General features: G+C 36.2%; 112 protein-coding genes, 2 tRNA genes and 1 riboswitch (2 of these 115 only partly in view). Of the genes, 69 read left to right on the forward strand and 45 right to left on the reverse strand.

Features of this window, described 5'->3' with window-relative positions; translation table 11 throughout:
- The 11 genes from IC610_RS06395 to IC610_RS06445 form a co-directional block, all read right to left on the reverse strand.
- Positions 1 to 3, reverse strand: the beginning of a protein-coding gene (locus IC610_RS06395) for a hypothetical protein (protein WP_191735724.1). 423 nt of this gene lie to the left of the window's left edge; the window shows 3 of its 426 coding nt (coding positions 1–3); its start codon is at positions 1 to 3; its stop codon lies beyond the left edge, outside the window.
- 301 nt (positions 4 to 304) lie between these two features.
- The gene (locus IC610_RS06400; RefSeq protein WP_191735725.1) at positions 305 to 1,387 is read right to left on the reverse strand and encodes a diphosphomevalonate/mevalonate 3,5-bisphosphate decarboxylase family protein; all 1,083 of its coding nucleotides are present in this window, start codon (positions 1,385 to 1,387) and stop codon (positions 305 to 307) included.
- Between the two features lie 175 nt (positions 1,388 to 1,562).
- Entirely contained in the window at positions 1,563 to 3,332 is a 1,770-nt protein-coding gene (locus tag IC610_RS06405; RefSeq protein WP_191735726.1) for an AMP-dependent synthetase/ligase, read from the reverse strand.
- Positions 3,329 to 4,345, reverse strand: a complete 1,017-nt coding sequence (locus IC610_RS06410; RefSeq protein ID WP_191735727.1) for an NAD-dependent epimerase/dehydratase family protein — start codon at positions 4,343 to 4,345, stop codon at positions 3,329 to 3,331. Before IC610_RS06410 ends, IC610_RS06405 begins: the two co-directional genes overlap by 4 nt.
- Before the next feature lie 4 nt (positions 4,346 to 4,349).
- Positions 4,350 to 6,506 carry a peptidase domain-containing ABC transporter gene (locus IC610_RS20175; protein ID WP_317173367.1) on the reverse strand — a complete coding sequence of 719 codons (2,157 nt, stop codon included), beginning with the start codon at positions 6,504 to 6,506 and terminating at the stop codon, positions 4,350 to 4,352.
- Positions 6,507 to 6,512: 6 nt separating this feature from the next.
- Complete coding sequence (locus IC610_RS06420; protein ID WP_191735728.1) at positions 6,513 to 7,520, reverse strand: MvdC/MvdD family ATP grasp protein; 1,008 nt, start codon at positions 7,518 to 7,520, stop codon at positions 6,513 to 6,515.
- Entirely contained in the window at positions 7,510 to 8,469 is a 960-nt protein-coding gene (locus IC610_RS06425) for an MvdC/MvdD family ATP grasp protein (RefSeq protein WP_191735729.1), read from the reverse strand. Before IC610_RS06425 ends, IC610_RS06420 begins: the two co-directional genes overlap by 11 nt.
- 84 nt (positions 8,470 to 8,553) lie before the next feature.
- Complete coding sequence (locus IC610_RS06430; protein ID WP_191735730.1) at positions 8,554 to 8,748, reverse strand: microviridin/marinostatin family tricyclic proteinase inhibitor; 195 nt, start codon at positions 8,746 to 8,748, stop codon at positions 8,554 to 8,556.
- A gap of 116 nt (positions 8,749 to 8,864) precedes the next feature.
- A complete protein-coding gene (locus tag IC610_RS06435; protein ID WP_191735731.1) occupies positions 8,865 to 9,650 on the reverse strand; it encodes an alpha/beta fold hydrolase in 786 nt (261 codons plus the stop codon).
- A 90-nt stretch (positions 9,651 to 9,740) separates the two neighbouring features.
- The gene (locus IC610_RS06440; protein WP_191735732.1) at positions 9,741 to 10,460 is read right to left on the reverse strand and encodes a pyridoxine 5'-phosphate synthase; all 720 of its coding nucleotides are present in this window, start codon (positions 10,458 to 10,460) and stop codon (positions 9,741 to 9,743) included.
- A 109-nt stretch (positions 10,461 to 10,569) separates the two neighbouring features.
- Positions 10,570 to 11,835 (reverse strand): mechanosensitive ion channel family protein, encoded by a 1,266-nt coding sequence (locus IC610_RS06445; RefSeq protein WP_191735733.1) that lies wholly within the window; start codon positions 11,833 to 11,835, stop codon positions 10,570 to 10,572.
- A 169-nt stretch (positions 11,836 to 12,004) separates the two neighbouring features.
- Here IC610_RS06445 and IC610_RS06450 point away from each other — a divergent pair, with 169 nt between their 5' ends.
- From IC610_RS06450 to IC610_RS06460, 3 genes are all read left to right on the forward strand, one after another.
- Positions 12,005 to 13,180: a carboxypeptidase-like regulatory domain-containing protein gene (locus IC610_RS06450; protein WP_191735734.1), complete on the forward strand. Its 1,176-nt coding sequence runs from the start codon at positions 12,005 to 12,007 to the stop codon at positions 13,178 to 13,180.
- Between the two features lie 68 nt (positions 13,181 to 13,248).
- Complete coding sequence (locus tag IC610_RS06455) at positions 13,249 to 13,740, forward strand: DUF456 domain-containing protein (protein WP_191735735.1); 492 nt, start codon at positions 13,249 to 13,251, stop codon at positions 13,738 to 13,740.
- 4 nt (positions 13,741 to 13,744) lie between these two features.
- The gene (locus IC610_RS06460; protein ID WP_191735736.1) at positions 13,745 to 14,239 is read left to right on the forward strand and encodes a hypothetical protein; all 495 of its coding nucleotides are present in this window, start codon (positions 13,745 to 13,747) and stop codon (positions 14,237 to 14,239) included.
- Here the strand turns inward: IC610_RS06460 and IC610_RS06465 are convergent.
- Both IC610_RS06465 and IC610_RS06470 read right to left on the reverse strand, forming a co-directional pair.
- A complete protein-coding gene (locus IC610_RS06465; protein ID WP_191735737.1) occupies positions 14,226 to 14,867 on the reverse strand; it encodes a uracil-DNA glycosylase in 642 nt (213 codons plus the stop codon). The genes IC610_RS06460 and IC610_RS06465 overlap by 14 nt on opposite strands.
- 66 nt (positions 14,868 to 14,933) lie before the next feature.
- Positions 14,934 to 15,434, reverse strand: a complete 501-nt coding sequence (locus IC610_RS06470) for a GNAT family N-acetyltransferase (protein ID WP_191735738.1) — start codon at positions 15,432 to 15,434, stop codon at positions 14,934 to 14,936.
- A 128-nt stretch (positions 15,435 to 15,562) separates the two neighbouring features.
- On the opposite strand from IC610_RS06470, the gene IC610_RS06475 reads away from it, so the two are divergent.
- The 5 genes from IC610_RS06475 (at position 15,563) to IC610_RS06495 (ending at position 20,948) form a co-directional block, all read left to right on the forward strand.
- Complete coding sequence (locus tag IC610_RS06475) at positions 15,563 to 17,710, forward strand: endonuclease MutS2 (RefSeq protein ID WP_191735739.1); 2,148 nt, start codon at positions 15,563 to 15,565, stop codon at positions 17,708 to 17,710.
- A gap of 5 nt (positions 17,711 to 17,715) precedes the next feature.
- Positions 17,716 to 18,204 (forward strand): YcxB family protein, encoded by a 489-nt coding sequence (locus IC610_RS06480; protein ID WP_191735740.1) that lies wholly within the window; start codon positions 17,716 to 17,718, stop codon positions 18,202 to 18,204.
- A gap of 325 nt (positions 18,205 to 18,529) precedes the next feature.
- The gene (locus tag IC610_RS06485) at positions 18,530 to 19,189 is read left to right on the forward strand and encodes an ATP-binding cassette domain-containing protein (protein ID WP_191735741.1); all 660 of its coding nucleotides are present in this window, start codon (positions 18,530 to 18,532) and stop codon (positions 19,187 to 19,189) included.
- Between the two features lie 30 nt (positions 19,190 to 19,219).
- Positions 19,220 to 20,014, forward strand: coding sequence for a hypothetical protein (locus IC610_RS06490; RefSeq protein WP_191735742.1), 795 nt, complete (start codon positions 19,220 to 19,222; stop codon positions 20,012 to 20,014).
- 259 nt (positions 20,015 to 20,273) lie between these two features.
- Positions 20,274 to 20,452, forward strand: a riboswitch (cobalamin riboswitch).
- A 112-nt stretch (positions 20,453 to 20,564) separates the two neighbouring features.
- Positions 20,565 to 20,948, forward strand: a complete 384-nt coding sequence (locus tag IC610_RS06495; RefSeq protein ID WP_056032228.1) for an acyl-CoA thioesterase — start codon at positions 20,565 to 20,567, stop codon at positions 20,946 to 20,948.
- A 104-nt stretch (positions 20,949 to 21,052) separates the two neighbouring features.
- Here IC610_RS06495 and IC610_RS06500 read toward each other — a convergent pair whose 3' ends face one another.
- Positions 21,053 to 21,304 carry a hypothetical protein gene (locus IC610_RS06500; RefSeq protein WP_191735743.1) on the reverse strand — a complete coding sequence of 84 codons (252 nt, stop codon included), beginning with the start codon at positions 21,302 to 21,304 and terminating at the stop codon, positions 21,053 to 21,055.
- A 437-nt stretch (positions 21,305 to 21,741) separates the two neighbouring features.
- A complete protein-coding gene (locus tag IC610_RS06505; protein ID WP_191735744.1) occupies positions 21,742 to 22,332 on the reverse strand; it encodes an HD domain-containing protein in 591 nt (196 codons plus the stop codon).
- Positions 22,333 to 22,660: 328 nt separating this feature from the next.
- Between IC610_RS06505 and IC610_RS06510 the strand changes: the two genes are divergently transcribed.
- The 9 genes from IC610_RS06510 (at position 22,661) to IC610_RS06550 (ending at position 30,879) form a co-directional block, all read left to right on the forward strand.
- On the forward strand, positions 22,661 to 22,990 hold the full coding sequence (locus IC610_RS06510) for a PadR family transcriptional regulator (protein WP_056081257.1): 330 nt from the start codon (positions 22,661 to 22,663) through the stop codon (positions 22,988 to 22,990).
- Between the two features lie 11 nt (positions 22,991 to 23,001).
- Entirely contained in the window at positions 23,002 to 24,726 is a 1,725-nt protein-coding gene (locus tag IC610_RS06515) for a PspC domain-containing protein (protein ID WP_191735745.1), read from the forward strand.
- A 310-nt stretch (positions 24,727 to 25,036) separates the two neighbouring features.
- Positions 25,037 to 25,630 carry a 1-acyl-sn-glycerol-3-phosphate acyltransferase gene (locus tag IC610_RS06520; protein ID WP_191735746.1) on the forward strand — a complete coding sequence of 198 codons (594 nt, stop codon included), beginning with the start codon at positions 25,037 to 25,039 and terminating at the stop codon, positions 25,628 to 25,630.
- Between the two features lie 176 nt (positions 25,631 to 25,806).
- Positions 25,807 to 26,241, forward strand: a complete 435-nt coding sequence (locus IC610_RS06525; RefSeq protein ID WP_194698888.1) for a PaaI family thioesterase — start codon at positions 25,807 to 25,809, stop codon at positions 26,239 to 26,241.
- 121 nt (positions 26,242 to 26,362) lie between these two features.
- Positions 26,363 to 26,821 (forward strand): protease complex subunit PrcB family protein, encoded by a 459-nt coding sequence (locus IC610_RS06530; protein WP_191735747.1) that lies wholly within the window; start codon positions 26,363 to 26,365, stop codon positions 26,819 to 26,821.
- 50 nt (positions 26,822 to 26,871) lie between these two features.
- On the forward strand, positions 26,872 to 27,888 hold the full coding sequence (locus tag IC610_RS06535; RefSeq protein ID WP_191735748.1) for a hypothetical protein: 1,017 nt from the start codon (positions 26,872 to 26,874) through the stop codon (positions 27,886 to 27,888).
- A 1-nt stretch (position 27,889) separates the two neighbouring features.
- On the forward strand, positions 27,890 to 28,987 hold the full coding sequence (locus tag IC610_RS06540) for an RNA polymerase sigma factor (protein WP_191735749.1): 1,098 nt from the start codon (positions 27,890 to 27,892) through the stop codon (positions 28,985 to 28,987).
- 11 nt (positions 28,988 to 28,998) lie between these two features.
- Positions 28,999 to 29,880 (forward strand): outer membrane beta-barrel protein, encoded by an 882-nt coding sequence (locus IC610_RS06545; RefSeq protein ID WP_191735750.1) that lies wholly within the window; start codon positions 28,999 to 29,001, stop codon positions 29,878 to 29,880.
- A gap of 24 nt (positions 29,881 to 29,904) precedes the next feature.
- Positions 29,905 to 30,879 (forward strand): chorismate-binding protein, encoded by a 975-nt coding sequence (locus IC610_RS06550; protein WP_191735751.1) that lies wholly within the window; start codon positions 29,905 to 29,907, stop codon positions 30,877 to 30,879.
- Between the two features lie 53 nt (positions 30,880 to 30,932).
- On the opposite strand, the gene IC610_RS06555 is transcribed toward IC610_RS06550, so the two are convergent.
- The 9 genes from IC610_RS06555 to IC610_RS06595 form a co-directional block, all read right to left on the reverse strand.
- The gene (locus IC610_RS06555) at positions 30,933 to 31,127 is read right to left on the reverse strand and encodes a hypothetical protein (protein ID WP_056081277.1); all 195 of its coding nucleotides are present in this window, start codon (positions 31,125 to 31,127) and stop codon (positions 30,933 to 30,935) included.
- A gap of 3 nt (positions 31,128 to 31,130) precedes the next feature.
- On the reverse strand, positions 31,131 to 31,736 hold the full coding sequence (locus tag IC610_RS06560; RefSeq protein WP_056081279.1) for a MarC family protein: 606 nt from the start codon (positions 31,734 to 31,736) through the stop codon (positions 31,131 to 31,133).
- A gap of 43 nt (positions 31,737 to 31,779) precedes the next feature.
- Positions 31,780 to 33,447: a BatD family protein gene (locus tag IC610_RS06565; protein ID WP_228462857.1), complete on the reverse strand. Its 1,668-nt coding sequence runs from the start codon at positions 33,445 to 33,447 to the stop codon at positions 31,780 to 31,782.
- A 71-nt stretch (positions 33,448 to 33,518) separates the two neighbouring features.
- Positions 33,519 to 34,256, reverse strand: a complete 738-nt coding sequence (locus tag IC610_RS06570) for a tetratricopeptide repeat protein (protein ID WP_191735753.1) — start codon at positions 34,254 to 34,256, stop codon at positions 33,519 to 33,521.
- Positions 34,257 to 34,355: 99 nt separating this feature from the next.
- Positions 34,356 to 35,363: a VWA domain-containing protein gene (locus IC610_RS06575; protein WP_191735754.1), complete on the reverse strand. Its 1,008-nt coding sequence runs from the start codon at positions 35,361 to 35,363 to the stop codon at positions 34,356 to 34,358.
- Positions 35,363 to 36,352: a VWA domain-containing protein gene (locus IC610_RS06580; RefSeq protein ID WP_191735755.1), complete on the reverse strand. Its 990-nt coding sequence runs from the start codon at positions 36,350 to 36,352 to the stop codon at positions 35,363 to 35,365. Before IC610_RS06580 ends, IC610_RS06575 begins: the two co-directional genes overlap by 1 nt.
- Positions 36,345 to 37,244 carry a hypothetical protein gene (locus IC610_RS06585; RefSeq protein WP_191735756.1) on the reverse strand — a complete coding sequence of 300 codons (900 nt, stop codon included), beginning with the start codon at positions 37,242 to 37,244 and terminating at the stop codon, positions 36,345 to 36,347. Before IC610_RS06585 ends, IC610_RS06580 begins: the two co-directional genes overlap by 8 nt.
- Positions 37,245 to 37,273: 29 nt before the next feature.
- Positions 37,274 to 38,137: a DUF58 domain-containing protein gene (locus tag IC610_RS06590; RefSeq protein ID WP_191735757.1), complete on the reverse strand. Its 864-nt coding sequence runs from the start codon at positions 38,135 to 38,137 to the stop codon at positions 37,274 to 37,276.
- 104 nt (positions 38,138 to 38,241) lie between these two features.
- Positions 38,242 to 39,246, reverse strand: coding sequence for an AAA family ATPase (locus IC610_RS06595; RefSeq protein ID WP_056081299.1), 1,005 nt, complete (start codon positions 39,244 to 39,246; stop codon positions 38,242 to 38,244).
- A gap of 184 nt (positions 39,247 to 39,430) precedes the next feature.
- Between IC610_RS06595 and IC610_RS06600 the strand changes: the two genes are divergently transcribed.
- From IC610_RS06600 to IC610_RS06630, 7 genes are all read left to right on the forward strand, one after another.
- The gene (locus IC610_RS06600; protein WP_056081303.1) at positions 39,431 to 39,901 is read left to right on the forward strand and encodes a DinB family protein; all 471 of its coding nucleotides are present in this window, start codon (positions 39,431 to 39,433) and stop codon (positions 39,899 to 39,901) included.
- A gap of 128 nt (positions 39,902 to 40,029) precedes the next feature.
- On the forward strand, positions 40,030 to 40,776 hold the full coding sequence (rlmB, locus tag IC610_RS06605) for a 23S rRNA (guanosine(2251)-2'-O)-methyltransferase RlmB (protein WP_191735758.1): 747 nt from the start codon (positions 40,030 to 40,032) through the stop codon (positions 40,774 to 40,776).
- 100 nt (positions 40,777 to 40,876) lie between these two features.
- Positions 40,877 to 41,923 carry a DUF6263 family protein gene (locus tag IC610_RS06610; RefSeq protein ID WP_191735759.1) on the forward strand — a complete coding sequence of 349 codons (1,047 nt, stop codon included), beginning with the start codon at positions 40,877 to 40,879 and terminating at the stop codon, positions 41,921 to 41,923.
- A gap of 21 nt (positions 41,924 to 41,944) precedes the next feature.
- Complete coding sequence (locus IC610_RS06615; protein WP_191735760.1) at positions 41,945 to 43,174, forward strand: hypothetical protein; 1,230 nt, start codon at positions 41,945 to 41,947, stop codon at positions 43,172 to 43,174.
- A 10-nt stretch (positions 43,175 to 43,184) separates the two neighbouring features.
- A complete protein-coding gene (locus IC610_RS06620; RefSeq protein WP_191735761.1) occupies positions 43,185 to 43,403 on the forward strand; it encodes a hypothetical protein in 219 nt (72 codons plus the stop codon).
- Positions 43,404 to 43,439: 36 nt separating this feature from the next.
- Positions 43,440 to 45,974 (forward strand): YfhO family protein, encoded by a 2,535-nt coding sequence (locus IC610_RS06625; protein WP_191735762.1) that lies wholly within the window; start codon positions 43,440 to 43,442, stop codon positions 45,972 to 45,974.
- Between the two features lie 119 nt (positions 45,975 to 46,093).
- On the forward strand, positions 46,094 to 47,410 hold the full coding sequence (locus IC610_RS06630) for a glycosyltransferase family protein (protein WP_191735763.1): 1,317 nt from the start codon (positions 46,094 to 46,096) through the stop codon (positions 47,408 to 47,410).
- A gap of 219 nt (positions 47,411 to 47,629) precedes the next feature.
- On the opposite strand, the gene IC610_RS06635 is transcribed toward IC610_RS06630, so the two are convergent.
- Positions 47,630 to 48,265: a hypothetical protein gene (locus IC610_RS06635; protein ID WP_191735764.1), complete on the reverse strand. Its 636-nt coding sequence runs from the start codon at positions 48,263 to 48,265 to the stop codon at positions 47,630 to 47,632.
- A gap of 194 nt (positions 48,266 to 48,459) precedes the next feature.
- Between IC610_RS06635 and IC610_RS06640 the strand changes: the two genes are divergently transcribed.
- Positions 48,460 to 49,431 carry a YpdA family putative bacillithiol disulfide reductase gene (locus tag IC610_RS06640; RefSeq protein WP_191735765.1) on the forward strand — a complete coding sequence of 324 codons (972 nt, stop codon included), beginning with the start codon at positions 48,460 to 48,462 and terminating at the stop codon, positions 49,429 to 49,431.
- Positions 49,428 to 50,171, forward strand: a complete 744-nt coding sequence (locus IC610_RS06645; protein ID WP_191735766.1) for a hypothetical protein — start codon at positions 49,428 to 49,430, stop codon at positions 50,169 to 50,171. Before IC610_RS06640 ends, IC610_RS06645 begins: the two co-directional genes overlap by 4 nt.
- Here the strand turns inward: IC610_RS06645 and IC610_RS06650 are convergent.
- The 5 genes from IC610_RS06650 to fbp all read right to left on the reverse strand — a co-directional run bounded on the left by IC610_RS06650 (position 50,168) and on the right by fbp (position 58,329).
- Positions 50,168 to 52,198 (reverse strand): TonB-dependent receptor, encoded by a 2,031-nt coding sequence (locus tag IC610_RS06650; protein WP_191735767.1) that lies wholly within the window; start codon positions 52,196 to 52,198, stop codon positions 50,168 to 50,170. The two genes, IC610_RS06645 and IC610_RS06650, sit on opposite strands and share 4 nt — an antisense overlap.
- Positions 52,199 to 52,697: 499 nt before the next feature.
- Positions 52,698 to 53,924, reverse strand: coding sequence for an MFS transporter (locus IC610_RS06655; RefSeq protein ID WP_191735768.1), 1,227 nt, complete (start codon positions 53,922 to 53,924; stop codon positions 52,698 to 52,700).
- Positions 53,925 to 54,161: 237 nt separating this feature from the next.
- On the reverse strand, positions 54,162 to 55,835 hold the full coding sequence (locus IC610_RS06660; RefSeq protein ID WP_191735769.1) for a glutamine--tRNA ligase/YqeY domain fusion protein: 1,674 nt from the start codon (positions 55,833 to 55,835) through the stop codon (positions 54,162 to 54,164).
- 469 nt (positions 55,836 to 56,304) lie between these two features.
- Positions 56,305 to 57,312 (reverse strand): o-succinylbenzoate synthase, encoded by a 1,008-nt coding sequence (locus IC610_RS06665; protein WP_191735770.1) that lies wholly within the window; start codon positions 57,310 to 57,312, stop codon positions 56,305 to 56,307.
- Positions 57,313 to 58,329 carry a class 1 fructose-bisphosphatase gene (gene fbp / locus IC610_RS06670; RefSeq protein WP_076452041.1) on the reverse strand — a complete coding sequence of 339 codons (1,017 nt, stop codon included), beginning with the start codon at positions 58,327 to 58,329 and terminating at the stop codon, positions 57,313 to 57,315.
- Between the two features lie 321 nt (positions 58,330 to 58,650).
- Here fbp and IC610_RS06675 point away from each other — a divergent pair, with 321 nt between their 5' ends.
- The 7 genes from IC610_RS06675 to IC610_RS06705 all read left to right on the forward strand — a co-directional run bounded on the left by IC610_RS06675 (position 58,651) and on the right by IC610_RS06705 (position 64,197).
- Positions 58,651 to 59,889, forward strand: coding sequence for an aspartate kinase (locus IC610_RS06675; protein WP_191735771.1), 1,239 nt, complete (start codon positions 58,651 to 58,653; stop codon positions 59,887 to 59,889).
- 22 nt (positions 59,890 to 59,911) lie between these two features.
- Entirely contained in the window at positions 59,912 to 61,753 is a 1,842-nt protein-coding gene (locus IC610_RS06680; protein ID WP_191735772.1) for a lysophospholipid acyltransferase family protein, read from the forward strand.
- A 98-nt stretch (positions 61,754 to 61,851) separates the two neighbouring features.
- Positions 61,852 to 61,924: transfer RNA gene (locus tag IC610_RS06685), tRNA-Phe, on the forward strand.
- 58 nt (positions 61,925 to 61,982) lie between these two features.
- Positions 61,983 to 62,055: transfer RNA gene (locus IC610_RS06690), tRNA-Phe, on the forward strand.
- 92 nt (positions 62,056 to 62,147) lie between these two features.
- Positions 62,148 to 63,329 carry a thioredoxin family protein gene (locus IC610_RS06695; RefSeq protein WP_191735773.1) on the forward strand — a complete coding sequence of 394 codons (1,182 nt, stop codon included), beginning with the start codon at positions 62,148 to 62,150 and terminating at the stop codon, positions 63,327 to 63,329.
- A gap of 5 nt (positions 63,330 to 63,334) precedes the next feature.
- Positions 63,335 to 63,988, forward strand: coding sequence for a DUF3575 domain-containing protein (locus IC610_RS06700; protein ID WP_228462858.1), 654 nt, complete (start codon positions 63,335 to 63,337; stop codon positions 63,986 to 63,988).
- A 2-nt stretch (positions 63,989 to 63,990) separates the two neighbouring features.
- Entirely contained in the window at positions 63,991 to 64,197 is a 207-nt protein-coding gene (locus IC610_RS06705) for a hypothetical protein (RefSeq protein ID WP_191735774.1), read from the forward strand.
- A 114-nt stretch (positions 64,198 to 64,311) separates the two neighbouring features.
- Here IC610_RS06705 and IC610_RS06710 read toward each other — a convergent pair whose 3' ends face one another.
- Positions 64,312 to 65,508 (reverse strand): exo-beta-N-acetylmuramidase NamZ family protein, encoded by a 1,197-nt coding sequence (locus IC610_RS06710; protein ID WP_191735775.1) that lies wholly within the window; start codon positions 65,506 to 65,508, stop codon positions 64,312 to 64,314.
- 4 nt (positions 65,509 to 65,512) lie between these two features.
- Here IC610_RS06710 and IC610_RS06715 point away from each other — a divergent pair, with 4 nt between their 5' ends.
- Together IC610_RS06715 and IC610_RS06720 are read left to right on the forward strand one after the other, a co-directional pair.
- The gene (locus IC610_RS06715) at positions 65,513 to 66,742 is read left to right on the forward strand and encodes an ABC transporter permease (protein WP_191735776.1); all 1,230 of its coding nucleotides are present in this window, start codon (positions 65,513 to 65,515) and stop codon (positions 66,740 to 66,742) included.
- Positions 66,743 to 67,034: 292 nt separating this feature from the next.
- A complete protein-coding gene (locus IC610_RS06720; RefSeq protein ID WP_056081352.1) occupies positions 67,035 to 68,018 on the forward strand; it encodes a PLP-dependent cysteine synthase family protein in 984 nt (327 codons plus the stop codon).
- A 133-nt stretch (positions 68,019 to 68,151) separates the two neighbouring features.
- Here the strand turns inward: IC610_RS06720 and IC610_RS06725 are convergent, their stop codons facing one another.
- The gene (locus IC610_RS06725) at positions 68,152 to 68,676 is read right to left on the reverse strand and encodes a YcxB family protein (RefSeq protein ID WP_191735777.1); all 525 of its coding nucleotides are present in this window, start codon (positions 68,674 to 68,676) and stop codon (positions 68,152 to 68,154) included.
- Positions 68,677 to 68,765: 89 nt separating this feature from the next.
- Entirely contained in the window at positions 68,766 to 69,719 is a 954-nt protein-coding gene (locus IC610_RS06730; protein WP_191735778.1) for a hypothetical protein, read from the reverse strand.
- Between the two features lie 382 nt (positions 69,720 to 70,101).
- Between IC610_RS06730 and IC610_RS06735 the strand changes: the two genes are divergently transcribed.
- From IC610_RS06735 to IC610_RS06765, 7 genes are all read left to right on the forward strand, one after another.
- The gene (locus IC610_RS06735) at positions 70,102 to 70,293 is read left to right on the forward strand and encodes a hypothetical protein (RefSeq protein WP_191735779.1); all 192 of its coding nucleotides are present in this window, start codon (positions 70,102 to 70,104) and stop codon (positions 70,291 to 70,293) included.
- A gap of 67 nt (positions 70,294 to 70,360) precedes the next feature.
- Positions 70,361 to 72,025 (forward strand): tetratricopeptide repeat-containing sensor histidine kinase, encoded by a 1,665-nt coding sequence (locus IC610_RS06740; RefSeq protein ID WP_191735780.1) that lies wholly within the window; start codon positions 70,361 to 70,363, stop codon positions 72,023 to 72,025.
- A gap of 10 nt (positions 72,026 to 72,035) precedes the next feature.
- Positions 72,036 to 72,701, forward strand: a complete 666-nt coding sequence (locus tag IC610_RS06745; protein ID WP_191735781.1) for a response regulator — start codon at positions 72,036 to 72,038, stop codon at positions 72,699 to 72,701.
- A 64-nt stretch (positions 72,702 to 72,765) separates the two neighbouring features.
- A complete protein-coding gene (locus tag IC610_RS06750; RefSeq protein ID WP_191735782.1) occupies positions 72,766 to 73,464 on the forward strand; it encodes a DUF1826 domain-containing protein in 699 nt (232 codons plus the stop codon).
- A 91-nt stretch (positions 73,465 to 73,555) separates the two neighbouring features.
- Positions 73,556 to 73,792, forward strand: a complete 237-nt coding sequence (locus IC610_RS06755; protein WP_191735783.1) for a hypothetical protein — start codon at positions 73,556 to 73,558, stop codon at positions 73,790 to 73,792.
- A complete protein-coding gene (locus IC610_RS06760; RefSeq protein ID WP_191735784.1) occupies positions 73,782 to 74,207 on the forward strand; it encodes a hypothetical protein in 426 nt (141 codons plus the stop codon). The genes IC610_RS06755 and IC610_RS06760 overlap by 11 nt, the downstream gene beginning before the upstream one ends.
- A 33-nt stretch (positions 74,208 to 74,240) precedes the next feature.
- Positions 74,241 to 75,077: a hypothetical protein gene (locus IC610_RS06765; protein ID WP_228462859.1), complete on the forward strand. Its 837-nt coding sequence runs from the start codon at positions 74,241 to 74,243 to the stop codon at positions 75,075 to 75,077.
- A 130-nt stretch (positions 75,078 to 75,207) separates the two neighbouring features.
- Here the strand turns inward: IC610_RS06765 and IC610_RS06770 are convergent, their stop codons facing one another.
- Both IC610_RS06770 and mnmE read right to left on the reverse strand, forming a co-directional pair.
- A complete protein-coding gene (locus IC610_RS06770; protein ID WP_191735785.1) occupies positions 75,208 to 76,227 on the reverse strand; it encodes a bestrophin family protein in 1,020 nt (339 codons plus the stop codon).
- A 178-nt stretch (positions 76,228 to 76,405) separates the two neighbouring features.
- Positions 76,406 to 77,851: a tRNA uridine-5-carboxymethylaminomethyl(34) synthesis GTPase MnmE gene (mnmE, locus tag IC610_RS06775; protein ID WP_191735786.1), complete on the reverse strand. Its 1,446-nt coding sequence runs from the start codon at positions 77,849 to 77,851 to the stop codon at positions 76,406 to 76,408.
- Between the two features lie 425 nt (positions 77,852 to 78,276).
- Between mnmE and IC610_RS06780 the strand changes: the two genes are divergently transcribed.
- The 5 genes from IC610_RS06780 (at position 78,277) to IC610_RS06800 (ending at position 82,550) form a co-directional block, all read left to right on the forward strand.
- Positions 78,277 to 78,486: a hypothetical protein gene (locus IC610_RS06780; protein WP_191735787.1), complete on the forward strand. Its 210-nt coding sequence runs from the start codon at positions 78,277 to 78,279 to the stop codon at positions 78,484 to 78,486.
- Positions 78,487 to 78,641: 155 nt separating this feature from the next.
- Positions 78,642 to 79,808 carry a hypothetical protein gene (locus tag IC610_RS06785; protein ID WP_191735788.1) on the forward strand — a complete coding sequence of 389 codons (1,167 nt, stop codon included), beginning with the start codon at positions 78,642 to 78,644 and terminating at the stop codon, positions 79,806 to 79,808.
- A gap of 73 nt (positions 79,809 to 79,881) precedes the next feature.
- Positions 79,882 to 80,508 (forward strand): hypothetical protein, encoded by a 627-nt coding sequence (locus IC610_RS06790; protein WP_191735789.1) that lies wholly within the window; start codon positions 79,882 to 79,884, stop codon positions 80,506 to 80,508.
- A gap of 9 nt (positions 80,509 to 80,517) precedes the next feature.
- Entirely contained in the window at positions 80,518 to 81,507 is a 990-nt protein-coding gene (locus IC610_RS06795; protein WP_191735790.1) for a hypothetical protein, read from the forward strand.
- A gap of 38 nt (positions 81,508 to 81,545) precedes the next feature.
- A complete protein-coding gene (locus IC610_RS06800) occupies positions 81,546 to 82,550 on the forward strand; it encodes a hypothetical protein (protein WP_191735791.1) in 1,005 nt (334 codons plus the stop codon).
- Between the two features lie 236 nt (positions 82,551 to 82,786).
- Here IC610_RS06800 and IC610_RS06805 read toward each other — a convergent pair whose 3' ends face one another.
- Positions 82,787 to 84,556 carry an aminopeptidase P family protein gene (locus IC610_RS06805; protein WP_191735792.1) on the reverse strand — a complete coding sequence of 590 codons (1,770 nt, stop codon included), beginning with the start codon at positions 84,554 to 84,556 and terminating at the stop codon, positions 82,787 to 82,789.
- Positions 84,557 to 84,887: 331 nt separating this feature from the next.
- On the opposite strand from IC610_RS06805, the gene IC610_RS06810 reads away from it, so the two are divergent.
- The 15 genes from IC610_RS06810 to IC610_RS06880 all read left to right on the forward strand — a co-directional run bounded on the left by IC610_RS06810 (position 84,888) and on the right by IC610_RS06880 (position 98,574).
- Entirely contained in the window at positions 84,888 to 85,325 is a 438-nt protein-coding gene (locus IC610_RS06810) for a DUF6526 family protein (RefSeq protein ID WP_191735793.1), read from the forward strand.
- A 104-nt stretch (positions 85,326 to 85,429) separates the two neighbouring features.
- On the forward strand, positions 85,430 to 85,597 hold the full coding sequence (locus tag IC610_RS06815) for a hypothetical protein (protein ID WP_056081497.1): 168 nt from the start codon (positions 85,430 to 85,432) through the stop codon (positions 85,595 to 85,597).
- Between the two features lie 9 nt (positions 85,598 to 85,606).
- Complete coding sequence (locus tag IC610_RS06820; protein ID WP_191735794.1) at positions 85,607 to 86,710, forward strand: DNA topoisomerase IB; 1,104 nt, start codon at positions 85,607 to 85,609, stop codon at positions 86,708 to 86,710.
- A gap of 344 nt (positions 86,711 to 87,054) precedes the next feature.
- Positions 87,055 to 88,680, forward strand: coding sequence for an L-glutamate gamma-semialdehyde dehydrogenase (pruA, locus tag IC610_RS06825; protein ID WP_191735795.1), 1,626 nt, complete (start codon positions 87,055 to 87,057; stop codon positions 88,678 to 88,680).
- A 222-nt stretch (positions 88,681 to 88,902) separates the two neighbouring features.
- Complete coding sequence (locus tag IC610_RS06830) at positions 88,903 to 89,109, forward strand: entericidin (RefSeq protein WP_191735796.1); 207 nt, start codon at positions 88,903 to 88,905, stop codon at positions 89,107 to 89,109.
- A gap of 242 nt (positions 89,110 to 89,351) precedes the next feature.
- Positions 89,352 to 89,606, forward strand: coding sequence for a hypothetical protein (locus IC610_RS06835; protein ID WP_056081506.1), 255 nt, complete (start codon positions 89,352 to 89,354; stop codon positions 89,604 to 89,606).
- Positions 89,607 to 89,666: 60 nt separating this feature from the next.
- Positions 89,667 to 90,461, forward strand: a complete 795-nt coding sequence (locus IC610_RS06840; RefSeq protein ID WP_191735797.1) for a patatin-like phospholipase family protein — start codon at positions 89,667 to 89,669, stop codon at positions 90,459 to 90,461.
- Between the two features lie 66 nt (positions 90,462 to 90,527).
- Positions 90,528 to 91,064 carry a type VI secretion system contractile sheath small subunit gene (locus tag IC610_RS06845; RefSeq protein WP_082482428.1) on the forward strand — a complete coding sequence of 179 codons (537 nt, stop codon included), beginning with the start codon at positions 90,528 to 90,530 and terminating at the stop codon, positions 91,062 to 91,064.
- A 21-nt stretch (positions 91,065 to 91,085) separates the two neighbouring features.
- The gene (locus tag IC610_RS06850) at positions 91,086 to 92,450 is read left to right on the forward strand and encodes a DUF5458 family protein (protein WP_191735798.1); all 1,365 of its coding nucleotides are present in this window, start codon (positions 91,086 to 91,088) and stop codon (positions 92,448 to 92,450) included.
- A 118-nt stretch (positions 92,451 to 92,568) separates the two neighbouring features.
- On the forward strand, positions 92,569 to 93,603 hold the full coding sequence (mutY, locus tag IC610_RS06855) for an A/G-specific adenine glycosylase (protein WP_191735799.1): 1,035 nt from the start codon (positions 92,569 to 92,571) through the stop codon (positions 93,601 to 93,603).
- Positions 93,604 to 93,647: 44 nt separating this feature from the next.
- Entirely contained in the window at positions 93,648 to 94,205 is a 558-nt protein-coding gene (gene gldD / locus IC610_RS06860) for a gliding motility lipoprotein GldD (RefSeq protein ID WP_191735800.1), read from the forward strand.
- 113 nt (positions 94,206 to 94,318) lie between these two features.
- Positions 94,319 to 95,242 (forward strand): PfkB family carbohydrate kinase, encoded by a 924-nt coding sequence (locus tag IC610_RS06865; RefSeq protein ID WP_191735801.1) that lies wholly within the window; start codon positions 94,319 to 94,321, stop codon positions 95,240 to 95,242.
- Positions 95,243 to 95,328: 86 nt separating this feature from the next.
- Positions 95,329 to 96,693 (forward strand): peptidylprolyl isomerase, encoded by a 1,365-nt coding sequence (locus IC610_RS06870; protein ID WP_191735802.1) that lies wholly within the window; start codon positions 95,329 to 95,331, stop codon positions 96,691 to 96,693.
- 107 nt (positions 96,694 to 96,800) lie between these two features.
- On the forward strand, positions 96,801 to 97,745 hold the full coding sequence (locus tag IC610_RS06875; protein ID WP_191735803.1) for an NAD(P)H-dependent flavin oxidoreductase: 945 nt from the start codon (positions 96,801 to 96,803) through the stop codon (positions 97,743 to 97,745).
- A gap of 79 nt (positions 97,746 to 97,824) precedes the next feature.
- Positions 97,825 to 98,574 carry an NUDIX hydrolase gene (locus IC610_RS06880; protein ID WP_191735804.1) on the forward strand — a complete coding sequence of 250 codons (750 nt, stop codon included), beginning with the start codon at positions 97,825 to 97,827 and terminating at the stop codon, positions 98,572 to 98,574.
- Between the two features lie 54 nt (positions 98,575 to 98,628).
- On the opposite strand, the gene IC610_RS06885 is transcribed toward IC610_RS06880, so the two are convergent.
- The gene (locus IC610_RS06885) at positions 98,629 to 99,834 is read right to left on the reverse strand and encodes an NAD(P)/FAD-dependent oxidoreductase (RefSeq protein WP_191735805.1); all 1,206 of its coding nucleotides are present in this window, start codon (positions 99,832 to 99,834) and stop codon (positions 98,629 to 98,631) included.
- A 109-nt stretch (positions 99,835 to 99,943) separates the two neighbouring features.
- Between IC610_RS06885 and IC610_RS06890 the strand changes: the two genes are divergently transcribed.
- Positions 99,944 to 100,324 carry a SpoIIAA family protein gene (locus IC610_RS06890; RefSeq protein ID WP_191735806.1) on the forward strand — a complete coding sequence of 127 codons (381 nt, stop codon included), beginning with the start codon at positions 99,944 to 99,946 and terminating at the stop codon, positions 100,322 to 100,324.
- Positions 100,325 to 100,412: 88 nt separating this feature from the next.
- Here the strand turns inward: IC610_RS06890 and IC610_RS06895 are convergent, their stop codons facing one another.
- From IC610_RS06895 to IC610_RS06910, 4 genes are all read right to left on the reverse strand, one after another.
- On the reverse strand, positions 100,413 to 101,591 hold the full coding sequence (locus IC610_RS06895) for an MFS transporter (protein ID WP_191735807.1): 1,179 nt from the start codon (positions 101,589 to 101,591) through the stop codon (positions 100,413 to 100,415).
- Positions 101,592 to 101,909: 318 nt separating this feature from the next.
- Entirely contained in the window at positions 101,910 to 102,776 is an 867-nt protein-coding gene (gene lipA, locus IC610_RS06900; protein WP_056081537.1) for a lipoyl synthase, read from the reverse strand.
- Positions 102,777 to 102,899: 123 nt separating this feature from the next.
- A complete protein-coding gene (locus IC610_RS06905) occupies positions 102,900 to 103,070 on the reverse strand; it encodes a lmo0937 family membrane protein (protein ID WP_056032445.1) in 171 nt (56 codons plus the stop codon).
- A gap of 83 nt (positions 103,071 to 103,153) precedes the next feature.
- Positions 103,154 to 104,404: a dicarboxylate/amino acid:cation symporter gene (locus tag IC610_RS06910; RefSeq protein WP_191735808.1), complete on the reverse strand. Its 1,251-nt coding sequence runs from the start codon at positions 104,402 to 104,404 to the stop codon at positions 103,154 to 103,156.
- A 198-nt stretch (positions 104,405 to 104,602) separates the two neighbouring features.
- On the opposite strand from IC610_RS06910, the gene IC610_RS06915 reads away from it, so the two are divergent.
- The 3 genes from IC610_RS06915 (at position 104,603) to IC610_RS06925 (ending at position 108,385) form a co-directional block, all read left to right on the forward strand.
- Entirely contained in the window at positions 104,603 to 105,091 is a 489-nt protein-coding gene (locus IC610_RS06915; protein ID WP_191735809.1) for a BON domain-containing protein, read from the forward strand.
- Between the two features lie 6 nt (positions 105,092 to 105,097).
- On the forward strand, positions 105,098 to 105,517 hold the full coding sequence (locus IC610_RS06920) for an SH3 domain-containing protein (protein ID WP_191735810.1): 420 nt from the start codon (positions 105,098 to 105,100) through the stop codon (positions 105,515 to 105,517).
- Between the two features lie 96 nt (positions 105,518 to 105,613).
- Positions 105,614 to 108,385, forward strand: a complete 2,772-nt coding sequence (locus IC610_RS06925) for a TonB-dependent receptor (protein WP_191735811.1) — start codon at positions 105,614 to 105,616, stop codon at positions 108,383 to 108,385.
- 293 nt (positions 108,386 to 108,678) lie between these two features.
- On the opposite strand, the gene IC610_RS06930 is transcribed toward IC610_RS06925, so the two are convergent.
- Both IC610_RS06930 and IC610_RS06935 read right to left on the reverse strand, forming a co-directional pair.
- Positions 108,679 to 109,470, reverse strand: coding sequence for a GLPGLI family protein (locus IC610_RS06930; protein WP_191735812.1), 792 nt, complete (start codon positions 109,468 to 109,470; stop codon positions 108,679 to 108,681).
- A 478-nt stretch (positions 109,471 to 109,948) separates the two neighbouring features.
- Positions 109,949 to 110,653: a DUF6261 family protein gene (locus IC610_RS06935; protein ID WP_191735813.1), complete on the reverse strand. Its 705-nt coding sequence runs from the start codon at positions 110,651 to 110,653 to the stop codon at positions 109,949 to 109,951.
- A 355-nt stretch (positions 110,654 to 111,008) separates the two neighbouring features.
- On the opposite strand from IC610_RS06935, the gene IC610_RS06940 reads away from it, so the two are divergent.
- Positions 111,009 to 111,614: a hypothetical protein gene (locus tag IC610_RS06940; RefSeq protein ID WP_191735814.1), complete on the forward strand. Its 606-nt coding sequence runs from the start codon at positions 111,009 to 111,011 to the stop codon at positions 111,612 to 111,614.
- A gap of 82 nt (positions 111,615 to 111,696) precedes the next feature.
- Positions 111,697 to 112,155, forward strand: a complete 459-nt coding sequence (locus tag IC610_RS06945; RefSeq protein ID WP_191735815.1) for a DUF4429 domain-containing protein — start codon at positions 111,697 to 111,699, stop codon at positions 112,153 to 112,155.
- 245 nt (positions 112,156 to 112,400) lie between these two features.
- Here the strand turns inward: IC610_RS06945 and IC610_RS06950 are convergent, their stop codons facing one another.
- Positions 112,401 to 113,042: a putative polyvalent protein kinase domain-containing protein gene (locus IC610_RS06950; protein WP_191735816.1), complete on the reverse strand. Its 642-nt coding sequence runs from the start codon at positions 113,040 to 113,042 to the stop codon at positions 112,401 to 112,403.
- 101 nt (positions 113,043 to 113,143) lie between these two features.
- Here IC610_RS06950 and IC610_RS06955 point away from each other — a divergent pair, with 101 nt between their 5' ends.
- The gene (locus IC610_RS06955; protein WP_191735817.1) at positions 113,144 to 115,000 is read left to right on the forward strand and encodes a CocE/NonD family hydrolase; all 1,857 of its coding nucleotides are present in this window, start codon (positions 113,144 to 113,146) and stop codon (positions 114,998 to 115,000) included.
- Positions 115,001 to 115,172: 172 nt separating this feature from the next.
- Here IC610_RS06955 and IC610_RS06960 read toward each other — a convergent pair whose 3' ends face one another.
- On the reverse strand, positions 115,173 to 115,343 hold the 3' portion of the coding sequence (locus IC610_RS06960; protein WP_191735818.1) for a hydroxymethylglutaryl-CoA synthase family protein. It continues 1,155 nt past the right edge of the window; the window shows 171 of its 1,326 coding nt (coding positions 1,156–1,326); the start codon falls outside the window, past its right edge; it ends in the stop codon at positions 115,173 to 115,175.

Raw genomic sequence — 115,343 nt, forward strand, 5'->3', positions numbered from 1 at the left:
CATTTTGTATAAACTTGTAGTTACATAGTTTCAACATCAATGCCAAAAAAATTTAGTCAAATCACAATAAATAGTTAAATATCAACTTCATAGGGCATGTAAAGCTGTTAAACCATAATTTAAATTGAATCATTTAGTTTGATACACCTTAAATGTTTTGATGAGAAAATTTATTAACCAGCCGTATAAGTTAGCTCAAGTTAGTCGAAAACTTATTTGTACTACAAAAAATGAAAGCGGACTAAAGTCCGCTCCAATATTATTCAGGATATTTCAATTCTTTAGTAAGAAATTTGTTTTAAGCCTACCACTTCATCACATCCTTCACCACTCCATTTTTCTGGGTGTGTTGCAGCAATTCAGATTCAATAAAAGATTTGATCTGTTCTTCTGAACCGTCGTTCGGGAAAAGCAAATGAACATTGGCACCTGCATCCAGCGTAAAGAATAAAGGCAGATTGGTTTCTCTTCTGAAATCCCAGATTTTATTGATGACTTCCAAAGTTCCTGTTTTCATTAAGATAAAGGCAGGATCGCTCATCATCATCATTGCGTGAAGGGTTAAAGCTTCGTGCTCGACCAATTTGATAAACTCATATATGTTTCCAGATTTTAGAATTTCTTTCATCGGAACAAAATTCTCTCTCGCTTCCTGAAATCTTCTTTCAGCATACGGATTCGTATTCATTAAACCATGACCGACAGTAGAAGAAACGCTTTTTACGCCCTCATGAATCAATAAAACCCAATCGTTAAAGTCTTTAAAAACAGGATGAATTTCGTCATCAGAATATTTCACTGCGAACAGATCCGAGCTTCCTTCCACCTCATTAGATTCGCCCCAGACAACCAATCCGTTGTACAGACTTCTGCATGCACTTCCGCTCCCCAATCTTGCTAAAAAAGAGGCTTTTTTTAGGATGGATGATGACTGATCATTGATCATTGATGATTCTGAATTTTCAATTGAAAACTGCTCATCTAAACTCATCAGACATTTTGCGATTGCTCCAAAACCTGAAGCTGAACTGGCAATCCCCGAGCTGTGAGGAAACGTATTTTCTGTTCTGATAATGTATTTTCCTTCTAAAATCCAAGGCAAATACTGCTCAATACTTTTGAAGTATTTTTCAATTTTTTCGGCAAATTTCACTTCTTCATTTCCTGCTAAAAATGTCTGAACAGAAAAGGGTTCGTTGGCCAGAAACTCCATCTCCGTGTTGGTTTTACAGTGATTTAAAGTAAAACTAATGCTCGGATTCGCAGGAATCTGATTGGCGTATTTCCCCCAATATTTAATTAAAGCAATATTTGACGGACAGCTTTCTGAAACTGTTTTATTCTGTATTGTAAATTCGCCTGTTCCTAAAAAATCGTTTGTTGTCATAGTTTAAAATAAATTTTTAACCGTTTTAAAATCATTTGAAATTATGGTTTTGAAATAGATTACGCCCTTTCAGGGCTGATATTTAATTGAGATTTTCAGATTCATTGGGCTTCACCAAATGCTGGTCGTCAACAAGCCTTCAAGACTCATCCTCAACCTTAACCTCAACCTTAATTTAATACATCTCCTCAATCAGATCAGCGTACTTCTTCATCACCACATTTCTTTTTACTTTCAAAGTTGGCGTTATTTCTCCACTGCTGATTTCAAATTCTGAAGGCATCAGCGTAAACTTTTTCACTTTTTCAAAATCTGAAACCTGATGCTGTAACTCGTTTATTTTTTCTTTGTAGAAATCAATAATTTCTTTCTTTTTTACAATATCCTCCCAGCTGGTAAATGGAATGTTTTTCTTACTTAAATAATCCTTTAAAAACTCAAAATTTGGAACAATCAAAGCTGAAACAAACTGTCGTCCTTCGGCAATTAAAGTTATCTGACTGATATAATTATTGTTGGTGAGAAGATTTTCAATCATTTGCGGAGCGATATATTTTCCGTTGGAAGTTTTCATTAAATCCTTAATCCGGTCGGTAATAAAAAGATTTCCGTTTTCATCAAATTTTCCTGCGTCGCCGGTTTTAAACCAACCATCTTGTGTGAAAACTTTTTCGGTTTCTTCAGGTCGGTTGTAATAACCTTTCATAATTCCGTTTCCTTTGGCCTGAATTTCATCATGATTGCCTATGCGAAGTTCTACGCCTGGTAAAGGCTTTCCGCAACTACCGTGTTCAAAATTAGTCAGTGGAAAAGCTGTTAAAGTTGCGGTAGTTTCTGTTAATCCATATCCAACCGTAACGTGAATGTCGACCGATTCAAAAAACTGAGTGACTTCCGGCGACAGAGACGCTCCACCACACGGAATAAACCAAAGTCTTCCGCCCAGTTTCTCTTTAATCTTACTGAAAACCAGTAAATCTGCAACGGTTTCCTTAGCTTTTAAACCGAAAGGAATTGATTTTTCTGTTCTTTTAAATTCTGCGGTTTCTTTTCCAGTTTCCAACGCCCAGTTGAAGATTTTCTTTTTTAAAGATGAACCCTCTTCTGCTTTTTCTAAAACTCCTGCATATACTTTCTGCAAAAACCTCGGAACAACGCACATCATCGTTGGTTTTACCTCAACCAAAGCTTTGGCAATATCTTTAGAATCTTCTAAAAAATAAACTCTGGCGCCGCCGTACAGACACAGTAAACTCCAGCTTCTTTCGAAAACATGAGTTAAAGGTAAAAACGCCAGTGAAACTTCATCTTCGAAATTTTTAAACTTAAAAAATTCAAAATGGGCATCACATATTTTGATGAAATTGGTGTGAGGAAGCATTACTCCTTTGGGATTTCCCGTTGTTCCTGATGTGTAAATTATGGTTGCGGTATCGTCTTCCTTTTTTTCTGAAAACTGAAATTCAGCTGATGACTTCGCAATAAAATCTTCCAGATAAAAACTGCTGAATTCTTTCTTGATCCAGACCGCTTTCTTGGAAATGATGATTGATTTTAAATCTGTACTTTCTTTTTTTAAAATCTCAAGACATGAATCATATTGAGCCTGACTGCCAACCAAAACCGATTTTGCACCTGAATCTTTTAAAATAAATTCCGCCTGCTCGGTATTATTGGTTGAATAAATCGGAACGGTAATCGCTCCAATCGACAATATAGCCAAATCAAAAATCATCCATTCTGCAGAATTATCGGCATAAATAGCGACTTTATCATTTTCAGAAATTCCTGATTCTTTTAAAGCGTTGGCCGTTTTAAAAATAATTTCGCTGAATTTATTCCAGCTTAATTCTTTCCACTTGCCATCTTTTTTCTTAAAGCCAATTGCTGATTTTAAAGGATGCTTTTCTACATTTTTTCTGATGATTGCCTCTGCAAGATTCATTTATTTGTCAGCTTTTTGTCGTTGATATAATTATTTAAATGAAAATCAATACTTTCCGATACCGGAATAAACTGAAAATCAATCTCTTCTTTAATTTTTTGATTTGAAATCCTGGTAAACGTTGTAATCGACTCAATATTGGTTTTATTGACAATCTTCAGTGCAGGAATCAGCCAGCCAAAGAGAATGTTAAAAACTCTTCCGATATTCAGTATTGACTTGGGTAAAATTTTAAGTTCCTTTAAATTTAATTTTGAACGGATTTGCTTTCCTATTTCGGCGTACCGTTTATTTTCAGAAATTAAAATAAATCTTTGTCCGAAAACTTCTTTTTCCATTAATTGCAGGGCAATATTAGCAACATCTCTCACATCAACATAATTTGCGCCGCCGGAAAAAGTAAAATTGTTATTCTCAAAAGTTGGGAAAATATCTCCGCTGCTGTTGCCCCAGTTTCCGGTTCCGATAATCATTCCCGGATTGATAATGATGGTATTTAAACCTTCTGCAGAAGCTCTCCAGACTTCCATTTCAGAAAGATGTTTTGAGATGGCGTAGGCAGAATGTTCTATTTTAGGATTAAAATCTGACTCTTCATCCAGTTCACCTTTTTCATTAAAACTATCCAGAACGGCAATCGAACTTACATGAAGAAACTTTTGGACACCTGAGTTTTCACAAGCGTACAGCAGCTGTTTTGTGCCTTCTATATTGGTGCTGTACAGTTCTTTTTCATCCTGAGGTCTGAAACTTACTTTCGCCGCACAGTGATAGACCTCATCCACGTTTTGCAGTGCAGATTCAAGAGAATGAATATCATTAAAATCAATGTCTACCCATTCTATTCTGTCGAAAAACGAACCGGAATTCTCTGTATAAAACTGAAAAGAATGCTTTACTTCATCAATATTGCTTTGAGATCTTTTAGCTGCGCGCACGTGTTTTCCCTTTTTTAAAAGTTCCAAAACGATGACTCTGCCTAAAATTCCTGTTGCTCCTGTTACAAAAACCATGAAACTATATTCCTACTTGATTGTTGACTAAGTTATGATAATATTTTTTACGGTTCAAAAGTTCCTGATGATTTCCGCTTTCTACAAATTCGCCGTTGTGAAGTACCAGAATCTGATCTGCATTTTTGATGGTACTCAGACGGTGTGCGATGATGATGACCGTCCGTCCTTTGAAAAACTCAAAAAGATTCTCCATAATTTCTTTCTCATTTCGGGAATCGAGTGCGCTTGTGGCCTCATCCAAAAGAAAAACATCAGGATTTCTGTAGACAGAGCGGGCAATTAAAATGCGCTGCTTCTGCCCTGTGCTCAAGTTTATTCCGTCGTTTCCCACCAAAGTATCCAGACCCTGAGGATACTTCTGTACAAATTTCTGCAAATTTGCAACTTTTACAGCATAAGTCAGCAGGTTTTCATCAATATTATTACTTTTCAGCGTGATGTTTTTGCGGATCGTGTCTGAGAAGATAAAGCCTTCCTGCATTACTGTTCCAGTGGTTTCACGCCACTCAGCAAGAGGAATTTCAGATAGATTTTGGTTACCGTAAGTGATCGATCCCTGATCAGGCTCGTAAAACCTCAGCAAAAGTTTGAATAATGTTGTTTTTCCGCTACCGCTTTCGCCGACAATTGCCGTGATTTTGCCTTTCGGAATTTTTACATTTAAATTGTTCAAAATCTGAAAATCTCCAAATCCGAAATCTACATTTTCGAGAACGAGGTCTTCATTCTTAAGCGTTTGGCGGCTTTCTTCCAAAATATTTTCTACAGGTTTTGTGTGTACTTCGGCTATCCTTTCCAGACTTAATTTGGCATCCTGCGTGATTTGAATAACGTATAAAAGCTGATCAAAAGGCGAATTCATCTGACCCACAATAAAACTGATTGCAAGCATCATCCCGAGCGTCAGATCTCCGTCGATCACTGCATAGGCAGAAAATCCGGTGATCAGAATATTTTTAAGCTGAGAAATAAAACCCGATCCGATCATCTGATACTGTGAAAGTTTCAGTGCTTTTTTGTTCCGCTCAAAGAGTTCTTGCTGTACATCTTCCCATTTTGCCTGCTGAAAGTTTTCAGACTGATTGATTTTAATCTCAGCCATTCCCAAAACCATTTCATTTAAAATATTCTGATTCTGGCTGTTGAGAATAAATTCTTTCTGGTCTAAAACTTTTCTTTTATTTAAAAAAATGAAAATCCAGACAACCGATAAAAAACTGAATGTGAAAAACAAAATCAGGATAATGAGATTGTACGTTCCGAGCACAACTGAGAAAACCAGAAGATTGATAAATGAAAAAAGAATTGCCAAAGTATTGGTTGACAGAAACGAACTTATTCTTTGATGGTCTAAAATACGCTGCTGAATGTCTCCTACTCTTTTCGACTCAAAATACGCCACCGGCAGACGGATCAGTTTGCCAATAAAATCGCTGATGAGTCTGATGTTGACTTTTGTATTGACTTTCAGCATAATCCAGCTCCGGATCAGATCCATAAAACTGTTTCCGAGAAAGAGCACAATCTGGGCGCCGACAATCATTAAAACAAGATTTTTATCTTTAAATTTAATGGCTTTATCAACCAAATTCTGTGTGAGAAACGGAAAAATAAGCGTGATCACACTCGTAATCACCAAAGTAAAAAGAAGAAAAATAAGAGCTTTGCGGTGAGGCTTTAAATATTTAAAAAGAAACTTAAATCCGTTTACAGAATAATCTTCATTTTTCTGAAAAAAAGCTTCAGTAGTTTCAAAAAGAAGCACTTTTCCCGTACTGTTTTCCTGAAGCCAGTTTTCTTTAAATTCTTCTTCACTAAGCTCAAGTCTGCCATATTCTGGATCGGCTACCGTAATTTTTCCTGATATTTCCTGAGGAACGAGAACAACAAAATGATCGTTTTTCCAGTGAAGAATGCACGGTTTGGGTGCTTCAGACATCAGTTTTTCGAAGCTGATTTCGACTGCCAAAGTTTCCAGATGCAATTCCTGCGATGCGGCAATCAGATCATGAAAACTCACGCCCGTTCTCGACTGAAACGTAATCAGCCGCAGGTATTCGCAGGAAAACTTTTTACCGAAATACCGAGTAATTATCCTGAGACAGGTTGGTCCGCAGTCCATCGAATCCAGCTGTCTGTAGTAGGTAATTTTTGCCACGTCAATTTAGATTAGAACTGTATTGTCTCGTCTTTGCGCTTTGTCACACAGCAAATCGGCAATGCTTTTTGAGATCAGATTGCCTCCGGTTAAATTATCGAGCCAGAAAAATTCTCCGGCAGCATTGATTTCTATGAAATAATATTCATCTTCGGGCGACACAATAATATCAATTGCTCCGTAATCAACATTGTACACATCGAGCAATCTGATGATTTTATTTTCGATTTCGGACGGAAGATCAGTTTGAACCCATTTCTGTAAAAGATTGACGCCGTCCTTCCGCCAGTCCACTTTCGCATCTTCAGACTGCTGAGAGTCGATTTCAAAAGTGTAAATATCCTGACCTACAACCGTTACCCGGAGTTCTTTTTTCTTTTCTATTTTCTTCTGAAACTGCATCGGACAGTAGATCAGTCCGTCAAGCTCTTCCAGCTTATCTTCATTGATCAGATTGGTAAAAACCACGTTTTCCACACCATCTTCGTAGATCGCGAAACCGGTCTGCATCTTGGTGATCACCTCTTTGTTTTCGGCAATAAATACTCTGGCTTCGTCGGGATTATTGGTGATGCAGGTTTCAGGAATTTTAAAACCAATTTTAGAAGCTATTTTCAACTGTTCTTCTTTGCTGTCCAGTCTTCTGTAAACACTCGGTTTTCCGAGAGAATAGCAATTCAGAGATTCCAGAAACCCGAAAAGTGTATTTCTGATTTCGCCCATGGCAGCGCCGAAAAATTTACCTTCAAGTTCCTCTTTCAGTCCATTTCCGATATTGTAGGCACGTCTGTACCAAACGGTGGCGATGTCATCAAGACGGAATTTTCCATCAGCATTTTCCAGAAAGCTTTCCCAGTTTCCATTTTGGTAGCCTGTGCTGAGTTTATTGTGTAAAGGATAAAGGTCAACATCAAAACGGATCACCTCGAAACCGTTTGCTTCGATATATTCCGTGACTTTATCGATTGAGAAATTATCTTCGGTATGGGTTATAATTAAAATTTTATTCTTCATGGTCTTCTATTCTTTTTAAAAGATGATCGGCGATTCTTTCGGCAACAGGAAATCCGAGTTCTTTCTGCAGCATTCCCCACTCTCCCTGTGGATTGACTTCAAGAAAATAATACCCTCCATCTGTACTTTTGATCATATCGATGGCACCAAAATACAGTCCCATCTCTTTCATCATCGAAGTGAGATTCATTTTGATTTCCTGAGGAAGCTGATCAACAGACCAGAAATAATTTTCCTGAGTAACACGCCAGTCGGTATTTTCACTGTTGTTGATTTTCCCTGCAAAAAACTCACCATCAAGATACACAATTCTGAGTTCATACTCTTTTTCAATATACGGCTGAAAAATCATAGGGCTAAAAACGACATCCGAAAGATTTTCAATATTCGACTGATCAATGATCACTGTGGAAACCATATTTTCTCCACTCATACTTTTAGACAAAACGCCATGCAGCTTGGCAACAGCTTTACCGTTGCATTTTTCATTCAAAAAATTTCGAATTTGAACTTCATCGTTCGAGAAAAGTGTTTCCGGAATCTTTAAGCCATTTCTTTCTGCTATGCTGAGCTGAAGCATTTTGTTGGCATCAATCTTTTTTTCGTTTTCTAAAGGATTGATCCACGGAAGGTGTTCCAAAAGACTGAAAAGGTTGGTTTTGAGTGTTTCATATTCACTGATAAAAATATCGCTGAAACTTTCATCAAGATCTTCTGGCGGCTTCACCCTCCATGCTTTGCGGTGCCAGACTGCTTTGATGTCTTTTGAATGTACAGTATTTCCGGTATGGTCAGTAATGGTAAAAGAATTCGGACTGACATTGATCTTCTGACTGTGATTAAGCTGATCAGAATTGAGCCTGTAAAAAGAAATATTCTTCGAAGACAGATACTCAAAGAACAGATCAACCGTATAAAAATCCTGAGAATGGGTGATGCAGAGAATCATGATAGGCCTTTATAAAAAGAGGAAACTTAGCGGTAAGTTTCCTCAAATATCAATTTGTAAATATGAATAATATTAAAACGGCTTTTATACCGTTGATTCGTCACCGTCTGAAGGATACTTCATAGTCTGTTGAGTATCGTAAGCAGGTTTAGTAACGCCATCGCGAAGAGGACTTGTTGCTCCTACGCTGCTGCTGCCACCTTTCACCTCTTTAGGATCTTTAATCTGATTTTCTAAAAATGAAGCAAAGAACGGTTTTTTTAACTTTTTCTTTTCCATAACACATTTTTTTTATTGATTTGATAGAACTAAGTTACAAAAAATTTATATCAGGACATAAAAAATATTAGGTTTATGAAAAATTTAACCTTTAAAGTGAAAACATTTAACATTCATTAAATTCCAAGAAATTTTTTAACTACCTTACTGAATTCCAAAGGATTATCCGCCTGAACCCAATGTGCAGCGTTGCTCACCTTTACGATTTCGGCTTTCGGAAACTGCTGTCTGATAGCAAAGCTATCCTGAGGTAAAATGTAATTTGATTTTTCACCGGCTATAAACAATGTTTCGCCCTCAAAAACTCCGTATTTGATCGCGTTTGAGACAAACTGATTGTATTTTTCTGAGAGCGTTTTAAGATTAAATCTCCAGTTGAGCTTTTTAGTGTCTCCGTTTTCTTCCCAGTACAGATTTTTAGCAAGAAACTGAATCGTTGATTTTTCAGGAATATATTCTGTTAAGACTTTTTCAACCTCACCTCTAGATTTCACCTCATCAAAATTGACAGTTTCCAGGGCTTTAATTATGCCTTGGTGATGTGGCGGATAGGCTTTTGGAGCAATATCTACGACGATTAACTTTTCAACCTTTTCAGGATAATTCAATGCAAACTGCATTACGGCTTTTCCACCTAAAGAATGTCCTAAAACGTGGGTTTTTTCTATCCCGTGATGACTCATGTAATTGGCGATGTCGTTTGCCAAATCATCATGTGACATCTCATCGGAATGGAAACTCCGGCCGTGATTTCTGAGGTCAATTAAATGAACCGGCAAAAATTCGCCCAGTTCTTTCCCGAAGCTCCCCCAATTATCGAGCATTCCAAACAAACCATGAAATACTAAAAGTGGTGTTGACGAAAGGTTTTCGCCGAATATTTTTGAATGAAGAATTTCCATATACATTTTTTTTAAGGATGGAAGCTGGATGCTGGATGTTAGCAACTACATTGTTTAAATCCTGGTTTCTGCCACTTAGCTTCCAACATATTACCATTTCGCCAATCTTTTCAGATATGCCTGAACTGTATTTTCCATTCCCATATACAAAGCTTCTGAAACCAAAGCATGTCCAATGGAAACTTCCAGCAAATTTGGGATGTTGTCTGCAAAATATTTTAAATTGTCTAAGCTTAAATCGTGGCCGGCATTGACTCCCAAACCGAATTCATTGGCAACGACCGCGGTATCGTAATAAGGTTTGATCGCCTCTTCTTTATTTTTTACATAATCTTTAGCGTAAGCTTCAGTGTACAGCTCGATTCTGTCAGCGCCAGTTTTAAAAGCATATTCTACCAATTCAGGTGTTGGATCCAGAAAAACAGAAGTTCTGATTCCAGCATTTTTAAATTCACCAATAATTTCAGTCAGAAAATGGAGATGCTTTTTCGTATCCCAGCCCGCGTTGGATGTGATGGCGTCATCAGCGTCAGGAACCAGAGTAACCTGTTCAGGTTTCACTTCCAAAACCATATCGATAAAATCTCTGTGCGGATTTCCTTCAATATTAAATTCGGTATGAACCAATGGTTTCAGGTCATAGACATCTTTTCTGGTAATGTGTCTCTCATCCGGTCTTGGATGAATGGTAATTCCGTGAGCACCAAATTCCTGAATTTTCACTGCAGCTTCTGTTACGCTTGGTGTTTCTCCACCTCTTGCGTTTCTGATGGTTGCAATTTTATTAATATTTACACTTAGTTTTGTCATATTGTTGTTGGATGATGGATGTTGGAAGCGGGATTTTAACGCTCCTGCAACTCATCATTTTTAAATTTAATTACTTAAAATATATATTTAAACTGATCACCAATATCTACTATTTAGGCAATCCAATCTGCATAATCTGGAGATCAAATTCTTTAGATGCCACCAAAAGGTGATCAAAAATATCTGCCTGAATCTGTTCAAATTTTACCCATTTTGAATCATTCGCAAAGCAGTAGACTTCCATCGGCAAGCCTTGTGTGGTGATCTCCAACTGGCGAACCATAATCGGGCTTTCTTTATCTACATCAGGATCATTTTCAAGATATTTCTGAGCGTAATATCTGAATACTCCGATATTGGTCAGCTGTCTTCCGTTGATGATTTTATCTTTATGGTCAATAGATGCCTTTTCTAAATTGATTTCTGAAGTTTTTTCATTTAAATAATCCGAAATCAGATTGATTTCTTTCAAACGTTCAATGTCTTCATTATTCAAAAATTTAAATGAATTGATATTAAAAACAATCGATTTTTTAATTCTCCGCGTATTCGATTCAGACATCACCTGCAGGTTTTTGATCTCCGTAGTAAGTAAATCATAGGTTGGAATTGAGGAAATAGTTTTATCAAAATTAGAAATCTTTGTGGTCAGCAAACTGATGTCTAAAATATTTCCTTCAATATTGTATTTCGGAACTCCGATCCAGTCGCCCACCTTCAGACTTTTTGAGGTGGCAACATGAATTCCTGTCACAAAACCTAAAATGGTATCTCTGAAAACCAGTACAAGTACTGCCGTTATCGCTCCTAAACTACCTACAATTGTAGTTCCTTTGATCCCGAAGACTACACAGATGCTTACAATAGTGAAGATAAAAATTCCAAGAATTTTCACAGTTTCGGAAATAGCATTGATGGCCATCACTTTATAAAAATCCTGTTTAATGGTAAAATAACTCCTGAAACCAGTCAAAGACCGGTACAACATTCCTGCAAGAATCAGCACCAAACCCAAGTTGACAGATCTGTGAATAAAAATACTTGTTTTGGGAAGTGCTCCGACAAAAATGGCCTCATGAAGAGATCCTACAGTTGCCAACGCAATAAAATGAGCAAGAGAATTGGTGATTCTGGACTGATAAACTGATTTTAAGATCGGGAATTTATTCTCGTTTCGGAAAAATCTGAAAGTATAGTTGATGATAATTTTAAAAATAAAATCAAGCAAGAGAAAAACACCAACCAGTAACGCAATTTTAAATGCGATAAGAAATACAATATCAAAACCCGACGGTGCAACCTTACTGATATAAATGTAAAGCTGCTCACTCAGTTCCTGAAAAAAACTTTTGGTATCTTTTATTTCATCTTTCATTGCATACAAAACTACGAATTTTAAAAAATCTTTTAAGGCCTTTCAATAAAGGAAAAATCACCAGCGATTAGATTTTTTTATTGGAATTATTTCAAACAAACTAAATATTTTATGAATTATTCATAATAATTTTTTAATTTAGTCATACTAATCCATAAAACTTTAACAAATGAAAAAATTCAACTTATTATTCATTTTAATCTTTATTCTGTCGCTTGGTTCCTGCCGTTCCGATTCTGAAACAGCTGAAACTCCAACAGCAATCACCGTGCAAAACGGAAAAGTAAAAGGAAAAATCACTTCGCAGAATGGCTCAAAATCGATTGGCGGCGCTTCTGTTTTCACTTTTGACGCTCAGTACAAAATTTATCACACGACATCAGATTCAGAAGGAAATTTTACACTGGAAGCTCCGGAAGGCAATCACACCATTTACATTCAGACCGGAAACGGTAGCAACTTCCGAACACAGGCTACGGCAAATATAAAAGCCAATGAAACTGTAAACCTTGAACTGACGCAGACTAAATTGACACAGGTTGCAAAAATCGCTTACGTAAAAGGAACTTACGATAAGATCGAGGATATCATTCAGACCTTAGGCTACACCGCTACAGAGATTACCAATGCAGATCTGGCTAATTTGAACACTCTTGCTCAGTACGACATCGTATTTCTGAATTGCGGATCGAGAAAATTCTCTCAGTTTGCCAATCTTTATCCGGTAATTGAAAACAACCTCGCCGTTTTTGTTGCGAATGGCGGCAGTATTTATGCATCAGACTGGGACGTTGCTTATTTGGTAGGCGGAAACGACAATACCAACAACTGCAATCTTTCCGGAGGATTTATCCCTGATTCTAAATTGTGTTCTAAAAACATCGGTTCTTCAGGAATTGTTCCGGGGACAATAAGCAATGCGCCTTTGGCAACGGCTTTAGGTTTCAACACCCTGAATCTTGATTTCGATCTGGGTGCATGGCAGAAAATTACCAATTATGATCCTGCTTACTGGGAAGTTTTGGTAAAAGAAACAGCTACGAACGATCCATTAATGATCAGAACCAATCAGTTTACAGATAACAGTTTACCTAATATTCCAATTGGAAATGCTCCGACTTTAAACTTTGTAACAGTTTGCATTACGCTATCCAACAACGTTCAAATCAGTATTTCTGTACCACAGGTTGCTGTTCCCGCTTTGGTGGCATTGGGTGCAACTTTAGGCTCATGTTCAGGTGCAGGAAACAGCGGTTATATTTATTATACAGCCTTCCACAATCACGCTTCAGGAAATATCGGAAATGCTGCCGGAATTCTTCAGTATGTGATTTTAAATCTTTAAAAATCGGCTTGGAAATTGATACATAAAAGTGGCCTGAAAAGGTCACTTTTTTTATTAAAAAATAATTTATGGAATACGCTTTAATTGTTTTGCTCAGCATTGTTCTGCTGATTTTAGGTATTATAGGAACAATTCTTCCCGTCCTGCCCGGACTTGTTTTAAGTCTTGCCGGCTTGCTTATCTATAAATATGGAGCAGATGCGGATCTCTCTATGATTTACATTTGGGCATTTGTAATTCTGACTTTGGCTTCAGTCATTTTAAATTATGCCATCCCTGCAAAAGCTACCAAAAAATATGGTGGAACGCGCTGGGGAAGCATAGGTTCGGTGATTGGGACCATCGTAGGAATGTTTATTCCAATTCCGCTGGGATTCCTGGTGGGAATGTTTGCCGGAGTTTTCATTGGTGAACTTTTACACGACAGCAAAGACATGACTAAGGCTTTAAAATCTACAAAAGGAGCCTTTATCGGATTTCTTTACGGTACAGGATTCAGTTTTGTAGTTGGTGTGGCAATGTTTTTAGTTGTAGTTTTGGATCTTACAAATGTTATTTAAAAAAATGTATTACAAATCAATTATTCTAGGTCTTGGATTTTTAAGTTTAATCAACTGCAAATCTCAAAAAGTAAAAAACAACGACATTAAAGTTCAGGTTGCAGAAAATGGCGATGTGAAAACAACTACCAAAGAAGGTGAAATCATCTACTTTAAGGAAGGCGAAAATAAATTTCTGAAGGACTACCAAATGAATGTGACGTTCAAAGGAATTTCTGAAGACAGCCGCTGCCCGAAAGATGTGCAGTGCATTTGGAGCGGTGTTGCCGTTGCACAGCTTGAAGTGATGGCTACCACTTCCCGACCAGGAATTTTACAAATTTCAAGTATCGAAAATAAAGGAAGAAACTATCACAAATCAGCTGATTTCAATGGCTATACGATCTCTCTCGCAGATGTAAGTCCATATCCTGAGTCATCTAATTCAAAGTCCCTTAAAGGAAATTATAAAATTGGAATTATCATTAAAAAGGCCGGAGAAGATACTACCACGAGATAGGTTTTTTCCCTTTTGAAACCAAATACTCATTGATTTTAGAGAAAGGTTTGCTTCCGTAGAAACCTCTGTAAACAGAAAATGGTGAAGGATGCGCAGACCTGATAATAAAATGCTTAGCCGGATTGATCAGTTCGGCTTTTTTCTGTGCAAAAGCGCCCCACAATACAAAAACAACATTCTCTTTTTTATCTGAAATTTCTTTGATAATATAATTGGTAAAGATTTCCCAGCCCAGATCTTTATGAGAATTTGGCGAATGGGCACGAACAGTCAGCGTTGCATTGAGCATTAAAACCCCCTGTTTTCCCCAGTCATCGAGTTCTTTCGAAACTCTGTCGATTCCCAGATCATCTTTTAATTCTGTAAAAATATTTTTAAGTGAAGGCGGTGCAGCAACCTGTTCTGAAACCGAAAAACACAAACCACTCGCCTGAAAATCATTATGATAAGGATCCTGACCGAGAATAACCACTTCCACATCATCAAAAGGCGTGATTTCCAACGCTCTGAAAATCTGTTTTTTGGGTGGAAAAACTTTTGTGGTGGCGTATTCCTGTTTTACTTTTTCCCAGAGTTGTTCGAAGTAGGGAGTGTTTTTTATTGGGGCTAAAATTTCGGTCCAGGTCATGATGTCAATTTGAAAATTTGAAAATGATTTAATTTGAAAATTAGAATTGCAATTCAAATACCATTATTATTTGATGCTAAAAACCAAATTATCCGGAAAACCTTCATCTTCTCTTCCATCTTCCAAAACGAATCCACTTTTCAGAAGAAGACTTTTAGAATTTTCATTAAATTTATTGGTCATCGCAACAATTTCCTGTAAATGTACATCGGTAAAACTAAAATCTACAACCGCTTTTAACGCTTCAGACATAAATCCCTGATGATGAAACTCGGGCAACAGTTCGTAGCCAACTTCTGCCGTTTTTCGGTCTTCTGTAAAATTATACAGACAGATTGTCCCAATTAAATTCTGTTGATTTTTAAGCGAAATTCCAAAGTAAAAAGATTCATTATTCAAAGTTCGTTCTTTGATCATCAGAATAAACTGCAATGCATCATAATTATTTTTGGGTGCATTTCTAATTACATATCTGTTGGTAATTTCATTGCTGCGGATCTTTAAAATATCTTCAACATGATTTTCGCTGAGGGGTTTTAGATGAAGTCTTTCGGTTTCCAGTTTCATAAGCCAAATTTAACTAAATGATTTGAAATTTGAAGTTTGAGATTTGAGATTTATAATACATTTTCAAATTCTCAAATTAACACATTTTCAAATTAAATTCTCATTTTCAAATTAATTATCTTTGCAAAGTGTATATAGATAAAGAAGATTTAGACGAACTGGAGTTTCCGCAACTGCTCGCGGAGATTGCTCCTTTTGCATATTCCCATAAAACGAGAGAAAAAATTCTTGAACTCCGTCCGATGAAAATTGACGAAGCTGAAATTTCGTTAAAAAAAACCTCAGAATATCTTTCAAGTTTTGAAAGTTCAAATGCGATTCCGTTTGATGAATATGAAGATATTGAGAACGAACTGAAACTGATGCTGATCGAAAATTACCGGTTGGAAAACGTTGCTTTCATCAAAATAAAAACCCTCACAGAACAGATTGGAAAACTGCAGAAGTTTTTCCCCACAATGCCAGAAACTTTTCCGAATTTAATTCACGATGTTTCTGAGCTGGAGTTTAAAAAAGAAATCATTGATAAAGTTGATAAGGTTTTCAACCGGTTTGGCGAAGTAAAAAGTGAAGCTTCCCCAATTTTAAAAGTGTTGAGAACGGAAATTCAGCATGCTAAAAAAGCGATAACTGAAAATTTCAACAGAGCTCTATTCAATTACGGACAGAGTGAATTTCTGGATGACATCAGAGAAACGATCATAGATGATATGAGAGTTTTGGCAGTGAAATCTGCGTATAAAAAAAGAGTTTTAGGAAGAGTTTTAGGACTTTCGAAAACAGGCTCTATAACTTACATGCAGCCGGATTCTGTGGTGAAACATTACTTCAAACTTAAAGAAAGCGAAGAAGAAGAGAAAAAGGAAATAGATAAAATTCTGAGAAAACTGACTGCGGAACTGGCGGAATTTCAGCCTCAGCTTTGGAGATATCAGATGTATATTTTTGATCTTGATCTCACTCGGGCCAAATCGAAGTTTGCAGAATTAATCAACGGAGTTTTACCGAAAATCAACCGTCACAAAACGTTGAAATTAAGAGATGCATTCCATCCTTTACTGTTTTTGAGAAATAAGATTGAAAATAAAACCATTTATCCTCAGACTTTAGCATTAACGGAACACAACAGAATCATCTGTATTTCCGGACCGAATGCCGGAGGAAAATCAATCACCCTGAAAACCGTCGGATTGCTTCAACTGATGATTCAGAGCGGAATTCTGGTGCCGACGCATCCGAAATCTGAAATGTTTTTCTTTGATAAAATCATGACGGATATCGGCGACAATCAATCTATTGAAAACCATCTTTCAACCTATTCATCAAGACTTAAAAAGATGGGTGGAATTATCCGGGAAGCTGATGGTAAAACACTTTTGCTGATCGATGAATTTGGCACAGGCTCCGATCCTGAATTGGGTGGTGCTCTGGCAGAAAGTTTCCTTGAATTTTTCTACGATAAAAAGAGTTTTGCGATCATTACAACGCATTATACCAACATCAAACTGGTTGTGGAACAGCTTCCGAACGCTCAGAACGCAGCGATGCTTTTCAACGAAGAAACTTTGGAACCGATGTACAAACTGGAAGTGGGCTCAGCTGGAAGTTCGTTTACATTTGAGGTCGCAGAAAAAAATAAAATACCGAGATTCATCATTCATTCTGCAAAGAAAAAAGTGGAGCATGATATCGTTAATTTAGATAAAACCATCGTCAAGCTTCAGCAGGAAAAATATGAAGTTGAGAAACTGAAAACCGACCTTGCCGAAAGAAAAGAATCAGTGGAAGACAAACGCGATAATCTTCAGAAACTGAATGAACAGCTGCAGCAAAAACTCTTCAATTTCCAGAAATTATATGAGGATGAGCACCGCAAACTTCAGTTTGGAAGCAAGATTGAAGCTTTTATCGACGGTTATGTGAAAGGCAGATCAAGGAAGGATGTGGTGAAAGATTTTGTAAAGATTCTCGAACAGGAAAAATTCAGAAAAATTGGAGCTGATAAGGATGAAAGCAAACGGCTACAGGTGGTGAAAAGAAAAATCACGCAACAGCTTAAGAAAGAAGAAGTGATCGAAAAAATCACGGAAACCAACGAAAAAATAGAGGAAAAACGCAAATCGGATCGTGAGCTTTGGATGAAAGTCGGACAGCGCGTGAGAATTACGGGAAGTACGAGCGTGGGAACGATTGAGAAAATTTCGAGGAATAAAGTTACGGTGAATTACGGGACTTTCAAGACTTTGATTAATGCGGATGAGCTGGAAAGAATATAATGTAAATGACGGTAAAAACGCATATCAGTTTTAAGGATTTTCTGAATTTTAATATTAAAAATTCGTTGCCGAGGATCATTATTTTTTCTTTGGTTTTACTTCTGTTTTTTGTATTAAATTTTTATAATTCTGAAAATGGTTCTAATGAAATCTATAAATATGTTCTGATCTGGTTTCCTGCGATTGTAATTTTCATTTTTATCCGATCCTATCTGAGTCTTAAAAACGCATTTCATTCAAATCTGAAAATTCAGGAAGAAATTATCTATACATTCACTGATGAAAAAGTTTATACCAAAGGCGAAACTTTTGAAAGTGATTTTGCGTGGAATACGGTTTATAAAGTAAAGGAAAACAGCAATTGGTTTTTGATTTATCAAAGTAAAACTACAATGAATATGATTCCGAAAAAATATTTTGCCGGGAATGAGATTTTAGATTTAAGAAAAATGATAACGAAAAGCGGCGTGAAAGCGAAGCTTTTTAACCATTAAAACTAAAAGAGAAAAACATACCATTGTTCTCTTTTTACTAACTTACATAGATGATTTCAGAGATAAAAATATTGTGGATTTTTTATAAAAAACTAATTATTCCCGGATTTTCTTTTTCACTCTTAAGTTCAATTCCTTTTGGTTTTAATTACGACCATTTTACCACAGGATTTTTATTTATTTTTCCTTTATTACATTATCTTATTTACGAAGTAAGATTAAAAAATGAATATTTTTTTTATGCAAATTTTGGTTTTTCAAAACGTCATCTTTGGATTTTAACATTGATTTTCGCGGTAAGTTTAAAACTGATTGCCACTTTTATATGAGCAGACTCCATATCGACAGCATTACAAAATCTTTTGGTGAAAAAGAAATTTTAAAAGACATCTATTTAGGTCTCGATACCGGGAAAATTACCGGACTTTTGGGTAGAAACGGTTCTGGAAAATCTACTCTGTTTCAAATAATTTTTGGAAGTTTAAAAGGCGAAACCCAGTATATTAAATTTAACGAAACAATTTTACAGAAACAGTCTGACAGAAAAAACAGAATTGCTTACCTGCCACAACACTCATTTCTGCCGAAAAATGTAAAAATAAAAAGTCTGATTAAATTGTTTTGCGACAAAGAAGATGCCCAAAAATTATCCGATTTAAATTTAATTCATCCTTTTTTAAATGAAATTCCAAAAGCACTTTCAGGAGGAGAATTGAGACTTGTTGAAGTAATGCTTATCATCTGTTCAAAGGCAGAATTTATTTTGCTGGATGAGCCTTTCCACAGCCTTTCACCAAAAATCATCACCGAAGTAAAAGCAATGATAAAAAAGCAGATCAAAAAAGGATTTTTGATTTCGGATCATCAGTATCAGGATGTTTTGGAGATTTCGGATGAAAATTTTCTGCTTTCTGAAGGTAATTTAAGTTTAATTAAAGATTTAACAGAATTGCAAAGGCTTAATTATCTCCCGAAAAATATTTAATTTATATCTTTGAGCTAAATATTCTTTCAAATGACTTTCATCAACAAAGCAGTTTTATCTTTATTCAGTATATTTTCTTTGTGTCTAATCGATGCGCAAAACAAAATTCCGTTTGGAGTGGTAAAAGCACAGGAAGGCTACGCGATGGTGCGTGTACATAAGGAAGATTACCGCAAGATTGTTGATAAAATCAGAATGAAAAAAGGGGATGTTTTCGTTTATGTAAAACCTGCTCCCGGAGAAACCGAATGGATATGGATTAAATATCCTGAAAAAACTGACGACGAAAAGCCATTTGTCAGATACGACAGCCTGACCAAAGAAGGAATGGTGAACAAAGACCGTGTCGCTTTCATCGATCAGCTTCCGAAATTCACACCGTCAAAATCTAAAAACGGAAGATCTTACACGTTTACGGATAATTCCAATGAAAAACTTCCGACTGCACAACGTACGAAAGTAGTGATCGACATCTACCCTTCCAACGCCAGTTTTAAAAGACAGGAAAAAGATGCCGACGGAAACATCATTAAAATCGATAAAGCAAAACCTTGGGGCATTGGAAAAACTCTGCCTGAAGGACTTACAGAAGTAAAATCTATCCGTGTACAACAGCCCGGACGAGGAACTGTTTTCGTTCGTGATGCTATCAAAAACCTGTTCGATCCAACCACTGATTTCGAGAATATTGGCGTAACAGCAATGGATGCCGATCATATTTACATTTATATGATCAACGGCTCAGGTGAAAACCGTTACACTACTTTTTGGACAGTGAAGGAAGGAAAAGTAATCAGCCAGATTATTTACAGCAATCCTGAATAATTTTAGGAATTTTAAACATTAAAATTATTAATTTATTAAGCTGTGAGGGATCTATTAATTGATTTAAGCAGACAGCACAGGTTCAAAATTAAATTTCCACCGCCCACCTTAATGTTTGACTCGGTAAACCTTAAAAATCTGAAGTAGTTTGTCCATAACAGCTTAATCTATTTTAATGGTTCAAATTTTCTACAAAATAGATTCATCCCTAATTTAATCAAACTTTATTTGTACTTTTGCCGGCGGAAAATCATAGCAAATGATCTTCCGGGAAACTGGTTTTGCTTAACCGCAAATGAAAAGGGAACCGTGTGAAAATCACGGACTGTCGCGCAACTGTAAGTAACCGGAGTCTTTATAAAAAACCACTGTGCACAGTGCATGGGAAGGAATAAAGATGTTACAAGTCAGGAGACCTGCCTGTTTCTTCAAACAAAAAACTTTCGCGATCTGAAGTTTATTGACCAAATGTTATTTCGGGAATTCTCGTTCCTGAAAGATTCTTTTTGTTTCAGTAAAGTTCATTTTTCGCATAAATTTATAATGAACTATGACTACAGAAGAAAGAATTGATGCCTCGGAAACCCGAATTTTCAAAGCCGTTTTCCCCAACACAACCAATCATTACGACACGCTTTTTGGAGGCACTGCGATGCAGTTGATGGACGAAGTTGCCTTTATCACAGCCACAAGATTTGCAAGAAAACGCGTGGTAACCGTAAGCAGCGACAAAATTGATTTTAAAAAACCAATCCCCGCCGGAACTATTGTGGAATTAATCGGAAAAGTTTCTCACGTTGGAAAAACGAGTATGAAAGTGAATGTTGAGATTTTCACCGAGCAGATGTATTCTTACGAAAGGGAAAAAGCAATTACAGGCGATTTTACCTTTGTAGCCATCGACGAATTTAAAAAACCAATTCAAATTTTATAATAGATGATCGGTAGTTTTGACTGCCACTTCATCACTTTCAGTCTTTATTTAAAAGGTTTCGGAAACCTTAATTGTTCGCCGAAACCTTTTTCTTTAAATAAGATCTAAATTTCCTGATCTGAAATTTCCTGATCTGAAATTTCCACTAAAATATCCATCGGAACACTTGTAATAATCCGTATTTCATGATTTTGTTCCCGAATCACTATGTCTGCATCCGAAAAAGTTCCGTCTGAATTCTTTCTTTTTACCTTTAAACTTTTTGCATCCAAAAATTTTGCAGGTATTGACAGCGTATAATTGTTTTCGCTTTGATGATAATCAAACTCTTCGCGATTGTATTCTTTTGTCTGCATTGCTTATTTTTCGAAATAGAAACAATCTGCACACCAAAAGTTCATGCTCTCGCAGATTGTGCGGATTTTGCATATGAAATTTTATGAAGGAAATGCTTCGACAGACTCAGCATGACATCTCTAATACTAAACGCTTAAGCTACGCATTGTCAGGCTGAGCCCGTCGAAGCCTTCGTATTTTTAATAAAATTTGAGGTTAGATAGACTCTTATCCAAAAAATCAGCGCAATCACCAAAATCTGTGGGAGATTAATTCACAATTGTATTGAAAAACAAAAACGCTTCGACAGGCTCAGCGTGACAACTCTAATACTAAGCGGTGGATAATGCGTGTCAGGCTGAGCTTGTCGAAGCCTTCGTATTTCAAATAAAATTTGACATCAGACTAAACTTTAAAAAAATCAGCTTAATCACCAAAATCTGCGTGAGATATCTAATTATTTTAAAACCTTCGCCGATTCCAGATTGAGATTCATTAAATGATGAAAAGCCTCTTCCATCTCTTCAGATGCTCTGCAGATGGCATTTTCCAATATTTTTCTTACCTGTACTTCAGTGACTTTAGCTTCAGTCCAGCTTTTACCGGATGTGTGAGAGTTTAAAATAAAAGGCATGATTCTGTCGATGGCACAGGCAAAAATAGCGTCCGGTGTTTCTTCCTCTTCAAATTCCATCCAGAGATTAAAGAATTCTGAACGGATCGGTTCATCCAAAATTCCGAAAATCTTTTGGGCAGACAGTTTTTCTCTTTCAAATTTGCCAACCATCGCAACTTCATCAAAAATAAAGGTGTCGCCCGCTTCAATTTCCACCAGATCATGTATGGAAAGCATTCTGATCACTCTTAGAAGATCAATATCTGCCCTGTTTTTGGCGTAAGGAAAAAGAATTTGTGCTAAAATAATGATCTGCCAGGAATGTTCTGCCGTATTTTCTCTTCTGGAATCGTCGGCGTTGTAATTTCTTCTCTGAACGTTTTTCAAAGCATCAACGGCGATGATAAAATCGATTTCTTTTTGGATTCTCATCTGTAGATTTTATTTTTTTTTAATTGTCAGATGTTATCGCCCAATCTTCGTAGTTGCTTGCTTATAAAGTTTTTTGTTGGGCGATTTCATGGTTCAAAAATAATAAATATGGATGTAAAATTGGGTTTAATTAAAATTAAAAAATTCTTAACTAAAATTTATTAAACTGAAAATCAATTAATTAAATAAATTTATAAATTTATTTTACTACTTTGTATTGCATATTACCATCTTTATTACATATCTTTGTAATGTAAGATCGGAATAGGCTCACTGGCCAGGAACTGATTTCTGAAAATTATAACCAATTAATTAAACCTCTTTAACAATGAATACCGAAAATACCAAAGCGCAAATGCGAAAAGGGATTCTGGAATTCTGTATTTTAAGCCTTATCAACAACAGAGAAATGTATGTTTCTGATTTGATAGACGAGCTGAAAAAAGGAAAACTGGATGTTGTGGAAGGAACTCTCTACCCGCTCCTTACAAGATTGAAAAACGGAGAATTTCTCTCCTACAGATGGGAAGAATCCACCGGAGGACCACCGAGAAAGTATTATCAGATCACAGAAAAAGGAAAAACTTTTCTTGCTGAACTGCAAAACACATGGAAAGAACTTACAGATTCTGTAAACCACATCACTCAAAAACTTTAAAAACAAAAGCTATGAACAAAACACTCTCAATAGGACTGGCAGGTTTTTCTTTTACAATAGAAGAACACGCATATATAAAGCTCAGCGATTACCTGAATGCTCTCAGAAGCTCTCTGGATGTAGCTGAAGCAGACGAAGTAATGCATGATATCGAAATCAGAATGGTAGAAATCTTCAGAGATCTGCTTGGAAAGCGTGAAGTGATCAATGACAGTGATGTAGAAAGAGTAATCACTCAAATCGGTTCCCCTGAAAAAATTGAAGAACAGGAAGAGGCTTATTATTCTGAAAACAATACCAAAACAAAAACTACAGGAACAATTTATTCAGACAGAAAACAACTTTTCCGTGATCCTGAAAGACAGAAAATCGCAGGTGTATGTGCAGGTTTGGCAGCATATTTCGGAATGGATATTACCGGTATGAGACTACTTTGGATCGGTGTATTTTTGATCCTTTGTTTCGGAGCTCCTGTAATGCTTTTTGTTCCGCTGTTGTACGTTATTCTCTGGGCGATTCTACCAAAAGCGGCTTCGGCTTCAGATTTTTTGAAAATGAAAGGCAAACCTTTGAATTTTGATAATTTAAAAGAAGAATCCAGCAAGATTGTACAGTTTGCAAATGAAGCCGGTACGAAAGCGGGAGAAATTTATATTGAAAGTAAACCCTACATCAATAATACCAGCAGCGGAATCTGGAATGTTTTAAAATACATCGTCGGAGCTTTCTTCGCATTCATGGCGATCAGCAGTATCATAGGTGTATTCGTGGTTTTCGGACTTTTTGGGATTGATTCTGATTTCCCTGGAGCCAATGAAATGAAATTCTATTTTGACGACGACGGTTTATACAATCTTTTTGTTGCGATCTGTGTGATTGGATCTTTAATTCCAGCTGTACTTTTCAGTTTATTAAGTATTAAAATTTTCTCACCAAAAACAAGACTTAGAAATATCGGATGGGTACTTGGAGCACTTTTCATTGCAGTGATTGGCCTGGGAGCATTCTTCGGAGTGAGTGTTGCAAAAAGAGAAATGATTTATAAAGGTCATAAAGAAGATGTGGAAGAAATTGCCATCAATACTTTATCAGACACCCTGTATGTTGACATGAAAAACGTTACAATTCCTCAGAATTTTACGGCTTATGATGATGATTTGTATTCTGACAAAGTTTCTGTTTTCGAAAAGGACTGGGTTCATGTGGATGTTACAAGAAAAGCGAACATTAAAACACCTTATCTGATCGTAAAAAAAGAAGCGAAAGGTTACAACTTTCCTATCAATGTGAGCGTTCCTGTAGAAGTGATTGACAATAAAATAATTCTTCCGAATTATATTAAATATCCTTACGGACAGAGATTCAGAGACTACAGCGTAGATTATGAACTCGTAATTCCTCAGAATACAATAGTTATCGGATTAAAAGATTACGGTTTGAATTTTAACGGAGATTTAAACAACAACGGAATCAATGATGATGAGGAAAACAATGATTTTGAAGGTAATGACAACGACAACTCAGTGAAAATTGAGAAAAACAAAATTACCATCAACGGTTCAACGATTGAATATACCGAAGGCGATAAAGACAGCGTCATCATCAATGGCAAAAAATATCCTAAGGAAAAAGCGAAACAGATGATGGATTCTGTGAAAGTGGATTTCGAAAAAATAAAGGATGTGGACATTAAAATGAATGCCAACAAAAAAGAAATCTCTATACAAACCAAATAACCAACCATCGAGAGTGGCAGAAGGTGTGGATGAATAGCCAATTGTTTGAAGTTCACACCCTTCTTCTCTCAGAATAATCACAAAAAAATCAACTTTTTGTGTATTATCAACAGAATTTTTCTTAAATTCGTACAAAATTAATTAACCCCAACACAAAAAAATTTAAACAAATGGTACAACTCGTTTTAGAAATTGCAGTAGTGATAGCTGATTTCATCAGCAGTCTGTTTTAAGAGCCATAATATTTCAATATATTTGTAAAGTGTAACCATGATGTTGGTTATACTTTTTTGTTTTAAACTGAATCTTCATGAAAAAGTTATTAGGTAAACTGATCTTAAAAACCATAGGCTGGAAAGTCGTTTTGCAGGGCGATGCCAACGTTCTCAACAGATGCATTCTCGTGGTTGCTCCACACACCCACAATTCTGAATACCTACTGGGAAACCTCGCCTACTGGGCGTTGGAAAAACCTATCAAAATTATTATCAAAGACGCTCACACTAAGGCCTGGTACGGCTCTGTAGTGAAAGGTCTTGGAGGTGTAGGAATCGACAGAAGCCAAAAAAATGACCTCGTAAATTTTGTTGCGAAGCAGTTTGAGAAAGAAGATTTCAGTTTGGTAATTACCCCGGAAGGCACCAGAAGCTGGGTTCCGAAATGGAGAAAAGGATTTTACCATATGGCTTTGGCAGCAAAAGTTCCTATCGTTTTGGCTGCCGGAGATTTTAAGCGGAAAACAATGTATTTGGGCTACACTATTTCTTATGAAAAACTAGCATCATTACCTTACGAAGAAATCATGCAGGAAATTGAAGATTACTACGTAAAATATGACATCGTTCCAAAAATCCCAGCCAACTGGAATCCGGACATCACGGGGAGCGGGCAAGCGGGGAGTTAGATGCGGTTTACCAGGATTGCGGATTACGGGGTTCGGATTGCGCGATTTGGGTACGTGATTTGGGTACGTGATTCGAGTAACCAAATATTAACCTACGAAAGAAATCGCAATATGCCATAAGCCATAAGCCATAAGCCATAAGCAAAATTACCTATTAATCATTACTCATAAGAAACATGTACATAAAAGACAAAACTAAAGAAGAAATATTGACGTTCATCAACAATTGGGGTGAAGAAACTTTTGCAAAAACACTCGATATTCATTTTACCGACATTGATCTTGAGAATGAAACCTTAACAGCCACAATGCCTGTTTTACCGCGAATTCATCAGCCTTTCGGGATTATGCACGGCGGAGCAACCTGCGTGTTGGCTGAAACGATGGGTTCAAGCCTCTCTAATATTTTCATTGATGGTGAAAAGTATTTTGGAGTGGGCACCAATATTAATTCCAATCATCTTCGCGGTAAAAAAGATGGTGTGGTAACCGGTTTTGCAAGGTTTATCCGAAAAGGCAGAACCATGCACGTTTCAGAAATTGAAATTACGGATGAAAAAGGAAATCTGATCAGTCATACAACGATGACGAATAATATTATTAACAGATAATCCTACCCGACTGAAAAATATCTAAGGTTCAAAAATATTTGAGCCTTTTTTTGTTGCATTTCTGCAACCTTTTCATTTTTTTTCATCTTATATATAATTGAAACTCTTAAATTTATACATCATGAAAAAAATTGTATTCTTTCTTCTTTGCTCTGTTTTTTTTATTCTGAATTCATGTCAGGATGACGAGCAGAATGCAGTTGCACCTGTGCCCATGAACTTTTCATTAATTGGAAAAGGAAATTTTTACGGTGGAACTTATGTAACACCACAAAATTCAGTAATTACCAATACTGCCGACTGGAATAATTTTCTTGCGCAGGCAGATGCAACCAACAATGTTTCAGGAAGTTTTACTGAAACCAATATCAATTTTAACCAGTTTATGATTCTCGTTGCAGTTGATCAGGTTCAGAATAGCGGTGGTCATTCCATCGACATTATGACTGCTGTTGAGCACCCTCTAAACATTACTGTAGAAGTAGACAAACTTCTCATTGGAGATGCCACAACCGTAATTACACAGCCTTATCACATTGTGAAAATTCAGAAAAGTACAAAGCCTGTAATTTTTCAATAATTTATCTGCAACCTTTTTACATTTTTCCATCTTTAGAGAAAAGAATAATTATGAAAAATTTAATCTTCCCATTTTTACTTTTACTGACTTTTATTTTTTCATGCAGGGAAAATGACATTGAAGAAAATCTTGAAAAAAAAGTATCTTCCTATGATTTATATATTGCAGGACGGGAAAACTCTAAAGCTTGCTACTGGAAAAACGGAACAAAAGTTAATTTAGTTAGCGGAGATGATATTTATTTAGAAAAAATTTTTGTTGAAAATAACAATGTATATGCATATGGAAGTGCATTAAGCATATTAGATAAGTTCACTTTCTGGAAGAATAATATTAAATATGATGTCTTACAATATTTGGGTATATCTTCAGGATTGTACTTCAGAGTTTTTGACTTTTATGTAGAAAATAATGATATTTATATTCTTGGGCTTGTCGAGAATCCTAATCCTATCACTTCATCAGTAAGATATCAACTTTGTTATTGGAAAAATGGAGTAAAAGTTATACTAAATACAAGTGCTACTGACAATTTTTCAACCAATTGGCAAGAAATGGCAGTTTATAATAATGACGTTTACATATCCGTGAAAAAAGAAAGTACTCTTGGATATTATAAAAATAACATTTACAATCTAATAACCACTAATGGATTCTCTTCAGGTATTGCAAAAAATTCAAATGGTGTATACATTACTGTACAAGATAATGTAATTTCTAACTCTTATTATTTAAATTTCATAACTGGTCAAACCACAAATTCAAAATTGGGTTACAAACTTTTCATTGACAATAATGATTTTTATTCTCTTAGTGGATTTAATGAGTATCTAAAAAATGGTACTGTAATACAAGTTAATGACAGCCAAAACTATAATAATATTAAAGATTTACACGTAGTTAATCAAAACAAATTTATGATCAGAACTAAAATAACCCAAGGTACTATTTTTGGCATTGAAGATAAAGTATTCATAAATGGAGTTGAAAATCAACATATTATCCAGGAGATGGGTGGCATAGAATATAAAAACAGCTTTAATTCACTATATGTCGTAGAAAATTAAAATGTTAAAAACAAAACTAAACTGGCAAAAAATCTACCTCGACCATTCCCCAAAACTCTTGGGGATTTGTCGCAGATATGTACCCGATATTTTTGCGGCTGAAGATATTATACACGACAGTTTTATTACTGCAATTCAAAAAAACGGACAATTGAAAAATGAAAAAGCACTTTTTTCATGGCTCAAAACCATCGTCGTCAATAATGCGTTGCAATACCTCAGAAAGCAAAGTAAAGAGACCCATTTAAATACAGAAACCTCAGAAATCCACGACAATTATGCAGAGATGGAACAGAATTTTTTAGAAGAAAAACACATTCTAGCCTACGATTTTACAAGAGAAGAACTTTTGGCGTCAATAGACCAGTTGTCTTCTCATCACAAATCGGTTTTTAACCTTTATTTTACTGAAAATTATTCTCACTCTGAGATTTCTAAGGCATTGGAAATCCCTGTCAATACGTCAAAATCTCATTTGATGAGAGCTAAAAAATCGGTTCAGAATTATCTCACCACTCATTTTGCAAATAAAGAAACTTCAAAAAATAAAACTGCTCAGCTTCTAATTTTCTTTGGATTCAGCGGACTTTTATGGGCTCAGACTTTTCAAAATAAATTTTCAGATTTCACAATTTCTCCATCAAAAGGTTTTGAAATTCCTTCTGATATTAATTTAAATCAAATTTCATTTTCGTCAGCAGATAATTTCTGGAAACAAAAAGCAGTTATCGGAACTACATTTTTCGTAATCATTATCGGTTCTGTTTTATTTTTCAGTCCAAAAAACTCATTTCAAAAAGCATTCAACTTCAATGACTCAAAATCTGAAGCAGAAGAGAAAAATATAGTATTGAATGATGATTTAAAAAATATGAAGGTAAAAACACAGTCAAATAATGATCAAAAAAAGATTCAAATTTCACAGCAAATGATTTCGGAAAATAATGATGATTTAAAACCAGAAAGTGAATTGATTCCGGTAAAAAGCGTTGTATCTTCAAACACCAAAATTAAAAAAGACTCTGCTGAAACTGCTTCTCACAAAGTAATTGTCGTGAAAAAAATTATCCAGAGAGACACCGTTTTCATCGAAAGATAGATTGCTGAATTATGTTGCAGAAAGTCCTTGTATTTCTTTTCATTTTAACTTTAAATTTCGTGTTTGCACAGCGGAAAAAGGTCGACACCGTTTACGTTTATGAAAAAGTAATCGTCTACGACACCGTTTTTGTCGAAAAAGCGATACCATTAAAACGTGCAGGGATTTTACTTCCTTTACTGAAAATTCATGCAAAAGAAATAAGATCAATCAACAAAAATGTTGATCAAGAAAAACTCAAAGAAGAAATAGAGAAAATTGCAAATAGGAAATTTAAATATGGAATTTTAGCCGGAATCGGTTTTAAAAATGCAAGTTGGTCTGAAAATATATCAGACAAAAATCAACAGTTTGGACAAAATTTGGGAATCTGGGTTTCAAAAAGTATTCTTGATCCACAGCTTTCTTTGATGCTTTCCGCAAATGTAAATTACTGGAATTCTTCATTCGATTTAGATGCCAACAATGATGAAACTTATCTCAACGGATTTTACTTTTCAGAAGACGATCAGCCATTGCTTTTCCAAAGATTTAATAATAAACATTTTGAGTACAATTTGCAGTTGAAAGCGTTGTATGAATGGAAAAATTTCAGACCATTTGCCGGAATTGTTTTAAACAAAAACATCTACAAAATGCAGTTTTTAGTTCCTGAAAATAATGTTTTATCAAAATTGGATGATTTTAAAACCAATAAAATCCACGCCGGATTTTCACTCGGATTGCAATATCGAATTCTGAACAGATTTTTGCTCGAACTGGAATACCAGCAGTTTAAAATCAACAATCTTTCATTAAAAAACAGTGCGTTTGATTTTGACATTTTTAAGACTAACAATACCTTTGCTGAAAGAAAACTGGGTTTAGGAATTTCGTATTTTATTTCTAAATAAAAGTTTTTAAAATGCTTCACCATTATGATTTATTTCAAATTTCCCTTCAACGAAAAACTCTACTCCACAGATGAAAATTCAGAAATCAAATCTGTTGTTTTTCACAGTTTTAATAATGATCAGAAGATAGAAATATCTGGGAAAATCATTGAAAAAAATCAGTCAGATTTTAATAGTTTACAGTTAAATTCTCAGATTTTAGCTGACGACGATACTCAATTCATGGCAGAAAGCAAAGAAGAATATCTGCAAAAGCTGCAAGATGTGATTGAAATTATTAAGGAAAACGATCTTCCAAAACTGGTACTTTCAAGACGGAAAATAGTCGACGGTTTTAAAGAAATTGATTTAAAAAGCAGCTTCGACAATCTGTGTAAAAATTATCCAAATGCGTTTAAATATTTTTTCATTCACGGTGAATCATCATGGATAGGAGGTTTTTCGGAAATCTTAGGAAAATTCAACAAGTCCACCCACGAGTTTGAAACGATGAGCATCGCAGGAACAATTCCTGTTACTGAGGAATGGACTGAAAAAGAAATCGAGGAACAGAAGCCGGTTTCGGCCTACATCAGAACGATTTTGCAGAAATACAGCGGAACAGATTCTGTTGAAGAGTCAGAAACTTACGACCACATTTCGGGAAATATCAAACATTTAAAAACTGATTTTAAAATAAAGATCAATCCTGAAAATTTGGATTCAATTATTCAGGAACTGCATCCGACACCTGCCGTTTGCGGAATTCCGAAAGATTTTTGCGCGGAAATTATAGAAAAGGTAGAGAAATTTCCTAGAGAACTCTACGCCGGTTATATCAGAATTGAAACAGACGATTACATACAGTATTTTGTGAATCTGCGTTGTGCAAGACTGTATAAAAATTCCGTTCATCTCTTTGTAGGAGGCGGAATAACTGTCCAAAGCAGTCCGGAAACAGAATGGAACGAAACCGAACTGAAATCTGAAGCCGTTCTGAAAAATCTTGTATTTAAATAACAAAAAAGCCTTTCATCTCTGAAAGGCTTTCTGATTGAATAATAAAATTCAAATTATTTTTTTACACTGATTTTACTCCATGTATTCAATACGAAAATTACTGCGATGCCCAAAATACCGGCGATTGCAGAGAACACAAATTTAGAATTGTCTTCTTCTGTCAGTTTCAAATTCCAATCTATTGCGTAAACGTTGATTGCTGTAAACACAATAAAAATAACTAAAAATACTTTATAAAATTTCTGCATAACCTAAAAATGAATATAATTCTGCACCAGCTGTGTAAAGTTGGCCGTAAATAATTTAATTGAAATCGCAAGTAATATAATCCCGAAAACCTTCTGCAGAATTGAGAGCGTTGCCTCTCCCATTCTCTTCTCAAGCCACGGTGCAGATTTCAGCACCAAATATACGAAAATTGTGTTGAGTACGATTCCTAAAATAATGTTAATATCATGAAATTCCGCACGTAAAGACAGCGTAGTTGTCAGGGTTCCTGCTCCTGCAACCAAAGGAAATGCAATAGGAACGATTGATGCAGCTTTGGCTTCAGTGGTTTTATTGATTTCGATACCGAGAATCATTTCGAGTGCAATAATGAAAATAACAAATGCACCCGCAACTGCAAACGAGTTGATATCTACACCAATAAATTTCAAAAGTTTATTTCCTACAAACAGGAAAGAAATCATAATCAAACCAGCAGTAATGGATGCTTTCTTGGAATCGATATGTCCGAATTTCTGCTTTAAGCTAACAATAATCGGAATTGAACCAAGAATATCAATGACCGCAAAAAGTACCATGAAACAGGTGATTATTTCTTTAATAGAAAAACCGTCAAAAATTTCACTCATAACCGTTTTTTAATAATTTCGCAAAATTATGAATAAAAAATGATTATTTGCTAATTTTAGAATAAATATTAACGATATCTTTATACAGCTCATCAAGAGACTGCTCAGAATGTACAGGCGAATATTTCTCCATCTGGATGCGTTGCTGCAGATTCTGATACTCTTCTGCTACCGAACGGCCTTTGAAGTTTTCGATAAACGAAACGAAACTCCCTCCCTGACCTTCGAAATACTCACTTCGCACTTCAGCATCCAATTCTGCGACGGTAGAAAAGAAGGCGTCAAAATTCTGTTCCTCCTTCAGATTATTCAGATATGAAAAATAATCACTGGTATCTGTTTTAAGTCTTTCTCTGATTTCAGCTTCGGTTTCAGATACAGAACCCAAGGGTTTATTGCTTACGCTTTCAGCAACCAAACGCTGTTTTTTTTGCCATTTTCTAAATGCGAAATAAAGCATCAGTAATCCTGCAAATATTGAAATATTGATCAGTAAAATATTCCAGTTGAACTTTCTTTTTTCTTTTACTTTAAATGCTGTCGTTTTCAAAACCGGACTGTCAACCGTTTCAAGGAAATCGTTGGTGTAATCATTCATCTTTTCAACCGTGGTTTTACTGTCGTAAAGCTGTTCTGCTGTTAATGCATTTAAAACTAAAGACTTGCCACCGAGAGCAACATACTGCGCATTTTCGGGATCAAAGAATGAAAACTCCTCAGTTTTAATATTTAAAATACCGGCTTTGTGTGGGATAATGATGTAATTCGCAGAAATATCTCCTGTGAAACCGCCTTCACCAACAACAAAATTATTGACAATTTTCGGCGCATAGATTTCATAATCTTCAGATTTCGCAATTTCAGGCAAATGCATATTCGCCAGATTACCTTCACCCGAAACCTTTACAGTGACATTAATAGGTTTTTTAGCTTCAACTTTTTCGTCAGTAGATTTATAAACATCAACCTTAAATTTACCAACTGCATTTTTAAAACCCTCAGGAGCATCTGCAGGAAGTTTTTTTACATTAAGTTTTACCTTATTTGAAACTATTTTATTGCTGTTTGAATACGAACTCACCGATGCCGAAACCGACGGAACTTCCACATAACCTGATTCATTTGGAAAAACCATAAACACAGCGAGTATCTGTGTCGGCATATTTGAAATTCCGGTAGGATCAATTTCAGATTTATTAAAATTAATGGGATGAACATCCAGATGATCTTCTTCCGGAAGTCTGATGTTTTTTACCCTTCTCAGGTTATCAATATTTCTTGAATATCCGCGGAGGATAGCGACTGTTGGCTGATCCTGATAGACTTCACGGTCGTCTATTTCCATATTGAGATAAACATCATTGGAAGCAACGGCCTTTGCAGGAACCTTTTTGTCAATATCCTTGATGAAAATATCGAAAGGCTCGGTTTTGTAAATTTTATTGTTGATGGTTACCAAGACAGATCCAATCCTGATTTTCCCTTTCTGTTTGGGCTCAAGAGCGATTCTGGTGATTGATTTCGAGGCATTGATATTACTTTCAGGATCTAAAAGCCCATCGCGGTAAGAACCACTTCCCACCATATTAAATTTTGACAGATCAGGTAATTTCAAGGGGCTTTGCTGAACCAGATCATCGCCATTAAGCTCAAGAATGATGGTAAGATTTACTACATCCCGACCTTCATAATCTGACTTGTCAGGTTTCATCGTCAAATTTACCTGGCCATAATTGACTATGGAGGTAAACAATATCAGTATGTAAATAAATTTTTCTTTCATCACCAATCTTTCTCGTTGCTCTCGGGCATCGAATAAGAATTGTCATTTAATATTCTTCTGGCAGTCTGTTTTTCTTTTTCACCAATATGGTCGAGTAATCTTTTCTCGTTTTCCTTTGAAAGTCTGCCTTCGGTATTACCCTTTTTGGCATCTTCAGGATTTTTCCCTTCACCTTCATTCTGCTGCCCTTTTCCCTGACTTTGATTTTTGTCTTTGCTATCGCCGTCTTTTCCCTTGTTCTGATCATCGCCTCCGCCAGATTTTCCGGAGCTGCTGCTTTGATCTTTATCTCTCTGCTCCTTCTTCAGTTTGAGCATTGCAATTTCGTAATTCTTTCTCGTCGGTTCACTGTATGGTTTATGTTTCAAAGAACCTTTATAAGCATCTGCTGCTTTTTCGGCGTCATCCAGTTTCATATAAGCGTTTCCAAGATTGTGCAGAGCTGCTGCCTTATCCTCAACATTCTGTGCCAGTTTTTCAGCTTTTGAAAATTCTGCTTTGGCGTCTTCAAACTTTTCACTTTTATACAGTGCGTTTCCAAGATTGTAATGTGCCGCAAAGTCTTCACCATTCACTTTTACCGCTTCTGAAAATTTAGATGAAGCACCGTCATAGTCTTTACCTTTGAATTTCACATTGCCTTCTTTCACCAGTAATCTGTATTCTGTCTGGCCAAAAACTGAATTCTGGAACAAAAAAAACATGAGAAACGACAAAAAGAATATTTTAGTATTCATCTATTGCAAAATTATTCGTTTATATGTTAATAAACAGTGTTTTAATTGTTAAAGTTGGGTTAAAGTAATAACAGCAAATTAAAGATATTCTAATATCTTTTAAATTGAAAAATCTCTTTTTGGATTGAATAAAAATATTATCAGAAAGAAAAATATCGATACACCCAGAAAATACTGATAGTAATGGTTGGCATTCTGTGAATTGACAGAAGTCTGAGACATACCTCCTTTGCGCTTTAAATCTTCAATGATGCGATCCGGTGCATCTTTCATTGAATTTCCGTCAATGTAGCTTCCACCCGTGGATGCAGACATATTAACAAGCGCTTCAGTCTGTCTTTTTGTGACAACCATCTGACCTGAATTGTCCAGTTTATACCCCATCAGCTGACCGTTTTCATAGGTGGGAACGGGAGCGCCTTCTTCGGTGCCCACTCCTACTGCGGTGATTGAAATTCCTTCATTGTTGGCCAGTCTCACCGCTGCATTATCATTTCCTTCATTATCTTCCCCGTCGCTTATCAAAACTACCTTTCTTGAACCTTTGGCCACATTTTTAAATTTCTCTGAAGTAATCTGAATCGCATTTAAAAAATCAGTTCCCTGAACCCTCATGGCTGTGGTTTCAATTTCACTTAAATACGTTTCAGCAGCACCATAGTCTGTGGTTAAAGGCATTACAGAAACTGCATCTCCAGCAAAGACCACAATTCCAACCTTGTCATTTTTCATTTTCTGCATCGTGTTGATCACCAGATTTTTCGCCTGATCCAGACGGCTCGGTTCAATATCTTCAGCGTTCATTGAGTTTGAAATATCGAGAACAAACATTACATTGCTCAGTTTCTGTTCAGATTTTACGGTTTCAAAACCATTGAGCAAATCTATAATCGAGAAGATTAAAAATAAAACCGCCATCAGATATAAAAACGGAAAGAATTTTACGAAAGATGAATTCTTTTCAAACAAAGCCTCATGGAATTTCGACTCTGCAAATAATGCCTTTCTTGCCTTTTTCCATCTTAAAAACCTGATCACGATGAAAGACAGCAGCGGCAAAAGCAGCAGCAAAAATAAATACCAGTAATTTCCCAGATCCCAGCTCATCAGTTTAAAAATTTATATAAAACCCATCTCAAAAGCGCATCGAAGAGCAGAATCCCGAGTGCTATCCACAGAAAGAATCTGAAATGTTCTTCGTAATTATACGTTTTTGAAGATTTGACATCGGACTTTTCAAGAAGATTGATTTCATTGTAAACAGCTTCAAGTTTATCGCCTGAAGTTGCACGGTAATATTTTCCTCCGGTAATTTGGGCAATCTCTCCCAGCGTACCTTCATCAATAGTGACGGGCATTTCGTTGTAAATATATCCAAACTCATCTACTCCGGTCGGCATCAGTGCATATCCTTCAGTTCCAATCCCGATACAGTACACTTTAATGTTGCTTGATTTTGCTAATTCGGCTGCCAAAAGCGGAGGAATTACATTTTGAATATTGCTTACTCCGTCGGTCATTAAGATCACAATCTTACTTTTAGCTTTGCTTTGTCTCAGGTGATTAACAGCGATAGCCAGGCCTTCGCCCACCGCCGTTCCGTCTTCCATTTCACGCTGATTGATGTTCTGAATCTCGTGAATCACTGCATCGTGATCGAACGTCAGCGGCATTTTCGGGAAAGCCTCCAGTTTATAGGTAACCAGTCCGATTCTGTCGTTGGGTCTTTTATTGACGAAATCGACGGCTATATTTTTTAAAACAGATAATCTGTCAGGTTCAAAATCTGTTGCTAACATACTCAGAGAAACGTCTACGGCAAGCATGATATCAAGCCCTTTCGTTTCATCCTGATCCTGACTGATGGTGAAACTTCTCGGTCTTGCCATTGCGATAATCAGACAGCTCAGGATGATATATTTTGAAATTTTAAGAAGAAAAAGAACAGCTCTGATGCCACTTCTGCCTTCCATATTTTTGGTAGAAGGCACAACGATTCCTTTCCTTTTCTTCCTGCTCAAATCTAAAACCAGGAGTGGCAGAAATACTAGAAAGAGCAACAGAAACCACGGACTGTAGAATTCCAGATTAAACATCTTTTCTCAGATTTTCAAATTCGATATCTTTTACAGAACGTTCCACGACGGTTTTAATGTCTGAAAAATCTTTCTGCATCGTGTTTTCGTCCGGAAATGTTTTGGCAAATTTTACCAGATCTCCACGGAGGAAAACTTCTTCAAGAATTTTTTCATTATCGGGAGAGATCGTATTATTTGCTTTCATCGCATCAATCAGATCATCAGTAAGCAGAACTTCCGCAGGCAACTGATATTGAGTGGTGATAAACCGCCTTGAAATGTCTATTAATTCCACATAAAAAGATCTGAAATCTCCGCTTTCTATATATTTCTTCTTAATTAAAACGTCCAGTTCCTTTAAAGTAAGATTGGTGGTAATTTTAGGCGATGTTTTTTTCACTCTTCTTCCGTATTTCAGAATGATGATAACGGCAATGATTAAAGCAATAACGGCCAGTGCTGCGAGAATATAAAACTTATAAAGTTCCCAGTAATCTGCCATTTCAAGATCAACTTCTTTGTTGCTCATAATGTCGTTGATCACATCTTCCTTTGTAGCTGTATTCACCACCTCAATTTCATAAGCAGGAGCTTTAAGAATTTCATTTCCCACTTTAAAATCAAGTTCAGGAATTGTGAATTTTCCTTCCTCAAAAACGGCAAATTCTATTTTCCTCTCATAGTAATCGTCTGCAGAGCCGATACTGTCTTTAATTTCTTCAAAATGGAAAGGCAAAAGTTCGTTTTCACGGGCGGAATTTACTTTTTCGCCGTTAAGATATTTGATTCTGATTGTCAGCTGATTGGTTTCCCCCAGTGCCAGCATTTTTTTCTGCAGGTTCGAGGTAATCATCTGCGCCAGTGAAAGCGATGAAATGAGTATTGAAAGTATGAAAAGTATTTTTTTCAATTGAAAATTAAATTTTAGATATCATTAAATTATTTCTTCTGAAAGTACTGATAGAGCAATTTCGAATATTCCGTTCCGCTTCCAATATTTAAAAATCCTGCTGATGAATCGGCAAAATCTTCTTCCAGTTTTTTCAGTTTTTGTTTTTGAGCCTCAGCATAAGTATAGCGCCATCTGGCTGCGGAAGTATTGACATAAATTTCTCTTCCGGTTTCAGAATCGTGCAGCAAAGCATAACCTACATCGGGAATTTCATTATCTTTTTCATCAAAGACACGAATGCCCAGAAGCTGATGTTTTTTTGAAGCAACTCCAAGAATTTTGGAATCGTAATCATCATTAAAATCAGAAAGAAGAAATACCAGTGACTTTCTTTTGAAAATTCCCATCATATAATGAAGCGCATAGTCGATTTTAGATTCTGCCTGAACATAATCTGCTGTCAGAATGCTGCTGATCATCGACAAAACATGCTTTCTTCCTTTTTGTGGCGGAATAACTTTATACACCTTATCGGCAAACAGAATCAGTCCTACTTTATCATTGTTTCCGGCTGCTGAAAAGCCTAAACTTGCCGCAATTTCTGCTACATATTCCCTTTTGAGCTGATGTTTTGTACCGTAATTCATGGAGGCTGAAATATCAACCAGAATCATCATTGTAAGCTCCCTCTCCTCTTCCATCACCTTTACAAAAGGCTCCTGAAAACGGGCGGTTTTATTCCAGTCTATTCTTCTGATTTCATCACCAAACTGGTACTGTCTCACTTCAGAAAACGTCATTCCCTGTCCCTTAAAAGCCGAGTGATACTGTCCCATCAGCGAATTTTCCGTTTTCCTTCTGGTACGGATTTCAATCTGCTTTACTTTTTTGACGATGTCTTTTATCTGCATGCTGATAATTCAAAATTTAAGATTCAATATTTAATATTAAAACTGAACTTCGACAATCACGAATCTAAACAGTTTTGAATTTTAAATTTTAAACCTTGAATGTTTTAAGGTGCCTGAATTTTAGCTAAAATTCTCCTTACAATTTCTTCGGACGTAATTTCTTCGGCTTCAGCTTCGAAAGTCAGTCCGATTCTGTGTCTTAAAACGTCCTGAGCCAAAGCTTTCACATCTTCAGGAATAACGAATGCCCGTCCCTTCAAAAAAGCATATGCTCTTGAAGCGATGGCAAGATTAATCGACGCTCTTGGCGAGGCCCCGAAACTGATGTAATTTTTTAATTCCGGAAGTCCGTACTTCTCAGGGAAACGGGTGGCAAAAACCATATCAAGAATGTACTTCTCTATTTTTTCGTCGAGGTATATTTTGTTGATCAGTTCTTTTGCATCAACAATGTTCTGCAGCGAAATCACCTGCTTTACTTCCTGCGGCTGCGATGTTGAAACCATTCTCATCACAGATCTTTCGTCCTCAAATTCGGGATAATCAATCGTACATTTCAACATAAAACGGTCACTCTGAGCTTCAGGCAACAGATAAGTTCCTTCCTGATCGATTGGATTCTGAGTGGCTAAAACCAAAAATGGCTTTGGCAGTTTCATCGTTTCATCGCCTATAGTAACCTGCTTTTCCTGCATCACTTCAAGCAAAGCTGACTGCACTTTTGCCGGAGCACGGTTGATCTCATCCGCAAGCACGAAGTTGGCAAAAACAGGTCCTCTTTTAATAGAAAAATCGTTTTCTTTAATATTATAAATCATCGTTCCCACCACATCGGCAGGCAGAAGATCCGGAGTAAACTGAATTCTTGAAAACTGCCCGTGAACAGCATCTGCAAGGGTTTTTATTGCTAAAGTTTTCGCCAGACCGGGAACGCCTTCCAACAGAACGTGACCATTTCCCAAAAGTCCTACCAAAAGACGGTCAATCATGTATTGCTGACCGATAATTACTTTATTAATTTCCTGCCTCAGCAGTGTAAAAAAATAATTCTGTTCCTTCACTTTTTCGGTAAGCTGACGGATGTCTTCTGCTTGAAATGTATCTGACATAAGTTTATTAAATAATTGGTAAATTTCTGATAAATACTTGCATTTGCCAACACAACAAATGCCATTATTGAGTTAAAGTTTGTTAAATCTAAAATAATTTGAGCATTAAAAAAGTTTAAACTGAAGCTTAAAATTGTCGCATCCACTTTATTAAACTATTTTTGGAGATTAAAAATTCTGTACGATGAATTATCATTTTCAGGCACACAGACAGGTGAGAAAAAACCTCCTTCACATCCTTCAGGAAACTTCACATGAAGACCTCCTGCTGATTCCGGATGGTTTCAACAATAATCTTTACTGGAATATTGCCCACACTGTCGCAACACAGCAGCTTCTGCATTACTACCTGAGCGGTAATCCGTTCAGAATAGACAAATATTGGGTAGAAACGTATAAAAAAGGAACACTCCCAAATCTGAATGTGCAAAAGTCTGAAGTTGAAGATCTTGAATTTCTTCTTACAGAAACTTCAAAAATATTAATGAAAGATTTTGATGCAGACCTTTTTTCAGATTACACTCCATATACCACAAGTTTTGGAATGGATTTAAAAAGCATTCAGGACGCCATCATCTTCAACAATATGCATGAATCACTGCACTATGGATACGCTTTGGCACAGAAGAGAGCTATTTTAGGAGAAAAAGATTAAAAGAAGAGCCAGGGAAAAAGTTAAAAGATCCAAGGCTGATTAAAAGATAACAATTAAGAAATTATGAGATTGCTTTGTTCCTCGCAATGACGATCTCAAATTTTAAATTTTAGATTTCAAATTAAAGAATGAACGACGATTTTATATTCGGGTTGCGTCCCGTACTGGAAGCTATAGAAGCAGGGAAAACGATAGACAAAATATTTGTACAAAATGCTTTGCAGGGAGAAATTTATGCTGAACTGAAAGCTGCTTTGGCAAAGAATAAAATCCGTCCCAACTACGTTCCGGTAGAAAAGCTGAACCGTTTTACAAGAAAAAACCATCAGGGAGTGGTGGCATTTATTTCGGATGTGCCTTTCCATAAGATTGAAAATATTATTCCTGAACTATTCGAGGAAGGGAAAACACCTTTCATTTTAATTCTGGACAGATTAACGGACGTAAGAAACTTCGGAGCGATCTGCAGAACTGCAGAATGTGTGGGAATTGATGCCATTGTAATCCCTGAAAAAGGAGGTGCACCGGTAAATTCTGATGCGATAAAAACTTCTGCAGGAGCATTGTACAATATCAAAATATGCAAAGAAAACAATCTGGCTCATGTGGTGGATTTCCTTCAGCAGAGCGGTGTTTCGGTTTTCGCGGCCAGTGAAAAAGCGCAAAAAATGATTTACGATGTTGACTTCACAGAACCGTGCGCCATCGTCATGGGTAACGAAGAAACCGGAATTTCTAAAGAAGTGCTGCATCACGCAGACGAAAAAATAAAATTGCCGATCGAAGGCAAAACCCAGTCACTCAACGTTTCTGTAGCTTGTGGTGCAATTCTGTACGAAGCTGTCAGACAGAAACACATTAAATCAAACCTTTAAATTTTTAATAAAATTCACGAAATCGCCTTCATTTGGAAGAACAAAAACCAATTAAAACAAAGCGATTATAAATGGTGAATTAACAACAATAAATATACTTATGAAAAATATAGCAGCTTTTGCATTACTGTCACTCGCATTGTTTTCGTGCAAAAAAGAAACCGCAACCATCACCAAAGTAGATCCTAAAACAGGAAAAACAATCACGGTGGAAGTGCCTGCAGATTCTATAAAAAAGGTGGAAGCCAACCCTGCAATCAAAGATTCTCTGGGTGTTTTTAAACAGACTTTCAAACTTAAAAAAGGAGAAACATATCCTCTTACAACCTATCAGAGAGATGTAAGAACGATGACCGATCCTTCAGGAAAAACCATTTCCGGAACCAGCGATTCTACAGATGAGATGAACTTTACTGTAAATGATGTGAAAGGCAATATTTACGATATCACCATCAATTTAATTTCAAAAAGAAGCTCACAGAATTCTCAGGGAAAAACAATTGCGGTTGATACAAAAGCTGAAGCTCCGAAAGAAGATCAGTTGAAAATGGTCTGGAACATCAACAAAGCTTTGGTAGGAAATAAACTTCAGATGAAAATGGATGATCACGGAAAAGTGATTTCCATAACAGGTTTTGAGCCTATCTACAAAAAAATTGCTGGTGTAGTTGCTAAAATTGTAAAAGATAAAACGCAGGAAACTGGTGTTGTGGAAAGCTTAAAACAAACCTTTAACGAGAAAGTTTTAAAGGAACAGTTCGAAAAAAATCTTTCTGTAATGCCTAAGAAAGGTGTAAAAATCGGTGAAAAATGGACCTTAACCGAAAGTGCTGATGATGCAGGAAAAGTAAAAGTTACCTCAAACTACCAATTAAAAAGTGTTGGAAACGGTATTGCAGAAATCTCTGTAACAGGCGGAATTCCGAAGAAAACTGAAAAGCAGAAACAAGGTGAGGTCACTCACAGCTTGAGCAGCGAACTTTCGCAGGACGGCGTGATCAAATTTGACCAGAATACAGGCTGGATCACGCACCAAAACATCAGCGTAAAAACCACTCAGGTAGAGACAATTGCCAATGCTAAGGAATCACAGTCGATGAAAAGTGTTTCTAATTCTACGGTGATGGTGAATCCTAGTGCGAAATAATAAATTTTAAAAACTTATATCATGAAAAATTTATTTTATGGGGCTCTTTTACTATTTTTTAATTATGGATCTGCTTTTGGGCAAATAGTATTTGAAAATGGATATTTCATAAATAATAAAGGAGAAAAAACAGAGGTTTTAATAAAAAACTACCAATGGAAAAACAGCCCTTCAGTAATAGAATATAAAAACGGAGAAAAAGAAAATACATTACAAATAAAAACTTCAGATCTACTAGAGTTTTCTGTTGGCGATCAAAAATATTTGATGGCAAATGTGATGATTGATCGTTCCTCAGTTAAAATTGAAGACATGTCTAATTCTAAAAGCTTTAATAGCAAGGAAGAAACTTTGCTATTAAAGCAGCTCGTAAAAGGTAAAATTAGTCTTTACAAGTATACAGATGGTTCTGTTGTCGGTTTTTTTTATAAAAAAGAAAATGATGACATTTTTAAGTCTTTGAATTACAAAGAGTATCTGGTTAATGGCAATTTAATTCAAAAAAACGAAGAATACAAAATCAAATTAGCTCAGGAATTTTCAGATAATGAAAAAGTGACACCACAGCAAATAAATAACTTACACTACAACGATGATAGTTTAGAAAAAATATTTAAAGTTTACAACAATATCAATAATGAGAAAAACCAGGCTGGTAAAAATTTTCATATTTATATCAAACCAAGTGTAGGGTTTTCACGATATGATATAGAACGTTCACAGACCCAGCTTTTCGGAACCTTAGATAGCAACTCGCCAGTATCATCACAAAAAACTAATTCAATGCTATACAGAATATCAGCTGAATTTGAATATGTTTTTAATTTTAACAAAGGAAAATGGGCAATTATTTCCGAACCTACTTTTCAGACAACTCAATTTAATGTAAGTAATTATCTTAATACAAACTTTGATGTAAAATATAGTTCTATACAGATACCAGTTGGTTTAAAACATAATATGTTTCTAAATAAAAAATCAAAAATTTACGTATCTGCATCATTATATTATCAATTCCTGTTAAATAAAGATATTTTCACAACAAATGACTCTTCTGCTTCAGGATTAGATACAGTTTCTCAATCATTTGCAATTGGATATAATTACGACAGATTTGGTGCTGAACTCAGATGGGGAGCAACTCCTAATTTTAAAACTTATTATGACGGTGCTTATTATGGATTATATTTTTATTCTCACAGTACGAGTATGGATGGATTTAATTTATCCCTATCCTATAAATTATTTTAAATAAAAAATCATGAAGTATATTCTTGAGATTGTACTTACCACAATTATCATTTTTTTCGTCTGGAATATTTTAAAAAAAATCTTTTTTAACAAATTTTATAAATATACAGGATTCAAACCTAAGGAAAGGACTCCGAAGCAAGAGACCAAAAACGCAAACATTGAGAAAAAAGTAAAATGGGATGCCGAAACGGTTGATTTTGAAGAGGTAAAAGAAAATAAAAAGTAATCATTTCAGATAACATAAAAGTTAATAACCATCAGCATGGCAAAAAATAAAAACTTAGTTTACATTGCAATTTCAATCGTTGCATTCTTGGTTTTGGCATTTTTATATTCAACGCCGGTACTTACCGGAAAGCAGCTTTTTCAGCATGACATCGTGCAGTATCGCGGAGGTGCAAAAGAACTCATCGATTACAGAGAAAGTTTCGACAAAGAAACCTACTGGAGCGACTCTATGTTTGGAGGAATGCCAACTTATCAGATGGGAAGTCGCTTTGAAGGCGACATCATCAAAAAAGTAGACAGCTACCTGAACATTTTGCCAAGACCTGTCAACTATATGTTTTTACTGTTCGCAGGATTTTTCCTGTTGGGAATGGTTGCCGTCCGAAACTGGAAATATGCGCTTCTCGGAGCCACATTTTTCGGGCTCTCCACTTATTTTTACATCATTATTGCGGCCGGACACAACGGGAAAGTAAATACAATAGAATATTTTGCACCACTCCTAGCCGGAATTCTTTTGGTTTATATTCGTAAAAAATACATCCTCGGATTCATTGTCACTACCCTGTTCTTCGGATTACAGGTCGCGGCAAACCACCCTCAGATGACTTATTATCTGTTTTTAGGACTTGGGTATTTATTTATTTCCGAGTTAATAAGAGCGTTAATGAAAATCGTTTCGATGAAACATTTCTTAATTTCTTCCGGAATAATAGCATTTTCATTAGCTATCGGAGTGGGAATGAACTCTCAGCGTATCATGGCAAATTCCGAATATATCAAAGAAACGGTAAGAGGAAAACAGATTTTAAATAGTGAAAATCATACCGCCGGAAACTCAGGAATGGATAAAGCAAGCATCCTGAACTGGAGCTATGGTAGATTAGAGACTTTAAACCTTTTCATCCCAAGATTGATGGGCGGTGGAAGTCAGCAGGGATTTTCAGATTCTTATCCCGATAAATTAAGAGAATCTTTAGCCTCTCAAATTAGTGACGAAAGTCAAATTGAAGAAGGCGTACAAAGTATTGTTCAGCAAACGACTCCTTATTGGGGAGATCAACCGGGAACTTCCGGACCAGCATATCAGGGAGCAGTTGTTTGTTTTCTTGCACTTTTAGGATTCTTTTTCGCACCCAACAAATATCGCTTTTGGATTTTGGGAGCCACAATGCTGTCAATACTTTTGGCTTGGGGAAGCAACTATATGGCGTTATCTGATTTCTTCATCGAATACATTCCGTTTTACAGTAAATTCAGAGCACCATCGTCTATTTTGGTCGTTGTGGAATTACTTTTTCCGCTCATCGCAATGATTGGTCTGTATAAATTTTTTAAAGATTCAAATTTAACTGAAGAGTACAAGAAGAAAATCCTGCTGTATGTAAGTGGCGGAACTTTAGGTTTAACCTTAATTCTCCTTCTTTTCGGAAAATCCTTATTAGGATTTACAAATGATTCTGAAAAGGAAATTCCGAATTTTATTTTGGATGTTATTATAGAAGACAGGGTGAAATTATTCAGAATTGATGCATTCAAAGCACTGATTTATGTTGGAATCACCGCAGTTGTATTATTTTTAGGTTTAAAACAGAAACTTAATCAAAACATCGCACTTTTAATTATCGGAGCGGTAAGTTTGTTTGATCTGTGGAGCGTTAACAGAAATTATCTGAATGATAAGAATTATGTTGATGCCATCTTCGCAGAAAATCCATTCCAGACAGAAGGCACAGATTACTTAGCCGAAAAAGTGGGCGACAATCCTAATTTACAGTCAATTTTGGCAAGTATACCTGTCAACAAAACATTGGAAACCATTGCTCAGAAAGACACGAAGCATTACAGAGTTTATAATCAGGTTTTAGGTGTAACCGGTGAAACTAATACTTCTTATTTCAGACCTTCTATCGGTGGGTATCATGCAGTGAGACTGAGAAGATATGATGATTTGATGAATGCCTACATCACGCAGCCAGACAGTGCAAAAACGCCAAAAATTCTGAATTTACTCAATACAAAATATATGATTTTTGGAAAACCTTCAGAACCGCAGGTTGTTCCGAATCCTAATGCCAACGGAAATGCGTGGTTTGTGAGTGACCTGAAATTTGCAAATAATCCAAACGAAGAAATCGCTTTGGTTGGTGAAATTGACAATAAAAAAACCGCTGTAATCAATGCGGAAGACAAAAAATATTTCGCCGGTAAAAATCTTCAGTCAGATTCTACGGCGACTATCAATTTGACAAGGTACGAGCCCAACGAACTTGAATTTAAATCATCTTCAAAAACGCCACAGCTGGCAGTTTTCTCTGAAGTATACTATCCTCACGGCTGGAAAGTTTCGGTTGACGGAAAGGACGTTGATTATGTGAAAGCTGATTATCTATTACGTGCTGTGCATGTTCCGGCGGGAGATCACAACATCAAAATGGTTTTCGAACCAAAAGTCATTGAAACCGGAAAATGGCTTTCATTGATCTGCTTCGCCCTGTTTATTTTGATAAGTGCCGCGGGAATTTATTTTGTTTACCGCAAAAGAGAAGAAGCTGCGAAAATAGCCTAAAGTCATTGTGCAGAGAAGCGGCAGTCTTGTCCTGTTATTCAGGAAAGAGTCCGTTAAATTTTTTAACTGTTGTTGAAAAACTGATTCTTCCGTCGCAATGATAATCTGCAAAATTTAGAATGGAATTAAAGAAAATCCTCATCATTACTTATTACTGGCCACCTGCAGGAGGTCCTGGCGTTCAGCGTTGGCTGAAGTTTGCTAAATATCTTCCCGAATTTGGCTGGAAACCCATCATTTATACTCCAGAAAATCCAAGTTATCCTTTGCTGGATGAAAGTTTGATGAAAGACGTTCCTGCAGATTTGGAAATCGTGAGAACAAAAATCTGGGAGCCTTATCAGCTGGCTGAAAAGCTCAATAAAAGCAATAAAAAATTTAAGGCCGGACAGTTTGATGTCGGTCAGAATCAAAGCTGGAAGTCTAAGCTTTCGATTTGGGTGAGAGGAAATTTTTTCATTCCCGATGCGAGAGTTTTTTGGGTAAAACCTTCTACACAGTTTCTGGAAAAATATCTTCAGGAAAATAAAATTGAAACAGTTGTAACAACCGGCCCGCCCCACTCGATGCATTTGATTGGTTTAAACTTAAAAAAGAAATTCCCCGAACTGAAATGGATTGCAGATTTCCGTGATCCCTGGACGGAAATTTCATACTACAAGCATTTAAAACTAACCAACAGATCAGATAAAAAACACCGTTTTCTGGAAAGTAAAGTTTTCAAAAACGCAGATATTACGCTGGCAACAAGCTACACAGATGCTGAAAACTTCCGAAAAAACGGAGCCAACGCATTCTGCATTACCAACGGCTTTGATGAAACAGACTCCAACACTCAAACCCTCCAACCCTCAAATCCTCAAACCCTAACACCCTCAAACCCTAAAACCAAATTCACCCTCAGCTACATCGGCGTTCTCGAGCAACTCAGAAATCCTGAAAATCTTTGGAATGCTTTAGACAATCTGGTGAAAACAAATGCAGATTTTGCAGAGAATTTCAGTTTAAAATTTGTCGGTAGAATTGATGATAAAATTTTAAATACAATTGAAAATTCAGGTTTGAAAAATCACATTTTTAATCTTGGTTATCTTTCTCACGATAAAGCGGTTTCAGAGATGTCAGATTCTGATCTTTTGCTGATGACCAATTTCCCAAATGAGTCATCAAAAGGCATTATCCCGGGGAAAATATTTGAGTATCTGGCTACCGGAAAACAGATTATTTCTTTTGGTCCCGATCATGCTGATGTAGCAAAAATTTTAGATGAAACGAAAGCCGGAAAGCATTTCAGCTACCATAATTCCAAAGAAATTGAAGATTTTATTCTGGAAAAATTTGAGTTGTGGAAAAACGGAAATCTTTCAGAAAACACACAGAATATTGAGCAGTTTTCCAGAAAAAATTTAACAAAACAACTTTCAGAATTACTCTGATTTGATGATTAAATTTAAAAAAGATTTCAATTAAAAAATAATAGTTTTACCAGCTCATCTCAGATGAAAATTAAAAAGCTGGCGTGCAATGAGTCAAACGCACGCCAGCTTTTTGGAAAAGCAAACCAGCTTTTTGAAAATTCAGGCGTGCTTTTTTAAATTGCTAGCCTGCATTTTTTTTTTAATTCTTGATGATTTTATTTACTGAGTTAATATGATCTAAATCGTCCATTCATCATTGATGACAGCAACTAAATAATATTTGCCTTCAAATTCTTCAAAGACGAACCGAAGTGCGTTCCAGTCCATTCCACTGCTTTTCTCTGAACCCGAAATATAATTTTCTGTAAAATTGGTGCTGGGATATATTTCTTTCAGATTATTGAGCGAATTTCCGTTTCCAAGAAATTTGTTGTAAGCATATTCTGACTTTGTGAAATCTTTTTTGAATACCCAGTTTTTCATATACTGATCGATGGTCGCTTTATAAATTTCTCCCGAACCGTCGCGTGATCCCCAGGTAAAAATCGTTTTAGTAGGATAATATTTCTCAAAATCTGCCCTTGAAAAATGTTTATCTTCAGTTTTATTCACAAACGCATACATAGAAAATCTAATTCCCTTCTGTGGGTGAATATATTTCGCAAAAACATCGTAAAAATTGACTTTCAAGGCTTGTAAGATCTCGTCGTTGGTTTTCTTTAATGCAACTTCCGTTGAAAATGATTCCTGTTTGGTTTCCGTTCTCTCATTGGATCTTTTAAGGTTGTCTGTTGACGCTGTCGGACTTCTGTCCTGCTTTTTATCACAGGCTAAAACTGCAAAAATAGTTAGTAGTGCAAAAACTTTTCTCATTGTAAAATTTTTAAAAAAAGTCCAAATGCAGTGCCAGTTTTGAGTTGGAGGGTTGGAGAGGTGGAGGGTATGAGAGTGGATGGATATGAGTGTTTGAGTTATTTTTTAAATCCATAGAGAATAAGTATTCCGGCAATTGCTATTTTCCCTGATTCTGTACTGTTTTTACTGGAGGCTTTTAGTATTTTTGATATATGGAAATTTTGGATATTCTCATTATCGGAGCCGGACCGATTGGCTTGAACTGTGCGCTTGAATCGAAAAAAAATAACCTGAATTATCTGATTATAGAAAAAGGAACAATTGTGAATTCTCTTTACAATTATCCTTTGTATATGAAGTTTTTTTCGACAGCTGATAAGCTTGAAATCGCAGAAATTCCTTTTATTTCAGCTGCTCCTAAACCTGGCAGACAGGAAGCTCTGGAATATTATCAGGGCATTGCAAGGCAGAAAAATCTGAAAATAAATTTATATGAAAAGGTTTTAAATGTATCTAAAAAGGACGGTGTATTTAAAATCGAGACTTCAAAATCAGAATATCTCGCAAAAAGTGTTATCATCTCAACCGGATTTTACGACATCCCAAACCTGATGAATATTCCCGGCGAAGATTTGCCAAAAGTAAAGCATTATTACACCGAACCCTACCCCTTTGCACAACAGAAAATTGTGGTTGTAGGTTCGAGCAATTCTTCAGTGGATGCCGCTTTGGAAACCTACAGAAAAGGTGCAGAAGTGACGATGATTATCCGCAACTCAGAAATTTCGGCTAACGTAAAATATTGGGTAAAACCGGATATTGAAAACCGGATTGCCGAGGGAAGTATTAAAGCTAATTTTAATGCTGAAATGATTGAGATTAAAAAAGATTCTGTCATTTTTAAAGATGAAAACGGAGATCATATTGAAATTGAAAATGACTTCGTTCTCGCCATGACAGGCTATCTTCCCGATTTTGACTTCCTGAAAAACTCCGGAATAGAATTGCAGGGCGACTGTTTAAATCCTCTTTACAATTCAGAAACGATGGAAACTAATGTTCCCAACCTGTATCTCGCAGGCGTAGTTTGTGGCGGAAAAGATACGCATCTTTGGTTTATAGAAAACTCCAGAATTCATGCGGAAATGATCATTACAGAAATTATAAAAAAAAACAATAAATGAAAAAAAATCTGTTTGTAGTATTTTTACTGTTAAGTTTCAACACTATACTGGCTTGTGACTGCTTGTATACACTACTGCCCAAAACTTATCATAAAGCCAACATCGTTGCAGAAATCACTGTTCTGAATATTTATGGTAATGACACTAAAGATAGAACTTACAAAGCTGAAGTGAAATTTGAAAAATTTTTTAAGGGTAAAACTGACAAAACAACGTTAAATCTCAGTGGAAATATTGGTAGGATCGATGGTTCTGCCTGTGATGTGGAGTTCAAAAAAGGTGAAAAATATATCATCTTTCTCAATCACGATAATGAAGAGATCTCATCCTGCACGCCTCATTATTTATTAAATAGGGATAATTCATATCACAGTAAGATCAGTGCCGCAGAAAATCTCTTTGCATATTTAAAAAATAATACGATACAAAATGACAATTTTATTTTTTACTTTGAAAAAAATAAAACAGGAAGATCAAGCATCTCAAAATTAAAAAACTTTAAGCCCAAAAATAACTTTGCTGTTTACGAAATAATTTTCACTGATAAAAATAGTATTGCGTCCGTAAATATCAAATCAGAATTTGGTGACAGAGATGATGTAATAGCAGAACTTATAAAGAAAAATATTTATCACCCCTTTGCAGCCAGTGAGGGTAAAAGAAGTTTGATCACGTTCGTTTATATACCTGAATACGTATCTATTAATTACAGAGATTACATTACATCAGAATTAAATTAAAGATCAACCTTCATTCCCAATACAAAATTCCTTTTTGCAGCAGGATTATAATATCGGTTTCCAAAGGCGTTGGTATCAAAACCTAAAACATAATCTTCATTGTACAGATTCTGAATCTGCAAATATAAATTCAGCCTTGTTTTCTCAAAATCAACCGGAAATCTGAACTGGATATTTCCTATTAAGTTGGGTTCTGACCAAACTGAATTGGCATCATTTAAAGCGATTTTTGAAGTATAAAAATGAGAATAATCGATGGAGAGTTTTTTGAAGAATGTAAAATTAAGCAGAGAATTAATCGTGGTTTGCGGAACTCCCGTCAGATCATTCCCTGAAAAATCATTTCCGTTCTGCTGGTAATTTTTAAATTTAAAATCATAAAAACTACCGGAAAATCTGAATTTAAAATTCGAGAAAAAATTATTTTTCAAGTCAAAATTTTTAGACTCCAAAAGCATTTCCAATCCTTTTTGAATGGTTTCTCCGGAATTAACAAAAAATTCCTGTCCGGCCTCGTTTTGCCTTCTTACAATCGCATCTTTCAAACGGAAATCAAAATAACCGGCTTCCACAAATATTGAATTTCCAAACTGTTTTCTGACGCCCGCTTCCTTATTCCATCCAAATTCCGGACTTAAATTCTGATTAAATTCCTGAGTCGAAGAACGTATTTCTTCACTGGTCGGAGCTGAATTTCCCTTTCCTATTTTTCCTCTTACCGAAAATCCTTTTCCAAGAAGATAAGTTACACCAAAATTGGGAAGCCATTGATTTTTAAAATGAATTTCACCTGTTTCCGTGCGTGGAAAAAGCCTTTCCCAATAATAGGAATTTGAATTTAAACTGACTGAAACGTCGGTAAATAATTTTTCATTAAGATTCAGTTTTTGTGAAAGAAAATAAAAGCCTGAAGTATTTTTCAGCTGATCAAAATTTTGTGGATTTCCTTCGAAACCTCTGTTGTTATCATAGTTTTTAATCAGAATATCATTGATTCCGCCTTCAAAACCAAAACGGTACGCCAAAGATATTTTGTTGAAGTTTGTCTCATAATTAAAATGCGTTCTCAGCGCAAAATTCTTTTCAAAACGGTTCTCAAAATTGGTGATAAAAGGATTTTCAAAATCCACATACGAGCCCTGAACCAGAACAAAATGTGAAAATTCCGGTGTAAACTGATATTCATTTGAAAGTCCGGCCAGAACCATTTTATTTCTAATGCCTGCATCCTGCTCGGAAGCCCCCGGTAGCGTCGCAGTTTTTGGTCTTGCCTGCTTTCTGTTGAGATTCATTTGCTCCAAAGTCAATCCTCCCGGCGTCTGATAATCGAGGTCGGAATACATCAGCATTCCTTTTAAAATTCCTTTTTTTGAGTACTGGAAATTATCTTTTATAAAAATCTGCTTTCTCTGAACTTTTGATTGTTCACGATATGAATCCGTTTGGTAATAATTCTGAAAAACCTCCAGAAAATGTTTTCCCTTCTGCTTAGAAAAATCAAAACTCTGGTTGAAAGTCCCATAGCTTCCCGTTGAAATGTTGGCTGAAAGATTATCGGAAGATTTTGTTTTTAACAGAATAGTTCCACCTGTAACCGCCCCGTAGTCGCCACTTTCCGGACCTTTATAAATCTCCATTCTGTCGGTTAATTCCGGAGAGATCACATTGAAATAAGTATTTCCTGAAGCGTCAGATAAAATAAAATCATCGAGATAAACTTTCACATTCCGTACTCCGAAAGGCGACCTTAAAGTACTTCCACGAAGAGAAATTCTGTAGCTTCCGGGTGATCTCTCTTCCATTCTTGCACCTGCAATCTGGTTGATGGATTCGAGCATTCTTTCTGGTGTATTCTGATTGAGTAGATTTTCTGAAATAACCGAAACCGATTTGGTGGAATTGATAAAAGCTGTCGGTTTTTTGTAGGCATCAATTTTCACTTCTGAAATTAAATTTGCAGAATCCCGTTTTTGAGAAAGTAAAAATGATGCAGTAAAAAAAGGAACGAGATAGTATATTTTTGCCATTGGGCAAGGGTAAGCAAAAATTGTACTGTTTATGCGTGAAATCTGCTTAGGAGTGGAAAGTTTGGTGAAGTTTTTAGGTTGAGGCTAAGGCTAAGGTTAAGGTTAAGGTTAAATTACGAGTAAGGATTAAAATAAGAGCTACCTATCTGATGATACAATTTTTTTTTAAGAAAAGCCTGCCAGGGTTCAGAACCCTGGCAGGGTTGAGAGGTTGAGCTGGATATCGTAAATATTTATTTTAGAAACCTGCGAGGTTTAGAGAAGTGATTGAAAAGTTCTTTTTGAAAAAAAAATGTTTTACGCTTACCCGTCTTTGCGTGAGGGATGTGGCGGGCGGCGACGAAGGAGCCGGTGCGCAGTGAGGTACGAACGTAGTACGGAAGCGAAGCGGACCCCAGAGCAGCCCGACCCGAAGTTTTGGCGGCTGGAAAAACCTCACAGGTTTTTAAAACCTGTGAGGTGAGCCTGGCAAGCGCAGGGGCACGCCCAAATTCAAAATTTACACCTTGTCTTTTTGCTCACCAATCATCCACGGAACGATGAAGTAAAAGGCGATCGCGATCAACGTGGCAACTGCTCCGGTACCAATCCAAAGCACTGTAAAACCCATTTTTTCTGCAATCAATGTTCCCAGATAAGGAGTTACTATGAATGCGATGGAAAAGGAAATCCCGTTCAGTCCCATGTACGCGCCTTTGTTGTTTTTTCCTGAGCGTAAAGCTGTAATTGTTGACATAAACGGCAGCGCCCAAATCTCTCCTACCGACAGTAAAGTCATTGAAATGATTAAGGTGATAATACTGTAATCAAAGCCGAGCATTGCATACGAAAGTCCGCAAATGAAGGTACCCAAAAACATAGTTCTGGCCAGGTTTAAATATTTTTCGGCAATCTGAACCAGTCCCATTTCGAGTAAAACGACAATAAATCCGCTGTAGCCCAAAAGATAACCGATGTTTTGCTGACTCAGTTTCGCTGTGTCTTTATAGAAGATCGTCAGTGTGCTGAATAACTGAAAGAAACATATCGCAAACAGCATACATAAAAAGCAGTAAACCAAAAATCTGCCATCACGATACGGCGAATTTTCTTTTTTAATTTCAACAGTTTCAGCTGTTTTTCTGGCTTTTAATTTTGCCAGCTTATTGCGTTTTCTGAAGAAAATAATGTATAAAATCCCTGCTGACAAAGCTGCTAATGCATTGGAATAGAACAAAAATTCATACGAGATAGCTGACAAAATTCCACCTAAAGCCGGACCGATAGAAAATCCTAGATTGACTGCCATTCGGTTGAGTGAAAATGCTCTGGTAATATTTTCCGGTCTCGCATATTTTGTAATTGCCACCGAGTTTGCCGGCCGGAAAGCATCACTTACAGTACTCTGCAGTAAAATAATTGCAGCCACACCTACTTCCGTTTTGAAAAGCGGAATTAAACAAAATAATGGCACACTCAATAATAAACTGAGATACTGCACTTTATATTCTCCGATTCTGTCTGTGATAAATCCACCAAGCCAGGAGCCTATTACAGAACCTATTCCGAAAAAGCTGAGCACAATTCCAGTATTTTCGATACTGAATTTGAGATGAGCCGTCATGTAAACGCCCAAAAACGGGAGCACCATCGAACCCGCACGGTTGATGAGCATTACCAGTGCAAGCATCCAGCTTTCCCGCGAGAGCCCTTTGAATGAGTTGGTGTATAGATTGATGAGTTTCATGATGTCTTATGATTGATGAATGATGTGTGATGATTGATGTTTGATAGGATTTCATCCTGTGCTTTGTAGGTCGTCCCATTGGGACTATTTTGCTTTTTAAAAATTCAATCCACTGCTATTGTTCACAAATGATGCTGTAAAAATTCGCGTAAACGTCGTATTTTCTTTAATTACTGTTCAAAAAAAACAGGGCTTAAAAAATTAAGCCCTGTTCATTTATATGATATAAATAAATTTTTACTCTGGCTTATAAGAGTCTTTTAAAGTCACGGTTCTGTTGAATACAAAATTTGTATCTGTGGAATCCTGATCTTTCGTAAAATACCCAATTCTCTGGAATTGAAGCGGTTCGCCCACTGCAACATCCTTTAAACCCGGCTCTCCAAATCCCTGAATAATATTGACAGACTCAGGATTGATGAAATTTAAGAAATCCACATCTTTCTCAGCATCAGGCTGTTCTACTGTAAATAATTTCTCGTAATTTCTCACTTCCACAGGAATCGCATGCTTTGCAGACACCCAGTGAATGGTTCCTTTTACTTTTCTTAAACTCTCTTCTGTTCCGCTTCCTGATTTGGATTTTTCGTCGTATGTAGCGTAAATAATGGTGATTTCCCCGTTTTCGTCCTTTTCTACCCTTTCACCTTTAATGATGTAAGCAGATTTTAAACGGACTTCTCCGCCCAGTTTCAGTCTGAAGAATTTGTTTCCAGCTTCTTCCTTGAAATCTTCACGCTCAATGTACAATTCTCTTGAGAACGGAATTTGTCTTGTCCCTGCATTTTCCTGCTCATTATTGTTTTCCGTTTCAAGCAATTCTTCCTGTCCTTCAGGATAGTTTTCAATGATCAATTTTACAGGATCTACAACCGCCATTACACGTTTCGCGACTTTATTCAAATCTTCACGGACGCAGAAATCCAATAACTGAATTTCAATTAAATTTTCTCTTTTGGCAACACCTACTTTATCAATAAAATTCCTGATAGCATTAGCTGTAAAGCCTTTTCTGCGCATTCCGGAAATGGTAGGCATTCTCGGGTCATCCCAACCATTAACTGCTTTTTCTGAGATTAATCTCTGCAGTTTTCTTTTGGACGTAATCATGTAGGAAACGTTCATTCTTGCAAATTCTCTCTGCTTGTTCTTCACTTTTCCCTCTTCGTAAACCTGATCCAAATACCAGTTGTACAGTGGTCTGTGATTTTCAAACTCCAGAGAACACAGTGAGTGTGAGATTTGCTCGATATAATCGGATTCACCGTGCGCCCAGTCGTACATTGGATAAATTTTCCAGGTTGTTCCGGTTCTGTGGTGAGGCCTTTTTAAAATTCTGTACATTACAGGATCACGCATGTTCATATTCGGCGAAATCATATCGATTTTTGCACGCAGTGACATTGAACCTTCCTCAAACTCACCGTTTTTCATTCTTTCGAATAAATCTAAAGATTCATCAGTCGGACGGTTTCTGTATGGAGATTCCACTCCCGGTTCTGTTGGATTTTTTCTCTGCTCGGTAATCAGTTCAGATGGCTGCTCATCAACATAGGCTTTTCCTTCTTTAATCAACTGAACTGCCCAGTCGTAAAGCTGCTGGAAGTAATCGGAGGCGTACAATTCTTTATCCCATTTGAAACCTAGCCATTCAACGTCTTTTTTGATTGAATCTACGTATTCCTGCTCTTCTTTTTCAGGATTCGTATCGTCGAAACGAAGGTTTACGGGAGCATTGTATTTTTCACCCAGACCAAAGTTGATGCAGATCGCTTTTGTATGACCTACATGCAGATAACCGTTTGGTTCAGGCGGAAAACGGAAACGGATCTCATCTCTTTTGAGTCCGTTTGCCAAATCATCTTCGATAATTTGCTCAATAAAATTGAGTGATTTTTTTTCTTCTTCCATTAAAATTCGCTTTAAAATGTCGTATTCACCGACAATCTGCAAATTTAGGAAAATTTAAGGTTTAAAAAAAAGATAATTTGTTGATGAATTAATATCAATTTAGAAATAAATGACGAACTTTAATGTGGAAAAAAAGCTATCCGAAAACTTTTAATTAAATCTGATTTTCAAAGATTAAAGTTGTACTGTACTGTTGATTATCAAATTCATATCTGGTAACCAGACTTTAAAAAATTTAAAATCAAAGAATTGAATTTTCTCAAAACTTTGATAAATGCTCAAATCGACATTATTTTATTAAAAATATTTGAATAAGAATATTTTTTAATTTTGCATTTGGCATATATTTTGTTAACTTCGCAATCCCCCAACACTATCAAAATGAAAACGATGAAGAGAAAGTTTACTACCTTTTTAAATTACCTTAAACGAGCAATTTTTGCTGAAGATGTAGTTTAAAAACATTGATTTACTTTACACCAAAATAAAGCTTATCTCCTTCCAGATTGAGATGACTTTCAAAATTATTTGTAAATAACCCTCCCGTACCTAAACCCTGAGGCATTCTATTATTTTTTGTAAATGTATATTGTGCGATAGCATTTAAGCCGATATTGCTTTCTAACGCGGAAGTGATCCACCATCCTATTTTTTGCTCTTCAGCGAGACAAATCCACTCATCACATCCGGAAAAGCCTCCTACTAATGCCGGTTTCAGAATAATGTATTGAGGTTCTATTTTTTCTAAAAGCTTTTTCTTCTCAGAAAATCCGGTTATTCCTATAAGCTCTTCGTCTAGTGCAATAGGTGTTGCGGTATCGGCACAAAGTTCAGTCATATCGTCACAATTTCCAGCTTTAATGGGTTGCTCAATCGAATGAATGTTTAAATCTGAAAGTTGTTTAAGAACAATTTCAGCCTGATCTTTGCTAAATCCACCGTTGGCATCAACGCGAAGTTCTAATTGATCTTTTGAAAATTTCTGTCTTAATTTTTTTAGAATTTCATGTTCAGAATTCCAGTCGACGCCTATTTTTAACTTGATACAGTGAAATCCCTGTTCAAGTTTATCCTGAATCTGTTCTTCCATGAAACTGATGTCTCCCATCCAAATCAAACCATTAATTAAAATTGGGTTTTTTCCTTCTGTAAATTCACTTGGAAAATAAAGATTTCCACCGTTCCTTAAATTTAAAACTGCCTGTTCATAACCAAACCAAATCGACGGAAATTCTTTTAACTCTTCCTCTAAATATTGAGGTTCGTGATTGATATTTTCACAAAGCCATTTCAGTTTTTCTTCATAATCAGGTCTGTCATCAAAGCTTAATCCTCTGAAAACAGCACACTCGCCCACTCCTTTTTTATCATCCTGAAAAACTTCCAGAATGAAAGTCTCTTTTTCAAGCAAAACGCCTCGAGAGGTTCCTCCCGGGCGTTTGAATTCTAAAAGATATTTAAAATATTTTGCTGTCATTTATTTTACGCTGTCAATTCGCATAAATTCTTCTGCTTTTTCAACCATATCGATGCTTCCTGCAAAAAACGGAATTCTCTGGTGCAATTCTGTAGGCTCAACTTCCATGATTCTTCTGAAACCATCTGTTGCTTTTCCACCGGCTTGCTCAGCCAAAAACGCCATCGGATTACATTCATAAAGCAACCTCAATTTTCCGTTCGGTGACTGACCGTAAGATGGATAAATGTAAATTCCGCCTTTCAGCATATTTCTGTGAAAATCAGCAACTAAAGAACCGATATATCTTGAAGTGTAAGGACGGTCGCCTTCTTCCATCTGACAGTATTTAAGGTAATTTTTCACACCCTGAGGAAATTTAATATAATTCCCTTCGTTGATGGAGTAAATTTTCCCTGTTTTCGGAAATGTCATGTTTGGATGAGAAAGATAATATGTACCTAAAGAGGGATCGAGTGTAAAACCGTTTACACCGTTTCCGGTAGTGTACACAATCATTGTTGAAGATCCATAGATCACGTATCCAGCTGCGATCTGATTAATTCCTTTCTGTAAGAAATCTTCAAGCTGAACGGGAGTTCCGGGCTCTGTAACCCTTCTGTAAATAGAAAAAATTGTTCCTACAGAAACATTGACGTCAATATTTGAAGAACCGTCCAAAGGATCAATTAAAACAACATATTTGCTTAAGTGACCATTTTCACCGCATTTAATATCGATAAAATCGTCATTTTCTTCTGATGCAATTCCGCAGACAACTTCTCTCTGAGAAAGTGCTGTGATGAAAATATCGTTGGCAATAACATCCAGTTTCTGCTGCTCCTCACCCTGAATATTCTGATTTCCTGCGGCACCTGTGATATCAACAATTCCGGCCTTATTTACTTCTCTGTTTACTACTTTGGAGGCAAGCCTGATTGCACTTAATAGACGCGAAAATTCTCCTGTAGAATACTGAAAATCTTCTTGTTTATCAATAAGAAATTCTCCCAATGTCTGTAATGACTGCTCTGACATAATTTTATTTGCTAAAACGGTTTTGCCAAATATCGGGAATTTTACAGTATATATAAAGTAAATGTTAATAATTTAATTCTGGATTGACTATCAGTGGCTTAACTTCGGAAACATTGTTAAAATGCAGTGTATTTTATTAAAATTAAATTAAAAAGTTTACCAAAAACTGATCTTACTCTGTGATTATGTGAATTTTAAACAGGAAAACTGAAATCACCGCCATTAGAGAAGCCCTTTCATATATCGTTGTAAATTTATAATTTTGAGCTCCGAAAAAAAACCGAATGATTTATATCTAACAATTTTATTCTTAACAATTTAATGAAAATTTTCAAGTTTGGTGGTGCATCAGTGAAAGATGCAGAAGGTGTAAAAAATGTGTCTGCAGTATTGGAAAGCCAGGGGTTTTCTAAATGTCTGCTTGTAATCTCAGCAATGGGAAAAACAACGAATGAACTGGAGAAAGTTGTAGAACTTTACTTCAAGAAAGACAACTACCAAGCCGAAATTGAGAAGATTAAACGAAAACACATTGAGATAGCAAATGGTCTTTTCCCTGAAGATCATGCTGTTTTTGCAGAAATCAATCTGTTTTTTGATGACATTGATTCATTTTTAAGAAGAAATAAATCTCCAAACTACAATTTTGTGTACGATCAGGTAGTGAGTTGTGGTGAGATGATTTCTACTAAAATTGTAAGCGAATATTTAAACGAAATTCAGTTTATTAACCAATGGCTTGACGCCAGAGATTATGTGCAGACAGACAATTCCTATCGTGAAGGTACTGTAGACTGGGCAAAAACGGAGGAATTTATTTCAAATTTAAATAAAGAAATCTGCTACGTGACGCAGGGTTTCATTGGATCAGACGACAACAATTTTACGGTAACTTTGGGAAGAGAAGGCTCAGATTATTCTGCTGCGATTTTCGCTTATTGTCTTAATGCTGATGCCATGACCATTTGGAAAGACGTTCCTGGAGTGATGACCGGAGATCCCAGAAAATTTAATGATGTAACTTTGCTTTCCAATATTTCTTACGAAGAAGCCATTGAAATGGCCTATTACGGAGCGAGTGTAATTCACCCTAAAACTTTGCAGCCACTTCAGCAAAAAAACATTCCTTTTTATGTAAAATCATTTGTAGATCCTACAAAACCAGGAACTAAAGTTGGTGCTTCAGATAAAAACCAAAACGAAGAATCCTATATTTTAAAAGAAGAACAAACGTTGCTCAAAATCTCTACCAGAGACTTCTCTTTCATTGCGGAAGATCACATGAGTCAGGTTTTTGCATTTTTGGCTAAATATAAAATTAAAGTTTCTTTGATGCAGAATTCAGCAATTTCATTAGCTTTATGTCTCGAAGACAAATTCTTGAAAGCAGATGATCTGAATGCTGAACTGCAAAAAGAATTTAAAACAGAACTGATAAAAAATGTATCTTTATTTACCGTAAGACACGCCAAAAAAGAAAACATTGATCAGTTTTACCAGCAGAAAAATGTGCTTTTGGAACAGATTTCCAAAAATACGCTTCAGATGGTAACACAATAAAACTAATTGCGACTAAAAAAACATGAGTTTAATATCGAAAAACGATCTTATAAAAGCTTCCGGACTTGGGCGGCTGGGTTTTCTGAAAAACCCTGTGGCTGCTGCCGTGATGAGTCTTACAAAAATCAACGAGGTCAATACACTTTATGACAAACTAAAAGATAAAAAAGACAAAGATTTTTTCGATTCTTTCGTGAAGGAAAGAAATTTAAGCTACATCGTTTTTGAAGAAGATCTTGCAAAAGTACCTAAAACAGGCCCTTTTATATTGGTTTCAAATCATCCGCTTGGTGCGATTGACGGTATTCTGATGTGTAAAATTCTGTCGGAAATCCGTCCCGATTTTAAAGTGATGGGGAATTTTCTTCTGGAAAAAATTGAGCCGATGGAGCCTTATGTAATTCCTGTAAACCCTTTTGAAAAGAGAAAAAGTGCCTACAGCAGCTCTTCAGGAATGCGGGGAACTTTGAAACATCTGGAAAATGGAGGTTGTGTAGGAATTTTCCCTGCTGGCGAAGTTTCAAATAAAAACAATCCTTACGGAGAAATTTTAGATAAAGAATGGGAAATACCGGCACTGAAGCTTATCAAAATGGCTAAAGTACCGGTGGTTCCGATGTATTTTCATGCGAAAAACAGCCGGATGTTTTATCAGGTGGCAAAAATGCACCCCAATCTGCAGACTATTATGCTTCCGTCTGAAATGATGAAAGACAGAGAAGATCCTATCAGAATAAGAATTGGAAGACCCATTACTGTAAAAGTACTGGATGACAGCGAAAATATTGAGGAATTAGGTGAATTCTTAAGACGTAAAGTCTATATGATGAAGTCTTATTATGAAAAGAGAAAATCGCTGGCACAAGCTATCAATCTTAAAAATCTTTCATTAAAATTTCCTCTTCTGAGAGAAGAAAACATCGTGCAGAATATCATCGATGAAACTCCCAAAGAAGATCTTATAAAAGATATTTCTAAACTGAGAGGAACCGATAAAATGCTCTTCAGCAATGGGAATTACGAGATTTACTTTACCCCTTATGAAGAAATCCCTTCTGTAATGAGGGAAATCGGTAGACAGCGGGAATTGACATTCCGTGCGGTGGGAGAAGGCAGTAATTTACCTTTTGATCTTGATGAGTACGACAAACATTATCATCATCTGTTTCTATGGGACAATGCTGCAGAGAAACTTGCCGGAGCTTACCGTATGGCTTTGGGGAAAGATGTGATGAAAAAATTCGGAATCAAAGGCTTTTATACAAGTTCTTTATTTGAATTTGAACAGGATATTCATCCGTTTTTCAAAAAAGTGATTGAAATGGGACGTGCTTACATCTGTGAAGAATATCAGCAGAAACCACTTCCCCTTTTCCTTTTATGGAGAGGAATTGTGCATGTTTGCCTTAGAAATCCTGATCATAAATTTTTGATGGGAGGTGTGAGTATTTCAAATAAATTTTCTGAGTTTTCAAAATCTCTGATGATTGAATTTATGCGTTCAAATTATTATGATTCTGCTGTCGCTCAATATATTACACCTAGAAATGACTTTAAGGTAAAATTGAAAGATCGTGATAAACATCTCTTTTTAAATGAAATGGAATCTGATCTGAATAAATTAGACAAAATTATCGACGACCTTGAGCCAGAACTGAGAATGCCTGTTTTAATTAAAAAATACATTAAGCAAAACGCAAAAGTGATCGCCTTTAATGTTGACCCCAATTTCAATGATGCGATTGACGGCCTGATGTATATCAGAATCAGCGACCTTCCGGAAAGCACCATAAAACCTGTATTGGAAGAGATGAGCGAGCAAATAAGACGGGAGCAGGAAAATAATCAAACTGAAAATCAATAGGTTTTTAAGATTTATTAAAAAAAACAGAATTAATATTTGCATCATATACCAAAACTTCCTACTTTTGCATCACTTTAAAACAACGAAGTAATAAGAATGGTTTCTTAGCTCAGTTGGTAGAGCAATGGATTGAAAATCCATGTGTCCCTGGTTCGATTCCTGGAGAAACCACAAAAAACCGCCTCACCAAAGGCGGTTTTTTCTTCCAAACTTTAAAGTACAAAATTTAGGTTTCTTAGCTCAGTTGGTAGAGCAATGGATTGAAAATCCATGTGTCCCTGGTTCGATTCCTGGAGAAACCACTTCAACCACACTTTTCGAAGGGTGGTTTTTTTGTTTTCAGAACGTTTGGGATTTTTTAATTATCTTCGCTTGTTCAATTTTTAAATTAAAAATGAAAAACTTAGTTACGACATTCTTCATTCTCATATTCTCATTCACCTTCGCTCAGGAAGAAGGAATTAAATTTGACCAAAGCTCATTTAAAGATCTTCTTGCCAAAGCTAAAAAAGAAAAAAAGCTTGTGTTTATCGACGCTTACGCAGTTTGGTGTGGTCCCTGCAAGATGATGGACAGAAATGTATTCACCCAAAAATCAGTTGGAGATTATTTCAATAAAAGCTTCATCAGTTCCAGAATTGATATGGAAAAAGGTGAAGGCCGCGAGATTGCACAGAAATTTTCGGTACGCTCCTATCCTACCTATCTTTTTCTGAATGGAGATGGTGAAATGGTTTCCCAAAACTATGGCTACATGGAACCAGGTCTTTTCCTTTCGATGGCGCAGGATGTCAACGCTGGAAATTCTAAAGGCGGATCTTTGAAAGACCGTTTTGCAAAAGGCGAAAGCAGTCCTGAGTTTTTGATGAACATTATGAAACTGAACTCAACGTCAGATTTTGATTTTGCAAAGAAAGCTTCCGAAAAGTATTTTGCTAAGAAAAAAACCAATGAACCTTTAACAAAAGAGGAAGCAGGTTTTTTATTCTTTTTTATTAAATCTTCCAAAGATGCCAACTTTAAATATCTGGTGGATAAAAAATCAGAGATCATTCAGTTTTTGCCTGAAGAGAGTTATAATGAATACAAAAATCAGATTCTGCTTGCTGACATCATGGAAACTGCGATCGATACTAAAAACAACAGAGTTGATGATGCAAAATTTATGGCCACAGCAGAACCTTTGGTTGGAAAAGAAGTAGCTACAAAAAAACTTAACCAAATAAAGCTTGGTTTCTACGAGCAAAATGCCAATTATGCAGAGTACGAAAAAGTTGCTTTGGAATATTATAAAAACTCAGACCTTTTTGAGGCAAATGAAACTTTAAAAGCAGCATGGATTTTTGCTGAACACGTAAAAGACAAAACATCACTGAAGAAAGCTGCAGAATGGGCAGAGAAATCTGTTATGCGTGGTGAAACCGCTGAGAACACTTACATTTTAGCAAAAATATATTTCATGATGGACAATAAAAATCTTGCTAAAAGTTTTGCTGAAATGTCTAACAGTCTTGCAAAACAGACAGGAAAAGACGCTGCCTTATCTGAAGAATTATTGAATCAAATAAAAAAATAAAAGCTTTGAAGAATATTTTACTTGCTATCGTTACATTAGCCACTTTTACAGGGTTGAAGGCTCAACAGAATGAGGTAACCACTACAGAAACCATGTCTCAGAATGAAAATTCAGATAAAGGATTGAGACTGAAAGGCAATGCTCTTTTTTTACCTGTTGGTATCGTAAATGTGGCGGGCGAATTTCAGTTAAGCAAAAAAATCACCATGCAGGGCGATGTATTTATTTCACCGTGGAAATCTTTTTCAGGTCATGAATTTCAGTATTATTCTGCATCTGTGGAAGGAAGATATTATTTTAAGGAAGCTTTTAACGGATTTTATTTGGGCGCCAACGTTGCAGCTTCGACGTATACTTTACAAAAATGGAATTACTGGAAAGATGAGCCGTACTACAATGAAAAGAATGAAGTTTTTACAAAATCAGATTTATATCAGAAAGGCCATTCTTATCTTTTGGGAATCACAGCCGGATACCAGTTCAGACTCTCTGAAAAATGGTTTATGGACATCTACGGAACCGTGGGAAGTTCACAGGATTTCTATAAAGGTTACGAAAGAGGAACGGGAAAAAGATATGACGATGCTGTAGGATTCAACAAAAGCAGTGAAATTCTTCCTTACAGAGGAGGAATTATGATTGCCTATAAATTCAAATAATTATGAAACTTTTCGGAAGAAACCATATTATAATTATGGCAATCACTTTTGCCATTCTTTTCGCCATGAATTACATTGGAAACAACCAGCCCGACAAGCTTGAAAGAGCTCTGTTGACGGCAGGCTGTGGTATTGTTGGTCTGACCATCGGACTTATCATTTACAACAGAGGTAAGAATGACAACAGTCCGCCACAGAACTTTGATTAATCAAATGAATATAAATTGAATTAAAATTCGTTTTATAAAATATATAAAAAAATCGTCGGAGCCATTGACTCCGACGATTTTTTTGTTGCTGTAATACTTGTAAATATTTACTGTTTAATTTTCATACAGAACATATTTTGCTCTGATTTTCTTAAATTTTTCGAGGTCAGACTGCCATGAAGCTTTGATTTCTTTTTCAGATTTCCCTGCAATGATCTGCTTTCTCAGCTCATCACTTCCAGCCAATTTATCAAAGAATAAATTTTTGAGAAAAAAATCCTGTTGAGGATTTTTATAATTTTTGTGCGCTTTTAAAAGCCATTCAAGATTCAATTCTCTTAAATCGTTTCTGTAATTTGAAAGATCTTCTCCGTAGCACAATTGTCCGTTTAAAAAAGGATCTTTTGCCCCGCTCGTAGGTTTTGGAGTAAATTGATAAGGCAGATTTTTCGTCCAAGGTGAACCGTAAATCTGAAAAGGCGAAGCGGTTCCACGTCCCACAGAAACCTGAGTTCCTTCAAAAAAACAAAGACTTGGATACAGGTTGATTGATTTGTCGTTGGGTAAATTTGGAGATGGTTTATCAGAAATTGAATATCTTTTTTTCTTGTAATAATTCTGCATTTTTACTAAAGAATATTTTGCCTGAACCCCATTTTTAAGCCACTTCTCACCGTTTACCATTTTGCCGTACTCTCCAATCGTTAAACCGTAAACCACAGGAACTTCGTGCATTCCTACAAAACTTTCCCATTTCTTTTTCAAAACCGGACCGTCGACGTAGCCGTCATGCGGATTGGGTCTGTCGAGAACGATTACTTCAACGTTATTTTCAGCGCAGGCTTCCATTACGTAAGTTAAAGATGAAATATAGGTATAAAATCTGACGCCAACATCCTGAATATCAAAAAGAACAATATCAATACCTTTTAACTGTTCAGGTTTGGGCTTTTTATTTGGCCCGTAAAGTGAAACAATGGCAATTCCTGTTTTTACATCTACACCGTTTTTTACCTTCTCACCGGCATCGGCATCACCTCTGAAGCCATGTTCAGGAGCAAAGATTGATTTAATTTTAATATTATTTTTAACCAGATAGTCCACCAAATGGGTTTTATCTTTCAGCAATCCGGTTTGGTTGGTTACGATGGCGATGGTTTTATCTTTCAGCATCGGCAGATACAGTTCCGGCTGATCTGCACCTGTTTTAAATGTATTCTGATCTTTACCCTGTGCAAAACCCTGACTGAATGTTCCTAAAAAAATTAGGCACATAAGAAGTAAATCTTTAATTTTGAAATCTAAATTCATAAGCTTGAAGTTTCCTTTATATTTCTCAAGAAAAATAGCGTTTTCCAAAGATAACAAAAATAACCTGTCACGGGTGATTATCGTGATTGGCAGATTATCTGTAGCAATCGGAATCATTGTTTCCCTGATTACAATTTCTACGGGATATGGCTCTAAGAAGGCTATTAAAGAGAGATTAGCAGATTTCAACGGACACATCAACGTAAAATCCACCCGATCCAATTCGTCATATAACACTTCTGTTCTTGACAACAATGGTTTAAATATTAAAAAAATCACCGAAATACCCGAGGTTTCAGGAGTACAGAAATACGCAACTGTAACGGGAATCATGCGTACTGAGAAAGATTTTGCAGGTATTATTTTTAAAGGTGTCGGAACGGATTTTGACAGCCTGAGATTCAAAAAATTTCTTTTGGAGGGAATTGCCCCGAAAGTAACAGAAAAAGGTTACTACAACGGCGTTACAATCTCACAAAAACTTGCTGCCGACCTTCATTTAAAGCTTCACGACAGTATTGTAACGGTATTCTCCAAAGCTGATCAGCAGCCAATTTACAGAAACTTTGAGGTAGTGGGAATTTATAAAACCGATATCAAAATGATTGATGATCAAATGGTTTTGGGTGGCATAAATCATGTACGCAAAATTCAGGACATGAAGCCTGATGAGATTGGCGGACTCGATATTTTCTTTAAAAACGTCAACGACATCGATAAACCTCATCCTGAAATCGAAAAATTTATCGGTTATAAGAATTTCATAGAAACTGCGACAGAAAAATATCCTCAAATCACCGACTGGATCAGCATTTTTGATGTCAATATTGCTTTAATTATTGTCATCATGCTCATCGTAGTTATCATCAATATCATCATGGTTCTTCTGATTTTAATTATCGAAAGAACAAATTCTATTGGTCTGCTTAAAACTTTGGGAGCTACCAATTCCCAGATCAGAGCCACTTTCATTAATTATACTTTAATCATTATGGTTCCAGGACTGGTTTTCGGGAATGCGGTTGGCTTGACACTGCTTTTTATTCAGCGCTTTTTCGGAATTATAAAACTGAATCCTGCGAATTATTACGTGAGCACCGTTCCGGTAGATCTCGATCCTTTACCCATCATCTCCATCTCTGTTGGAATTCTGATTATTTCAGGTTTAGCCCTGATTATTCCCAGTTATCTTATCAGCAAAATTTCTCCGGTAAAAGCAATTAAATATAATTAGAACGGGACTTCTTACCATTCAAAATTTTCCGAAAATTTCAGACTTTTAAACTGAAGTTTGAAACTGTTATTTATTTTTTCTGATTTTATTGATTTTATTTTTAAATTTCCAACGTAATTTAAAATTTGTATCATTTAAGATTTTATCACATTTAAAACCTTAAAATTGAAAGGTTTATATTTGTGGTTCAAGAAAAATTAAAGTATGAATTCGCCTTTATAAACTTTGCAAATAAACACTGATGCAAATCAGGCGATAACATATATCCTTTAAAGAAAAATAAAAAATCTATATGAAATACGCAGAAAATATATTAGAAACCATTGGAAACACACCTTTGGTAAAGCTGAATAAGGTTTTAGGGGAAGATTTCCCTGCGCTGGTTTTGGCAAAAGTAGAAACATTCAATCCCGGAAATTCTGTAAAAGACAGAATGGCTGTAAAAATGATTGAAGATGCTGAGAAAGACGGCAGACTGAAGCCAGGCGGAACCATCATCGAAGGAACATCAGGAAATACAGGAATGGGACTGGCTTTGGCAGCAATCGTGAAAGGATATAAGTGTATTTTTGTAACCAACTCAAAACAGTCTAAGGAAAAATGTGATATTCTCCGCGCTGTTGGTGCTGAAGTGATCGTTTGCCCTACAGATGTGAAACCTACCGACCCGCGTTCTTATTATTCAGTTTCAAAAAGACTGGCTAAAGAGACAGAAAATGGATGGTATGTAAATCAGTACGACAATTTATCAAACCGTACTGCACATTACGAATCTACAGCACCTGAAATCTGGGAACAGACTGACGGTAAACTGACTCACTTTCTGGTGGGAGCCGGAACGGGCGGGACCATCACAGGTTGTGGTAAATTCTTCAAAGAGAAAAACGAAAACATCAAAGTAATTGGTGTTGACACTTACGGTTCTATTCTGAAAGAGATTCACGAAACGGGAGAAATTCATCTCGAAAATGCGTACACTTACATCACAGAGGGGATTGGCGAAGATATTCTTCCTGAAAACTATGATATGTCTGTGATTGATCACTTCGAAAAAGTAACCGATAAAGACGGTGCAATCTACGCAAGAAAACTGGCAAAAGAAGAAGGTATTTTCTGCGGATATTCTGCCGGAAGTGCTATGGCAGCGTTGGTTCAGATGAAAGATCAGTTTACAAAAGATGACGTGATTGTTGTCTTGCTTCACGATCACGGTTCCAGATACGTTGCAAAAGTTTACAACGATGACTGGATGCGTGAAATGGGCTGGCTGGACTAATCAGTTTTCAGTTTAAAATACAAAACTCAGAGTGTTGGCTCTGAGTTTTTTTATTTCTGACTGTTTTTAAAATTGCTGCTTCAGCTGATTTGCAACATTTAAATTTATATAAATTTTATTTCCTCTGAAAATTCTATTTCAATTGAGATTCTATCATCTTCTTTAAAACTGAAAAATCACTTCCGCTCATTGATTTTTTCGGAAACATATAACTGTATTTTCCTTCAAGAGCAATATATTCTCCGTTGATTTCAAAAGCCTGAAAGTCCTTCCATTCGCTGGTTTCCTTTTCACCATCAATGTTTACGGTAAAAAATTGCTGATCAAAAACCACTTCATAAATCTTACAGTTTTCAAGTTTCGTAAGGTAAGAACTCACCTGTTTTTTCCATCTTGAAACTTTGTTGACGCTCACAGAGAGGAAAACTGCAGTCAGCAGGAAAAGAAAACTCACAAAATAAAGAATTCCAAATTTTTCTTTGCTCAAATCATTCTTAAAAAAGAAGAGAATTCCCAAAATCAAAGCGATAATAATAAGCGTAAAAGTTTTTCCACGCGTATCAGGAGACAGAAACAGACTTCCCTGATTTCCGCTGAAATAAATTTCTTCGAAGTCCTGTCTTTTAGGTTTTATATTGATTTTCTTTTCGTCGCTCATAGTTTAGAATCTGTATTGAGCTTGCAAAGATAGGTTTTTAAGTCATTTTCAAAAATGAAGTTCGGTTCATTTTGATTTTAAACTTAAAACTACTCAATCTCTGCATTTTCTCCTGCGTACTTTACCAAAATATGTTCTGTTGCCGGTCTCAAGTCCTTGTGATTTTCCGGATTTTTTCCATCCATGGTAAAGAATTCAACTTTATTCTGATGTTTGGAATACCATGTTTTTCCAATTCCGTTATTTGGGTTTAATGTATCGGGGCGTCTGATTTTCTGAAAATAATTTACCAAAACATCATCTGCTGGAACAACGTTGTGAGAAGGATTTTTGTCATTAATGAACGTTAAAACATATCGGTAACCATTCCAATACATGTGATTTTTAGATTCTAAAGCCATCAGTTCTGGTAAAGCTTGATCTGCTTTATTTTCACGACTGACTATCTGACAACGAATGATTTCTTCACCGTTTTTAGGTTGAGCATTTTCTAAATATTTGCTATCCTGAGGTGTATATATATTTTGTGAAATCAATGTTTCGGGAGTGTCAATTTTTTCGGGTTGATTAAATTTCGTAAACCCTGCTCCAGCCAGAATAATTCCCAAAACTCCCAGACTCATTCCTTTATGCTTAGTCAAAAATTCCGGGACTTTAATAATATTCTGAATGGTGATGTGAATGATATTTTCTTTAGAATCAGAATCATTTTTTGCATTGACAAATGATTTCACAAAAGTTTCTTCGCTGAAAACATCTGAAACAGTTTCGCCGTTGTTTGCGAAATTTTCAAAATTATTAAAACCTAAATATTCGCTGAATCTATCCAAAATTTCATCATCAATCCTGCTTTCCCGTAGGTCTCCGGTTTCTTCAACATATTTATCAAAATATCTGATGAGTGTACGATCAGAAATACCGAAGTCAAACCGTTCAGCAAAAAGAAAAGAAAGATAGGTTGAAAGGGCATTTTTAGTGAATCGCCCCGAATCTTTCCTCGCTTTTTTAAAAACTTCGTTAATGAGTTTCTTTTTAACAGACATACATGGTTATTAAGCAATTACAAAAAAAGCATTTTTTCACGAGATATTTTTGCGTGATGCCGTAAAATTCCATTTTCAAAGACAATTTCTGTCAAAGTTCTGTCAGACGCAGTCAGGGTTTTGTCAGGATTTAAAGGTCTTTCCTGTCGTTACTTTGCTTCAGAAATCAAACAGAAAAAAAAACGAATAACTGCAGATTTCTGCCACTCAAAAAAAACGGAAGGATCATTCTCATGACCGGGAAGCATAGGATTTTTCTTCCGTTCCAAAGGGTAATCACTTCCCAAAATTTAAGAAGCGCTTCTTTTTTCAAACGTGTACACTCCCTGCAATCTGTTTTGCGGGAAAGAGCACCACTGCTTAACATTTAAATTTTACAATCGTGATACAATTATTATTGATCCTTCTTGGCTTGGTAAGTTCAGGAAACAACGGAAATACATCATCAGATACAGCAACAGTACAGACTTCACAAAGTGGAGATGGCCCTGGCACCGGCGACGGACCGGGAGGTCAGGGAAGTACAAGTGGTAACACCGGGCAACTCCCTCCACCACCATTTACTTTACCTTAATTTTATTAAAGGGCAGATTTCACAGATCTGTCCTTTTTTATTAATTTGCAGGCTAAACCACCCGATCTTGAATAAATTAATTTTAGCATTCTTATTACTGACATTATTGAACTGCAGTAAGAAATCCAATACTGTAAAAAACTTTGGAAAAGATAATGAAAGCTATGCAAAAGCCCGTATCTGCAGAGATGCAGGTGTGCTGGACTCTGCTTTTATCTACTACAATGCTGCTAAAAGTAAATACAAAGAGACAAAAGATTCTCTCGGCATTGCGCAGTCTCTCATCAACATGGCCCACATCCAGACAAATTCAGGAGATTATTATGGTGGAATTGAATCGTCTCTGGAAGCAGATTCATTTTTGAAAAATATCAAAAATCAGAAAATCAGACAAAACCTTCCCGGAAACTATAACAATATTGCTATGGCCTCCGCTTTTCTGGGAAATTTTGAGGATGCTGTGAAATATTATGAGAAAGCACTTCCTTACACTTCCAAACAAGACCTTCCTGTCATTTTTAATAATATTGGAGATGCATACAGCGAATTAGGTGACTATCAAAAAGCCATGAATATGTTCCGCAGATCTCTTGAAGGATCAGACAGCGAAAATATGGCCCGTGTAATTAATAATCTTGCGATAGCAGAATATAAATTTGATCCAACGTATAACCCGGTTCCTGCCTACCATAAGGCTATGAAGATAAGGCTCGGTCTGAATGACCAGCATGCGCTGAACTCAAGCTACTCAGCCATTTCAAATTACTACACGGGAAAAAATAAAGACTCGGCATTGTTTTACTCAAAAAAAATGCTTTCCGCTGCTACTCTTATCAATAATCCCGACGATCAACTGAAAGCTCTCCGGAAAATTATTAATATTGATGAAGATAATTCTTCACTTTACTTTAAAAAATTTATTTCTATAAATGACAGTGTAAATAATGCCAGATTTAAAGCAAAAAATCAATTTGCTCTTATTAAGACGAATATGGCAGAGTCTGAAGCAAAGAATGCAGAACTGGCTTTGCAGAACAGTGAAAATAAAAATGAAAAGAGATATGCCCAAATTGGTGTCCTGGCACTTGTAATCACTTTAATTGCAGGCATTTTCTATTATTTTAAAAGAAAAAAACTTCAGCAGCAGGAAAAAGAAATTGAAGTAAAGAAAACGGAGATTAAATATTCTAAAAAGGTACACGATGTTGTTGCCAACGGAATCTATCAGATCATGACCAAAATAGAAAATCATCAGGATATCAGCCGGAATGAAACGCTGGATGATCTGGAAGATGTCTATAAAAAGTCGAGAAATATCTCTTATGATTCGTCAGATGATATTAATGATGACAATTTTTTTGAAAAAATAAGCAAACTGGTTTCCTATTTTAAAAATGAAAATACAGAAACCTATCTGGCAGGAAATGATGCAGAACTTTGGAAAAATACAGCTCCGTCCACGCGGTCAGAAATCTACCAGATCCTGCGTGAAATGCTAGTCAACATGAAAAAACACAGCCGCGCCGACCGTGTAATTCTGCAGTTTAAAAAAGTGGAAAACAATATCGAAATTTCCTACAGCGACAATGGAATCGGTATTCAAAATAAAAGTTTTTTTAAAAAAGGTCTCCAAAATGTGGTTTCCCGTATTGAAAATCTAAATGGAGATATTATTTTTGACACCGAAACAGAAAAAGGACTGAAAATAAACCTCTCATTCCCTATTTCCTAAAACTTATTTGATGTTTAAAAAGATTTTAATTGCCGAAGACCACGAAGTCATCAACCTTTCTGTACAACGAACTGTAAAAGAACTGGAAATTCCGGTTGCAGATCAGGTTTTTTACTGCGACGACGCTTTGGAAAAAGTAAAAAAGAGCCTGCGTGAAAATGACCCCTATGATTTAATAATCACCGATCTCCATTATGACGAAGATCATCATCAACAGAATTTGAAGGATGGTAAGGAAATGATTGCTGCCATAAAAAAGATTCAGCCCGGTGTGAAGGTCATTTTCTTTTCTGCAGAGCACAAATCCGGAGTGATTGATTCACTTTTTAACCATCTGAAAATTGACGGTTTTGTGAGAAAAGGCAGAAACGACGCCAAAGAACTTAAAAAGGCAATTACAATGGTTGCCCAGGGAGAAAAATATCTTTCTCTGGATATAAAACATGATCTGAAAGAACTCAACAGTTACGAATTTACGTCATACGATATTACGCTTATTTCACTTCTCGCTCAGGGCGTTTTCCTGAAAAACATCCCTATTTATCTTCAGAACAATAACATCAAACCCAACAGCCTCAGCAGTGTGGAAAAAAAACTTACCGGTCTCCGCGAAGGTCTGAAAATCAACAATAACGAGCAGTTGGTAGCATTTTGTAAAGATTTGGGACTTATTTAGTACCATTTGATTTGAAATTTAAAATTCCTACTTTTAATGAAATTTAAATTTCGGCTTATTTCAAATGAACAGTTTTAACTTTCACGACAGACATTTTGTTACCGTTACATCTTTTTCAGACTTGACAGATACTGATTTTCAGGGAACTGTAAATTCGCTTTGCTGGAAACGAAATCTGAAAGGTGATTTCAAAGAAATAGTTTCAAAACTTCAGTTGGAAGAAGATATCACTGTCGTCTCACCGGACGACCTTTCTAAACTTAGCCTGTCTGAAAATGGTGAAATTGCAAGAGAAATTATTTTAAATGATCTTCAGCTGCTGACAGATTTCGGAGCTTTACCTACGCTGAATTTACTCAAAAATTACGAAAGGGATGATGAATTTGATTTTATTTCTACCGACGTTTATTCTTTTCATGTAGACCGCTCACCCATTTTGGCAGATACTTTTTTATGCACTTATCACGGTACTTCCAGCGATATTTTGCCGAATGATCAGGCGGTTCAGAAGATTTTAATTCCTGAAGTCCGTGAAAAACTAATAGAATTACATGAAGGTTCTGATGATGATTTTGAAACTTTTTTGGAAGAAAACTTCTTTGATCTTCATTATGAACCGAAAGAAGATTCCCAACCTATTAATTTGGGACAGGGAAATCTTTGGAGACTGGCGGTGGATCATCCTAAGCAAAAGGTTTTGCCCTGCATTCATCGTGCTCCGGTAGAAAATGACGGAGAATATCGGCTTCTCCTGATCTGCTGAAGATGATTTTTCAGTAAATAAATCTGCCTGAAACAGTTTATTTCCATCATGAAAGATTAATTTTGAAATAATTCATAAACAGGAAATCAGTATGATATTCACATCGCAACTTATCTCTGTGCTGTTCTTTTGGCTTTTAAATCTGATTTATGACTGGTGGATTCCCGAAGTGGCAATTCTTTCGGGATTGCTTACCGGAATATTTACTGGGTGGATTTTAGGCTTGCTACTGTTCACTGCAAGTAAAAAAATTGTAATTTTTATAAAGGTTCAGATCGACAGTAAAGTTCTCAGGAAAAATAAATCTATTGAAAGCTATGAAAAATGAAATTACTAAAACCATCACCAACGGACTTTTGGTCAGCTTCCTGACTGGAATAACCGTATCTTTCCTTGCTATTTTCATCATTCAGTTTCAAAACCAGAGTCATTATGACGATGAAAGACCTAGAATGGATTGTTTTGCAGGTTTAGGTTACGGAATTATTGTCGGTGTGCATTTTTTATTTGTTATCCTCAGTTTGCCTGCATTTTTCAATCTTTTCAAAACTGTGCGGGAACACAGATTTTATTCTTTTCTGTCATTTTTCACTGGTCCGTTTTTATATTTAATTTTCATTTCATTCAGTCTATCGGAATTTTCAGAAGAGGATTTTTTATTTATAATTCCATGGATTTTTATAGTGATCTGGGTATATTATTATTTTAAATTACAGAAAATAATTAAACTTAAAAATGAATAATTTGTTTTAATTTTAATTAAATTAAACACAGCTATGATGAAATTATTCCGCTACTTCTCTTACGTTTTCTGCCTCTCACTGTTAGCGTGCAGCAACGACAATCCAAAGAAAAATATAATAAGACCGGTTGTAAATCATGAAGATAAAAAATCAGTTCCATTTACATCGGATACCAAAACCATTCACGTTTTTGTGGCTTTGTGTGACAATAAATACCAGGGAATTGTGCCCGTTCCTGAAAAAATAGGAAACGGGCAAGATCCCGACAACAATCTCTACTGGGGTTGTGGATTTGGTGTACGAACTTATTTTAAGAAAAGCAAAGAATGGAAATTTCTTGAAAGCCGAAAACTACAGTCTGGAAAGCTGGAAAGAATAATTTTTAGACATACCACCAAAAATTATTATCTAGTTGCCGATGCTTACGATGGTCAGTTCATCAAAAATGCCACGGTCGATTTTCTGAACAGCAGCGCAGGAAATGAAAAAGACACTTTAAAAACAGGAAAAACCGTCATCGGAATTGGTGGAAACGCCAATTTGCTGGCATTCACCGGACACGACGGCCTGATGGATTTCCAGTTGAATCAAACCTTTGAAAACACAGATAAACAGAAGCGTGACGTTATCATTCTGGCGTGTTACAGCAAAAAATATTTTTCACCTCATCTGCAGAAAGCCAATGTAAATCCGCTGGTCTTGACTTCAGGTCTGATGAGTCCCGAAGCTTATACCCTGCACGATGCCATTTCAGGATATCTGAATTCTGAAACCAGTGAGCAAATACGGTCACGCGCTGCAAAAGCCTATTCAAAATACCAAAAATGCAGTGAAAAAGCTGCACGGAATCTTTTAGTGACCGGCTGGTAAATTCATGTAAACAAATCAGACTATTATGATTTTTTGATGAAAATCAGATATTTATGCTTAAAAAGAAGGATTTTAACTGAATCCTCCTTTCTTTCTAACATCAAATTTTGATGAGCATTTGAATAAATTCTTACATTAAAACATCATTTACAGGTACAATCGGTTTTGGTAAATTGCTTTCTCCGAGAATCTGAAGCAGATCAATTTCAATGGTTCGGCATATAGAAAGCATTGGAATATCTGTTCCCAGACCTTCAAAAGGGTTTTCGGAATAGTCGCCAATCAGCTCCATCACGACATAAATCCACCCAACGACCGTACCGAAAGGGATCATTAACCAAACTCCTGCATCGCCTAATTTGGCAAACTCTGCAACAATTCCCAAAGGTAATAGGAAAATAAAAATGCAGTTGAAAATAAAGCTCAAGTTGGCATACTGACGCGGAAGAGGAAACTTTTTGATCCGCTCTGCCCTGCCCTGATGGTCGTAAAAATCGTTCAGAATAGTTTGCATATCAAGCTGCCGGCGCATGTGGAGAATTTCCCGTTCCTCAAGAAATGCCAGATCCTGCGACTGAAGATTGATGATCTGCGTGGCTTTGTTGGCAGCAGTTTCCCAGTCTTTTTCATTTTGAAAATATCTTTGCTGCTGTTTTTCATTCAGATAATCCTGAAACTGTCCAACCCCAAAATTGTCTCTCCTCCTCATGGCTATTTTTGCAAAATGATGATTGAGACTCACGTGTTCCCATTGTGTAGGAACCAGCAACTGCTCCCGAAAAGTGTACAGCCAGGCGATATGGCGGTAAATAAGATCTGTTTTTATTTTTTTGATTTCTTCATCGGAATACTGGTTGCTTTTAACGTAAGAATTTACCATTACACCCCAACTCCTGCTGCTGTTTACAATTGCTCCCCAGATTTTTCTGGCTTCCCATACACGGTCGTAGCTTTGATTATTCTTGAATCCCACATAAAACGCCACCGCCGTTCCCACCAACGAAACCGGCAGCCAAGGAATCGAAATCCAGTGCCAACCGACCAATTTATAAACAACCGCCACAATCAGCATATACGCGATCAACCACCAAAGATGATGACCCGCAAATTCAAAAATCCCTTTAACTGTGAAACTCTTTTTAACTAACATTATGTGTAAATTTTATTTAAACTACCGAATATAAAGAAAGTTTTTTCATCAGGCAAAAGAGAAATTTCACTGTAAATTTCAGAGTAAACGAAAGAAATTTTAATGAAGTCAGATTTGAAATTCACTAAAAAAATTAGAATAGCGTTTAGCTGTAAAATAATCAGGGAAATTGCTGTGGTTATTTACCGATACAAAACTTAGAAAAAATATTCCCCAGCACCTCATCATTCGTAAACTCACCGGAGATTTCACCCAAGTATTCCAAAGCGTAGCGAAGTTCATAAGCCAATAATTCAGTTGAAATCTTTCCTGAAATGGCATCTTCTACCCTTTTCACGGATTCTAAAGATTTCTGCAACGCTTCGTAATGACGCTGGTTTGTGATAATCGTGCTTTCCTGAGTTTCCAGATTTTGAATGTAGTCAGCAAGTTCGGTTTTCAACTGCTCGATTCCGGTTTTGTTTTTTGCTGAAATTCCGATGATCTGCGAAGTATAATCTGGAAATAATTGTTCTTTCAATTCTGCGTCAAATATATTAACAGAAGAAGCTTCCTGCAAATCAATTTTATTGTGAAGAAGAAGGATCTTTAAATCTTCACGGTAGAATTCTTTGATAAAATCTGTAATCTCATTTGGTGTAGAATCAAACTCATCGTACAGATACAAAAGAATTTTTGCAGTTTCAATCTTCTCCTTCGCTTTTTTAACTCCGATTTCCTCTATAATATCGGTCGTTTCACGGATTCCAGCGGTATCAATGAAACGGAAAGCTGTTCCTTTAATATGTAAAACTTCCTCAATCGTATCGCGCGTCGTTCCCGCAATTTCAGAAACAATCGCACGTTCTTCTTTCAGCAAGGCGTTTAGCAAAGTAGATTTTCCGGCGTTTGGTTTCCCGATAATGGCGACATCTACCCCATTTTTAATCGCATTTCCGTATTGAAAGCTGTCGATTAACGAGCGTAATTTTTCTTCGGTCCTATTTAATGATGCTTTCAAAGCGGTTCGGTCTGCAAATTCCACGTCCTCCTCGGCAAAGTCAAGTTCTAGTTCGATTAATGATGTAAAATTCAATAAATCAGTTCTTAAAATGGAAATTTCATTGGTAATTCCACCTTTCAACTGATTTAAAGCGACTTTTCTTGATGCTTCATTTTCCGAAGCAATCAAATCGGCAATGGATTCTGCCTGGCTCAGATCAATTCTCCCGTTCATAAAGGCACGCATTGTAAACTCCCCCGCTTTCGCCATTCTCGCACCGTTTTTAATCAAAACTTCCAGAATTTTCTTGGCAATATGCGGCGAACCGTGAAAAGAAATTTCCACAGAATCCTCTGCAGTAAAAGTTTTTGGTGCTCTGAAAATGGAAACCATAACCTCATCGATGACTTCGCTGTTGTCTGCTGGATTTTGGCTATTAGCTACTTTCTCCCCAATTCCATCAGCTATCTTCCCATCCACAATAAACCCGTAATGAACCGTATGCGAATCAGCTTTTTCAAGATTTTTCCCCTGAAAAACCCGGTTGACAATTTCAAAAGACTGTTCCCCCGAAATTCTGATAATTCCGATAGCTCCAATTCCGTTGGCAGTTGCCAGTGCGCAGATAGTGTCGTGATTCATGGTGCAAAATTACGGAATAAACATTTAAATTTAAAGATTCAAAATTCAAGTTTTAAAACACCATTTTCAATCAAAATTCAACTGCTCAAACTCCCTGCAACTCTCAACTCCCTCCCTCCAAACTCTCAAACACAGATCCCCTATAACGCTCCCACATTTTCAGGAGCCGGGAACCTGCTGTCCGCTGTATCTTTTTTGTTATTGCGTACAATTGTTGATGATCATGGCTTATTTCATCCATCGCAATAACAAAAAAGGATGCCGCTTCCATCAGGGCTAGGATTCAGTTCGTATTCACTTATCACAACCAAAAAGATGATAATTATCCTTTCTTTAATTCGATAGAAAGCAAAAATCACAAACTATACAGAAATTTATTATTTATATCTAAAAAATATGATTTAAATTTAACAAAAAACACCAGGATGGGAATCATTCCATTAGTTTTAATTACAGTTATTATTGCAATATTTGTTCTGATTAAAATCCCCAATCTCACTCTCACAAGGAAGGTGATAATTGTTGCCGCTGTTGCAATGCTCTTTTTCATTGGAGTTGCATACGTTTTTATAACAGGTTTCGAAAGCGGAGGAAGACCAAATCTTGAAGAGGTTCCCATCATTCAAAAAGAATAAGATAGATTCTGAAAAAAAAATGGGAATGTAATTTCGCAGGACGATTTAAAATGAAATAATGTTGCTAACAGATATCCTTTTAAATACGATCTTAGATTCTATACGATGGTGGTTTTTCCGTTATATTAAATTTAAAAAATAGAAAAACATAATAAATGAAAAATTCAGTACTCATCATTTTCCTCACTGTATTCACTTGCTGTGAAGGAAAGAAGCAAACAGACGATTCTTCTGTAACACCTTCGCCAGCAATAACAAGATCATCAAAGATGGTCGCGCTAAGTGATTCTGTAAAAACAGAAGAAATTTTTCAGACTCCGACAATCAGGTATTCTCATCTGGAGAAAGGCTACACTTTTAATCTGCCATTCAATTACAGAATCGAGTATATTTCCAACCAAAACAGCCAAAACAGTTACTACAAATTTCAATGGAAAGTTACAGACGACCTTATCATTGACAGCAATAGTGGAGATTTTAAGCATTTTTCTGTGTCCAATTTTATTCCTTACCTCTCCTCGTCTTCATACGGAGAAGGTGATTTTTTTATCGTAAAAAATAAAGGTAAAAATCAACTGATGATTTCAGATTTCCTGAAATCTTTTGATGAAGTCCTGTATAAAGATCACAACAGCGCTATCATTAGTGATTATGGGAAATTGAAAGCTTTCTATTTTGAGTACCTACCCAAAAATTCTGAATATTTAGTTTACCTGAGCGATATTCCATTTCAAAATAAACGTCCCGAAGCGAAAACTGATGAGATGATCAATCAGCTGCTGCATCAGATTAGAATGGCTAAAAATATTTCTAAACCCATTAAAAACCAAGATAAAAGTTGGAATTCTTATGAGAAACAGCTTTCCGTTTTGGAAAAAGACTTTTTCAGAAAACTTAATCTCGATGTAAAAAAAGAATTCACCTCTGATAAAAATTTAAAATCTTTTTCACCTTCAGATCAGGGAAACAACCGTTATTACACTGTTTTTAGTAACAATAAAGAAATAGAAACTGTTTGGACAAATCTCTATGCTATAAACAACAACGGAACAGTAAGTGTCACAGATACTGATCCAAATTTTGATTACTTAAGAGATTTGAATTTTAGATTTTTCTATACTGCTGACTATCAACAGATTTTAAAAACTGATCACAGCACCGTTTTTCAGAGAAAATCACAAGATGCATTTTGCTTAATTTCAAAAACCAAAAATAAGAAGTTTATCATCATGAAAGAATTCCCAGATTTAGTTCAACCACCTCCAGACCATTATAAAAATGAGATCGAGTTCTACAGGGAACTATTTGAAAATTATAAATAGTTACTTCATTAATTATTTCCTGACCTGATACTTAGATTACTGTAGATCCACAAAAAAAGTAACAAGCACGATTATGGCATTCATCCTGATTTTATCTTTCATCATCATTGCTTTTTTAATAATAGCAATCATTTGGCTTTTAAAAAATCCTATACGCAGAAAATATTCTTTTACCGTTTTAGGACTTGCCTTAATTTTTCTTTTGATTTATAATGTTTTTTTTGTCGACCACAGTATGAGATTTATTCAGTCTAAAGTTTATCCAAATTTATATCTTGTCGACAATGAAATAAGTGACAGAGATTCTCTGAACAGAATAATAAAAAAAATGGCGATTGAAAAGATGAATGCGGAATTTATCGGCAATGAAAATAAATTTAAAAGTCACTATAAAGCCACGGATGTTTCCGATTCCAGAACGGAAATGGATTATCATATCGATTTCTACACCTATTTTGAGGGTTGGGGCACAGATCCGTTTAGACAAGCCGGCACCGCACATTTTATCGAAAATGAAGAAGATCCTGGAGGATTTTCGAGTGAGGAACTGAGTCATTACAATTCGTATCGCATAGCCAGTTTAAGCGTTCAGTTTTGTAAAAATGATACTGTAAATTATTACAGCGTTCTCAGATACTATCAGCAGGGAAATGAGACCATATCAGACACCATCATCAGCAAATGCAGAAGGAAAAATTAATTTAAAATTATGACAAAAAAGACACTGAATCAAATTTTCTCAATTCTACTTGTTGCTACTTTTGTGCTCCTGTCCTGTGAGAACAAAAAGGAGAAGACTACTGAAAACTCAGTAATAGAAAATCCACAAAAGGAAATTCGGTCACCAATAATTCCTACCCATAAAAGCGCATTAAGACCTGATGAAACTATTGAACTCGAAAAAATTTATACTGATACCATACAGTTTGTCAGCTTTAATGACAATGGGGATGACTGGCTTTTCGTCGTAAAGAAAAATAATGATACAGTAAGTTTGATTTACAACAAAGACAATCCGGAATTCACCCGTGGAGACGAACTGGAGATCAAATGGAAAATGGACAGTCTGAGGCCGGCAGGTGATCCTGAGTATTTGGATTACAGCGAATATTTAATCTCAGCAAAAGTGATCAGACCGTTGACATTAGTCAATAAGAAAATAAAATTTTTGTGGCGGAAAATGCAGTATGATAAGAATTTAGAAACTGAGGTTAGTACAGTTATTCTAAATGAAAATTATATAAAATACATTTCAGATCCGGAGAAAGCTGCTTTGGCTTACGTTGCGACATTCATTGGTAATGACTGCACATGGGACGGAAAAGCAAACGATAACATGAGCAATTTGAAATGTAAAATTCTGAGCTCACTGAATTTAGGCTATCAGTGTTCCGAACAACACTTAGGTTTTCTCCGATCTTGGTTTAGAAATGATAAAATGATTTTAAAAGAGTTGGAAAACTGTCCTAAAATTCCCAATGGAGCGACCGTTCAGGATACTTTTAACGAAATTAATTTAGAAGTTTCCGGAAATAATATCAATGTTTTCTTCAAAGCAAACGGAGTTAATTTAAGAGAAGAGAAATCCTGGGAATGGACTGAGAAACATTTCTTTGAGTTAAAAAGAAACGAATTAGTACTTTTGAAAAAAGAAATTTCACCCGTTAAACATAGTGATTTAAAAATGAAAGAAAATTAAGGAAATTAAACAAATAACAAGTCAAACCGATCACACAAATGAAAGCAGTAATTACACTATCAGTCTTTTTAATTTTCCTTTTTTCCTGCAAAAAAGAGAAAGTTGCCTCAGCTGAAAACATCCCTGTTTCCGATAAAAATTTAATTAAAAAAAAACTCGATTCACTCCAGAGTCAAAGCATTTTTATTCAGGAAAATAAAGATTTCTTAACAAGAATCTGGGTAAAAAGCAACGAAAAACGAGGCAATTATTTCTACTCGGATACTTTAAATATCCTGAAGATTTCAAAGTATGAGTTTGCCGAGCAAAAATTAAATCTGAGTAGAGAAATTGATTTAGAAAATGCAGAATGGGCTTACCTGGAAATAGACAGCACAACCATCAAAACCATGAAAATAGGTAAAATGAATTATCTTTTTCTTACCCATCAAGTCTCAAACATGGGAAAAGCAATGAACGAGATAAGTGTAAATTTCTCTATGATTAATATGGACAATATTGCAGACAACTTCAGTTTACAGTACTATGGTTATCCTTCAGATTACTGTAACGGGTGCATTCGCGGAAATTTCGGGGAAAACTCTAAACTGAAATCATCTGCATTTGCAAAAACTGTGCTTCATCAATATGCGCGTACTTCCAAATTTATTTACCATCCATCAGATGAAGAAAAAAACATTACTCATTACAAGAATTTTGGCGAGAAATGGGAAAAAGATAATGCTACGGATAATAATTTCGGAGCAGGATATGCAATCATTCCCGATATCATTTACTCAACCTATTATGATGAAAATCTATTTAAACTTACATCGGCAAGCGAAGAATTTGTAGAAAATGAAAACTACAAAGTTCAATCTATTTTCCGAGGAAATCTTGTAGGATTTGATAAAAAGAAAAGAAAGTATTTTCCGGTCATTGTTGAAAGCTGCTCCCATTTCTGCAACAAAAATATTGAGTTTGTGGATGCGCAAACATTAAAAATTACGTATGAGGATGATCAGTCTTTTGAGATTAATTTGAATAAGATTGTATTTAAATAAAAATCATCCCATTTCTGAGATGATTCAATTATAAAAAAACGTATATGAAGTGAATGTGTTTGGTTTCGTTTACAAAACTACGCCACTTTCACAGCACTTTCATCAGTGATTTCACTAGATCTTTACCGTAAAAACACGGTAAAAATTCAATATTTAAGATTTAAGATTCAAAATTCTTTATTTGAGTTTTAAAATTTGAAATTTAAAATTCACTATTGACAATTAACAATTCACTATTAAAGCGGAGTGACGAGTTCCAAAAACCAATCCTTCACTTCACCTTCAAGATGCGGCTCAAGCTTTTCAGCACACGTTTTGTGATAAGCGTTTAGCCAGTTTATTTCTTCTTTAGAAAGAATATCTTTCACAATATCATTTTTGAAGAACGGACAGTATGTCAACGTTTCAAATTCATAAAAGGTTCCTGATCCCGTAGTTTCAGACTCTTTTACGGCAATCAGATTTTCATGACGGATTCCGTATTCTCCTTCCACATAATATCCCGGTTCGTTTGAAACAACCATTCCTACAAGCAATTCCTGTGGGTTTAAATCTTTTCTGATGTTTTGCGGACCTTCATGTACATTCATAAAACTTCCCACACCGTGCCCGGTTCCATGATTGTAATCTTTTCCGTTCATCCAAAGCGGAAGTCTGGCAATCGCATCCAACTGTACGCCTTTTGTTCCTTTCGGAAATTTCGCCATTGACAAACGGATCATTCCCTGCAAAACTAAAGTTGAATTGATTCTAAATTCTTCAGAAACCGCTCCCAGTGCCAAAGTTCTGGTAATATCTGTCGTACCTTCAAGATACTGACCGCCGGAATCCACAAGAATACTCGCATCGTTGGTCACCTCATTGCTTCCTTCCGCTTTCGCAGAATAATGAATAACGGCACCATTATTTTTATATCCGATAATACTTCCGAAACTTTCTCCCACAAAATTTTCTCCCGCAGCACGGAAATTTTTCAGTTTCTGTCCGATTGAATACTCATTCATCGTTTCTTTTCCTGCAGAATGAGTCAGCCAATAAAGAAATTTCACCATCGCAACACCATCTCGCACCATCACTTTTCTGAAACCTTCCAGCTCCGTTTCGTTTTTCTGAGCTTTCATCAGATTTCCCGGCACAGCTCCTTTTATAAATTCATTATCAATTTTTAAAGCTTCAAAAATCGACTGATTGCTGTTGGGAGAAACCAGAACTTTCTGACCTTTCACATTTTTTAAATGATTGTAAAATTCTTCATAAGGCATCATTTTCACCCACGCTTCGTCCATTTGCTTTCTGCTTTCAACGTCGAGTTTTTCAAGATCAGTGAACAGATGTGCATCGTTTTTCGTGATGATGATGTAGCCTAAAAATACAGGATTGCTTTCCACATCACTTCCTCTCAGATTTAATGTCCATGCTACATCATCAAGACTTGAAATAATATGAACCGATACTTCCTGTTCTTCCATTTTTTGACGGATGGCAGCGATTTTATCAGTCACAGACTTTCCTGCTCTTTCGATAGGATGGGTATAAATTGGATTTTTTGAAGGCGTTCCTCTTTCTTTCCAAACCTGTTTTAATAAGGGAAGATCAATTAAGTTTAAATTTTTTGCATTCAGTTTTTGATATAAAAGTTCCCAGTTGGAATGGGATGTTGCCACAGCATTCACCGCAACTTTACCGTTTTCGGGAATCTCAGAAATAATCCAGTCGATATAATTTGGCGTGCCTTCCATTCCGTCTTTGAAAAGGTCGATTCCTGATCCCTCCAGTTCAATGGGAGCCTGCGTGAAATACCGTCCGTCTGTCCAGAGTCCGCCTTTATCTTTTGTAATTACCACAAAACCTGCTGAACCCAGAAAACCTGACAACCAGGCTCTTTCCTGCCATTCTTCAGGTAAATATTCACTCATATGAGGATCTGCAGAATATACTATAAATGCATCAACATTATTTTTCTGCATCTCTTCACGAAGTGCAGCCACTTTTTCCTTTGAAGTCATTATCTATTTATTTTTAAAAACGTGAAGTTACGGATTTTTGGGAATAAAATATGGAAGTTGGTTACGGGATACGAGCTTCGGGATACGGACCCACAGTTTAAGGGTTACGGTTTGAGATTGAGGAAATGATGTAAAATTACTTTTAAGATGTGATCAATTATTACTTAAAAAAAACACCGAAGCACAGATTCTCTTAAAAATAAAATACTTCGTTCAGAAACTTCCATCTCCTACCTCCCTATTTCCCTCGTCCAGCACCCATCATCCAACACCCAACACACAGACATACCACACAGATTCATTTTGGAAAGATTATTGTAATGCTATATTTATGAAAACGCAGAATTACCAGAATCACCGAAAATTTTATGCTCCCCATCATTTTATTTATCTCCCTTTAGTAATTTTTTTACAGGGCTTTGGGGTTTATAAAATTTTCAATGATTCTGTAAATCAACTTATGTGGATTCTATTTTCGGCTGTTATTTTCTTGATTTTATTTTTGGCAGTTATGGTCCGTCAGCATTATGCTTTGGGACTTCAAAACCGCATTGTAAGATTGGAATTTAAACAGAGGTATTTCGAATTATTCAGTTTAAGGTCTGATAAAGTAGAAGAAAAATTAAACTTCAGTCAGATTGCAGCATTACGGTTTGCGTACGACGATGAATTTAAAATTCTTCTTGAAAAAGCTTTAAAGGAAAATCTTTCTGGCGACGAAATCAAAAAATCAATAACAAACTGGAGAGCAGATGAACACAGGATTTGAAATTTGAGGTTTGAAATTTGAGATTTCAAAAACGCAAAAAATTTTACATCCTGCATCAAACATCCGTCACCCAACAATACTATAAATATCAAAAATAAATTATTATGAAAAAGCTAAGTTTCTTATTTATGTCTCTATTTGGTTTAATGCTTCTTACAAGCTGCGAAGCCATTGAAACAATTTTTAAAGCAGGAATGTGGTGGGGAATCATCGTTGCTGTCGGAATTATAGGTGTAATCTTATGGTTATTCTCTAGGGGTAAAAACTCATAATCTGTTGATATGGAAAATTCAGATCTTGAAATTATTTCACATCTAAAACCTTCCAGGATCATAAAAATCATGAAAGATCCGGTGGCTTCTGCAAAGGCTGTAAATTTGATTTACACTTCCGATGCAGAAGCTTCCGGTATTATTCGCCGTAAAAGAGGAAAGAAATTTCAGTATTTCAAGGGTGATGAGAGAGTGAAAGATAAAGAAGAAATCAAACGCATCAACAGTCTGGTCATTCCACCGGCCTGGGAAAATGTGTGGATTTGTGCTTTAGACAACGGTCATCTTCAGGCGACAGGTTTTGATATTAAAAACCGAAAACAATACCGCTACCATCCACTTTGGAGTGCTTTAAGAAACCACACGAAATTTTACAGAATGCTTCAGTTCGGTTACGCCTTACCCGAAATCCGTCTGCAGCTTGAGAAAGATTTGGCTTTGAAAACCTTTGAGAAGCGGAAAATCATGGCCTTGATTGTCAGTTTAATGCAACGTACCAACATCCGTATTGGCAACAATATTTATGAGAAACTGTATGGCTCATTTGGTTTGACAACCTTGAAAGAAAAGCACGTAAAGGTAGATGGTCAGAAGATTAATTTTTCATTTAAAGGAAAAAAAGGAGTGATGCACAACGTCAATCTGAAAAGCAAAAGACTGGCAAAACTAATCATGAAATGCAAGGAAATTCCCGGGAAAGAACTTTTCCAATATCTTGATGATGAAGGAAACAGACATTCAATCGATTCCGGAATGGTAAATGATTACATCAAAGAATTAAGCGGAGAGGATTTTACTGCAAAAGATTTCAGAACCTGGTCTGGAACTGTAAATGCTTTGATCGCTTTTAAAGAAATCGGTTACGCTGAAAATAATACCCAGTACAAAAAGAAAGTAAAAGCTGCTCTGGATATTGTTGCCGAACATCTCGGAAATACCAGTACTGTCTGTAGAAAATATTACGTTCACCCTTTAGTCATCAACCTTTACGAAAACAATACCATCAAAAAATACCTTGATGAACTTGAAGTTATAGAAGAAAATGATGGAAAAGCAGGACTTACACACGAGGAAAAATTAGTTTTAAAAATTCTGGAAACAGAGAAAATGTGAGAAAGTGAATTGTGAATGGTCAATTCGCTTCGCATGTCAATTTTCCAATTCATTGGATCATTTATTGGAACAGATTGAATCATTAAAATTTTTGAGCTGATAAGATTATTTACGTTTCAGATAAACCTAAATTTAGCGGTCTGCATAATATATCTGCGGATATTATCTTAAACCACCTTAACTATTTCATAATCGTAACGGTGAAAATTCACTATTCACTTGCAAAGCAAAATTCACAATTGACCGTTTCACTTGCAAAGCAAAATTCACCATTGACATCCGTTCATCATAAATTTTAAAAGTTGTAAATTTGTAAAACAGCAAAATAAAACAATACAACTTATATGTCAAAAGCAATTTCGCAAGTACCATTTGCAGTAAATGAGCCGGTAACTTCTTACGAACCGGGATCAGCAGAAGTAAAATCTCTTCTTGCAACTTACAAAAAAATGTGGGCAGAAAAGACAGAAATCCCAATGGTTATCAACGGTAAAGAAGTAAAAACAGGCGATACTGTTCAGCTTCAGTCACCTCAGGATCATGCACACGATTTCGGTTTTTATCATAAAGGAACGATGCAACATGTAGACGATGCCATCAACTCTGCTTTAGCAGCAAAAAAACAGTGGAACGAGCTTGGATGGGAACACCGTGCAGCAATTTTCTTAAAGGCAGCTGATCTTTTGGCGGGACCTTACAGAGACGTTATCAACGCAGCAACAATGATCGGACAGTCTAAAAATGTTCATCAGACTGAAATTGATGCCGCTTGTGAATTCATTGATTTCTTAAGATTCAACGTAGAATTTATGACTGAAATGTATTCTGAGCAACCGGTTTCTGACGCAGGAATCTGGAACAGAGTAGAATACAGACCATTGGAAGGATTCTGTTTTGCAGTAACTCCATTCAACTTTACTGCAATCTCCGGGAACTTGCCAACCTGTATGGCTATGCTTGGAAACGTAGTGGTTTGGAAGCCTTCAGACAAACAGATCTATTCTGCAAAAGTGATCATGGATGTTTTAATCGAAGCAGGGCTTCCTGCCGGAGTGATCAACATGATTTTTACAGACGGAAAAGAAACTGCTGAAAAAGTAATGGCTCACAGAGATTTTGCCGGACTTCACTTTACAGGTTCTACAAAAGTTTTCCAGGGAATGTGGAAAATGATTGGAGATAATATTCATAACTACAGAACGTACCCGAGAATCGTTGGAGAAACTGGCGGAAAAGATTTCGTTATCGCTCACCCTTCTGCAAATGTAGAAGCAGTTGCTACAGGTTTAGTAAGAGGTTCTTTCGAATATCAGGGACAGAAATGTTCTGCAGCTTCAAGAGCTTACATTCCAAAATCGCTCTGGGCTGATGTGAAAAAAGCGATGGAAACTCAGATTTCATCTATTAAAGTGGGTTCTCCTGAAGATCCTTCGAACTTCGTGAATGCAGTAATTGATAAAAATTCTTTCGAAAAATGCAAAGGTTACATCGACAGAGCAAACGCTTCAGATGTTGCCAATGTTGTGATCGGCGGTAAAACTGATGATTCTAAAGGCTGGTTTGTACACCCAACGGTTATCGAAACTACAGATTCTCAGTACGAAAGTATGGTTGAAGAAATTTTTGGTCCTATCCTGTCTGTTTTCGTTTATGAAGACGCTGACTGGGCAGAAACTTTAAAAGTGGTGGATTCTTCTTCTCCTTATTCATTGACTGGTTCAGTTTTCGCTCAGGACAGATATGCTGTAAGTCAAGCTTTCAAAGCACTGGAAAATGCATCAGGAAACTTCTATATTAATGATAAACCGACAGGCGCAGTTGTTGGTCAGCAACCTTTCGGTGGAGGAAGAGCTTCAGGAACAAACGACAAAGCAGGTTCTAAAATGAACTTACTGAGATGGACTTCTGTAAGATCGATTAAAGAAACTTTTGTTTCTCCAAAAGATTATAAATATCCATATTTGGGATAAATAATAAGTAATGCGCAATGAGAAATTTTTGTCTCATAAAAACAGCCTCGGAATTTCGGTTTCGGGGCTTTTTTGTTTCAAAATTTCAGCTGAATTAAATTTTATTGCTTGTAATTTTAACAAATTAACATTCAGGAGTTTAATTTTATCATTCTTTTAATGAACAAAAACTTTTTTCGGAATAATTCTTGAATAGTTGAAAATACACCAAAACAAAATATTATGAAAAAGTTAGTTTTAGCCGCGCTATTCGGCATTACGATTACAGCTTGCGGAACGAAGGAGTCTTCGGCAAGTACCAACAGTACAGATTCTACAGCAGCTGATAATGCTGCAAGAATGTCACCATCAACAATGGACACTGTTGTTCCGGCAGTACCAAATGACAGTGCCGTAATGAAAGCAGACTCAGCAACAACAGGACGTTAAAATTTTATTTACATAGAAATCTTCAGAATCTTCTGAGGATTTTTTTTTTTAAAACTATCTTTATTTATTTTCTGGCATAAACAAAACTGAATTCTTCCCAAAGGTTGTTTACTGAAGTTTTACTTTTTACTTTTTACTTTTTACTTTTTACTTTTTACTTTTTACTTTTTACTTTTTACTTTTTACTTTTTACTTTAATTAAAATGATTATATTTGATTAATTAACCTCACAATTATTCAATATGAAAAATACGATCGTCAGTGCATTACTGGTATTATTCTGTGCTGTAAGCTGCGCCGATAAAAAAGAAAACCGCGAAGAATTTAAAGAAGAACACAACAAAGATTCTATGCGGAATAAAATGGGTGACAGTGCAGTTGCCAATTCAGAAACTGTAAACGCAGCAGATTCTTCCACTTCCAAAACCGATTCTACCGAGAAGCCTACAAACTACAAAACGATGCCACCCAATCAACAGGGAGGAGGAAACAGGTAGTTCTGATTTAAATCAAAAATAAATTAATTCTCTTTCAGAAGATATCCTTAATTTTAAATCATGATTTCAGAAAAAACAGGTTTGGTACTTTCCGGCGGAGGCACCAAAGGAATTGCCCATGCAGGAGTTTTGAAATTTTTGAATGAAAAAAATATTCAGATTGATGTATTATCCTGCTGCAGCGCGGGATCAATTGTCGGCTGCCTGTACGCAATAGGAAAAACACCGGAAGAAATTTTAGAATTCTTTAATTCTGTATATTTTTTCAACTGGAAACACTTTACTTTCAATCAGCCCGGGCTGGTATCTTCTGTAATTTTCAGGAATTATTTAAAACCTATTTTTGGAGATTTAAAATTAAATGATCTGGACAAAGATGTGAGAATCGTGGCAACTGAGCTGGTTTCGGGGACTGAGAAAATTTTTGATCCCGAATTTGAAATTGTAGACGCCATCATCGCTTCCTGCTCCATTCCGGGAATTACTACACCCTATATCATCAAAGAAGAAATGTTCTGCGACGGTGGAGTTCTGAATAATTTCCCTGCAGATATCATCAGAGAAGACTGCGGGAGACTGATTGGCGTATTTGTTTCGCCTCCTCACAACATCAACATTAATGATCTTAAATCAATAAAAGCAATTGTTTCACGCTCGTATGACCTTTTATCTTACCGTGTCGAAAAAATAAAATTCGATTACTGCGACTGGCTCATCACGTCACAGCAATTTTCCAGTTACGGAACTTTTGAACGAAAGAAAAACAGATTGGAAGAATTGTTTGATATCGGCTATCAGGCGGCAAAAGAAAGTTATGAGGAAAATTTCTCTGTTAGAAAATATTCAGTAAAATAATCAGTTTCAGTAAATATTCATTGAAAAAACATAAGTTACAAATAAAAATTACATGTTAAATTTTGTATGTTGAAGTTTTTTCATAAATTTAAACAATGGATTGGCAATTTATTTGTTGACCAAAATCAAAACCAAAAATCTCAAAATAATAAAAATATGGCAATGTTTAATTATGGCGTTGGAGGAAACGAAGTGAAAGTTGATGCCAACGAAGCTATCGCCCAGATTCAGGAAAACAAATCTCTGATCGTGAGCCAGCTTACCACAGACGAATCTTACACTCCGGAAATCGTTACCGGCCTGAAAACTGTAGAAGATGTTTTCAGACATTTTCAGCCTTCTGTAGAAGTGCAGCACGAGGATGCAGACGGAAACGCGATTGATGAAGAATTCAGGTTCAGAAATCTCGCAGATTTTACACCAAAAAATCTCGTTAACAATTCCGACTATTTACAGAAACTGAGCATGGAGCAGGATCAGTACAACAAAATTGTGCGTCAGCTGAAAACCAACAAAATTCTCAGAAACATGCTCGAAAACGAACAGTCGAGAGCAGCTTTTGTGGAAGTTCTGAAAAATGTAGCTCAGGAACTCGAAAAATAATAAAAACACCCCCAAAATATCATGGAAAATAAACTTCAGGCATCTGAAAACACGCAGCAACAGCAGCAGCAGTTTCAGGACAAAAGACCGTCTGCAAATCCTCTGGAAGAGCTTAACAGAATCGGTGGCTTCGGCTTCGTAGAATCTGTTGTAGACGGCATCGCCAATATGAACCCTACCAGAAAAGCTAGAAAAGAAATATTCTTAAATGATTCCAATAAATCTGATGAAAGAAAAGAACTTCTTCAGAAGATCAATCTTTGGGTAGAACTTCTTGAAGGAGGCGACAACGCTGAAAAACTGGCTGATACCTGCAAAAATAAAGCTTTAAGTGCAGAGAATAATTTAAAATCAAATCTGAAAAATACTTTAGACTCTGTTCGTCAGCTGGAGACTTCTTACCGTACAGTAGCTCAGTTTTACAAAAACACAGAGCTTGATAAAGTAGATAATGTAAGTATCGTGAATGCAAGTCTTGATCAGGTTTCAGATTTGGATAATCCTGTTTTCATCGAGGCCATTTCGGAAGAATTCAAACAGTATTATGACCGTCTTGATCTGAGAGACAACTACTCTATTCTGGCAATTCCTGGTTATTTAGGTTCAAATAAAGTCATTGAAAAATGGGCTAAAATCTGTAATGAAAATAAAGTAATGATGGTGACCGATTTTGCCAATCTGGATAAACCGGATGATGTGGTAGATCTTTTCCATTCAGCGAATCTTACAGGTGGCGAACTTCACAGAAGTAATGTGATTATGACCTGTAACTGGCTTGTGGGAAGAGGAAGAGCAGAAGAAGTAGGCGAAGAGGAAAACGTAGAACTTCCTCCATCGACTTCTCTAGCTGGAAAAATCCATAAAACTCTGATGTCTCAGGTGGCTGCCGGTAAAAAACACGGTAACATCAACGAAGTAGACGCAGTAAAATTTGATTTAAAGAAAAGTGAAATTTCTCAGCTCGAAAAAATGGGACTTGTTCCTATGGTCAACGAGTACGGAAAAATCATGGCGTTCTCAGCAAAAACATTGTTTACCGGAGACAATATCGGACTTCAGACCTATTCTGTAGTTCGTGTATTCGATTATGTAACAAAAGTTTTGCTTGATTTCCTAAACAGAAGAGCTTTCGAAAACTGGAATGCGAAAAACGAAGATGATTTAAGAAGACAGATCGTAAGCTTCCTTGATGGAATTAAAGGTGCCGACAAACTGATTGAAAAATTCAAAATCGTAAGATTTGAGCAGGATAAAGTGAATAAGGACAGAGTTTGGTTAGACATCAGACTGACTCCATACTTCCCTACAAAAAGTTTTGTAATCAAACTTGATGGTCACAAAGGTGATGACGGTAACGAGTGGGATGCAGAATATATTCAGGATTAATTTATTCAGACAAAATTATAAAAGCAGACTGTCATTTTTTGGCGGTCTGTTTTGGTTTAAATTTTAAAACATCTTTCATATTTAAGTATCTTTGCCTCTTACAATTGAGATTCTTTATTTGAAACCAAAAAAAAATTCCACAGACTTTCTTCATATCGGACACAAAATCCAGACCTGGTATAGCAAAAATGCTAGGGACTTGCCTTTCCGGAACACAAAAGATCCTTACAAAATCTGGATTTGTGAAATTGTTTTTCAGCAGACCAGAATTGCCCAGGGTTTGGGACATTACAACAGATTTATTGAGCGATTTCCTGATGTAAAAACACTGGCTGAAGCCAATGAAAACGAAGTTATTCTTCACTGGAAAGGTCTGGGATATTATTCGAGAGCAATCAATATTCATAAAGCTTCAAAACAGATTATGACTGAGTTTTCAGGAATATTCCCCTCAGATTACGATGATATTTTGACGCTGAAAGGTGTCGGAAAATATACTGCAGCAGCCGTTTCGAGCATCTGTTTCGGTGAAAGAAGAGCAGCGGTTGACGGAAATTTCTACAGAGTTTTAAGCAGGATATTTGCTGATGATTTTGATGTGTCTCAAACAAATGCATTTTCCTATTTTTCTGAATTGGCATTTTTGATTATGCCCGAAAACGCAGGCGATTTCAATCAGGCGATGATGGATTTGGGCTCAGAAATATGCAGACCAAAAAATCCCGACTGCGGAAACTGCCCTGTGAATGACGACTGTCTGGCCTTCGCACTTGGTAAAGTTTCTGAATTTCCTGTGAAGACCAAAAAAGTGAAAGTTGAAAATCATTCGCTGAAATATTATTTTGTTCACAGAAACAATCAGTTTATCATTCAGCAGCGTGGCGATGATGATATCTGGAAAAAACTGTATGAATTTTTGCCCGAGATTTCTTCAGAACTCGTTCCCTTTATCAAAAATGCAAAAACTGTGAATCACAAACTGACGCACAGAAATTTAAGTATAGAAATATTTGATGTGGAAATCAATTCTGACTTGGTTTGGAATGAGATCATTTCAAACAAAAACCTGATTGTTTCAGACTTTGAAGATTCTCAAAAGCGATCATTTCCCAAACCGCTGGAAAATTATATTCAAAACACATTGAAAGACTGAAATTTGTCTCGTAAAATCTAAAATCTAATTTGTATTTTTGCAAAATGATTAAAAAAGTCAGTTTTGTTTTTGCGTCTGCGCTTCTAATTTCCTGTGGAAAAGAGGCCACACCAAAACCTTTCGGTGAATTAAGACTGGAATATCCGGCACCGAAATATCAGAAGATGGATAAAAACTGTAATTACAGCTTTGAATATTCAGACTTCGCCAACCTCAGTGATGCGAAAAGACCCTGCTGGTACTATCTTAATTACCCTAAAATGAAAGCGAAAGTTTTCATTTCATACTATCCGATTAATAATAATTTTGCAGATCAGGTAGCTGAAGCCGAAAAAATGGTGTACAGACATACTGTAAAAGCAAGTTCTATCGACACAAAATCATTCGAATATCCTGAAAGAAAAGTTTACGGAAACTTTTATGAATTGAAAGGACAGACAGCTGCCAACATTCAGTTTTATGCGACAGACAGTACAAAACATTTTGTTACTGCTTACCTTTATTTCAATTCAAGGCCGAAACCGGATTCGCTGGCTCCTGCTGTGGATTATGTAAAGAAGGATCTGATGCATCTTCTGGATACTTTTGAGTGGAAAAATTAGAATTAAAATTAAATAATAAACATGTAAATATGAAGTCGCTGTTGATTAATTTAAAGACAGTAACTAAATCTTAATTGGCGATTACATATAACAAAGAAAATAAACATAAAAATATGAAACTTTTAGTTGTAGGAAGTGTAGCATTTGATGCGATTGAGACACCATTTGGTAAAACAGATAAAATTTTGGGCGGTGCGGCTACATATATAGCAATTACTTCGTCTATTCTAGGCGTAAAATCAGGAATTGTTTCCGTTGTGGGAGGCGATTTTCCTCAGGAATATCTTGATATGTTCAGCAAAAGAGATGTAAATCTTGAAGGACTGGAAATCGTAAAAGAAGGAAAAACCTTTTTTTGGTCCGGTAAATACCACAACGATCTGAATACAAGAGATACATTGGCTACTGAGGTAAATGTTTTGGAAAACTTTGATCCAAAAATTCCAGATTCTATGCAGGATGCAGAAGTTTTATTATTAGGAAACTTACATCCGGGCGTTCAGCTTTCAGTTTTGGAAAAAATGAACAACCGTCCTAAACTGACCATTCTTGACACGATGAATTTCTGGATGGATACAGCAATGGATACTTTGAAATTAATGATTGCCAAAACTGATGTAATCAGCATCAATGATGAAGAGGCAAGACAACTTTCAGGAGAATATTCTTTAGTAAAAGCTGCTAAAAAGATCCACGAAATGGGACCTGCATACGTAATCATCAAAAAAGGAGAACACGGAGCAATTTTATTTGGAGAGGGAAAAATCTTCGCAATTCCGGCACTTCCACTGGAGGAAGTTTTCGATCCGACGGGAGCTGGAGACACTTTCGCAGGAGGTTTTGCTGCTTACATTGCTAAGAAAGGAACATTTGACTTTGAAACAATGAAGTCTGCTTTGATCGTAGGCTCTGCAATGGCATCTTTCACAGTAGAAAAATTCGGAACAGAAAGAATTGAAGAAGTGCAGGAAACTGATGTTTACTTAAGAATAAAACAGTTCAAAGAGTTGACTACTTTTGAAGTAGACCTTGATTAATCATTGGTTTTAAGAAATATTTATAATAAAAAATTTAGTCTGATTCATTAAGAATTCTAAATTTGCAACTCGTTTAATATAAAAAAATGATAGATAAATTAAAAATCGCTTTTCTTTTTGGTATTTTCATGATGTTTTTCTCTGTAAATACATCTGCACAGCTGAAGAAAGGACAATTGGTAGATGGGATTGCTGCAGTAATTGGCGATGAAATCGTTTTGGAATCTGATGTAGAGGAACAACTGAACTATGCAAAACAGCAGGGTGCAGGTGAAACCAACAAATGTGAGTTTCTGGAAAATCTTCTTAATAATAAGCTTCTTGTAGTTCAGGCAAAAAAAGATACCTTGATTGAAAACCGTTCTGCGGCTATCAAAGAACAGGCAAATGCGAAATACAATCAGTTGATTTCTCAGTTTCCGGACGAAAAAACAATGCTTGCAGCTTACAAATTCCGTAATCAGTACGAAATGAAAAATGCCATCGAAAAAATTGATACCGATCAATATTACGGACAGGCAAAATACCAGAGAATTACTGAAAAAGCCGATGTTACTCCAAATGAGGTAACCGATTTTTACAATCAGTTTAAAACTCAGCTTCCACAGATTAAGGACGAGGTTTCGCTTTCTCAGATTTTTATGTATCCAAAACTTACAGAGAAGCATAAAGACGAGCTTATTGCAAGACTTAAAAAAATCAAAGCAGACATCCAAGGAGGTGAATCTTTTGACAGCCAGGCAAGAATCTACTCGGAAGATAAAGGTTCCGCAGCTACAGGAGGTTTAATGAAAAATGTTTTTAAAGGTCAAATGGTAAAACCTTTCGAGGCAGCAGCACTGAATCTTCAGGAAGGTGAAATTTCTGAGCCTGTAGAGTCTGAATTTGGTTACCACATTATTCAGTTGGTGAAAAAATCAGGGAAGGCTTATGATGCACGTCACATTCTTTTGATGGCAACACCTACAGAAGAGGAGATTGCTACTGCAAAAACCAAATTAGACAGCATCAGAAGTTTGATTCAATCTGAAAAAATTACTTTTAAAGAAGCTTCTTTTAAGTTTTCTGATGACAAAAGAACAAAATTCAATGCTGGTGTAATTCCGGGAGCAGATGGTTCAAATAAAATTGAGAGAGAAAGTATCCCAGGATCAATTACTTATGAATTGGCAGGTTTGAAAAAAGGAGATATCACGACAGCATTTGATGACAAAGACGAAAGAGACAGAATTGTTGTAAAAATAGTAAAGATTGAAGACGATATCGCTGCTCACCAAATTACTTTGGAAACAGACTACGACAGAATCAAACAATTGGCACTGAACAGACGTAGAAATGAAATGGTAGAAAAATACGTCAATGAAAAAATTCCCACCACATTTGTATCCATCGACGGAAGATATAAATGCGATTTCAAAAGCAACTGGAAGAAAGCTTCCATTTCAAAATAAACTTTAAAACCTTCAGAAATGAAGGTTTTTTTTGTGCAGTGAAAATTAGTTTTATTATTTTAGGGGACTACTATTTTTGTAATTATTATTTCATTTAAAAATAAAATATGCAGGGAAATCAAAACAGAATTTCAGAACTTTTCAATATTAAATATCCCATTATTCAGGCAGGAATGATTTGGCATTCAGGGTGGCGCTTAGCCTCGGCAGTATCCAATTGTGGTGGACTTGGATTAATCGGATCAGCAAGTATGTATCCGGATATTTTGCGGGAGAATATTCAAAAATGCAAGAAAGCTACCGATAAGCCTTTTGGAGTAAATGTAGCACTGCTTTACCCGAATTTAGATGAAATTATTCAGATTATTTTAGAAGAAAATGTAGAAATTGTTTTTACCTCCGCCGGAAATCCCAAACTTTATACAGAAATACTCCAGAAAGAAAATATAAAAGTGGCTCACGTTGTTTCGTCTACCAAATTTGCGGTAAAATGTGAAGATGCAGGAGTTGATGCCATCGTAGCGGAAGGCTTTGAAGCAGGCGGTCACAACGGACGGGACGAGACTACTACTCTATGTCTTATTCCTAATGTTAAAAAACATGTTTCAAAACCTTTAATCGCAGCTGGAGGAATTGCCTTGGGTTCACAGATGATGGCAGCGATGATTTTAGGTGCTGATGGTGTACAGATTGGTTCGAGATTCGCTGCAACAACTGAAGCAAGTGCCCACGATAACTGGAAAAATAAAATAACTGAACTGAATGAAGGCGATACGCATTTGACTTTAAAAGAATTGGCTCCGGTACGTTTGGTTAAAAATAAATTCTTTAATGAACTTGAGGAAATCTATAATCTTGGACGAAATAAAGAAGCTCTAAATGCGACTTTAGGCAGAGCAAGAGCAAAACTCGGAATGTTTGAAGGCGATATGGAAGATGGCGAACTGGAAATTGGTCAGGTTTCTGCATTAATCGACGAAATTCTTCCGGTAGAAACGGTTTTTAATAATTTGCTTAAGGAATTTAATGACTGTAAAATACCTTCTGTCTAAGTATTTTGTGGTATTATTATTATTTAAAAAAAATTTCGATATTAGCAGATTATAATTTAAGCCCTTTTCCCCCAACTAAATGGACTCTAAGCAACAAATACAAAAATTATCCGACGAAGGTAAAAAAATTTATCTCTCGCATATTTCTGCAGATCCTGTGATTTTCGGATTTGAAAGCAACGAGCTGAAAGTACTGCTCGTAAAAATGAATTATCGCGAAAAATGGATGCTTCCGGGTGGATATGTGAAGAAAGATGAGGACCTGGACGACGCTGTACAGAGGATTATAAAAGACAGAACAGGCCTTACAGATGTTTACCTGCATGAATTTGGAGTTTTTGGAAAAAAAGCCCGTAGTGAAGAATATTTTGTAGAATTTGATGAGTCTCATTTCAGCAAACAACGGTTTATTTCTATCGGATATCTCGCATTGTACAACCCTTCTCAGCAGGATCTTATAAAAGATGAGCTTAGCCAGTCCTGCGAATGGACGAACATTAACAAACTCGACGAACTGGATTTCGCCATGGATCACAGGGAAATTATTGAAAAAGCGCTTTTAGCTTTAAGAGAGAAAATTGCGATAAGACCCATTGGTTATAATTTACTTCCTGAGAAATTTACGCTTTCAGAAATTCAGAAATTGTATGAAACTATTTTGGGTAAAGAACTGAACAGGGGAAATTTTTACCGTAAAATAAAAAATCTGGGAATATTAAAAAAGTTGGATGAACAAAGACGTGGTGGTGCTCACAAATCTCCTGATCTTTATACATTTGATGCAGAAAATTATCAAAAGGCTTTAGAAAACGGACTTACTAACTGGTAATTTTCTACAAAATAAAAATCGGGCTTGCTTTTGGCGAGCCCGATTTTCGTTTTATCATCTTCCAAACTTAAAATATTCCGAAAGCGGATGTTTTTTATTTTTCATGAATGCTGAAGCCATTTCCATTCCGGTTACTGAAAAGGTAATTCCATTTCCTCCGAAGCCGCAGACGAAATAGGAGTTTTTAAAATTCTGATGTTCTCCGATGTATGGCAATCCATCCTTTGTTTCGCCGAATGTTCCAGCCCAGACAAAATCGGTATAGAAATGTTCGTCAGGCTTTATTCTTTTTAAATTTCTTAAGATTTCCTTTTCTTTTTTGCCCAGTAAAGCATCCCGTTTTTCAGCATTGTGAAACTCTTCATCACCACCGCCAATCAGAAGTCTGCCATCGTCTGTACTTCTCATATAAAGATATGGTTCATCAGTATTCCAAATCAAAGTGTGTTCTATATTTTTAAATTTTTCCGAATTAATCTCTGAAACAATAGCAAAAGTGCATTTTAAATCTACAAAATCTTCCTTGATCAATTCTTTAGCTTCATAACCAATGCAGTAGATAATTTTTTTTGCTTTAATGGTAAAACCACTTGTTGTGAGAGCCAGATTATGATCCTTTAGATATTTTACCGATTTTAATTCTGTTTTATCGAAAATTTCCAGCCCTTTTTTCTCATTAAATCTCAATAATTCATGTGAGAATTTGAATGCATCAATACTTCCTCCGGATTTAGACAAAATACCCCCGTATGAATTTACAATTTCAAACTGTCTCTCAATTTCTTTGGCTGAAAGCCATTCTACATCAAAACCTGCCAGTCTTCTTGCCTCATATTCCCTTTCCAACCCATCCACATCTTTTTTTCTCGCAGCAAAATAAAGAGATTGCTTTTTTCTGAAACCTGATCTTGATTTTATTTCTTTTACAAGGTCGGCAATATCAGTAATTGATTTTTCGCATGCTTTGTAAGCCTGTATTGCTGGTTTTTCGCCAATCATTTCCGAAAGTTCATACAGAGGAACGTCGATTTCATATTGTAGCATTGAAGTTGTTGCAGAGGTGCTTCCGTTACAAATTTCTCTTTTATCAATTAAAATTGTTTTGTGACCGTCTTTGATCATTTGATGAGCAATGAGATTGCCGGTAATTCCTCCACCAATTATCAGTACATCACATTCTTTATCATCTTTCAGTGATGGATAGGATGAAATAAGCCCGTTTTTAACCAACCAGAAAGGCTCATTAGATTTAAGATCCATAGTTAATTTTTTTTGTAAGAGTTTATCAACAATCAAGCCTTTTTTCCTTTATTATAAATTGGTTTAATTATTGTTTAAACTCACTCACCAAAACATTAAAAATTAATATATGATCACAATTATTCCAGATGCTCCGGAGAACGTTGCCGCATTTAAAGCTTCGGGTGAAATTACCAAAACAGATTTTGAAAATATTGTAAATCCTGAAGTAAAAAGAAAGGTTGAAAAATTTGAAGAGCTTAATTATCTGATGCTGATAGATACTGAGCTTGACCAATTTACCGCAGGTGCTTGGTTTGAAGATGTAATGTTAGGCGTTAAAAATCTCGCAAAATGGAACCGTGCGGCCATCGTGACAGACAGCAAAGGCATTCAAAATTTCACAGACGCGTTCAGTGTTTTGATGCCCGGAGAATTTAAAGGATTTCCAAAAGACAACCTTTACAATGCTCTTTACTGGTGCCAAAACGGCAATGAAGTTGAAAAATAAAACTTTAAAAGTTAGTAACAAAAATCTCCGTTATGCAATAGCAAAACGGAGATTTTATTTTAGTTAAATTATTATTAGAAAGAGAGTCTTATTCCAGAACTAAATTCTTGGCTTTCGCATTGCGGTAGAGATATAAATATCTGATACTGATCATTAAACCAATTCCCGTCATTCCTACTCCAACGAGTGAAGGATAGTTGTAAGGAAGTTTGTATTCTAAAGGAATTCCACCCAAAAATGCACCCATCGCATTGGCAATATTAAAAGCTGCCTGCATAAAAGCCGCCGCCATCATCTCACTTTTTGGTGCTGCCTTCATCATCATAATATTAATTGGTGCTGATACCGACATGGATAAAGCGCCACAAATAAAGGTCAAAATAAGTGAAATTATTCTGTGTTCAGACAGGAAAAACACCGAGAGTAATGCAACCATCATTAAAGTTAAAAATAAAATACATGTTTTCTCAGGACTCATCTTATCTGAAATATATCCTCCAATGAGATTTCCCACCACCATTCCGGCTCCTGCAAGGATCATGACGTAAGCCATTTGGTCTGTTTTAATTCCTGAAACCACGGTCATTAATGGTGTAATGTAACTGAACCATGTAAAAAGTCCTCCAAAACCGATTGCAGTGATCATTAACACAAGCCATGCCTGTTTCGTTTTTAAAAATTTAATTTCATCTTTGAAATGCGCATCTTCATTACTTTCCATCTCAGGTAGCCAAAGTTTGATAAACAACAAAGCTAAAATTCCTATCAAAGCAACAATGGCAAAATAATACCGCCAGTGGAATACATGTCCAATATAAGTTACAAGCGGGACCATCGCTAAATTAGCAACTGTAAGACCCGTAAACATCAATGAAATATAGAATGCTTCTTTACCCTTTCCACCCATTCTTGATGCGACAACAGTTCCCACTCCGAAAAATGCACCGTGAGGAAGTCCTGATAAAAATCTCATCCCCATCATCGAACCGTAATCCGGCATTAGCGCAGATAAACCATTGAAAATCGTAAACAAAATCATTAAAGCCAATAACACTTTTTTGGGAGGAAACTTTACAGAGTATCCAATCAAAATCGGTGCGCCGATAACGACTCCGAACGCATAAGCTGAAATTAAATGTCCCGCCTCGGGAATACTGATTGCTAAAGACTTTGCGAGATCCGGAAGAAGACCCATGATGGTAAATTCTGTTGTTCCAATTCCCAATCCGCCGATTGCTAAAGGTAAAATTCTTTTATCTAATGCCATGATTTATTTAAAATGATTGTAATTGCCTACTTATGAAGCAATGAAAGTTTTGAAACCGCAAAAATCTGTAAAATTTATTAGAATTTTGATTTCAGATGATTTAAATTTTGAGTGGAAGTAATAATTTTTATTAATGGCTGTTTCAAATTTAAACTGGAATCCGTTCCATATATAAACCTAACCGTGATTTAAGCAAATTGAAAATTGTCACTTACTTTAATCTCTTCTCAGAACAAAAGCCTTTGAAACAGATAATTCTCCTAAATTAAAATCTGCGTCAAAAGAAAACTGCCTCAAAAAATGAAGCAGTTTGTATTTTTAGTGAATATGTTTTTCGGCGTGGTAAGAACTCCTTACGAGTGGCGAACTTTCTACGTGTCTGAAGCCTAAACTTCTTGCAAAATCTCCGAACTCATCAAATTCTTCAGGTGTGATGAATTTTTTCACAGGTAAATGTTTTTTCGTCGGCTGAAGATACTGTCCCATTGTAATCACGTCCACATTTGCATTTCTGATGTCTTCGATCGTTTGAAAAACTTCGTCTCTGGTTTCGCCCAAACCAAGCATTACACCTGTTTTAGTCCGGTTTTGTCCGGCCTCTTTCAGATATCTCAAAACCTCAAGGCTTCGCTCATATTTCGCCTGAATTCTCACTTCTCTGGTCAGACGTTTTACAGTTTCCATGTTGTGAGAGATCACTTCCGGAGCCACAGCAACTAAGCGGTCAAGATGCTTCGTCATCCCCTGAAAATCGGGAATTAATGTTTCCATGGTTGTTCCCGGAGAAATTCTTCTTACAGCATTTACTGTTTCACCCCAAAGGATGGAGCCCATATCTTTCAAATCGTCACGGTCTACAGAAGTAAGAACCGCGTGTTTGATTTTCATTAATTTGATTGACCGCGCTACTTTTTCCGGTTCGTCCCAGTTCACATCCAAAGGCTTTCCGGTTTTCACACCACAGAATCCACAGCTTCTTGTACAGATATTTCCAAGAATCATAAAGGTTGCAGTACCTTCACCCCAGCACTCACCCATGTTTGGGCAGCTTCCGCTTTGGCAAATGGTGTTGAGCTTATATTTATCTACCAAAGTACGGAGTTCGCGGTAATTTTTCCCTGTAGGAAGTTTTACCCTTATCCATTTCGGTTTCTGAACGGTTGTATCCTGAACTAAATTCTCCATCAGCTTCTTAAATTGGCCTCAAAGTTACGTAATTTTTAAATGAAACCATCAACGATCAACATTGACAAAATGCATAAAAAAAGGTCCGCATTTCTGCAGACCTGATATTGTAATTTTTCAGATTTAGTCTAAAGGCTTCCGACCTGAAATAATGTTATATAAAATAACAATAATTGCGATTACCAGTAAAACGTGAATCAGATTTCCTAATCCCATTCCACCTCCAACACCTGCTAAACCAAGTACCCAGACAATGATGCAGATTACTGCTACTAACCATAATAAGCTTCTCATAATAAAATTTTTTAGTGTTATGAAAACTTATATACACAATCTGTGCCTTTTGGAATAAAATACTGTTTAATGTTAAAAAAAAATTAAAGATCTCCTCCGTGATTGTCTAACTGACCTTCCCATTTGGAAACTGCGGATGTTGCCAAAGCATTACCTAAAACATTGGTCATACTTCTTGCCATATCGCAGAAATGGTCGATTGGAAGAATCAATGCTATTCCCGCTGCAGGAATATCAAACATGGTACATGTTGCTACGATGATCACCAAAGAAGCTCGCGGAACTCCGGCAATACCTTTTGAAGTAAGCATTAAAACCAAAAGCATGGTAATCTGCTGTCCTAAAGTCATATCAACACCGTAAAACTGAGCAATAAATATTGAGGCGAAAGTCATGTACATCATGCTTCCATCAAGATTGAATGAATATCCCAATGGTAGAATAAACGAAACGACTCTGTTATTACAGCCAAATCTTTCAAGCTCTTCAACCAGCTTTGGGAAAACCGCTTCTGAACTTGTTGTGGAAAACGCGATTAACAAAGGAGATTTTATTCTTCTTAATAATTCGAAAAGTCTTTTTCCTAAAATTAAATATCCTACCAATAGAAGTACTACCCATAAAACAGCAATCGCAAAGAAGAAGTCTCTCAGATAGACAGCATAGACTTTAAAAATTTCAAAACCATTGGTTGCTACAACCGCAGCGATGGCTCCGAATACACCTAATGGTGCAAACCACATGATGTATCCAACCATTTTTAAAATCGCGTGTGCAATAACATCAAAAAGCTTAACTACTGGCTGAGAATACTCATCACCCATATTCGCCAAAGCCACTCCAAACATAATCGAAAAGACTACAATCTGCAGAACTTCATTGGTTGCAAAAGCTTCAAATAAACTTTTAGGAATAATGTGCTTCACAAAATCTTCCAATGAAAAACCTTTGCTCGTTTTCACAAGTTCGTCTGCTCCTGAAAGTTCCTGATTCGGGAATTGTATAGCGTGACCAGGCTCGAGCCAGTTGACCAAAACCAAACCTATAAATAAAGACACCAATGATGCAGAAATGAACCAGAGCATTGCCTTGGTTCCTACCCTACCTATCATTTTGATATCGCTCATTTTTGCAATACCCACCACCAATGTCGTGAAAACCAGAGGAGCAATAATCATCTGAACCAGTCTGATAAAAACGGTTCCGAGGAGTTTTATATTTTTTGAGAAAGCAAGTGCACTGTCAGGATACTGCAGATGCACGATTCCGCCGAGAAGAACACCGAGAATCAGCGCGATGATAATGGCGAAAAAAAGTTTGTTTTGTCCTTTCATGTTGTAAAATCAAGTGGCACAAATATAATATTTTTAATCTACCAAAAAATTAAAGTTTAAGCACTGAAATACGTTCTGGAAACCAGCAATTTTCTGAAAATTCAGATAATTTTTAGAAAAAATTTTCGTGAATTTAATTTTCAAAAGAGAAATAATTATTACATTTACAATTAACAATTTAAAAAAATAAATTCACTTATGAAAAAAACAATCACAATGGCTGCTCTTGCAATTGCAGTTTCTTTTGCGTCTGTTTCTTGTAAAAAGAAAGTATCTGACGCTGATTTACAGACTCAGGCAACGACAGTGGTAACTTCTACTCCTACAGCTACCGTTGAAATCAAAGAAGGTGTAGCACATTTGAGCGGAACTTTCCCTGATCAGGCTTCAAAAGATGCAGCAATTACTCAGCTGAAAGCCATTAAAGGTGTAAAAGATGTGCACGATATGGCTAAAGTAGAAACTCCAGTTGCCAGCACACCGATTGAAAATGCTTCAATGGTAGATCCTGCTGTACAGCAAAAAGTAAAAGATGCTGTAAAAGATTTCCCATCTGTAAATGTAGAAGTTGTAAACAACGAACTTACGCTTACAGGTAATGTTTCTGCAGCACAGGCAAGAAAAATTAAAGAGTCTGTTGACGCTTTGAAAGTAGGAAAAGTAAACTTCAATTACACAGTAAAATAATTATAGATGAGCACATTAGAAGAAAAATATTCAGGAGTAGTATCTGCAGCACAGTCTGCCGGGATCTCGAATTTAAAAGTACAGGAGCAGGACGGTATTCTTTATGTATCAGGAGATGCAGCCAACACAGCTGCTAAAGATACAGTATGGAATGCTTTGGGAGCTATCGATGCTTCTTATTCTGCATCAGATATCAATATCGACGTGCAGGTTGCAGGTTTGGCTGCAGGAGCTGCATTAAGCGTAGCAACTGAAGAATCAAATCTGAACATCAGACAGGATCCTTCTACTGAAGCTGCCGTTGTAGGTAAAGCTGCGAAAGGTTCTTCTGTAACGCTTGTAGAGCAGACTTCTGACGACTGGTGGAAAGTAAAAACTACCGACGGAGTTGAAGGATATGCTTATGCAAGATATCTGAAGGCGTAATACTTCAATATTTATAGAAATATTAACACACAGGAACATCCCAGCAATGGGATGTTTTTCTATTTTTGCCCCCATCAAATAACTATTACTTTAAACATGAGGAAAATCTTATCCCTATTTTTTCTTTTAGGTTTATTTTTGGTGGCAAACGCACAGAAAATCAGCCTGGACGGAAAAGTAAAAGCTTCTGACCAGAAACCACTACCAAACGCTACCGTTTACCTGTTAAAATCAAAAGATTCTACGATCATCAATTACACCTCGAGCAACAGTGAAGGTAGATTTTCCCTGAAAACAGATCAAATAAATGAAAGCAGCATTCTGAAAGTGGAAGCCGACAAACACAGCGTCTTTTCAAAAATTTTTGATAAAATCGACAGCTCTGTAGATTTAGGAGAAATAACGCTTGAAGACAGCAGAATCACAGATATTGCAGAGGTAAACATCTCGGCTTCGCCGGTAAAAATTAAAAAAGATACCATTGAATTTAAAGCTTCAGCAATCAAGGTAAGACCTGACAGTAAAATTGAAGAACTTCTGAAAAATCTACCCGGCGTAGAAATCAGCAACGAAGGAAAAATTACTGTTAACGGAAAGGAAGCAGATCAGATTCTCATCAACGGCAAACCTTTTTTCGATAAAGACGGAAAAATTGCCCTGCAGAATTTACCTGCAGACATCATTAAAAGCATTCAGTTTACCACCACAAAAACCAAAGAAGAAGAACTCAACGGAACTGCAGCAAAATCAAACAACGCCACGATTAATTTCACGATTGACGAGAAGAAAAACAAAGGTTTGATCTCCAGACTTACGGCAGGATACGGTTCAGATGAGCGGTATGAAGGCAGCGGCCTGATCAGTTATTTTAAAAATGACACCAAAATCAGTTTGCTCGCATCATCCAACAACATCAATTCTCAGGGCTTCTCGAATGACGAAGTTTTCGACAGCATGGGACACGGCAGAAACTCATGGTTAATGCGTGGCGGAAGCGTTGTGACAAATGGAAACAGCACTTATTACACTCAGGGCGGAAATAACAACAAAGGAATTCAGAGATCCACCACCATCGGACTTAATTACAGTGATAAATTCGGAAAAAATGTTGACCTTGAAACTTTAAGCTTAATTCATACAGACAATGATCTAACTACCAGATCAAAAGCTTCCCGAACTACTCTTTTGCCGGATTTTACTTTAAAAACAAACTCTGAAAGCAACGGTAAAAATGAAAATACACAGTATGGAGTTGATCTTACTGCAAGAATTAAAATAGACTCGCTTACAAACATTTATTTTTCACCCAATTTCAACAGAACAGAGTCTAAATCTTTCAGCAATTCAAGTTCAAATACCCTGAGAGATAATCTTCTGCTCAACGAAAACACGAGCTACATCCGCAACGAAACTGAAAATAACAGTTTTGCACCGAATATTTATTATTCCAAAAAATTCAAGAAAAAAGGCCGTGTGGCTTATGCCAACATGAGTTCTACCATTTCAGAAAACATCAACAACAATCTGAATAATTCCCGCACAGTTTTCTACAATTCTCCGGATCCCGACGATATCAGAAATCAGCTTGCCAAAACAAAAAATCAAATCAACAGATATGATTTCAGAACCGGATATACCGAACCGCTTTCCGATTCAGCTACGGTGAGTCTGAATTTTAACTATAATACATCTGCCTTCAACAACAGAAGAAATGTAAATGATTTTGATGTCGCAAATAATGGCTATTCCAATCTTAACAGCGCGCTTTCATACGAAATGAATCAGGACATCAACAGAATTTCACCTGAAATAGGTTTTCAGATGAACAAGAAAAAAATTAATATCTGGTCATCAGCAGAATTTCAGTTTACAAAAATGGGCGTAAATTCATTTTATCAGGGACAAAACTTCCGTTTAGACAGAGATTATGTACTTCCTGCGTTCAACCTCAGTGCAACCTATAATTTTTCAGATAACAAAAGGTTAAGCATTTACAATTACGCCCACTTCGACATTCCTTCAGCCGAAAGACTGACGCCGTACGAAGACAGAATCAACCCTCTGATCTCTTATATTGGTAATTCAAACCTGAAAAACACGTGGACCAACAGCCTTTTCATCAATCTAAACAATTTCAATATGGTGAAAAATATCAATTACTATTTAAATGTTGGTTTTACCTATAGAAATAATGACATTGTTAACTATTCTTACTTCGACGAATCCGGGAAGCAGTTTATAACCTATGCCAACCTCAGCGGAAACAAAAACATCAACGCCGGCGCAGGCTTTACCAAAACCTTCAAGTGGAAAGATAACAAGCTGAGCATTAACCCGAGAATGAACATAAATTATTCTTACAATCAGGGCTTTATCAATACACAGCAGTTTGTGAGTAATGTATATTCGTTAAATCCAGGAATGAACGTTACGTATGAAATCAAAGATAAAATCACAATAAAACCGTCTTACAGCCTGAGTTATAACTTCAGCAACTACGAAAACTACAGTATTGATCTAGTAAAAACCAGCAATCAGATTCTGAAAATGGAACTGACCAATTACGTCTTCAAAAGTAAACTCGTTATCGGCAATGACTTTGAATACAACACTACATCCAATATCGCTCCCGGTTTCAAAAGAGATTTCTATTTCTGGAATACCAGCGTTGGGTATTCTTTCTTCAACAAACAGCTGACGGCGAAAGTGAAAGTCTACGATATTTTAAATCAAAACCAAAGCGTCCGAAGAACCATTACCAATGCTTACTTTGAAGACCGTGAAGATTTAATTTTAAAGCGTTATGTGATGTTTTCACTCACCATGAAACTCAATAAATTTGCAGGAAAAAAAGTGAAGGAGAGTTAATAAATTTTTATCATCCTGAGCTTACAGAAGGATTAAAAAAGAAGTAGCCGGGGAACGTTCTCCGGTTATTTTATTTCTCATAATTAATAAGTTATCGTTTTAAAGCCCGACTAAGAGTTACCGAAAAGTCTTCGTCAGGCTCAGACTGACAACTCTAAAACTAATCGTGAGAGGCAGACATGTCAGGTTGAGCTTGTCAAAATCTTGCGCATCTCAGATTGCTTTCTCCAAGAATTGGGACAGGCAGTTCCTCGCCTACTTAATTGTGCAGTTACATAAATACTTAACACCTGTCAATTTAAAATCTTCTCCTTATAAAATTTAAACTGATCCATCTCCACAGCCGGCGGATAAGTATTCTTTATATTTATCTGAAACTCCGCAGTCATCTTATTGAGATCCTGCACTCTCACATCTTTATCATCAATATTCAGTTCAACGCCGTTTCCCAACTGGTTTCTCTGTTTCTGAAAAGGATTCTCCAAAAAGTCACCCATCAGTTTATCGTATTTTTCCACTGTGATTTCCTGAGCTTTATTAAAATCGAAACTGAGTTTTTTGGTATCATTTTTAAACTTTTCAATCCCGATCATTTGGTAGAAAAATATATTTTCGCTGTCACTCAGTTCGAAGATCAGTCCCGGCAAATCTCTGAATTTATATGGACCTTCCATCATCAAAATTTCCGGACAAAACCACGCTGTCCATTTTCTTTCTCCGAAATTTGCAGTTGCTTTCTGAACTTTATACTGGTCTATCTGCTTAAACTCCTCCTCCACTTTCCAGCTGATTTTATCATCAGATTTAATTTTAAAAGGTAGATTTTCGTGGCTGTAAACAATCTGAATATTTTCGTTTCCCGCCTGCTGATGTACGAGAAACTGATTTGATTTTGAAGGATATTTACTATTTTCCAAAAGCTTTTCATCATAAAAATAACTTTTCCCGCCCTCTACATCAAGATTCATGTTGTATTTCCTTTCGCTTTTGTCCGGATGTATAATTTTCAGATTGTAATTGACTCTGGTTTGAGCCATGAAAATTGTTGCCAGAAATAAAGCCGTGACCAGTGTGATTTTTCCCATTGATGAGTATTAAAATTCGGAGTAAATATAGGGATTTGACCTATATTTTTTTTAAAAAATAGTACACATGTTTTTATCAAAATTTTAAATCAGTAAGTTTCGGCTAAAGCCAAATACCCGTCAGCATGAATAAGCCGGGCTAAAGCCCGACCCTATTGAATATTGATGTGTCGTATAATTCTAACCAAAACCACGAAATGGGTTCAATATTAATAGCCGTGGATAAAATCAAGGAACGAAATTCGGTGAAGTCAAGTCCATGGAACAAATCAACACCAGTCATCAGAACCATGAAATGATTCAAAACAATTGCCGTGGGTTCAACCCATGGGAAAAAAAAACCCAATCAGAACTACGAAGTGGTTCAACAATAATAGCCGTGGGTGCAACCCATGGAAAAAAGAATACCACGCAACCAGAACCACGGAGTGGTTCAACTACATCACAAAAAAAACGGTCCCGAAAGACCGCTTTACAATTATTGTGGTTGATCATCATTTCCCCTTCCCGGCAATGTAGAATTTTTTGCCGCTTTTACAAATTCATATACTTCTGCATAAACTTCCTTCCAATCCGTCACATTTTTCATTGCGGTAAGAAGATTCAGGAAAGCCTTGAGGGTTTGCTCCAAATCTCTGCGGATGGACGATGCGCTTGCCATTTGTCGCAAACCGGCATTGGCATTGGCCTGTTCGCCAAAAATCATTTCAAAATTCTGATGCTTTGCTTTCATGTCTGTAAAAGCCGTAGACACGGAAAGTAACGCCAATTTCTGCGAATTTTCAGGAAGCTCCAGAGCCTCGATCAGTTTTTTCATCTGAGCCGTCTGCGAAGAATAGCTCATGCGATCTAGGTCAAGGCCATACTCCACAAACACCTGATACAGATCTTCCGCCAGCTGAAAATTAGGCACCGAACTGAGCTGTCGGTAACCGTCAAGAAAAGCTTTAAGACTACTGAAGGCCCTGTCTCTTTCCCCATCTGCCATGGCGACATCTTTACCCTTCCCGCTAAAAGTCTGTTTCGTGTACACTGCATCATAATCAGTATATTTTGCGGCGAGTTCGGTTACCAAAGGATGATTGTTGAGGATAGCATATTTGCCGGAATTAGAAACTTCAAGGGTTCGTTGTGTGAGAGTCGCCAAATCTTTGGTGCTCAATCTCTGTAATGAAATTTTCACACGTCAAATGTGTTTTTGTTATTAATAATTTAAAAATTAACCGATTCAAATATAAAATAAATTGTATTTAAATACAAACACAATTGTTTGATTTAAATGTAAACTTACAGAAAGAACAAACACCGTTGTTTTAATTAAATGTAAATTGATTTTGAATACAAACAGGGGTGTTTGGTTTTAATGTAAAGCTACGGAGAGGACAAACAGGGGTGTTTTGATTAAATGTAAAGATGCAGAAAGAGAAAATTAGACTATATTTCTTTTATTTTTTTTCTCTAATGATGGAAACCGTAAAAATCATTTGAGGAGTAATTGTATATTTGAAGTAAACAAAAGCGGTTCTTCGCAAAAAAGTATGGATAATTTTAAAAATAACTTAACTACTATATTAGATAACATCTCCAATATTTATACAGTTGCCAACGAATCATATCTGTTCTCGAAATATTTTAATAGTGGGAAAAATGATTCTGAAATTAGAATTATAGAAAGTCCATCGATTAGATTTCTAAAACATTCAATGTGGAGAATCTGTATTATTGAGTTAGATAAAGTATTTAAAAAATCTGATAATCACCATTTTTCATTTTATGAAATAACAAACATTGTAAAACAAGCAAATTTAAAAACTTACCATACAAATCTTGACAATAATAGCTTATTTTTAAAATGGGTAAAAGACCTGTCAAAAGCAAAATCAACAGTTACCGAAATAAATAAATTGAGAAACAAGCTTTATGCTCATACTGATAGAAATAAAACTGCTTTAATTGAAGAAATTAATTTAGATTATAGTAAAATCGAAGAGCTTTTAGAAATTTGCTTATTATTGATAAAGGAGATGAACTTAATACTTTTAGATAGGGCTTATCTCGAAAACAGAATATATTTTAGAAATCCAAAAATAGTCGAGAGTTTAGCAAACCACAGTGCCACAACAAGAAAGCAGTTGAAAAATTGATAGGTAGTAACGGGAAAACTCAAAATAATTAGGAATTTGCAAGCAAAAAGTTTAGTAGTCTAAACCTAAATAAAAAAAATATATGGAACTAATAGCAAAAGGAACAAATGGAACTTTATTAGTAAAAGAAAACACTATTGAATTACAAAGATCAGGATGGAACGCTAAGTTATTAGGCTTAAGTGGCAACAAAGAAATTCTAATCAAGAATATTTCATCGATTCAATTCAAAAAACCGGGATTGTTAACAAATGGCTTTATTCAGTTTGCATTCTCGGGCTCTAACGAAAGTAAAGGTGGTGTGCTTGACGCCACCAAGGATGAGAATAGCATTGTTTTCACTAAAGCTCAATATCAAAATTTTGAAAAACTGAGGAACATTATTAATGAAAGGAGAAATAATGTATCTCAAGAATTCCCTTCGTCAAATCAAAGTGATGATGTCTATTTACAGATTGAAAAACTTTCCGATTTAAAAAACAAAGGTATAGTTACTGAGGACGAATTTAATGCTAAAAAACGCCAACTTTTAGGACTTTAAACAATCCCAGTCTTCAAAAGCCGACACAAGCTTAACGCTTGCGCCAGCAGAATAAAAAAACTACGTTTGTCATGCTGTAAGCATCTCAACAATATTATATAGATTCTTTCAGAATGACAAAGCTAGTTTGATACAAGCAAAACCTTGTCAAGGTTAAAACTCATGAAGATAACCTTGACAAGGTTCATCAAACACAACAAAAGACCAAGGCAGTTCCCGGTCTTCTTGTTTATACTAACATTGTCTTATTCTTTACTCCAAAACTTATCTGTGAGGTAAAAAACAGTATCAATAAAATAAAGCAGATTATTTTGGGTAAGTACATTTTCATCATGTAAATCTTCAAGAATCACTCCCAAATCGTGATTAATGTAATCATTGTTGCGGTTGTTTTCAAAACCATTTGACTGCAAGAAAGTTTTCACTTTAGACAAATCAGTTGGCGCGTCACTTTTCACATAGTTTTGACTGACTACAGCAAATAATGTTTCATTATCAACTGTAAATCCAATCAACTCGTAAGCAGTATCTGGAAAGAAAAAATTGTGAAGTAACAGATTATGAAAATACTCTGTCCAACAACTGTAATAAATAGAATCATTAAGTTTGATAACAGTTTCGCTGTCCTTAAGATAAACTTTTTGTTCAGCTCCCTCACTTACATATTGAGAAAAATCTATGTTATTTATCCACAGATTATTTTCATCAATATACTTTTTCAGTTTCTCTGCTTCTTCCCTTTTGAAATGCTTTTCGTTTTCAATACCTGCGCCTGTTTTCTTGCCATTGCCAAGGTGGTGGGCGACTGCTTGGATAGCTGCTCCAAACCTAACTTCGCTCTTTCCTGAAAGGATATTGTGTAATTCATAATGTAAACCGTTTAGCATTTACAAATTTAGTTAAATATTTTATATCTGTCATTTTCAAAGAATTGAACGCTTATCGGGATGTACGTATTTTATCTTTAAATTAGCAGCAAATTTCAACTATGAACATCCGATATTCATTTTTTCTGATTCTGCTTTTTATTCTTGGGAATGCGCAGACTCAGCAGGCAGACAGTTTTGTGAAAGAGAATTTTACCAAGCAGGAATTTTATATTCCAATGCGGGACGGGACAAAGCTTTTTACTTCGGTGTATATCCCGAAAGATATTGCGAAAAATAAAAAATATCCTTTCCTGATGCAGCGTACCTGCTACAGCATCGCTCCATACGGGGAAAATGAGTACAGACGAAGCCTCGGACCCAACAAATATCTGATGAATGACAAATATATTTTCGTTTATCAGGATGTCCGCGGAAGATATATGAGTGAAGGTACTTTCACAAACATGACGCCGCAGGTGGAGAGAAAATCGAAAAAAGATGTCGACGAAAGCACAGATACCTACGACACCATCGAATACCTAATCAAAAATATTAAAAACAACAACGGAAAAGTCGGACAATACGGAACTTCCTATCCCGGATTCTACACGGCAGTTGGCGTTCTTGCGCAACATCCGGCACTGGTCGCTTCTTCACCACAAGCACCGATTTCCGATTTCTGGAATGATGATTTTCTTCACAACGGCAGATTTATGATGGGTTATTTCAGAACGTTTCCTGTGTTTGGAGTACAGAAAACAAAGCCCGAAAATAAAGCATGGTACACGGATTCTATGGTTAAAACGACCTCAGAAGATGGTTTAAAATTTTACCGTGACATGGGAACTTTGAAGGATGGATACGAGAAATATTATAAAAACAATTTCTTCATGACCGAAATTATGGAACACACCAACTACGATGAATTCTGGCAGAAAAGAAATCTCCTCCCCCATCTTAAAAATGTGAATCATGCGGTGATGACCGTTGGCGGTTGGTTTGATGCTGAGGATCTTTCCGGACCGTTGAATATTTACAAAACGATTGAAAAAACAAGTCCAAAAGCTAAAAATACGATCGTGATGGGACCATTTTCTCATGGTGGCTGGGGAAGAGAAGATGGAAAACATTTTCACAATCAGATCTATTTCGGAGACAGCATTGCAACCTACTATCAGAAAAATCTGGAAACTAAATTTTTCAGTCATTATCTGAAAGGCGACAGCAAAAAAGATGCAGGTTTGCCGGAAGCGATGATGTATGATACAGGATCAAAGGAATGGAAGGAATTTGCAGAATATCCTCCGAAGAATACACAGAAAATTAATTTTTATCTGGCTGACAAATCTTTAAAAAACACTGCCGGGCAAGGTTCTTCAGAATATTTCAGTGATCCAAACAATCCGGTTTTAAGTTCAGACAACCTGAAAGATTTCAACGGATTTACGCCAAGAAATTACATGTCGGAAGACCAGAGATTTGCTGTAGGAAGACCTGATGTTTTAACCTTCACGACAGATGTTCTGACCGAAGACCTGACTTTTGCAGGAGAAATTTCAGCTAAATTAAATATAGCTTCAACTTCTACAGATGCTGATTTTGCAGTAAAACTTATTGATGTTTATCCTGAAGACTTTAAGCCTGAACAGAAAAAAGAAGGTGTGATCTATGGAAATTACCATCAGATGGTGAGAAGTGAGATTATGCCTGCCAGATTCAGGAATTCAAGGGAAAAAGCGGAAGCATTGCAGCCGGATCAAAAGACTGCAGTGAATTTTAAATTGCAGGATGTAGTCCACACTTTTAAGAAAGGGCATAAAATTCAAATACAGATTTCTTCAACGTGGTTTCCGCTGTTTGCTGTAAATCCGCAGAAGTTTATGGAGAATCCTAATTTTGCAACGAAGGAAGATTATACCAAAGCGTTTATAAAGGTATTTGGAGATTCTGCAATTGAGGTGCAGGTGTTGAAATAATCTTTTTCTTTTGCCTTGATGCAAAAGAAACAAAAGATCAAGACTGGAAATTCCGGCTAAAAATTATTTTTTTTAAACGGCTCCATTTCCTAAGTCATTAAATGAAACGTTTTATTAAAAGGGCTGTTCAGTATCTGAACAGCCTTTTTTATATTGTATTGTAAAGCTAAGATTATTGATATGCGTAGTATCTCGCACCAAGTAAAACAGGATTTTCTGCCTCAACAGATTTCAAACCGAAACCTTCGTAGCTTGGATTTATTGAATGTACCAATTGTTTTCTGTGAAGTTTCTCGTACGTTTCAAAATTGATGGCCAATCTGTTTTTTAAAGTTTCAAAAAG

Origin of the sequence: Chryseobacterium caseinilyticum, from assembly GCF_014837145.1 — a bacterium.
Lineage (GTDB): Bacteria > Bacteroidota > Bacteroidia > Flavobacteriales > Weeksellaceae > Chryseobacterium > Chryseobacterium caseinilyticum.

Excerpts from the sequence above, each read along its gene's own strand:
- IC610_RS06910 (WP_191735808.1), bottom strand. The coding sequence starts at position 104,404 with ATGAAAGGACAAAACAAACTTTTTTTCGCCATTATCATCGCGCTGATT.
- IC610_RS06905 (WP_056032445.1), bottom strand. The coding sequence starts at position 103,070 with ATGAGAAGCTTATTATGGTTAGTAGCAGTAATCTGCATCATTGTCTGG.
- IC610_RS06890 (WP_191735806.1), top strand. The coding sequence starts at position 99,944 with ATGATCACAATTATTCCAGATGCTCCGGAGAACGTTGCCGCATTTAAA.
- IC610_RS06480 (WP_191735740.1), top strand. The coding sequence starts at position 17,716 with ATGACGGTAAAAACGCATATCAGTTTTAAGGATTTTCTGAATTTTAAT.
- IC610_RS06570 (WP_191735753.1), bottom strand. The coding sequence starts at position 34,256 with ATGAATACTAAAATATTCTTTTTGTCGTTTCTCATGTTTTTTTTGTTC.
- IC610_RS06485 (WP_191735741.1), top strand. The coding sequence starts at position 18,530 with ATGAGCAGACTCCATATCGACAGCATTACAAAATCTTTTGGTGAAAAA.
- IC610_RS06870 (WP_191735802.1), top strand. The coding sequence starts at position 95,329 with ATGATAGATAAATTAAAAATCGCTTTTCTTTTTGGTATTTTCATGATG.
- IC610_RS06655 (WP_191735768.1), bottom strand. The coding sequence starts at position 53,924 with ATGAAACTCATCAATCTATACACCAACTCATTCAAAGGGCTCTCGCGG.
- IC610_RS06555 (WP_056081277.1), bottom strand. The coding sequence starts at position 31,127 with ATGCAGAAATTTTATAAAGTATTTTTAGTTATTTTTATTGTGTTTACA.
- IC610_RS06785 (WP_191735788.1), top strand. The coding sequence starts at position 78,642 with ATGAAAAATTCAGTACTCATCATTTTCCTCACTGTATTCACTTGCTGT.
- IC610_RS06420 (WP_191735728.1), bottom strand. The coding sequence starts at position 7,520 with ATGAAGAATAAAATTTTAATTATAACCCATACCGAAGATAATTTCTCA.
- IC610_RS06780 (WP_191735787.1), top strand. The coding sequence starts at position 78,277 with ATGGGAATCATTCCATTAGTTTTAATTACAGTTATTATTGCAATATTT.
- IC610_RS06430 (WP_191735730.1), bottom strand. The coding sequence starts at position 8,748 with ATGGAAAAGAAAAAGTTAAAAAAACCGTTCTTTGCTTCATTTTTAGAA.
- IC610_RS06895 (WP_191735807.1), bottom strand. The coding sequence starts at position 101,591 with ATGGCATTAGATAAAAGAATTTTACCTTTAGCAATCGGCGGATTGGGA.
- IC610_RS06750 (WP_191735782.1), top strand. The coding sequence starts at position 72,766 with ATGAACAGTTTTAACTTTCACGACAGACATTTTGTTACCGTTACATCT.
- IC610_RS06550 (WP_191735751.1), top strand. The coding sequence starts at position 29,905 with ATGATTTATTTCAAATTTCCCTTCAACGAAAAACTCTACTCCACAGAT.
- IC610_RS06460 (WP_191735736.1), top strand. The coding sequence starts at position 13,745 with ATGTATTACAAATCAATTATTCTAGGTCTTGGATTTTTAAGTTTAATC.
- IC610_RS06840 (WP_191735797.1), top strand. The coding sequence starts at position 89,667 with ATGATTTCAGAAAAAACAGGTTTGGTACTTTCCGGCGGAGGCACCAAA.
- IC610_RS06770 (WP_191735785.1), bottom strand. The coding sequence starts at position 76,227 with ATGTTAGTTAAAAAGAGTTTCACAGTTAAAGGGATTTTTGAATTTGCG.
- IC610_RS06695 (WP_191735773.1), top strand. The coding sequence starts at position 62,148 with ATGAAAAACTTAGTTACGACATTCTTCATTCTCATATTCTCATTCACC.
- IC610_RS06940 (WP_191735814.1), top strand. The coding sequence starts at position 111,009 with ATGGATAATTTTAAAAATAACTTAACTACTATATTAGATAACATCTCC.
- IC610_RS06765 (WP_228462859.1), top strand. The coding sequence starts at position 74,241 with ATGATGAAATTATTCCGCTACTTCTCTTACGTTTTCTGCCTCTCACTG.
- IC610_RS06560 (WP_056081279.1), bottom strand. The coding sequence starts at position 31,736 with ATGAGTGAAATTTTTGACGGTTTTTCTATTAAAGAAATAATCACCTGT.
- IC610_RS06805 (WP_191735792.1), bottom strand. The coding sequence starts at position 84,556 with ATGACTTCAAAGGAAAAAGTGGCTGCACTTCGTGAAGAGATGCAGAAA.
- IC610_RS06440 (WP_191735732.1), bottom strand. The coding sequence starts at position 10,460 with ATGACAAAACTAAGTGTAAATATTAATAAAATTGCAACCATCAGAAAC.
- IC610_RS06540 (WP_191735749.1), top strand. The coding sequence starts at position 27,890 with ATGTTAAAAACAAAACTAAACTGGCAAAAAATCTACCTCGACCATTCC.
- mnmE (WP_191735786.1), bottom strand. The coding sequence starts at position 77,851 with ATGAATCACGACACTATCTGCGCACTGGCAACTGCCAACGGAATTGGA.
- IC610_RS06600 (WP_056081303.1), top strand. The coding sequence starts at position 39,431 with ATGAATTATCATTTTCAGGCACACAGACAGGTGAGAAAAAACCTCCTT.
- IC610_RS06875 (WP_191735803.1), top strand. The coding sequence starts at position 96,801 with ATGCAGGGAAATCAAAACAGAATTTCAGAACTTTTCAATATTAAATAT.
- IC610_RS06915 (WP_191735809.1), top strand. The coding sequence starts at position 104,603 with ATGAAAAAAACAATCACAATGGCTGCTCTTGCAATTGCAGTTTCTTTT.
- IC610_RS06635 (WP_191735764.1), bottom strand. The coding sequence starts at position 48,265 with ATGAGAAAAGTTTTTGCACTACTAACTATTTTTGCAGTTTTAGCCTGT.
- IC610_RS06760 (WP_191735784.1), top strand. The coding sequence starts at position 73,782 with ATGAAAAATGAAATTACTAAAACCATCACCAACGGACTTTTGGTCAGC.
- IC610_RS06610 (WP_191735759.1), top strand. The coding sequence starts at position 40,877 with ATGAAAAATATAGCAGCTTTTGCATTACTGTCACTCGCATTGTTTTCG.
- IC610_RS06705 (WP_191735774.1), top strand. The coding sequence starts at position 63,991 with ATGAAACTTTTCGGAAGAAACCATATTATAATTATGGCAATCACTTTT.
- IC610_RS06435 (WP_191735731.1), bottom strand. The coding sequence starts at position 9,650 with ATGGAAATTCTTCATTCAAAAATATTCGGCGAAAACCTTTCGTCAACA.
- IC610_RS06830 (WP_191735796.1), top strand. The coding sequence starts at position 88,903 with ATGAAAAAGTTAGTTTTAGCCGCGCTATTCGGCATTACGATTACAGCT.
- IC610_RS06745 (WP_191735781.1), top strand. The coding sequence starts at position 72,036 with ATGTTTAAAAAGATTTTAATTGCCGAAGACCACGAAGTCATCAACCTT.
- IC610_RS06930 (WP_191735812.1), bottom strand. The coding sequence starts at position 109,470 with ATGGGAAAAATCACACTGGTCACGGCTTTATTTCTGGCAACAATTTTC.
- IC610_RS06450 (WP_191735734.1), top strand. The coding sequence starts at position 12,005 with ATGAAAAAATTCAACTTATTATTCATTTTAATCTTTATTCTGTCGCTT.
- IC610_RS06660 (WP_191735769.1), bottom strand. The coding sequence starts at position 55,835 with ATGGAAGAAGAAAAAAAATCACTCAATTTTATTGAGCAAATTATCGAA.
- IC610_RS06495 (WP_056032228.1), top strand. The coding sequence starts at position 20,565 with ATGACTACAGAAGAAAGAATTGATGCCTCGGAAACCCGAATTTTCAAA.
- IC610_RS06625 (WP_191735762.1), top strand. The coding sequence starts at position 43,440 with ATGGCAAAAAATAAAAACTTAGTTTACATTGCAATTTCAATCGTTGCA.
- IC610_RS06575 (WP_191735754.1), bottom strand. The coding sequence starts at position 35,363 with ATGAGCTGGGATCTGGGAAATTACTGGTATTTATTTTTGCTGCTGCTT.
- IC610_RS06535 (WP_191735748.1), top strand. The coding sequence starts at position 26,872 with ATGAAAAATTTAATCTTCCCATTTTTACTTTTACTGACTTTTATTTTT.
- IC610_RS06710 (WP_191735775.1), bottom strand. The coding sequence starts at position 65,508 with ATGAATTTAGATTTCAAAATTAAAGATTTACTTCTTATGTGCCTAATT.
- IC610_RS06590 (WP_191735757.1), bottom strand. The coding sequence starts at position 38,137 with ATGCAGATAAAAGACATCGTCAAAAAAGTAAAGCAGATTGAAATCCGT.
- IC610_RS06680 (WP_191735772.1), top strand. The coding sequence starts at position 59,912 with ATGAGTTTAATATCGAAAAACGATCTTATAAAAGCTTCCGGACTTGGG.
- IC610_RS06525 (WP_194698888.1), top strand. The coding sequence starts at position 25,807 with ATGTACATAAAAGACAAAACTAAAGAAGAAATATTGACGTTCATCAAC.
- IC610_RS06845 (WP_082482428.1), top strand. The coding sequence starts at position 90,528 with ATGTTGAAGTTTTTTCATAAATTTAAACAATGGATTGGCAATTTATTT.
- rlmB (WP_191735758.1), top strand. The coding sequence starts at position 40,030 with ATGAACGACGATTTTATATTCGGGTTGCGTCCCGTACTGGAAGCTATA.
- IC610_RS06730 (WP_191735778.1), bottom strand. The coding sequence starts at position 69,719 with ATGTCTGTTAAAAAGAAACTCATTAACGAAGTTTTTAAAAAAGCGAGG.
- IC610_RS06445 (WP_191735733.1), bottom strand. The coding sequence starts at position 11,835 with ATGAAAGATGAAATAAAAGATACCAAAAGTTTTTTTCAGGAACTGAGT.
- IC610_RS06405 (WP_191735726.1), bottom strand. The coding sequence starts at position 3,332 with ATGAATCTTGCAGAGGCAATCATCAGAAAAAATGTAGAAAAGCATCCT.
- IC610_RS06545 (WP_191735750.1), top strand. The coding sequence starts at position 28,999 with ATGTTGCAGAAAGTCCTTGTATTTCTTTTCATTTTAACTTTAAATTTC.
- IC610_RS06520 (WP_191735746.1), top strand. The coding sequence starts at position 25,037 with ATGAAAAAGTTATTAGGTAAACTGATCTTAAAAACCATAGGCTGGAAA.
- IC610_RS06720 (WP_056081352.1), top strand. The coding sequence starts at position 67,035 with ATGAAATACGCAGAAAATATATTAGAAACCATTGGAAACACACCTTTG.
- IC610_RS06950 (WP_191735816.1), bottom strand. The coding sequence starts at position 113,042 with ATGCTAAACGGTTTACATTATGAATTACACAATATCCTTTCAGGAAAG.
- IC610_RS06510 (WP_056081257.1), top strand. The coding sequence starts at position 22,661 with ATGAATACCGAAAATACCAAAGCGCAAATGCGAAAAGGGATTCTGGAA.
- gldD (WP_191735800.1), top strand. The coding sequence starts at position 93,648 with ATGATTAAAAAAGTCAGTTTTGTTTTTGCGTCTGCGCTTCTAATTTCC.
- IC610_RS06505 (WP_191735744.1), bottom strand. The coding sequence starts at position 22,332 with ATGAGAATCCAAAAAGAAATCGATTTTATCATCGCCGTTGATGCTTTG.
- IC610_RS06425 (WP_191735729.1), bottom strand. The coding sequence starts at position 8,469 with ATGATTCTCTGCATCACCCATTCTCAGGATTTTTATACGGTTGATCTG.
- fbp (WP_076452041.1), bottom strand. The coding sequence starts at position 58,329 with ATGTCAGAGCAGTCATTACAGACATTGGGAGAATTTCTTATTGATAAA.
- IC610_RS06595 (WP_056081299.1), bottom strand. The coding sequence starts at position 39,246 with ATGTCAGATACATTTCAAGCAGAAGACATCCGTCAGCTTACCGAAAAA.
- IC610_RS06565 (WP_228462857.1), bottom strand. The coding sequence starts at position 33,447 with ATGAAACCTGACAAGTCAGATTATGAAGGTCGGGATGTAGTAAATCTT.
- IC610_RS06945 (WP_191735815.1), top strand. The coding sequence starts at position 111,697 with ATGGAACTAATAGCAAAAGGAACAAATGGAACTTTATTAGTAAAAGAA.
- IC610_RS06645 (WP_191735766.1), top strand. The coding sequence starts at position 49,428 with ATGAAAAAAAATCTGTTTGTAGTATTTTTACTGTTAAGTTTCAACACT.
- IC610_RS06400 (WP_191735725.1), bottom strand. The coding sequence starts at position 1,387 with ATGACAACAAACGATTTTTTAGGAACAGGCGAATTTACAATACAGAAT.
- IC610_RS06675 (WP_191735771.1), top strand. The coding sequence starts at position 58,651 with ATGAAAATTTTCAAGTTTGGTGGTGCATCAGTGAAAGATGCAGAAGGT.
- IC610_RS06920 (WP_191735810.1), top strand. The coding sequence starts at position 105,098 with ATGAGCACATTAGAAGAAAAATATTCAGGAGTAGTATCTGCAGCACAG.
- IC610_RS06470 (WP_191735738.1), bottom strand. The coding sequence starts at position 15,434 with ATGAAACTGGAAACCGAAAGACTTCATCTAAAACCCCTCAGCGAAAAT.
- IC610_RS06455 (WP_191735735.1), top strand. The coding sequence starts at position 13,249 with ATGGAATACGCTTTAATTGTTTTGCTCAGCATTGTTCTGCTGATTTTA.
- IC610_RS06630 (WP_191735763.1), top strand. The coding sequence starts at position 46,094 with ATGGAATTAAAGAAAATCCTCATCATTACTTATTACTGGCCACCTGCA.
- IC610_RS06865 (WP_191735801.1), top strand. The coding sequence starts at position 94,319 with ATGAAACTTTTAGTTGTAGGAAGTGTAGCATTTGATGCGATTGAGACA.
- IC610_RS06410 (WP_191735727.1), bottom strand. The coding sequence starts at position 4,345 with ATGGTTTTTGTAACAGGAGCAACAGGAATTTTAGGCAGAGTCATCGTT.
- IC610_RS06465 (WP_191735737.1), bottom strand. The coding sequence starts at position 14,867 with ATGACCTGGACCGAAATTTTAGCCCCAATAAAAAACACTCCCTACTTC.
- IC610_RS06580 (WP_191735755.1), bottom strand. The coding sequence starts at position 36,352 with ATGTTTAATCTGGAATTCTACAGTCCGTGGTTTCTGTTGCTCTTTCTA.
- IC610_RS06725 (WP_191735777.1), bottom strand. The coding sequence starts at position 68,676 with ATGAGCGACGAAAAGAAAATCAATATAAAACCTAAAAGACAGGACTTC.
- IC610_RS06835 (WP_056081506.1), top strand. The coding sequence starts at position 89,352 with ATGAAAAATACGATCGTCAGTGCATTACTGGTATTATTCTGTGCTGTA.
- IC610_RS06955 (WP_191735817.1), top strand. The coding sequence starts at position 113,144 with ATGAACATCCGATATTCATTTTTTCTGATTCTGCTTTTTATTCTTGGG.
- IC610_RS06500 (WP_191735743.1), bottom strand. The coding sequence starts at position 21,304 with ATGCAGACAAAAGAATACAATCGCGAAGAGTTTGATTATCATCAAAGC.
- IC610_RS06515 (WP_191735745.1), top strand. The coding sequence starts at position 23,002 with ATGAACAAAACACTCTCAATAGGACTGGCAGGTTTTTCTTTTACAATA.
- IC610_RS06790 (WP_191735789.1), top strand. The coding sequence starts at position 79,882 with ATGGCATTCATCCTGATTTTATCTTTCATCATCATTGCTTTTTTAATA.
- IC610_RS06640 (WP_191735765.1), top strand. The coding sequence starts at position 48,460 with ATGGAAATTTTGGATATTCTCATTATCGGAGCCGGACCGATTGGCTTG.
- IC610_RS06815 (WP_056081497.1), top strand. The coding sequence starts at position 85,430 with ATGAAAAAGCTAAGTTTCTTATTTATGTCTCTATTTGGTTTAATGCTT.
- IC610_RS06665 (WP_191735770.1), bottom strand. The coding sequence starts at position 57,312 with ATGACAGCAAAATATTTTAAATATCTTTTAGAATTCAAACGCCCGGGA.
- IC610_RS06880 (WP_191735804.1), top strand. The coding sequence starts at position 97,825 with ATGGACTCTAAGCAACAAATACAAAAATTATCCGACGAAGGTAAAAAA.
- IC610_RS06650 (WP_191735767.1), bottom strand. The coding sequence starts at position 52,198 with ATGGCAAAAATATACTATCTCGTTCCTTTTTTTACTGCATCATTTTTA.
- IC610_RS06530 (WP_191735747.1), top strand. The coding sequence starts at position 26,363 with ATGAAAAAAATTGTATTCTTTCTTCTTTGCTCTGTTTTTTTTATTCTG.
- IC610_RS06850 (WP_191735798.1), top strand. The coding sequence starts at position 91,086 with ATGGAAAATAAACTTCAGGCATCTGAAAACACGCAGCAACAGCAGCAG.
- IC610_RS06795 (WP_191735790.1), top strand. The coding sequence starts at position 80,518 with ATGACAAAAAAGACACTGAATCAAATTTTCTCAATTCTACTTGTTGCT.
- IC610_RS06820 (WP_191735794.1), top strand. The coding sequence starts at position 85,607 with ATGGAAAATTCAGATCTTGAAATTATTTCACATCTAAAACCTTCCAGG.
- IC610_RS06620 (WP_191735761.1), top strand. The coding sequence starts at position 43,185 with ATGAAGTATATTCTTGAGATTGTACTTACCACAATTATCATTTTTTTC.
- IC610_RS06810 (WP_191735793.1), top strand. The coding sequence starts at position 84,888 with ATGAAAACGCAGAATTACCAGAATCACCGAAAATTTTATGCTCCCCAT.
- IC610_RS06925 (WP_191735811.1), top strand. The coding sequence starts at position 105,614 with ATGAGGAAAATCTTATCCCTATTTTTTCTTTTAGGTTTATTTTTGGTG.
- lipA (WP_056081537.1), bottom strand. The coding sequence starts at position 102,776 with ATGGAGAATTTAGTTCAGGATACAACCGTTCAGAAACCGAAATGGATA.
- pruA (WP_191735795.1), top strand. The coding sequence starts at position 87,055 with ATGTCAAAAGCAATTTCGCAAGTACCATTTGCAGTAAATGAGCCGGTA.
- IC610_RS06755 (WP_191735783.1), top strand. The coding sequence starts at position 73,556 with ATGATATTCACATCGCAACTTATCTCTGTGCTGTTCTTTTGGCTTTTA.
- IC610_RS06885 (WP_191735805.1), bottom strand. The coding sequence starts at position 99,834 with ATGGATCTTAAATCTAATGAGCCTTTCTGGTTGGTTAAAAACGGGCTT.
- IC610_RS06615 (WP_191735760.1), top strand. The coding sequence starts at position 41,945 with ATGAAAAATTTATTTTATGGGGCTCTTTTACTATTTTTTAATTATGGA.
- IC610_RS06800 (WP_191735791.1), top strand. The coding sequence starts at position 81,546 with ATGAAAGCAGTAATTACACTATCAGTCTTTTTAATTTTCCTTTTTTCC.
- IC610_RS06490 (WP_191735742.1), top strand. The coding sequence starts at position 19,220 with ATGACTTTCATCAACAAAGCAGTTTTATCTTTATTCAGTATATTTTCT.